Raw genomic sequence first — 113,671 nt, 5'->3', positions numbered from 1 at the left:
TCGGGACCTATCCCCTCAGCCAGCTGACCCCGTCGGGGAGGGACCGCAGAGTTTTCTCTCGACCCGCGAGGGTTCATCGCGATACGCCTGACCGGCCGAAGAGAGCCACAACGTCGCTGCGAGGAAGTCGCAGGCACGTCCTGCCCGTCCACGGCCACAGGCCGCACCGGCACCACTCCCCGCCTGCCTGTGCCTACAGCTCCGACCAGCACGGGCATGACCATCAACCTCCACTCCCGCTACCCCCCCACCGCCAATCACGAGGGCCAGGCAACGATCACCTCGAACGCGAAAACGCCGCCCCCGCATGGCCCTCACCTCACCCAGCACTCCCACAGGCAAACACCGCGCCGGTAAAACCACGGCGTCCTGACCGCCACCGATGGCATATATCCATCGGCGACCGCTATAACGCCGTTGTTTTACCGACGGACCGCACTCCCCTGCCGATTGCTCGCGACTCCACCGCCGGACAGCCCGCGGGACTCTCCCATCTGAGTTCTCCCTCGACCCACGAGGGCTGAGCGCCATCCGGCTGACGGGCCGAACGGCCGCAGCGCCACGTGGAGGCAGCGAGCCGGCATGGTCCGCGCCAGCGGACTTGGCCGCGTCGGAGAGCGTCTTGGCAGAGACCAGTGCGGTGCCGGTGGCTGCGAGACGGCCTCGGCGCAGAGATCACCGGAGACGGGGCCGCCGCGACGTTCCACGATCTGCGAACAGGCTTCATCGGCACCACTGCCCGAACGCGCAGTCTCAAGATTACGGCCACGATCAACGCGAGCGTGACCATCAAACTCCGCTCCCACTACCCGCCCCACCACTGATCACGAAGGCTCGGCGACCACCACCTCGACCTCGAAACTCGCCGACCCGACAGGGCCTCACCCCACCCCACCACGGGCTCAGGCCGACACAGCGCGGGTAAAACAACGGCGTCCTGACCGCCACCGATGGCATATATCCATCGGCGACCGCTATAACGCCGTTGTTTTGCCGGCGGGCTGGACAACCCGCGGCGCGGGCGTAGCGTGAGGTCATGGACGGCTCATTTGTGATCATCGGTGGCGGTCTGGCCGCAGCGAAGACCGCCGAAGCACTCCGCGACAAGGGATTCGACGGCGCCATCACGGTGCTCGCCGCCGAGCACCATCTCCCCTACGAACGACCGCCCCTGTCGAAAGACCTGCTCGCCGGCAAGTCCGACGCCGCCTCGGTCTACCCGTTCGACTCCGACTGGTACGCCCGCCATCACGTCACGATGCACACCGGAGTGCGGGCCACCAAGATCGACCGCGCGGGCCGATTCGTCCTCACCGACGACGGCTCGGCGATCCACTACGACAAGCTGGTCCTTGCCACCGGCTCGCGCCCGCGCCCGTTCCCGGGGTCGCCGGACGTGCCCTACCTGCGCACCCTCGACGACTCCACGGCGCTGCGCGCGCGACTCGGCGAAGGCAAGTCGCTGGTGATCGTCGGCGCCGGCTGGATCGGCCTCGAAGTGGCCGCCACTGCGCGCAGCGCAGGCACCGCGGTGACCGTGCTCGAACCGCAGGAACTGCCGCTGGCGACGATCCTGGGCCCCCAGGTCGCCACCCTGATCGCCGACCTGCACCGCCGCCACGGCGTGGACCTGCACCTGGGCACCGGCGTCGCCTCGATCGAGGTGGACGCCGCCCCCGGCGGCCGCGTCACCGCCGACGACGGCACCGTCTACCAAGCCGACACCATCCTGGTCGGCATCGGCGCGATCCCGGAGACCGACCTGGCGGAAGCGGCCGGCCTCGCGGTCAGCAACGGCGTCGACGTCGACGCGGGCCTGACCACCAGCGACCCGAACATCTTCGCCGTCGGCGACATCGCCCATCAGGACCACCCGCTCCTCGGCCGCCTGCGCGTGGAGCACTGGGACACGGCGCTGCACCAACCGGCGACGGCCGCGGCCAACATGCTGGGCCACCGGGAGGAGTACACGCGCGTGCCGTACTTCTACACCGACCAGTACGACTTCGGGATGGAGTATCGCGGCCACGCCTCCGGCGAGCATCGGGTGGTCCTCCGCGGTGACACCGACAAGCTCGAGTTCCTCGCCTTCTGGCTCGACGACACCGACCGCGTCCTCGCGGGCATGAACGTGAACCTGTGGGACGACGGCGCCGACATCGCCGCTCTCGTCGCCGCGGACCGGCCCGTCGACCCGGCCGCACTCGCCGATCCGTCGGTTCCCCTCGGCAACCTCTGACGCCGACTACCGTGGGAGACATGGAGATTCCGGTTCCGCCGCCCACCGTCACGCTGGACCCGACGCCGGTGCTGAGCGACAACCCCGACCGCGACCGCTACGAACTCTGGTCCGGCGACGAGCTCGTCGGCGTGGAGGGCTACGAGCACACCGACGACGGCGGGCTGATCCTGCTGCACACGGTGGTGACCGAGAAGTTCGGTCGGGCCGGGTTCGCTCGCCTCCTGGTGTCGCAGGTGCTCGACGACGTCGCCGCCCGCGACGTCAAGATCACCCCGGTCTGCACGTACGTCCAGAAGTTCCTCGAGCGCTACCCGCAATATCAGGCAACCGTCCGATAACCCCGAACGTCCGATAATCTGTAGCGGGAATGCACTAAATACCTCGCAGACTAAGGACCTCTCATGACCGACGCCTGGTTGACCTCACTCATCACCGCCACGCCCCAGGAGGGCTTCGAGCTGGCGATCACCCTGAGTCGTCGCGGCGTGAAGTACACCCAGCCCGACGGCGAGGTGCTCCACCGGCTGCGCCCGGAGTACGCCGAGAATGCCGACTCGCTCATCGCCGGCTCGCAGGTGGTGGCACTGAACTTCCAGACGGTGGCGGCCGCCAACAACTACTGGCGCTGACCGACTACTGCCACGGGGCCCGCCGCCATCGGCGGCGGGATCATCGCAGCCAGGAGCCGGACCGCACCCGCCACACCACGGCGCCCAACCGCGCGAGCATGAACACGAGCAGCCCGCTCCAAATGCCCGCCAGACCCCAGTCGAAGACCAGCGCCAGCCAGATCAGCGGCAGGAAACCGAGCAGTGCGCCCAGCAGGGTCGCCGTACGTAGGAACGCGACGTCCCCGGCGCCGAGCAGCACGCCGTCGAGCGCGAAGACCACGCCGGCCACCGGCACCATGACCACGAGGAACCACCACGGCACGCGGGCGGCCGCCAGGATCTCCGGGTCGTCGGTGAAGATCCGCGGGATCAGCGTGACCCCGACGGCAAAGACCGCCGCCAGCGTCACGGCCATCGCGAACGACGACACCACCGCACGCCGCGCGTTCGCCTTCGCGAGCCCGAATGCCTTGGCGCCCAACGCCGCGCCGACCAACTGCTGCGCGGCGATCGCCAACGAGTCCAGCAGCAACGCGATGAACTCCCACAGCTGCAGCACCAACTGGTGCGCCGCGACCTGGGCCACGCCGAACCGCGCGGCCACGGCCGCCGCGGAGACGAAGCAGATCTGGAACGACGCGCTGCGCAGGATGAGGTCGCGCGCCATCACCAGCTGCGCCCGCATCACGGGCAAGTCGGGCCGCCAACGCCCATCGGACTCGCGCACCAGACGCCCGACGAACAGCACACCGGTGAGACCCTGTCCGATCAGGTTGGCCACGGCGCTGCCGGGCAGACCGAGCTTCGGCGCACCCGCCAGCCCGTGAACGAGGACCACGCACAGCACGGCGGCCAGCGCCAGCCCCACCGTCACATAGACCACCGGGGGCCGCGCCTCCTGGACCCCGCGCAGCCAGCCGTTCCCCGCCATCGCCAACAGGATCAGCGGTACACCGAACATCGCGATCCGCAGCCACTGTGCGGCCGCACCGGCCACCGCATCGTCGGGCACCAGCGCCCGCATGATCCACGGTGCGGTGGGATAGACGACGGCGATGATCGCCGCACCCGCGACGAGCGCGATCCAACTCGCCTGCACGCCCTCGGCCACCGCGGCGGATCGACGACCGGCGCCGAACTCGCGCGCCGACCGCGCCGTGGTGCCGTAGGCGAGGAAGGTGAGCTGCGTGCTGACGATGGCGAGCACCAGCGTGCCCACGGCGAGCGCGGCGAACTCGTCGCCGCCGAGCCGACCGACCACCGCCAGGTCGAGCATCAGGTAGAGCGGCGGCGCAATCAGCACCACCAGTGCCGAGCCCGCCAGCTTCGCGAAGCCGGTCGACACGGGTACGACTACAGGGCCGCGCGCAATCGCGCGACGACCTCGTCGGCCGTGCCCCGATCGCTGTAGCCGGCCGCGCGGGTGTGTCCCCCGCCGCCCAGAGAACCGGCGATAGGCACCAGATCGACCTGCGCAGTACTCCGCAGCGAGACGTTCCAACGTCCCGGCGTGGCCTCCTTGAATACCGCCGTCACGTCGGCCTCGCGCGCGGTGCGCACGATGTCGACGACGCTCTCGCCGTCTTCCCACGACATCGGCGCCATCTGCTCGGCGTCGACCACGGCGTAGACCAGACCGGCTCCGCCGCAAGCGGTTTCGTCCAGGCGAGCGGTGGCGAGCACCGCGGAGACCATGGCGAACCAGCCGAACGGATGGGAGTCCATCAGCACCCGACTCCAGTGCGCCGAGTCGACCCCGGCGGCGGTGAGCCGACCGGCGACGAGAAACGACGCCGGGCGCGCCCACTTGAACGAACCGGTGTCGGTGACCAGCCCGGCGTACAGGCAGGTCGCGACCTCCTTGGTGAGTTCGGCGCCGAGGGCGTCGAGCACGTCGAGCACCAGGACCGCCGTGCAGTCGGCGGTGGCGTCGATCAGGTCCAGGTCGGCGAAACCGCTGTTGGACACGTGGTGGTCGATGCACACGGTGCGCTCGGACGCGCTGAACACCGACGCCAGTCCCCCGAGCCGCTCGACCGTGGCCGCATCCACGGCCACCGCGACCGGCGCAGGCGCCAGGTCGGCGTCGTCGACGATCAATTCCGATCCGGGCAGCTCCCGGAGCGTGCCCGGCAAGGCCTCCGGACCGGGAAAACTCACTGCGACCTGCACGCCGCGCGAACGCAGCGCCAGGCCCAAGGCCAGTGCGCTACCGATCGTGTCGGCATCGGGCCGGATATGACTGAAGATGGCGACCGCCGACGTCTCTCGCAAGACGTCGGCGATCTCCACTGCTGAAGCAGGATTCACCCGCGAGCCTCGGCTTCTGGGCCGGAGGCATCCTCGTCGTGCCGGTAGGGATCGCTGTCCCCGGCCGGCTTCGCGTCCTTGGCCGACCGCGCGACGAGCTCGTCCTGGGCACGAGCCCGAGCGAGGAGTTCATCCATCGCCCGCGTCGCATCCGGAACCGTGTCGAGCTCGAACCGCAGAGTGGGCGTGAACCGCACCCCGGTGCCTGCGCCCACGAGGGAACGCAGGGCACCGGTCGCGGCGGCCAGACCGGCCGCCGCTTCGGCCACGTCGGGCTCGTCGTCGACCGTCGCACCCATCACGGTGTAGAACACCGTGGCGTCGTGCAGGTCGCCGGTGACCCGACAGTCGGTGACTGTCACGTGAGCCAACCGCGGATCCTTGATCTCGGTGCCGATCGCCGAGGCGACGATCGTCGAGATCCGCTTGGCGAGCCGTGCGGCCCGTGCGTGATCGACCATCAGCTCCGCGCCTTCTCCACCATCTCGTAGTTCTCGATGATGTCGCCGACCTTGATGTCGGAGTAGGTCAGCGTCAGACCGCATTCGAAGCCCTCGCGGACCTCGGTGACGTCGTCCTTCTCGCGGCGCAGCGACGAGACCGTGAGGTTCTCGGCGACGACCACGTTGTCGCGCAGCAGGCGTGCCTTGGCGTTGCGACGGACCACGCCGGACTGCACCATGCAGCCCGCGATGTTGCCGACCTTGGACGACTTGAAGATCGCGCGGATCTCGGTGCGGCCCAGCTCGACCTCTTCGTAGATCGGCTTGAGCATGCCCTTGAGCGCCGCCTCGATCTCCTCGATCGCCTTGTAGATGATCGAGTAGTAGCGGATCTCGACGCCCTCGCGGTTGGCCAGCTCGGTGGCCTTGCCCTCCGCGCGCACGTTGAAGCCGATGATGATGGCATCCGAGGCCGCCGCCAGGTTGACGTTGGTCTCGGTGACGCCGCCGACACCGCGATCGATGATGCGAAGCTGCACCTCGTCGTCGATCTCGATCTGCATCAGGGCCTCTTCGAGGGCCTCGACCGTACCGGAGTTGTCGCCCTTGAGGATCAGGTTCAGCTGGCTGGTCTCCTTCAGCGCCGAATCCAGATCTTCCAGGCTGATCCGCTTGCGGCTGCGAGCGGCCAGCGCGTTGCGCTTGCGCGCGCTGCGACGGTCCGCGATCTGCCGCGCGATGCGGTCCTCGTCGACCACCAGCACGTTGTCGCCGGCACCGGGCACCGACGTGAAGCCGATGACCTGCACGGGACGCGACGGGTAGGCCTCTTCGACGTCCTCGCCGTGCTCGTCGACCATGCGACGAACGCGACCGTAGGCGTCGCCGGCGACGATCGAGTCGCCGACGCGGAGGGTACCGCGCTGGATGAGCACTGTGGCCACCGGACCGCGACCGCGGTCGAGGTGCGCCTCGATGGAGACACCCTGGGCGTCCATGTCCGGGTTGGCACGCAGATCGAGCGACGCGTCGGCGGTCAGCAGGACGGCTTCGAGCAGCTGCTCGATGTTGGTGCCCTGCTTGGCCGAGATGTCGACGAACATGGTGTCGCCACCGTATTCCTCGGGCACCAGGCCGTACTCGGTGAGCTGACCGCGGATCTTGGCCGGGTCGGCGCCTTCCTTGTCGATCTTGTTCACCGCGACGACAACCGGCACGTCGGCCGCCTGCGCGTGGTTCACGGCTTCGACCGTCTGCGGCATGACGCCGTCGTCGGCTGCGACCACCAGGATCGCGATGTCGGTGGCCTTCGCACCGCGGGCACGCATGGCGGTGAACGCCTCGTGACCCGGGGTATCGATGAAGGTGACCAGACGATCCTCGCCGTTGAGCTGGGTGTTCACCTGGTACGCACCGATGTGCTGGGTGATGCCGCCAGCCTCGCCCGCGCCCACGTTCTCCTTACGGATCGTGTCGAGCAGTCGGGTCTTACCGTGGTCGACGTGACCCATCACGGTCACCACCGGCGGACGCTGCGCGAGATCGTCCTCGCCGCCCTCGTCCTCGCCGTAGGTGAGGTCGAAGCTCTCCAGGAGCTCGCGGTCCTCGTCCTCGGGGCTGACGACCTGGACGACGTAGTTCATCTCCGAGCCCAGCAGCTCCAGGGTCTCGTCGTTCACCGACTCGGTGGCCGTGACCATCTCGCCGAGGTTGAACAGCGCCTGGACCAGCGATGCCGGGTTGGCGTCGATCTTGTCTGCGAAGTCCGACAGCGATGCACCGCGCGCGAGGCGGATGACCGCACCGTTGCCGTGCGGCAGCCGAACGCCACCGACCGACGGCGCCTGCATGGAGTCGTACTCTTGCCGCTTCTGCCGCTTCGACTTGCGTCCCTTGCGGGGAGCGCCGCCGGGACGACCGAAGGCACCCGCGGTTCCACCGCGACCACGCGGGCCGCCACCGCCGCCGGGACGGCCGCGGAAGCCGCCGCCTGCTGCGGGTGCACCGGTGCCGCCACCGCCGCCGCCGGGGCCGCCGCGGTATCCGCCGCCACCGCCGCCGGGACCACCGCGACCGGGGCCACCGCGGCCGCCGGGACGGGCGTCCGGACGAGCCGCACGTGCGGGCATCGCACCCGGGCTCGGGCGCGGGGGCATGCTGCCCGGGCTGGGACGCGGACCGCCGGGACCGGCTGCCGGACGACCCTGCGGAGCAGGACGACCGCCGCCGGGGCGCGGACCGGCCTGACCCGGACCCGGGCGCGGGCCCTGCGGGCGCGGCGCGGGTGCCGGAGTCGACGAGTACGGGTTATTGCCGACGCGCGGAGCACGCGGCATCGGGCGCGGGCCCGGACGAGGCGCAGGCGTCGCCGGAGCGTCCGACGCTGCCGGAGCCGCCGGAGTCGGCTTGGGACCGGCCGGCTTGGGACCGGCGGGCTTAGCGGCCGGGGTCGCCGGCGCGGCGGCCGCAGCCGGAGTCGGAGCTGCCGGAGCCGGCGCGGCGGGAGTCGCCGCGGCCGGAGCACCGGGCTTGGGTCCGCCCGGCTTGGGTGCGCCCGGCTTGGGGCCGGACGGCTTCGCGCCGCCGGGCTTGGCGCCGGGCGACGGGGTTGCTGCCTTGGTCGGCGTCGCCGCCGGGGCACTGCCACCCGCATCGTTTGCGGGGGCGAAAGATTCGCGGAGTCGACGGGCCACCGGGGCCTCGACGGTCGACGACGCGGATTTGACGAATTCTCCCTGGTCCTTCAGACGCTCCAGCACTGCTTTGCTGGTGACGCCGAGTTCCTTGGCCAATTCGTGGACGCGGGCCTTGCCTGCCACTGCTCTCCTCACTTGGAGGCCGAGCGGGCTTCCGCTACGGCCTCGGGTTATTGAACCAACATGCTCATCGTGGCGACTTCACGGTGTGCTCATGTCTTCCACTCACCTGTCCTGGCTCCCTGCGGAGCCCCTATGGCGCCTCGCCGAAAATCTCGGCGAGGTCGGCCGGGTCCACGGTCAGCCCGCGTACCCGGAGTGCCGGTCCGAACGCCCGTCGCCGCACCGCCGTCGTCACACAGGACTCCGACGGGTGCAGCCAGGCACCACGTCCCGGCAGGTTCTTCCGGTGATCGATCACCAATTCTGGCTTCGCGTTCACCGCCACCCGGACCAGCATGGATTGTGGACTGCGTTGACGGCAGCCCACGCACATGCGGATCGGATGTGTCGACTCTGGAAGAACCACCGATCAGTCTAGCTCATTTTCGACGGCCTGCGCGCCATCGGACGCGGGCTGGGCCGGGGCTGCGGGCTCGGCGGTCTCCGCATCCGAACGGATATCGATGCGCCAACCGGTGAGGCGTGCCGCCAGGCGGGCGTTCTGCCCTTCCTTGCCGATCGCGAGAGAGAGCTGGTAGTCGGGAACGATGACGCGCGCCGCGCGGGTCGCCTCGTCGACCACCGTCACCGAGACCACCTTGGCCGGCGACAGGGCGTTGCCGACGAACTCGGCCGGGTCCGGCGAGTAGTCGATGATGTCGATCTTCTCGCCGCCGAGTTCGCTCATCACGTTGCGCACGCGCTGGCCCATCGGTCCGATGCAGGCGCCCTTGGCGTTCAGTTCGGCGAGGCGGGTGTGCACGGCGATCTTGGAGCGATGACCGGCTTCGCGCGCCACCTCGACGATCTCCACCGAGCCGTCGGCGATCTCCGGGACCTCCAGTGCGAACAGTTTGCGCACCAGGTTCGGATGGGTGCGCGAGAGGGTGATCTGCGGACCGCGGACACCGCGTGACACGCCCACCACGTAGCACTTCACGCGGTCACCGTGCTGCAGGTTCTCGCCGGGCACCTGCTCGGCGGGCGGGATCACCCCCTCGGTGACGTTGGCCTCGGTGCCGATCTCGACCACCACCAGGCCCTTGGCCTTGGCGCGGGCGTCGGCCTGCACCACGCCGGCGACGATCTCGCCTTCGTGGGCGACGAGTTCGCCGAACTGCTTCTCGTTCTCCGCGTCGCGCAGCCGCTGCAGGATCACCTGGCGGGCGGTGGTGGCGGCGATCCGGCCGAAGCCGTCCGGGGTGTCGTCCCACTCGTGCACCAGCACACCGTCGTCGTCCCGCTCCTGCGCCATGACGCGCACCTGGCCCGACTTGCGGTCGATGTCGATGCGGGCGTGCGGTGCGTAACCGTCGGTGTGGCGGTACGCGGTCAGCAGAGCCGTCTCGATGGCGGTGATGACGGTATCGGCGGGGATACCCTTCTCGGCTTCGATCAGCCGCAATGCGGTGACGTCGATGTGCATGGTGGCGACTCCTATTCGCTTGTCGGATGCAGTTGTAAGTGAGGGGGGTCTAAGGGTGCCGCGCGGGCGCGGCGTCAGCTCGCGGGGGTACGACGACGAGCGATCTCGTCGTCGTCGAGGCCGCAGCGGCGCAGTTCCGCCTCGCCGGGCCGGGTGAAATCCACCTCGATCTTCGCGGACTCGATGTCGGCGAACGGGATCGACTGTGTGCGCATCCGGCCCTTGTCGTTGTGGAGCAGCGCGACGGTGTCGTCGTCGATCTCCGCGACGCGGCCCTGCACCGTCGACTTCGCGCCGTCGACGAGCAGCCGCACGGCCACCTTGCGGCCGCGGGCGCGGCGCCAATGGCGCGGCAGCGACAGCGGACGCCCGATGCCGGGAGTGCTCACTTCCAGGTCGTAGGCCTGTTCGCCGAACAGGTCGGTCTCGTCGAGCGCCTCGGACAGCTGTCGGCTGACCTGAGCCAGTTCATCGAGCCCGATGCCGCCGTCCCGGTCGACGATGACCCGCACGGCCCGCACCTCGCCGGTGGGGCCCGCGGTCAGCTCCTCCAGGTCGTACCCCGCCTCGGAGAGGATCGGGCCGACCAGTCGTTCGAGCTTCTCGGCCGCGTCGCCGGTGGCGGCGGGGCCACTGCTGGTGGTCACTGGATTCTCCTCATCGGGCGGTCGTGGCGGCCGAACCGGGGCCGCTGCACGGACCTTTCACCATAGTCGATCCGGACGGCTGGCAGAATCGGGCGATGTGACCGCTCGCCCGCCTGGCCCCGAACCCGCCGTCGTCTCCCGTCGCACCGTTCTTCGCGGTGGCGCAGGCCTGACCCTCGCGATCGCGGCCGGTGCCGCGGTGACCGCGTGCAGCCCCGGCCCCTCCGACCGGCAGCGCGACGCCGAAGCGCTGGTGCCGCTGGCCCAGGCCGCCGATCGTCAGCGTCGTCAAGCCGAGCAGCTCGCCCCGCGCGAGACCGAATACACCGCTGCCCTGGGCCAAGTCGCTGCCGAGCGCGGCGCCCACGCGCAGGCGCTCACCGACGAGATCAATCGTCTCCACGCACCGGCCGCCTCCGGGATCACCGCCCCCGCCGGGGTGGGCGCCGGGACGCTCGACGACCTCCGCGCGCAACTGCAGAAGTCGGCCACCGCAGCCTCCGCGGCCGCCGCCGCGGCCGACGGTTTTCGGGCCGGACTGCTCGCCTCCATCAGCGCCTCGTGCACCGCATTGAAAGAGGTTCAACTGCCATGAGCACCATCGAGGCACTCGAGAACGCGATCGACGCGGAGAACGCGGCGATCTTCACCTACGGGGTCAGCACCGCGTTCATCGGCTCCGGCGACCGGGCGGCGGTGGGCGAGTACCTCGCCGCGCATCGGGTGCGGCGCGACGAACTGAACGAGGACCTGGTGGCCCTCGGCGCACCGGCGCGCCAGGCGGCGGCCGGCTACCGCCTACCGGTGGAGGTGACCGGCCCCGATTCGGCGGCCACCGCCCTGCTGGGCGCGGAGACCGAGTGCGCCCGCGCCTTCCGGGCGATGGCCGAACAGGTCGACACCGCCGCGCTGCGCGTGCGCGCCGTCGACGGTCTCACCGACTGCGCGCTGCGCGCCGCGCAGTGGCGCCGGTCGCTGGGCCGGAGTCCGGTGACCACCGCGTTCCCCGGCACCGCCCAGGCCTAGATCCCGGGCCGGGGCCCGGGATCAGCGGCCCGGGCTCAGGCCTCGCCGCGCACCGCGGCCAGCACGGCGTCGACCGCGTCGGCGATCGGGACGGCCGTGGCCGTGCCGGTGCTCCGGTCGCGGATCTCGACGGTGCCGTCGGCCCAGCCGCGGCCGACCACCACGACGGTGGGCATGCCGAGCAACTCGGCGTCTTTGAACTTCACGCCCGGCGATGCCTTGCGGTCGTCGAACAGCAGCTCCAGCCCGGCGGCGTCGAGCTGCGCCGCCAGTTCCTGGGCGCCGGCGACGGCGGCCTCGTCCTTGTTGGCGATCACCAGGTGCACGTCGAACGGCGCCACCCCGCGCGGCCAGGCCAAGCCCTTGTCGTCGTGCATCTGCTCGGCGAGGACCGCGACCAGGCGCGATACTCCGAGACCGTAGGAGCCCATGGTGACGCGGACGGGCTTGCCGCTCTCGCCGAGGACGTCGAGTCCGAAGGCGTCCGCGTACTTGCGGCCCAGCTGGAAGATGTGGCCGATCTCGATGCCGCGCGCGGTCTCGAGGACACCGCGTCCGTCCGGCGACGGATCGCCGGCGCGCACCTCGGCGGCCTCGATCACACCGTCCGGGGTGAAGTCGCGGCCGGCCACGAGGCCGACGACATGCTTGCCGTCCTCGTCGGCGCCGGTGATCCACGACGTACCGGTCACCACGCGCGGGTCGGCCAGATAGGTGAAGCCGGACTCCTGCACGCCCTTCGGGCCGATGTAGCCGCGCACCAGCCCCGGGTTGGCGGCGAAGTCGGCGTCGGTGAGCAGTTCCACGTCGCCGGGCTCGACGGCGGCTTCCAGGCGCTTGAAGTCCACCTCGCGGTCGCCGGGCACGGCGATCGCGGTGATCTCCCACTCCTCGCCGGGCTTGCGGATCTTGACCATCACGTTCTTGAGGGTGTCGGCGGCGGTGTACTCGCCGTCGAGGGCCCCGTTGGCCCAGTCGACCAGCGTGTCGATGGTGGGGGTGTCACCGGTCTCGTGCACCGTCGGCGCGGGCAGTCCGTCGATCGGGAGCGCGGCCGGTACCGGCGTCACGACGGCTTCGACGTTCGCGGCGTAGCCGGACTCGGTGCTGCGGACGAAGGTGTCCTCGCCCACCTCGCACTCGGCGAGGAACTCTTCGGAGGCGCTGCCGCCCATGGCGCCGGAGGTGGCGGCCACGATCACGTACTTGACGCCGAGGCGGTCGAAGATCCGCTGGTAGGCATCGCGATGCAGCTGGTAGGCGTGCTCCAGGCCGGCGTCGTCGACGTCGAACGAGTACGAGTCCTTCATCACGAACTCGCGGCCGCGGAGAAGGCCCGCGCGGGGACGTTCCTCGTCGCGGTACTTGGTCTGGATCTGGTACAGGATCACCGGCAGATCCTTGTACGAGCTGTACTCGCCCTTCACGAGCTGGGTGAACAGCTCTTCGTGGGTCGGGCCGAGCAGCATGTCGTTGCCCTTGCGGTCCTGCAGGCGGAACAGGTTGTCGCCGTACTCGGTCCAGCGGCCGGAGGTCTCGTACGGATCGCGCGGCAGCAGCGCGGGCAGCAGGATCTCCTGGCCGCCCATCGCGTCCATCTCCTGGCGGACGATGTTCTCCAGGTTGCGGTACACCTTCAGACCCAGCGGCAGCCAGCTGTAGATGCCGGGGGCGGCACGCCGGATGTAACCGGCGCGGACCAGCAGCTTATGGCTGGGCACCTCGGCATCGGCGGGGTCGTCGCGCAGGGTGCGCAGGAACAGGGAGGACATACGCGTGATCACAGGTGGTCAGAGTAGTCGCCGCCCCTCCTCGCTACGGTGTTCGGGTGCGTGTGATCCTTCCCCCCTCCGAAACCAAGTCCGACGGCGGTGCCGGCGTACCCCTCGACCTGGAGAAACTGTCCCTCCCTGAGCTGGCCGCGACGCGGCGCCGGGTGGCCGACGCCCTCGTCGCGTTGGCCGACGATCTGGACGCGTCGCAGCGCGCCCTGGGCCTGGGCAAGTCGCAGCTGGCCGAAGTCGATCGCAATGCCGAACTGTTCGTCTCGCCGACCCGCCCGGCCATCACGCGGTACACCGGGGTGCTCTACGACGCCCTCGACTATCGCGGCATGACCCGCGCGAGCAAGGCCAAGGCCGCCGACCGGCTGATGATCGGTTCGGCACTGTTCGGGGTGGTCGCGGCCACCGATGAGATTCCGGCCTATCGCCTCTCCGGCGGCTCCAAGCTGCCCGGCTTCGGCACCCTCGCGGCGGTGTGGAAACCGGTGCTCTCCCCCGCACTCGAAGCGCTCGACGACTTCGTGGTGGACCTGCGTTCGGGCGCCTACCTGTCGCTGGGCCCGGTGCGCGGCGCCGTCACCGCCACCGTCGTCACCGAGGCGGCCGACGGTTCACGCAGCGTGGTGAGCCACTTCAACAAGCACTACAAGGGCCTGATCGCCCGCGATCTGGTCAGCACCCGCGCCCAGGTCGCCGACATCGGCAAGCTCGCCGCCGTCCTGTCGTCGGCCGGGCACCGGGTGGAGATCACCTCGCCCACCGAGATCACCGTCATCACCGACTGACCGCCCGCACGCACGGCCGCCCACACGCACTGACCTGCCGCCCTCACTGCTGGGGGAAGAACCACTCCTGCGCCGGCGCGGCGTCGGCCTCGTCCTCGGACTCCTGCTCATCGCGGGCCGCGCCGTAGCGCTGCTCGGAGATCTGCACGTTCTGCGCGCGGACGCGGCCGTAGCCGTAGGCGCCCGCCATCCCGACCACGCCGGTGGCCAGGCCGATGAGAGTGCCGACACTGCCCGACTCGCCGCCGGCGTCGGCCGAGATCCGATAGATCCAGCCGTTCAACGCGATCACGGCGAGCGCGCCGAAGGTCAGCGGCCAGATGTAGACGGTCCAGACGTTCTGCGCGGCGGGCTCGATGTGGTGGGCGCGCCGGTAGAGCTGCCACCCGGTCATCGCGACCACTGCGACGCCCACCAGCACGGCGGTCACCACAGGCGACACCCACCACGCGGCGACGGCCGCGACCAGCAGGATCAGGCCCGAGACGACGCCGACGACGCGGCCGATCATGCGTCCTCCCCCGGCTGCGGCGCGACGGACGAGGCGTCGAAGGCGGCGGTCGGTCCGATGACGACGATCGCCGGCGGCACCAGCTTCTCGGCGACGGCGGTGGCCGCCGCGTTGGCCAGGTCGGTGCGGATCAACCGCTGATCCGGGCGCGATGCGTTCTCGATCAGCGCGACCGGGGTGTCGGCGGCCTTGCCGCCGTGCAGCAGCGCACCGGCGAAGGCGTCCAGGCGCTGCACCGCCATCATCAGCACCAGGGTGCCGCGCAGCTTGGCGAGCGCCGACCAGTCGGTCAGCGAGTCGGGATGGTCGGGGGCGACGTGCCCGGAGACGATCACCACCTCGTGCGTAATGCCGCGGTGGGTCACCGGGATCCCGGCGAGTGCGGGCGCGGAGATCGGCGAAGTGATGCCCGGTACCACCGTCACCGGCACGCCGGCCTCGACGCAGGCTTCGAGTTCCTCGAAACCGCGGCCGAAGACGTACGGGTCGCCGCCCTTGAGGCGCACCACGAACTTTCCGGCGCGCGCCCGGTCGACGAGGAGCTCGTTGATCTTCTCCTGCCGGATGGCCCGCCCGTACGGCACCTTCGCGGCGTCGATCACCTCCACCTGCGGTCCCAGCTCGTCGAGCAGGGCGCCGGGCGCGAGGCGGTCGGCCACCACCACGTCGGCTTGAGCCAGTAGTCGACGACCGCGGACGGTGATGAGTTCCGGGTCGCCGGGGCCGCCGCCGACCAGGGCCACGCCCGCCGCGTGCGGCGCGGCCGCAGCGACGCTGAGTCCGGTGCCCTCGGCGAGGGCCACCCCGATCGCCGCCCGCGTGGCCGCGCTGCGGCGGTGGTCGCCGCCGGCCAGCACGGCGTACTGCAGGCCGTCGTACCGACCGGAGGCCGGGGTCACGGCGGTGCCCTGCCGGGCATCGTCGGCCCGGACGCAGAAGATGCGCTGCGCGGTGGCCTCGGCGCCCACCGCGGCGTTGACCGCCGGATCATCGGTGCAGGCCAGCACGTACCACGCATCGGCCAGTTCGCCCCGGGTCAGATCGCCGTCGGCCCACGCCCGCCGATGCACGGTGACGGCCGGCTCGGCCTCCACGGTGGGGCGCGGATCGATGGCGATCACGTGCACGTCGGCACCGGCGGCGATCAGATTCGGCAACCGCCGCTGCGCGACGGAACCGCCGCCGACCACCACTACCTTGCGTCCCCGCAGGTCCAAGCCCACGAGATAATGTCCTTCGCCCATGTGCAGAATCCTACTGTCGGGCGATCGCACCCCGGTCCCTGCGCCGGTCGAAGGGGCGACTCAGGCGGTACGTGCGCGCTCGCGGGCCAGAGCACGATCGCGGGCGGCCTCGAACTTGCCGACCTTCACGTTCATCTCCTCGAGGAACTCGGCGAGCTTCTCGCGGTACATGTCGCCGAGCGGGCCGAAGTCGTTGCGCTCAAAGATCCGCCACTTGCGCAGCACCGGCATGATGACCTCCTCCATGTGCTGCGGCAGGTCGTAGATGCCGCCCTTGGCGATGAGGACCGCATTGCGGCGGAAGTTGGGCATGGTGGCGCCCGGCATCTGGAAGTTCGAGACGATGCCGTAGATCGCGGCCATCGCCTCGTCCGGCACCAGGTCGAGGGCCCCGGCCACGATGTTGCGGTAGAAGAGCATGTGCAGGTTCTCGTCGGCGGCCACGCGCTGCAACATCCGGTCGGCGATCGGGTCGCCGCAGGCCTTACCCGTGTTGCGGTGGCTGACGCGGGTGGCGAGCTCCTGGAACGACACGTAGGTGACGGCGAAGAGCATGTCGTAGCTGTGGTCGCGCTGGCCGTCGTCGTTCGGCAGCGGGTTGAAGCCGCCGGTCATGTGCTGCATGCGGATCTCTTCGAGTTCCACCGGATCCACCCCGCGGGTCACCACGAGGTAGTCGCGCATCACGATGGAGTGCCGCATCTCCTCGGCGGTCCACCGCCCCACCCAGAAGCCCCAGGCGTCGTCGAGGCTGAAGTTGTCGGCGATCACCCGGTGGTACGACGGCAGGTTGTCCTCGGTCAGCAGGTTGGTGATCATCGCGGCCTTGGCGGTCTCCGACAGCTGCGACTGCTCCGGATCCCAGTCGACACCGCCGAGCATGGCGAAGTTGCGGCCGTCGTCCCACGGCACGTAGTCGTGCGGATGCCAGTCGCGGGTCATCTTCATGTGGCGTTCCACTTCCGTCTCGCAGACCGGAAGGAGTTCCCGCAGCAGATCCGAGCCGCTCATGTTCTTCGTCATCAACGTGGTCATGGCTTCCATCGTGTCCCGTGCCCTCGCGGGTTCCCACCGCCCAAAGACCCGATCCACCCGGGCCTGACGTCGCTTCGGGTCCCGGGACCTGCGGTAGATTCAAGGCATGTCTCCCTCGACGAATCCCGCGACACCCGCCGCTGACGGCGCGCCGGTGCGCGTCTTCCTGGTCGACGATCACGAGCTGGTCCGGCGCGGTCTGCGCGACCTCCTCGGCACCGCCGGGGACCTGGAGATCGTCGGCGAAGCCGCGACCGTGGCCGAAGCGCTCACCGGCATCGACGCCACCTCGCCGGACGTCGCGGTCCTCGACGTCCGACTCCCCGACGGCAACGGCGTGGAGCTGTGTCGGGAGATCCGGTCCCGCAACCGCAACGTCCGGGCCCTGATGCTCACCAGTTACGCCGACGACGACGCCCTGCTCGCCGCCGTGATGGCCGGCGCCTCCGGCTTCGTGCTCAAGCAGATCCTGGGCCACAACCTGATCAACGCGGTGCGGACCATCGGACACGGCGGCTCGCTGCTCGACGACCGGAGCACCGCCGCCCTGCTGGCCCGCCTGCGCGACGACAAGAAAGACGAAGTCGATCCGCTGGCCGAGCTCACCGGGCAGGAACGCGAAGTGTTCAAGCTGATCGGCGAAGGCCTCACCAATCGGCAGATCGCCGAACGAATGTTCTTGGCGGAGAAGACGATCAAGAACTACGTCTCGCACATCCTGGCCAAACTCGACATGCAGCGCCGGACCCAGGTCGCGGTGATGGCCACCAAACTCGGCGAGCGCGGCAGATGAGCGCGCCCGCGCCGGACCGCCCGGACTTCCCCGAGGGCTACGGGCTTCCGGAGAGCACCGACGGACTGCTCTCGTGGTCCGATGTCGAGCCCAAACTCGTTGCGGCCAAACACTATTGGCTCGCCAGCGTGCGACCGGACGGCCGCCCGCACAGCGTCCCGCGCTGGGGCGTGTGGGTGGACGGCCGCTTCTACTACGACGGCGCCCCGACCACGCGGCACACGCGCAACACCGAGGCCAACCCGCACGTCACCCTGACGCTGGAGAGCGGCACCGACGTGGTGATCGTGGAGGGAACCTCGACCGCCACCCGCGCCGACCCGGAGACGCTCGGCGCGCGCCTGGCCGAGGCCTTCGTGAAGTATCACGGCGACGACTACGCCCCCGCCGCGGACGCCTGGTCCGGTGAGGACGGTGGCGGGCTGCGCCAGATCGTGCCCGAGCGAGCCCTCGCCTGGACGTCGTTTCCCACCGACTGCACGCGCTTCCGGTTCTGACCCTCAGGCGGGCCGCAGCGGTACTTCCCAGATGAGCGTGGTGCCGCCGCCCGGGCGGGATTCGACGGTGAAGTTGCCGTCGCACTCGTCAGCGCGCCGGGTCAGATTGTCCAGGCCGCGATAGGCCGCGTCCGTCGGAATGCCCGTGCCGTTGTCGGAGATCTCCACCGTCAGCACGTCGTCGGCGACGATGCGCACCGCGATCCGATCGCCGCCGGAGTGGCGCAGCGCGTTGGACAGTCCTTCGCGCAGCACCGCCTCGATGTGCGGGGCCAGGATGTCGGGTACCAGGGTGTCGACCGGTCCGACGAAGGCGACGCTGGGGACGATCGGCGCGTGCCGCGCCAGCTCGGCGACGACGTCGAGCACCTTGCGCCGCAGCGTGATCTCGCTGCCGCTGCGGTGCGCCGACTGCAGATCGAAGATCGACGTGCGGATCTGCCCGATGGTGGTGTCCAGATCGTCGATCACCTGGGTCAGTCGAGACTCCACCTGCTCCGGCGCGGCCTGCATGGTCTGCAGCGACATGCCGATCGCGAACAGTCGTTGGATCACATGGTCGTGCAGGTCCCGAGCGATGCGGTGCCGATCGGACAGCATCTCCATATCGCGCACGATCTGCTGTTGGTCGGCGTAGGCGACGGCGAGTGCCGCGACCCGCGCCACCCCGGTGAGACCGGCGACCTCCTCCGGTTCCCACGCGGGCCGGTTCGCATGCGTCAGGACGATGGCCCCGAAGTCCCCGGGCGCGCGCTGCATGGGTTGCGCGGTCTTCCACCGCGCCCGTCCCCGCATCCAGTCGGCACCGTCCCCGTCGGCCTCACTCACACTGAACGCCAGACCGGGCCACGTGATGCCGGCCGGATCCACGGGCGCACCGGTGTGCCCGTGCAACTGCAGGGCCCCCGTGTCGGAGGTGACGATGAAGACGTCGACGGCGCCGGTGAGGGCAGCCACGTCCGCGCATAGGCCGTTCAGCGTGTCGGTCAGTGCGATACCGGCCATCGGTTCGGAACCGCGGTGCGCCAGGATCTCCATCCAGCGTCGGCGCGTGAGCTGCCGCTCATACAGGCGGGCGTTGTCGACGGCGATGCCGACCGCGACGGCGAGCACCGACACGATGTGCTCATCCTGCTCGGTGAAGCCCGCGCCGGTCAGCTTCTCGGTGAGGTAGATGCTGCCGAACAGTTCACCGCGCACAATGATCGGCGCACCGAGGAAGGAGTCCATCGGCGGATGGTTCGGCGGGAACCCGATCGAGGCGGGGTGCCGACCCAGGTGGTCGATGCGCAGCACCTCGGGGTGGTCGAGCAGTTCGCCGAGCACACCGTGCCCCCGCGGCAGGCGGCCCATGCGCTTGCGCACCTCGGGCGCGATGCCGGTGTAGACGAAGGCCTGCAAACCGCGTTCCGGGCCGCGGACGCCGAGCGCGCAGTACTGCGCGTCGAGCACGGAGGCAGCGACCTGGGTGATGCGTTGCAGCACTTCGGCCAGGTCCAGCCCCTGCCCGACGAGTAGGACGGCTTCGAGGAGCTCCCCGAGCACCTTCGGATCGGTCTGCTGCGCGGTCAGCGCATCGAGCGCCGCTCGCAGCGTCGCCGAACTGTCCTGGTCGAAGGCACGACCTGCTTCGAACAGCTGGGCGGTGAGGTCTGCGTAGTCAGGCATGTCGCGTCACCTCCCGCCCGCTGGATCAGTCCGTCTGTTCCGGTGCCGCGTGCCGCCCGCCCCGACCGGTCAGCTCGAGGCTGCGGTTGGTCCAGTCCCACATCTGGCGGAAGAGCGCCGGATTGTCGTTGAGCTTCTGGCCGTACGACGGGATCATCTCGGTGAGCTTGCCCTGCCAGCCGTCGAACCGGTCGCCGAAGCACTGCTGCAGCACCGAGATCATCGCGGGCACGGCGGTCGACGCGCCCGGGGAGGCGCCGAGCAGGCCGGCGATGGTGCCGTCGCCCGCAGCCACCACCGCGGTACCGAACTCCAGGTTGCCCTTGGCGCCCTGGCCGCGGATCACCTGGACGCGCTGGCCGGCGGTGATCATCTCCCAGTCGCCGCCGGTGGCCTCCGGCACGAACTCGGACAGCGTCTTGACGCGGTCGGCCGGGCTGGCGGCCAGCTCACCGATCAGGTACTTGAGCAGGCCGAACTCCTTCGGCGCGATCGACATCATCGGCAGCAGGTTGCCCGGCTTCACCGACTTCGGCAGGTCCATGATGCCGCCGGTCTTGAGGAACTTGGGCGACCAGCCGGCGTACGGGCCGAACAGCAGACCCTTCTGATGGTTGATCACGCGGGTGTCCAGGTGCGGCACCGACATCGGCGGCGCACCGACGGCGGCCTGGCCGTAGACCTTGGCCGAGTGCTCGGCGATGAGATCGGGGTTGGTGCAGCGGAAGAACTCGCCGCTGACCGGGAACCCGCCGAAGCCCTTGGCCTCGGGGATGCCCGACTTCTGCAGCAGATGCAGCGCACCGCCGCCGGCGCCGACGAAGACGAACTTGGCTTCGACGCGGAAGGTCTCACCGCTGCGGGTGTTGCGGACCTTGACGACCCAGCTGCCGTCGCTCTGCTGCGTCAGATTCCGGACGTCGTGCCCGAAGTACAGGGACGCGTCGCGCCCGACGAAGTTGAGCAGCTGCTGCGTCAGCGCGCCGAAGTCGACGTCGGTGCCCTCGGTGTACCAGTTGAGGGCGACCGGATCGGAGTAGTCGCGACCCTTGGCCATCAGCGGCAGCCGGTCGGCGAAGGTCGCCTCGTCGGTGATGTACTCCATGGCTTCGAACAGCGTGTGACCGGCCAGGGCGGCGTGGCGCTTGCCCAGGTAGTCGACGCCGCTGTCGCCGTGTGCGAAGGCGACGTGCGGGATGGGGTTGATGAACTCGTCGGGCGCGCCGAGCACGCCGTTGTCGACGCCGTGCGCCCAGAACTGGCGCGACTGCTGGAACTGCTCGTTGATGTTGAGGGCCTTGGTGATGTCGATCTGACCGTCGGCGCCCATCGGCGTGTAGTTCAGCTCGCACAGCGCCGAGTGACCGGTGCCGGCGTTGTTCCACGGATCGCTGCTCTCGGCGGCGGCCGCATCCAGGCGCTCGAAGAGGCTGATGGACCAGCTCGGCTCCAACTGGCGCAGCAGGGCTCCGAGCGTCGCGCTCATGATGCCTGCTCCGACCAGCGCTACGTCTGTCCTGATCACCTTCTGCGCCACGAAATGCTCACTTCCTCCACCGCCCGACCGCTTCGTCCGGGTTCGCTCCTCGGTATTCTCCACCATGAGCACCATCTCGCTCGAATCGGCAGTGCAATTGTGGGATGCATGACACGCCGAACGACCCTGGCGCACGCCCCTAACTAGTGTGTAGGCCGTGAGCGTTACCGATTCCTCCCGCACCGAGGGGCCCGCGCATCATTGGCGCCCCGACCAGTTCCTGGACCAGTACGAGATGCTGACCCTGCCCCTTGGGCCGGATCCCGACGGCGAAGACCCGATCAGCGCGACGCTGGTCCGTCAGTCCGGCACCGTCCCGGCCCCGAACGGCGCGGTGCTGTATGTGCACGGCTTCACCGACTACTTCTTCCAGACCGAGCTCGCCGAGTTCTTCGCCGACCGCGGATACGCCTTCTACGCGCTAGACCTGCGCAAGTGCGGGCGATCGTTGACCGCGCACCACACCCCGCACTACGTCTCCGACCTCGCGGTCTACGACGAGGAACTCGACGCGTCGCTGGACATCGTCACCGGGGAGCTCGCCGAGGCGGGCGGACCCGACCGGGTGGTCGTCGTCGGCCATTCCACCGGCGGCCTGGTGACGCCGCTGTGGCTGGACCGGCTGCGTCGCACCAACCCGGCCCGGCATGCGCAGGTCAGCGGCCTGGTCCTCAACAGCCCCTGGCTCGATCTGCAGGGCGAGGCCGTGCTGCGCACCGGTGCCGCCGCCCGCGCACTGTCGGTCCTGGGGCGCCTGCGCGGCACCGCTCCGGTTCCCCGCGAACTGTCCGCTTCCTACGGCGAGAGCCTGCACGAGTCGGCCCACGGCGAATGGTCCTACGACCTCGAACGCAAGCCGCTGGGCGGCTTCGGCCCGCGTTTCGGCTGGCTCAGCGCGGTCCGCAAGGGCCACCTCGCTGTGCACGCCGGTATCGACGTCGGCGTCCCGGTGCTGTCGCTGCGGTCGGACAAGACCCGCTTCCGGAAGAACTACGACGTCGCCGTCGATACCGCCGACTGCGTGCTCGACGTGAACCACATCGCTCGCTGGTCGCCGTTCCTGGGCCGCCACGTGCTGTCGGTGGCGATCGAAGACGCCCGGCACGACGTGTTCCTGTCCCTGCGGGATCCGCGCGAGCATGCCTACGCCGTGGTCGGCGATTGGCTGGCCGCCCACATCGACCGGCCCGCCCAGATCGACCACACCGCCGACGTGGAGGCGGCCCGATGAGCGCACCGCAGCTGGTCGACCTCGCGATCATCGGTTCCGGCAGCGGCAACTCGCTGCCCGACGACCGGTTCGCGCAGACCTCCATCGCGATCTTCGAGGAGAGCATCTACGGCGGGACCTGCCTGAACGTGGGCTGTATCCCGACCAAGATGTTCGTCTACGCTGCCGACGTCGCCGAAGCGATCGCCGGCGCCGGCACCTACAACCTCGACACCGCACCCGCCACCGTCCGGTGGCCCGACATCGTCGACCGCGTGTTCGGACGCATCGACCCGATCTCCGCGGGCGGCAAGCGCTACCGCATCGAGGACTGCGACAACATCACCGTCTACTCCTCGCACGTGCTCTTCGACGGCCGCGACGCCGAGGCCGGTCGGTACCGCCTGGTCACCGCGGACGGCGACGTGGTGCTGGCCACCGAGGTGGTCATCGCCGCCGGCGCCCGCCCGCAGATCCCGGACGTGATCGCCGAGTCGGGGGTGCGCTACTACACCAACGACGACGTGATGCGGCTGCCGGAACTGCCCGGCACCATGGCGATCCTGGGCAGCGGCTACATCGCGAGCGAGTTCGCCCACGTCTTCGCCGGTCTCGGCACGCAGGTGTCGATCATCGCGCGCGGACCGCGACTCCTGCGCAAGCTCGACACCGAGCTGAGCACCCGGTTCACCGAGGTCGTCAGCGAGCAGTGGGACGTCCGGCTCAACACCGACATCGCCGCCGCCGCCTCGCTGCCCGGCGGCGGCGTGCGCCTGGTCTGCAAGGACGGCTCACATCTCGACGTCGACGTCCTGCTGGTGGCCACCGGCCGCACGCCCAACGGCGACCGGCTGGCCCTGGACACCATCGGCCTGGAACTGACCGACGACGGCCGGGTGTCGACCGACGAACACGGCCGCACCGCCGCGCGGGGCGTCTGGGCGCTGGGCGACGTGTCGTCGCCGTATCAGCTCAAGCACGTCGCCAATCAGGAACAGCGCGTGGTGCAGGCCAATCTGCTCAAGGGCTGGGACGGCGAGAACCTGGACACCTTCGCGCACCAGTACGTGCCCGCCGCCGTCTTCACCCGCCCCCAGGTGGCCACGGTCGGTCTCACCCAGGATCAGGCGGTCGCCGCCGGATACGACATCACGGTGAAGGTGCAGGCCTACGGCGACGTCGCCTACGGCTGGGCGATGGAAGACACCGTCGGCTTCTGCAAGGTGATCGCCGACCGCAACACCGGGCTGCTGCTCGGGGTGCACATCCTGGGCGCGCAGGCGTCGTCGATCATTCAGCCTGCCATTCAGGCGATGTCCTTCGGGCTGGGCGCGGCGGACATGGCCCGGGGCCAGTACTGGATCCATCCGGCGCTGCCCGAGGTCCTGGAGAACGCCCTCCTCGGACTCGAACTGGACTGACCGTCAGCCCCGGCTGACCGTCAGAATTGGGCCGACCGCAGCGCGATCTCGCTGGCCACCGCCTCCGGGGTGCGCTGCGGCACCCAATGATCGACGCCGGCCAGTTCCGAGAATCGGAAGTCGGAGTAGACGAAACGGCCGCTCATCTCGGCCTGCTCCCGGCCCAGCGCGGCGTCGGCGTCGCTCCACAGCATGGTGGTGGGCACCTCCACCGGCGGGCAGGCCAGCGTCTTCGCGATGTCGCCGGTGAAGTTGGCGCGATACCAGTTCAGCGGTCCGCGCAGCCCGTCCGGGGCCAGGATCGGGCCCAGTTCGTCGGCGTGCACACCCGCGCGCCGCAGCATCACGCCGTTGCGCGCGGACAGCACCGCCTCGGCGCCGTCGGCCACGAAGTTCTTGATGTAGGCCGAGCGGGTGCGCTGATCGTCGCCCTCGGCGAGCGCCGCGGCCATCGCCGACGGATGCCCGGTGCTGATCGCCACCAGACCGGTGAAGTGCTCGGGATGTTTGGCGGCCAGATGCCAGGCGACGATGCCGCCCCAGTCGTGTCCGACGAGCATCGAGTAGGCGATGTTCAGGTGTCCGAGGACCCCGAGCACGTCGTCGACCAGCGTGTCCAAGCGATAGTCCTCGACCGCCTCCGGTCGGGCGCCCGGGCTGTAACCGCGCTGGTCGATGGTCAGGGTGCGCAGCCCGGCGTCGTGCACGCGCGGCAGCACCGCGTCGTAGCAACTCGAGTTCACCGGAAAGCCGTGGAGCAGCACCACCCACGGGCCCCGGGGCGGGCCGCTGCGGTGTACGTCGAAAACCAGTCCGTCGTGCTCTACCTTCAGATGTTCCGATTCCACGACAGCCAGCTTAGGGGGTCACCGATATCATCAGCCTCGTTCACGCCGAAGCAGGAGGAAAGTAGATGACCGGTCCGGTGCCCGGCCGCGCCTTCGCCGGCTACGACGTGCAGTCCGAGCTCGGCCGAGGCGGCATGGGGAGAGTGTTCCTCGTGGTCAACCCGCACCTCGGCCGCCGCGAGGCCCTCAAGGTGCTCAACCTCGATGCCGACGGCGACTTCGCCGCCCGGTTCGCCGCGGAGGCCCGCACCATCGCCTCGCTCGACCATCCCGGCATCGTCACCGTCTACCACCACGGCATCACCGACGACCGCCCCTGGTTCACCATGCAGTACCTGCAGGGCCGCGACCTGTCCGGCATCGGCCGCCTCCCGGTGCCGCAGGTGGCCGAGATCGCCCGGCAGGCCGGCGAAGCCCTCGACTACGCGCACGCCCGCGGCGTGGTGCACCGCGACGTCAAGCCGGGCAACCTGATGGTGACGCGCCGCCCCGACGGCGAGATCGATCGGGTCACCGTCCTCGACTTCGGCATCGCCCGACTCGCCGGGGCGACGTCGCTGACCGCGGCCGGCTCGTTCGTCGGCACCCTCGCCTACGCGGCCCCGGAGACCGCGGGCCCGCACGGCAGCGGTCCGGCCGCCGACCAGTACTCGCTGGCATGCACCGCCTACGAGTTGCTCACCGGGCGCCCGCCGTACGCCGGCCAGTCCCCCGCGGCCCTGTTGCACGCCCACCTGCACGGGGAACCGCCGTCGATCAGCGCCGCCGACCCCGCCCTCGCCTACCTCGACGAGGTCTTCGCCCGCGCGCTGGCGAAGGATCCGGCCCAGCGGTATCCGTCGTGCCGCGAGTTCGCCGCCGCCCTGGCCGGGCACGGACGGCCGACGCGGCGGCACACGCGCGTCGGGCCGGTCCCCGGCCTCACCGAGCCGCCGCTCCCGCCGGCGCCGCCGGCGGCCTCGTCCCGTCGTTCCACCGCGACGCTGGCGCTGTCGGCGCTCACCATCGTGATCGGACTCGGGGTCATCATCGCCGCGATCGTGCTGGCCACGCGCGACGACGGCGGCGGCGACCCGCCCGCCGCCGCGACCAGTACCGTGCGCGTCACGCCCAGCACCAGCGCGGCGCCCAGCGAGGTCTGGGGTCTGGTGGTGAGTCCGGAGGGCCGGGTCGTCCGGTTCAAGAACTACGACAGCACCTCGGCACTGCTGGCGGCGGCGGCCACCCACGGCTACGACGATTCCTGGGGCCACGTCACCTTCACGTCCGGCTGCGCGGCCGTCGCGCACGCCACCGGGACCTCGGCCACCGATTTCGGCTACTACGCCGCCGCAGGCGAGACCCGGGCGCAGGCATCGCAGTCGGCGGTGACCCGGTCCGAGCAGGCCACCGGCCGCACCAGCGCCGCCGTCTCCACCCTCTGCGTCGGCGACGAACTCTCCTAGAGCCTGCGGGCCACCTCGCGGGCGGCACCGCGACCGGCCCGATTGGCACCGACTGTGGAGGCCGACGGGCCGAAACCGATGAGGTGCACGCGCGGCTCGTCGCGCACGCGCGTGCCGTCGACCGCGATGCCGCCGAGTTCGTTGCGCAACCCCAGCGGGTCCAGGTGTTTCAGGTCGGCGCGGTAGCCGGTGGCCCACAGCACCGTGTCGAGCGCGGTGAACGAGCCGTCGGCCTCCCGTACGCCGCCGGGTTCGAGTGCGGTGAACATGGGGCGGCGATCCAGCGCGCCGCGACCGGCGGCGTCGATCGCGTACGGCGTCCACAGCAGCCCGGTGTAACTCACCACGCTGGAGAGCGGCCGGCCGGCGACGACGTCGGCGGTCACCTTGGCGATGGTCTCCCGCCCCTCCACCTCGGGGCGGAAGTCGCCGTCGAGGAAGACCGGCTCGCGGCGGGTGTACCAGTGCACCGTGGCGACCCGCGAGATCTCCGCCAGTTGCTGCAGCGCCGAGATCCCGCCGCCCACCACGCCCACCTGCTGCCCGGTGAACGCGTCGGCGTCGACGTAGTCCCGCGAGTGCAGCTGGCGACCGAGGAAGCGGTCGTGCCCGGGGTACTCGGGCAGCACCGGATTGTTGAAGGTGCCGGTGGCGTTGATGATCGCGCGCGCCGTCCACGTGCCCGCGGACGTCTCGACCCGGAGATCACCGTCGTGATCGTCGTCGACGCGGCGCACCGCGGTGACCGTGACCGGCCGCCGGATCGGTAGCTCGCTGTGGGCTTCGAAGTCGGCGAAGTAGCGGGGCACCGCATCCCGGCTGGGCTCGCACGGGTCGATCGGCGGTTTCGGGAAGTCCGGCAGATCGAAGATGCCGTTCACCGTCGACATCCGCAGACTCTCCCACCGGTGCCGCCACGCCCCGCCGGGACCGCTGCCGGCGTCGAGGATCGCGAACGTCGGCTCGCCGGTACCGGTGCCGACGGGAACGAACCCGCGTCGGGCGAGATGGAAACCCGCCGACAGCCCGGCCTGTCCGGCCCCGATGACGACGACATCGACCTTCACCGCGGCGCGCACCTCACGCGTCGGGCAGGGTGAGGATCTCCGAGCCGGTGTCGGTGACGACCAGGGTGTGCTCGAACTGCGCCGTCCACTTGCGGTCGGTGGTCACCACGGTCCAGTCGTCGTCCCACTGCTCCCAGTCCAGACCGCCCAGATTGATCATCGGCTCGATGGTGAAGACCATGCCCGGCTCGAGGATCGTGTCGACGTCGGGCTGGTCGTAGTGCAGCACGATCATGCCGTTGTGGAACGTCTCACCGATGCCGTGCCCGGTGAAGTCACGCACCACCTGGTAGCCGAAACGATGAGCGTAGGCCTCGATCACGCGGCCCACGACGTTGAGTTCGCGGCCCGGGCGAACCGCCTTGATCGCCCGTTCGGTGGCGATGCGGGTGCGTTCCACCAGGTCCCGGTGCTCGGTGGACACGTCGCCCGCCAAGAAGGTCGCGTTGGTGTCGCCGTGCGCGCCGTCGAGGTACGCGGTCACGTCGATGTTCACGATGTCCCCGTCCTCGATCACCGTGGAGTCGGGGATGCCGTGGCAGATCACCTCGTTGAGTGAGGTGCAACACGATTTCGGGAAGCCCTTGTAACCCAGCGTCGACGGGTAGGCGCCGTGGTCGATCAGGTACTCGTGCACGATCCGGTCGAGCGCATCGGTGGTGACGCCGGGGGCCACCGCGCGACCGGCCTCGGCCAACGCGTTCGCCGCGATCTTGCCAGCTACCCGAACCTTTTCGATGGTCTCCGGGGTCTGCACCCACGGCTCACTGCCCTCTTGAACGGTCGCCTTCCAGGCGTACTCGGGACGGGCGATGGCGGAGGGCACCGACAGTGTCGGGGCGACGACTCCGGGCTGCAGAGGGGCACGAACGGTCATGTCAACCCATTCTACGGGTCGGTACAAAGGGTAGGTAAGGTAGTCCTAAACCACCGGCTGCTTCATTCCGGCCGCTGGATCTGCCGCCCGCCCAAAGGAATCCCCCGTGCCGTCTGCTCGTCGCCCCCTGCTGGGAATCTTCCTCGCCGTGGTCGTCGCACTCGTTGCAGGCTGTACGACGGCGCCGCTGAACGTCGAGGACCGCTCCGCACCGACCACCGCGCACCTGAAGGACGGCCCGCAGGTGGTGACCTTGCCGAGCGACGATCCGGTGCCGGTGGAGACCGATCCCGCCTTCGCTCCGCGCGCCGAGCGCATCATCGCCCTCGACCGCAACGGCACCCTCGGCGCCATCGTGTACGCACTCGGCCTGGGCCCGAACCTCGTCGGCCGCGACCGCTCCACCACCTTCCCGTCGGTCCACCACCTGCCGGTGGTGACCGACCCGGGGCACGCGATCAACGTCGAACGCGTGCTAGCGCAGAAGCCCACCATCATCCTCGCCGGCACCGACGCCAACCCGAAGGGCGTGCTCGGCCAGCTACGCGCCACGCAGGCGGACGTGGTGTCCTTCACCGAGGAGCGCAGTGTGGCCGCCACCCCCGCGCTGATCCGCGACGTGGCCGCCGCCCTCGGCGCGGAGGCGGCAGGCGAGAAACTGGTGCGCCGCACGCAGGAGCAGATCGCGACCGCCGAACGGTCGCTGCCCGATCCCACCGGCGATCCCAGCATCGGTTTCCTCTACATCCGGGGCGAGCGCTTGATCCTGCTGGCCGGCCCCGACTCCGGAGCCGACGACCTGATCGAAGCGCTCGGCGGCCGGGACGCGGGTACCGAGGCCGGCCTGACCGCCCCCTTCACCACGGTCAGCTCGGAATCGCTCATGCGCGCCGACCCCGACGTGATCCTGGTGATGACGCAGGGCGCGGACACCGTCGGCGGTATCGACAAGGTGGCCGAACTGCCCGCCATCGCGGGCACCCGCGCCGGCCGCGCCCGCCGCATCATCGCCATGGACGAGACCCAGTTACTGGCCTTCGGTCCGGATACCGGTCTGGTTCTGCAAGCGCTCGGAAAGGCCATCTACCAGTGACCGATACGGCGATCCGCAACCGGCAGCGCGCCCGGCGGCAAGCCGCTCTGCGTGCGCCGACCGGCTGGAGTCGCGCCGCCTGGGTGCTGGCCGCCACCCTGCTTCTGCTGGTCGTCGTCGTCGTGATCTCGGCGGGCACCGGACAGATCCGCATCGCCCCGAGCGAGGTGCTCGGCTCCATCGCCCACCACTGGCATCTGAACATCGGCCCCCTACCCAGCCAGCAGGGCGAGGACGCACTGTGGGTGTCCCGCTTCCCGCGCATCGTGCTGGGCATTCTGGTGGGCGCAGCGCTCGGCGCCGGCGGCTGCCTGCTCCAGGGCATGCTGGCCAACCCGCTCGCCGAGCCGGGCATCATCGGCGTCTCCTCGGGTGCCGCGGTCGGCGCCTGCCTAGTTTTCGTGCTCGGCGGCAGCGACACCAACGGCTGGGCGGTGGCCGGCGCCGCCGCACTGTTCGGCCTGTTCACCACGTTCGCGGTGTACGTCCTGTCGATGCGCGACGGCGGCACCTCGACGGTGATGATCGTCCTCACCGGTATCGCCGTGAACGCCTTCGCGCTCGGCATCATCGCCTACCTGACGTCAATCGCCTCCACCGCGACCCGCGAGCAGATCGTCTTCTGGCAGCTCGGCTCGTTGGCCGGGGCCGTCACCTGGGGACAGGTGCAGGTGGTGGCACCGCTGGTGATCGCCGCGATCGCCGCGTCGATGGTCCTGGTGAACAAGCTCGACCTGCTCGCCCTGGGCGATGTCCAGGCCGCCGCACTCGGCGTGAACGTGGAGCTGGTGCGACGCCAGGTGATCGTCCTGGTGGCGATCCTGACCGCGGGCGCGGTGGCCTTCACCGGCATCGTGATGTTCGTAGGTCTGATCGTGCCCCACGTGATGCGGCTGCTGGTCGGTCCGCGCCATCGCGTCCTGCTGCCTGCGTCCGTGCTCGGCGGGGCGCTCGCGATCGCCGCCGCCGACCTGGCGGCCCGCACCATGACCGCCGGCGAACTGCCGCTGGGCATGCTGACCTCGCTGATCGGCGGTCCCGTGTTCTTCATCCTGCTGCGTCGTACCTCGAAGGCCGGGTGGTGAGATCGTGTCCGCCACCGGCCTCTCGCTGACCGCCCGCGACATCCACATCGACCTCGGCGGCCGACCCGTCCTGCACGGAGTCACCCTCGCCGCTGCGCCCGCGCAGATCACCGCGCTCGTGGGCCCCAACGGCTGCGGTAAGTCGACGCTGCTGTCGATCCTGTCCGGGGTCCGCACCCCGAAATCGGGTCGTGTGCTGCTGGATCAGCGCGACCTCGCCGACATCCCCACGCGCGAACTGGCGCGCCACCGCGCGCTGGTGACCCAGCTCAATCGGACCGACACCCCGTTCACGGTCCGTGAAGTAGTACAACTCGGGCGCTACCCGTGGCTGCGCAGCCCGGAGGCCGCGCACTCGGAAGAACTGATCGACGCCGCCATCGCGGCGTGCGAGATCGGCGATCTGGTCGACCGACCGTTCCCCCAGCTGTCCGGCGGCCAGCAGGCACGAGTGTCACTGGCGCGTGCGCTGGCGCAGGACACTCCGATCCTGCTGCTCGACGAACCGACCGCCGCGCTCGACATCGGGCACACCGAACATGTGCTCCGGATTCTGCGCGAACGCGCGGCGGCAGGCACCACGGTGGTGCTGGTGGTGCACGACCTGTCGTTGGCGGCGGCCTACGCCGACCACGTCGCGGTGATGAAGGGCGGCCGTATCCTGGCCGACGGCACCGTGGACGAGGTGATGACGGCGGAGCTGCTGAGCACCACCTACGATCACCCCGTCACGGTGGCCCGACATCCCGAGTCCGGCGAGCTCATCGTCTCGCCGGACCGGTCTGCGTAGTTCTCAGGCGTTCTTACGCACGAGCGTCAGGGCGTACCCGCCCGCGGCCACCAGGCCCACACCGGCCACCAGGGTGAACCACAGACCGAAACTAGATCCGGCGTCGACTTCCGCCGCCAGGCCCGGCATGGCGTCCTCCAGGTCACCGGCCATGCTCGCGATGTCGATGATGTCGTACAGCGAGATGGCCGCGATGATCACACCGGTGACGATGGAGCCGACTGCCGCCACCATCTTCAGCACCGGTACCTGGGCTGCGGCGAACAGCGCACCGAGCGCCAGACCGGCGGCGATGAGGCCCAGAATCAGCGTGAAGATGCCGTCGTCACCGTCCAGGCCGCTGACCGTCTCGCTCTGGCTCGCGGACTGCCCGAACATGCTGGAGCTGACCGACACCGTGGCCCACGGCAGGAACGCGCAGATGAACGCCAGCAATCCGAAGCCCACCGAAGCCCAGTAGGCGGGTGCCGCGGCTCCCGACATCAGGCCGACACCGGCCGCTCCGCCCGCCGCCGGCATCGGCGACTGGCCGAATGCCTGCGGCTGCCCGAAGCCGGGCTGCTGACCGTAACCCGGCTGCTGCGGCGGCTGCTGGCCGAAACCGGGCTGCTGCGGCGGCTGCTGACCGTAACCGGGCTGCTGGCCGTAGCCGGGCTGCTGCGGCGGCTGCTGACCGTACCCCGGCTGCTGACCGTAGCCGGGCTGCTGGGGCTGCTGGGGCTGGGGCTGCTGCTGACCGTAACCGGGCTGCTGCTGACCGTAGCCTGGTTGCTGCTGGCCGCCAGGCTGCTCTCCCCCGGGCTGCTGTCCCCCGTACGGATTCGGTCCACTCATGCGTGTCGTCCTCTCGTCGACGCACCGGCGGTCGGCCCGTCGGTGTCGTTGCGAAAACAATAACCTGAGAGCCTTCTCAGCGACCGGGAGGCAGCAGCGAGAAGAAGTCGCGCGTCACGTTGACGGCGTTGGTGGAGTCGCCGCCGAGCACGATCAGGGTGGCGAAGGCCAGATCACCGCGGTATCCGGCGAACCAGGCGTGCGACCCGCCGGCCACCTCGGCTTCACCGGTCTTGCCGTACACGGCGCCGACGCCGCCGATCGAGGTCGCGGTGCCTTCGGTGACCACCGCCCGCATCATGGGGCGCAGCGCTGCGTAGACCTCCGGATTCAGCTCCGGACGCGGACCCACCACCTTCGTGTCGCGACCGTTGATCAGCACCGGCACCGGAGCCTTGCCGGTGGCGGCCGTCGCCGCCACGATCGCCATACCCATCGGCGTGGAGAGCACGGTGCCCTGGCCGAAGCCGTCTTCGGCGCGCAGCACCAGATCCGGCTCGATCGGGACCGACCCGGCGGCCGAGTCGATACCGGCGATGTCGTAGTGGGCGCCCAGCCCCATGGCCGCCGCGGCATGCGCCAGGTCCGACGGCCCCATCCGCGCGGCCAAGTCCGCGAAACTGGTGTTGCACGAGTTCGCGAAGGCGCGCTGCAGCGGCACCGGTCCCAGCGAGAAGCCGTTGTAGTTGGGGATCAGACGCGGCCCGATCTGAATTTCGCCGGGGCACGGCACGATCGAGGTGGGCGTCACCATGTCGGCGCTCATCGCCGCCGCGGAGGTGACCATCTTGAACGTCGAACCGGGCGGATAGGTGCCCATGGTGGCCAGCAGTCCTCCGCGGTCGGCAGCTGGGTTCTGCGCGATCGCCAGCAGTTTGCCGGTGGAGGCCTGCAGCACCACCATCATCGCCTGCCGCCCGACGACGTTCACCGCACGCTGCGCGGCGTCCTGCACCGACCGCGACAGCGTCAGGGCGACGGCGGGCGCCGGTACCGCCGGATGGTCTTCCAGTACGTCGGCCACCAGCCCGTTGGGGTTGAGCACCGAGATCCGCCAGCCCGATTCGCCGCCCATGTCGTCGGCGACGCGGGTCCGGACCTGATCGAGCACCGCGGTCGCGAAGCCGGGCGCCCGGTTCACCAGTACCGCCTGATCCTGGGTCACCACTCCCGGGACGGCGAGCTGATCGCGCAGGCGATCGAAGTCGGCACTCGGGATGGTCCCGAGCGGCAGCGGCTCGGCGCTGGCCGTCGCCTTCTCGGCGAGGCCTTGCACGGTGAGCCCCGGAATCAACGGTCCCAGGACGGTGACCAGCCGTGCTGCGGAGTCGACCACCGAACCCTGCGCCGCGGCCTCGCCGGCGTCGAAACTGATCGCGACCACCGTGCCGGTGCCCATCACTTCGCTGCCGTCGGCCTCGTTGACCGCGGCCCGCGGCGGCGCGAACGTCGACAGCGCCAGCCGTTGGTCGGCACCGAGGGCGGGATGCACATCGGTCGACGCCCAGCGCACCGACCAGCCCGCGTCGCTGCGGCTCATGGTCACCGTCGCCGGGTAGGTCCACTCGCGTTTGCCGGGCAGCGTCCACGTGTAGGTCACGTCGACGTCGGCGATGTCCTGGTCCATCCGCACCCGGCCGATGCGCGCGCTCATCCCCTCGGCTTCCAGGCCCGCCCAGGCGGCACTCAGCACCGGCTCCGCACGCCCGGGCGCGGTGGTCCGGGCGGCGGCCGCGGCGAAGTCCTGGGCGGCGAAATCGCGCAGGAAGTCCTGCGCGATGCGGCGCGGGCCGTCGTCCTCGGAGCTGCAGGCGACGAGAGCGCCGACCAGCGCCAGGATGAGCGCGACCGCAACGGTCCGCAGTTTCAGATGAGCCATCGCCGCCGATCCTAGTGTCCCGTGTTGGAAATTGGTGAATGGTTCCCGCGAGTCAGATGGGCGGATGGCAAGGCGGAGGAGGGAGCCGTAGCGGCAGCTACAGCGACCGACGACAACGCCGCCAGGCGTTCATCTGGCCGCGGGATACCGTCAATGAATTTCCAACACGGGACACTCGGAATGCGTCGACGGCGGTCAGTCGATCAGGACGGTGGCGAACGTGCCGACCTGCCGGAAACCCACGCGGCGATAGGTTTCCCGGGCGACGGTGTTGAACCCGTTCACGTAGAGGCTCGCGATGCGGCCCTGCCGGGCGATCGCGGCGGCCACCGCTGCGGTTCCCGCGACGCCGTGCCCGCGGCCGCGGAACTCGGGGTCCACCCACACGCCCTGAATCTGGCCGACGCGGCGCGACAGCGCGCCGATCTCGGCTTTGAAGACCACTCGCGGTCCGTCGAACCGGGCGAAGACCCGGCGTGCGGCGATCAGCGACGCCAACCGTCGACGATACGAGCGACCGCCGTCGCCGGCGCAGGGATCCACGCCCACCTCGCTGATGAACATCGCGACGGCGGCCGGAAAGTAGACGTCCAGGTCCGCCGCGGTGACCAGCCGGAGCTCACGATCGACCGGGACGTCCGGATAACCGTCCAGCGCGAGCAGTGGCTGGTCGGCGCGGATCTCCCGCGGCTGCGGCCAGTGCGCGGCCAGCCGCTCCCACAGCGGCAGCGCCAGGTGATCGGGACCCACCACGGAGGTGCAGACCCGCGCCCCAGCGAGGGCCCGCTCGGCGAAATGATCGAGGTCGGCGGCAGTCCCGGACAACGGAATCAGATTGGCACCGGCGAAACACAGCGACGACTCCGGGCAGTCGGCGGTCCACAGCTGGCCGCCGAGGAACCGCGGCGACAGTCCGTAGGCTTCCACGCGCGCGGCCACCATGACCGAGGACACCGGGTCGACGGCCAATGCGCGACTCACCGCGGCGGCATCGCGAGACCCGAGCGGCCGATCACGCAGTAGTCCCAGCACGACCCTCTCCTCTACCGGTTCCTACCGAACCCCCGAGCGTGTGTCAGCTGATCGTCACCACCGGGGATCCCTCCCCAGTCTCCCCCGTCTCGGCGGCGATGCGCATCGCTTCTTCGATCAAGGTCTCCACGATCTTGGCTTCGGGGACCGTCTTGATCACTTCGCCCTTGACGAAGATCTGGCCCTTACCGTTGCCCGAGGCCACACCGAGGTCGGCTTCACGTGCTTCGCCCGGTCCGTTCACCACGCACCCCATCACGGCCACGCGCAGCGGGACCTCCAGGCCCTCGAGCCCGGCGGTCACTTCGTTGGCCAGCTTGTAGACGTCGACCTGTGCGCGGCCGCACGACGGGCACGACACGATCTCCAGCTTGCGCGGACGCAGGTTCAGCGACTGCAGGATCGCGTCGCCCACCTTGATCTCCTCCACCGGCGGCGCCGACAGGGACACGCGGATGGTGTCGCCGATCCCCTCGGCCAGCAGCGAGCCGAAGGCGACGGCCGACTTGATGGTGCCCTGGAAGGCCGGTCCGGCCTCGGTGACGCCCAGGTGCAGCGGGTAGTCGCACTGCGCGGCCAACTGGCGGTAGGCCTCCACCATGATCACCGGGTCGTTGTGCTTCACCGAGATCTTCAGGTCCTCGTAGCCGTGCTCGGCGAACAGGCCTGCTTCCCACAGCGCCGACTCGACGAGCGCCTCCGGGGTCGCCTTGCCGTACTTGGCCATCAGGCGCGGATCCAGGGAGCCGGCGTTGACGCCGATGCGGATCGGGATGCCTGCGGCACCGGCGGCCTGCGCCACTTCCTTGACGCGGCCGTCGAACTCCTTGATATTGCCCGGATTCACCCGCACCGCGGCGCACCCGGCGTCGATGGCGGCGAAGATGTACTTGGGCTGGAAGTGGATGTCGGCGATCACCGGGATCTTCGACTTACGCGCGATCTCGGCGAGCGCGTCGGCATCCTCCTGCCGCGGGCAGGCCACGCGCACCATGTCGCAGCCGGCCGCGGTCAGTTCGGCGATCTGCTGCAGGGTGGCGTTGACGTCGTGCGTCGGCGTGGTGCACATCGACTGCACCGAGATCGGCGAGTCGCTGCCGACGCCCACGCCGCCGACCGACAGCTGTCGGGTCTTACGACGCGGCGCCAGTACCGGCGGCGGGGTGGGCAGTCCGAGTCCGATCGGTCCGCTCATGTTCAGCTCCTTGCGATCAGAAGATCTGTATCGGGTTGACGATGTCGGCGGTGAGGGTCAGCACCATGAAGGCGCCCATCACCGCCACTACCGCATAGGTCAGCGGCAGAAGTTTGTAGTAGTCCACGGGACCGGCCTTGGCCTTGCCGAACCAACCGCGCACGGTGTCGCGGATCCGCTCGTACAGGGCGATCGCCATGTGCCCGCCGTCCAGCGGCAGCAGCGGCACCAGGTTGAACGCGCCGAGGAAGAAGTTCACGCTGATCAGCAGCAGGAAGAATACGTCCCAGTAGCCGTGCTCCACGGCCTGCCCGCCGGTGACCGATGCTCCCCACACGCTGACCGGGGTGTCGACGGCGCGCTCGCCGCCGGTCACCGCGGTCCACAGATCGTCGATCTTCGACGGCAGCGCGATGAGCGCCTTGTAGGTCTCGGCGAACATGTCGCCGGTGAACGACGCCGCGCCGCCCCACACGGTGAGCGCGTTGTAGTGGTTCTGCGTGGTCTGTTCCAGGCCGACGCCGATCGCGCCCACCTCGACCGGCGACAGCGTCTTGTCCGGATTGCGGGTCATCCGCTGCACCTGCGTCACCGGGACCGTCAGGTCCTGTTGGACGCCGTCGCGCTCGATGGTGAGCCGGACCGAGTCCGTCGACTGCTGCACGCGGGTGATCAGGTCGGTGGAACCGCTCACCGTCTGGCCGTCGACGGCCAGGATGCGGTCGCCCGGCTGCACACCGGCCGCGACCGCGGGGCCGGGACCGGTGCAGTCTACGAGCGTGCCGTCCGGGTGGGTCGACGGGGCCACGCAGCCGACGCTGGTGGCGTGCACCGGGGCGTCGCCGAGGACCGGCAGGCCCCAGCCGAGGCCGACCACCACGACCAGCGCGAAGCCGAGGAGGAAGTTCTGTGCGGGACCGGCCAGCAGCACCACCAGGCGCTTCCACGTGGACTGCTTGTACATCGCCCGCTCGCGGTCCTCCACGGCGAGTTGGTCGTACGGCGTCATGCCTGCGATGTCGCAGAACCCGCCGAGCGGCACGGCCTTGAGGCCGTATTCGGTCTCCCCGCGCTTGGTGGACCAGACCGTCGGCCCGAAGCCGACGAAGAAGCGACGTACCTTCATGCCGGTCGCCTGGGCGGCCCACATGTGGCCGAGTTCATGCCAGGCGATCGAGATCAGCAGAGCGAGTGCGAACAGCACCACGCCGAGAACAAAACTCACTTCTCGGAACTCACCTTCTCCGGTCCTGCCTTACCGTCACTTGATCACGACCGCTGCGCGATCAGGGCTGCTGCGCATGCGCGCGCCCACCGATCGGCTGCCAATACCTCTTCCACAGTACCTGGCTGCGCCGACCACTGATCTGCCTGCGCGAGCACGTCGGCGATGATCGCCACGATGTCGGGGAAGGCGATCGCGCCGGCGAAGAACGCCTCGGCGGCCACCTCGTTGGCGGCGTTGTAGATCGCGGTGAGGCACCCGCCCGCGGTACCGGCCTGCCGCGCCACCCGGATCGCCGGGAAGACGTCCTCGTCGACCGGTTCGAACGTCCACGACGAGGCGGTGGAGAAGTCCAGCGGCGTCGACGACCCCGGAACCCGGTCCGGCCAGCCCAGAGCCAGCGCGATGGGCAGTTTCATCGACGGCGGGGACGCCTTCGCGAGGGTCGCGCCGTCGACGAAGGTGACCATCGAATGCACGATGGACTGCGGGTGCACGGTCACATCGATCCGGTCGTACGGCACGTCGAACAGCAGGTGCGCTTCAATCACCTCGAGCGCCTTGTTCACCAGCGTCGCCGAGTTGAGGGTGATCATCGGCCCCATGGACCACGTCGGATGCCGACCGGCCTGCTCCGGTGTGACGCCGGCGACCTGCTCGGCCGTCCAGCCGCGGAACGGTCCGCCGGACGCGGTGAGCACCAGCCGGTCCACCTCCTGCGCGGTGCCACCGCGCAGGCACTGCGCGATCGCCGAGTGCTCGGAGTCCACCGGCACGATCTGGCCGGGCGCGGCCGCGTCGAGCACCAGCCGGCCACCGGCCACCAGCGACTCCTTGTTAGCGAGGGCCAGACGAGCCCCGGACCGCAGTGCGGCCAGGCTCGGGGCCAGCCCGATGGAGCCGACCACACCGTTGAGGACCACATCGGCCTCGGTGTTCTCGATCAGCTCGACCATGGCGTCCTCGCCACCGAAGACCGGGCCGCCGACGCGGTCGGCCAGCACCCCGGCGGCGCCCGCATCGGCGACGGCGAGCGCCTCGGGGGGCAGGCCCGTCTCGGCCACCTGCCGGGTCAGCAGATCGAGGCTCCCGCCGCCCGCCCCGAGGCCGACCACCTCGAACACCTCCGGATGTTCGGCGATCACCTCCAGGGCCTGCGTTCCGATGGAACCGGTCGAACCCAAGATCAACACGCGCGTCGTCACACCCGCCATTGTGGCGCACGAGGCTCGGGTTATGCTTATGCCCTGTCAGTCTGCGAAATGTCCGCAGTTGCCGAACACCGAGGAGTTCCTGTGGCAAGCACCGAGGTCGACACCATCGATACCGGCTGGGTTCGGGAGGATCCCGAGGCCCCGTCCGCACGTTTCGGCTGGTCCGGCACCGCTCCCCGCACCTACGCGATCGCCGCCGTCATCAGCGGTCTGATCATGTTCGGCATGCTGGCGGGCAACCACGTCGGCCGTGTCGAAGACATCTGGCTGATCGTCATCGGCGTCGTGCTGATCGGATACGCAGCCTTCAAGATGCGCCCCCGCAAGAACGCCTGGAAGCGCGCTTAACCGTACCGGTATAGGTCACGGCGTGACCTACACCGAAGAAAATGCTCACCAGCCTCCAATCGGCGGCTGGTGAGCATTTGCGTGTTCGGACTGCGTATGGCGGACTAGGTATTCGGGGCGTGCGACGCCCTAGCCTTCTTCGGCCGCCAGCTGGCCGCAGGCCGCGGCGATCTCCTGCCCACGCGTGTCGCGCACGGTGCAGGACACGCCCTGCTCCTGAACGCGGCGAACGAATTCCCGCTCGACGTCCTTCGGGCTCGCGTCCCACTGCGAACCCGGCGTCGGGTTCAGCGGAATCAGGTTCACGTGCACCATCTGGCCCAATGCCTTCCGCAGCTTGGCACCCAGCAGGTCCGCGCGCCACGGCTGATCGTTCACGTCTCGGATGAGCGCGTACTCGATGGAGACTCGTCGACCGGTGGTGTCGGCGTAGTAGCGCGCCGCCTCGAGGACCTCGGCAACAGGCCAGCGGTTGTTCACCGGCACCAGTGTGTCGCGGAGTTCGTCGTCGGGCGTATGCAGCGAGACGGCCAGGGTCACCGGAATGCCCTCATCGGCGAGCCGTCGGATCGCCGGCGCCAGGCCCACCGTCGAGACGGTCACCGACCGGGCCGAGATGCCGAAACCGTTCGGTTCCGGCGAGGTGATCTTGCGGACCGCGTCGACCACGCGCTTGTAGTTGGCCAGCGGCTCGCCCATCCCCATGAAGACGATGTTCGACAGCCGTCCGGGCTCCCCCAGGTCGCCGTCGCGCAGCGCGCGCGCCGCGGCGCGGACCTGATCGACGATCTCCGCGGTCGACAGGTTGCGGTCCAGACCGCCCTGGCCGGTGGCGCAGAACGGGCAGGCCATGCCGCAGCCGGCCTGTGAGGAGATACACAGCGTGTTGCGCTCCGGATAGCGCATCAGGACCGATTCGAGCAGCGTGCCGTCGTGCAGTCGCCACAGGGTCTTGCGCGTGGTTCCCGAGTCGGTCGCGACATGCCGGATCGGCGTCATCAGCGTCGGGAAAAGGGCCTCGCCCACCTCTTCGCGGATGGCTGCCGGCAAGTCGGTCATCTCCGTCGCGTCGGCGTTCAGGCGCGCGAAATACTGCTTGGCCAGCTGATTCGCCCGAAACTTGGGCAACCCCAGCTTCTCCGCGGCTGCGATCCGGCCGGCCTCGTCGAGGTCGGCGAAATGCAACGGCGGCTTACCGCGCGCCGGGGCGTTGAACACGAGGGGAAGGCTACTCACGACGTCCATTGTCTCATGCCATGATGAGGGCGTGACCTCTCGCGATCCTGACGCCGACCTGCCGCTGACCCCGCCGACCGCGGCCGAGCAGCCCGCTGCGGCCCCCGCTCCACGCCCCGAGCCGAAGGTCGACGAGGCTCATCGCGTCAAGCACACGCGTTCGCGCGCCACCTATTTCGGGTGGATCGTCGGCTTGATCGTCACCATCCTCCTGCTGTTGTTCATCCTGCAGAACCAGGACTCCCAGGAGATCGACCTGATCTTCGGGAAGATCAACCTGCCGGTGGGCGTGAGCCTGCTGATCGCGGCCATCCTCGGCGCGATCATCACCGTCGCGATCAGCGCCGCACGCATGGTGGAGCTGCACCGGGCCCTGAAGAAGGTCGACAAGGCCCGCAAGGAGCAGAACTAGCCGTTCTACCCGCGGACGGGCTCACATCAGGGCGGTGAGGATCGCCCAGGTGATGAACGCGCCGGGCAGCAGCGAATCGATGCGGTCCATCAGACCGCCGTGGCCGGGCAGCATGGTGCCCATGTCCTTGATGCCGAGGTCGCGCTTGATCTGCGACTCGATCAGGTCGCCGCACGTGCCGACGATCACCAGTACCGGGCCGAGGACCATGCCGATCCACCAGTGCGTGTCGAGCAGCCAGATGCTGCAGCAGACGGCGCCCGCGGTGGCCAGCACCAGCGAACCGCCCAGGCCCTCCCACGACTTCTTCGGGCTGATCGCCGGCACCATCGGGTGCTTACCGAACAGGATGCCCGCGGCGTAGCCGCCGACATCCGAGCAGACCAGCACGATCAGGAAGGTGAAGACGCGGTACCGGCCGTCCTCCTGCTGCACCATGTCGACGGCGAAGATCGCCATCAGCGGCAACCACGCCAGGATCAGCAACGACAGTGAGACGTCACGCGTGTACTCGCGCGGCGCCTCGGTGAGCCCCTGCGCGAACAGCTTCCACACCAGGACCGCCAGCGCGGTGCCGCCGACGGCTACCAGGCCGCCGGTCAGACCCCACGGCCAGGTACACCAGATGATCGCCTGCCCGCCGACCAGCAGCGGAATCAGCGCGACTTCCCGCTCCCCTTCGCGCAGCCGCTTGGCCACCTCCCAGGTGGCGATCGCGATCGCCACCGCGACCACCCCGAACCACACGCGGGGGGCCAACGCGAGGACGGCGATGAGTCCGGCGCCGAGCGCGACGCCCACACCGATGGCGGCGGGGAGATTGCGGCCGGCGCGGGACGTCTTCGACTGCGCGGGTGCGGTCATACTTCGAGCAGCTCGGCTTCCTTGTTCTTGACCAGTTCGTCGATCTGCTCGGTGTAGCCGTGGGTGGTCTTGTCCAGATCCTTCTCGGCGCGCACCACTTCGTCCTCGCCGGCTTCGCCGTCCTTCTGGATGCGCTTGAGCTCGTCGACGGCCTTGCGACGCACGTTGCGCACCGCGACCTTGGCGTCCTCGCCCTTGCCGCGGGCCTGCTTGCCCAATTCGCGACGCCGCTCCTCGGTGAGCTGCGGGATCGACACGCGGATCACGTTGCCGTCGTCGGTCGGGTTCACGCCGAGGTCGGAGTTGCGGATCGCGGTCTCGATGTCCTTCATGATCGACTGCTCGTACGGCTTGATCACGATCAGGCGGGGCTCGGGCGCGTTGATGCTCGAGACCTGGGTGATCGGGGTCAGCGCACCGTAGTACTCGACCATGATCTTGTTGAACATCGCCGGGTTGGCGCGACCGGTGCGGATGGACTGCAGGTCTTCGCGCAGGTGGTCGACCGCCTTATCCATCTTCTCTTCAGCGTCGAGCAGAGCGTCGTCGATCATCAGCGGTTTCCTTCGTCGTTAGGTCGTGAGTGGCTGGCGGGTCAAGGGTGGAGTCGGGTCCGTCAGGACGAGACCAGGGTGCCGATCGCTTCGCCGGCCACGGCGCGTGCGATGTTGCCCTGCTGGAGAAGATTGAACACCAGAATCGGCATGTTGTTGTCCATGCAGAGCGAGAAGGCGGTCGCGTCGGCCACCTTCAGTTCCTGTTCCAGGACCTCGCGGTGGGTGATCTCGCGGTAGAGGGTCGCGTTCGGATCCACCCGCGGGTCGGCAGAGTAGACGCCGTCGACGGCCTTGGCCATCAGTACCGCTTCGGCCTTGATCTCCAGCGCGCGCTGGGCGGCGGTGGTGTCGGTGGAGAAGTACGGCATGCCCATGCCGGCGCCGAAGATCACGACGCGGCCCTTCTCAAGGTGACGCACGGCGCGCAGCGGCAGGTACGGCTCGGCCACCTGCCCCATGGTGATGGCCGTCTGCACGCGGGTATCGATGCCGCGTTTCTCCAGGAAGTCTTGCAGCGCAAGGCAATTCATCACGGTGCCGAGCATGCCCATATAGTCCGAGCGGGCCCGGTCCAGGCCGCGCTGCTGCAGTTCGGCGCCGCGGAAGAAGTTGCCGCCGCCGATCACGATGCCGACCTGGGCGCCGCTGGCGACCACCTCGGCGATCTGGTCGGCCACGGTGCCGAGCACGTCGGGGTCCAGACCCACTGAGCCTCCGCCGAACATTTCACCGCCGAGCTTCAGCAGTACCCTACTGAAACCACCGCGCCGTACGGGTGCCGCCGAGTCGGTCATTTTGAACTTCGCTCCTCGCGCTCACGGGATGGGCACAACTCTCGTGTGCCCAAAACTCTCCTAAGCATAGTGGCCGGGCGCGCCGAAAACACTTCGGCCCCGGACCTTCCCCACGCTTGTCGCGCGGGGAAGGTCCGGGGCCGAAGAAGTGGTGCGGCGCTTAGGCCTGGCCGACCTCGAAGCGGGTGAAACCGACGACGCTGGCGCCGGCCTCTTCCAGGATCTGCTTGACCGTCTTCTTGGAATCGGTCACCGAAGCCTGATCCACCAGGACGACGTCCTTGTAGAAGCCGGTCACGCGACCCTCGACGATCTTGGGCAGTGCCTGCTCCGGCTTGCCCTCGGCCTTGGCGGTCTCCTCGGCGATGCGACGCTCGGCGGCGACGACATCGGCGGGCACCTCCTCGCGCGACGCGTACTTGGCGCGCAGCGCGGCGACCTGCATGGCGGCGCCGCGAGCGGCCTCAGCCGCCGCATCGCCTTCACCGGTGTACGAGACCAGCACGCCCACGGCGGGGGGCAGGTCCGAGGCACGCTTGTGCAGGTAGACCGCGACCGGGCCGTCGTACGCGGCGACGCGACGCAGAACCAGCTTCTCGCCGATCTTGGCCGAGAGAGCTTCCACGGCGTCGGCCACGGTGCCGTCGCCCAGCGGGGCGGCGTTCAGCGCGTCGAGGTCGCTCGAGCGCAGCGCGACGGCGGCGGTCAGCACGTCGTCGGCCAGCTTCTGGAACTCTTCGTTCTTGGCGACGAAGTCGGTCTCGGCGTTGATCTCGATCATGACGCCGTCACGAGCGGCCACGAGGCCCTCGGCGGTGGCGCGCTCGGCGCGCTTGCCGACGTCCTTGGCACCCTTGATACGCAGTTCCTCGACAGCCTTGTCGAAGTCACCGTCGTTGTTCGCGAGGGCGTTCTTGCAGTCGAGCATGCCCGAGCCGGTGAGCTCGCGCAGACGCTTGACGTCTGCAGCGGTGTAGTTCGCCATGGGTGGCGACTCCCTTCAGAAAAGAAGTGGTGGGACTAGTCGGTGTCGACTATTCGGCGGCCGCGGGGGCCTCGGTGGCGGCAGCCTCGGCGGCGGGCGCCTCAGCAGCGGGAGCCTCGGCCGAGGTCAGCAGATCCTGCTCCCACTCGGGCAGCGGCTCGCCGCTGCCGGCCTCGGGCTTGGTGTCGCCACCGGACTGGCCGGCACGTGCCTGCACGCCCTCGGCGACAGCCGAGGCGATGACGCGGGTCAGCAGCGCGGTGCTGCGGATGGCGTCGTCGTTCGCCGGGATCGGGTAGTCGACGACGTCCGGGTCGCAGTTGGTGTCCAGGATCGCGATGACCGGGATGTTCAGCTTGCGCGCCTCGCCGACGGCGATGTGCTCCTTGTTGGTGTCGACGACCCACATGGCCGAGGGAACCTTGGCCATGTCGCGGATACCGCCGAGGGTGCGCTCGAGCTTGTTCTTCTCACGCGTCAGCATGAGGATTTCCTTCTTGGTGCGACCCTCGAAACCACCGGTCTGCTCCATCGCTTCCAGCTCCTTCATGCGCTGGAGACGCTTGTGCACGGTGTTGAAGTTGGTGAGCATGCCACCGAGCCAACGCTGGTTCACGTACGGCATGCCGACGCGGGTCGCCTCAGCGGCGATCGACTCCTGGGCCTGCTTCTTGGTGCCGACGAACAGGACGGTGCCGCCGTGGGCGACGGTCTCCTTGACGAACTCGTAGGCGCGATCGATGTAGGTCAGCGTCTGCTGCAGATCGATGATGTAGATGCCGTTGCGGTCGGTGAAGATGAAGCGCTTCATCTTCGGGTTCCAGCGACGGGTCTGATGTCCGAAGTGCGCGCCGCTGTCGAGCAGCTGCCGCATGGTCACGACTGCCATGGGTATTCCTTTATCTCGGTTGCACCGAACGTCGGTCGACGATCGGCCCTGGCGTCCGCTGACCGAGGCCGCCCGGAATGCTCCGGGACCGTGTGCTTCGGTCGTGGTGTCCGGCCGGAAGAGCCGGACGCGCGAACGCGCGTAGTCACCTCGTCGACATGCGACGAGATGCAGTTGTCCACCTTACTCGTCGACACGCCCGGGATCCAAAAGGGGATCCGCTCGCGACCGACGAACGTCTAACCGACATGAGTTCTGCGCGACGACGCGCCCTCGGCCTGGCGGGTGCACTGCTGATTCTCCTGATGGCCGGAGCGTGGGCTCACGCCGCCCCGCGTGTCCGGTACGACTGGCCGCTGGCTCCGCGCCCGGCGCTGACGCGCGGCTTCGATCCCCCGGCGCAGCGCTGGCTGGCCGGGCACCGCGGGGTGGACCTGGGCGCGGCACCGCAGTCCGCGGTGATCGCCGCGAGCGCCGGCCGGGTGCGGTTCGCCGGTTCGGTGGCCGGTCGTCCGACGATCTCGGTGCTGCACCCCGATCAGATCGCCACCACCTACGAGCCGGTGCGGGCGGTGGTGCGCACCGGCGACTCCGTGCTGCGTGGCCAGGTGCTGGGCTACCTCGAGCCGGGCCATCCGGGCTGTCCGGTGGCCGCCTGTCTGCACTGGGGTGCGCGGCTCGGTTCGGGATCGTCGGCCCGCTATCTGAATCCGCTGGCGTTGGTGGGCGCGGTCGTGGTCCGACTCAAACCGGTCGGCGACTGGCCGTGAGCGCTGTTGTCAGGCCCGCGGGTGCGCCTGATCGTGCACCGCCCGGAGTCGTTCGACGCTCACGTGGGTGTACAGCTGGGTCGTCGCCAACGACGAGTGGCCCAGGAGTTCCTGCACCACGCGCAGATCGGCGCCGCCTTCGAGGAGGTGGGTGGCGGCGCTGTGCCGCAACCCGTGCGGGCCCACCTCGGCACCCTGCGCCGCCGTCGCCCGGTGCACCACGGTGCGGGCCATCCGCTGGTCCAGGCGACCGCCCCGCGCGCCGAGGAGGAGCGCCTCGCCGGAGGTCGCCGTCGCCAGCCTCGGTCGCCCGGTCTGCAGCCAGTCGTCGATCGCGGCTGCTGCCGGGGCGCCGAACGGCACCGCCCGCTGCTTATCCCCCTTGCCCACCACCTGCACCACGCGCCGACCGAGGTCGACATCGGCCAGGTCCAGACCGCACAGCTCCCCCACGCGAATGCCGGTGGAGTAGAGCAGTTCGACGATCAGCCGGTCCCGCAGGGCCATCGGCGAGTTCCCGTCGCCCTCACCGTCGCTGTCACCGGAGGTCTGCGCCGCCGCGATCGCCTGGTCGGGGGTCAGGACCGCGGGCAGCACGCGATGGGCTTTGGGCGCCTGCAGCCGGGTGGCCGGATCGGCGGGCAGCAGGCCCTCGCGGGTGGCCCAAGCGCAGAAGTTCTTGGCCGAGGACACCTGGCGGGCGACGGTGGTGCGCGCCGCGCCGCGTCGACTCTGCTCGGCGAGCCAGGCCCGCAGCAGCGCGAGGTCGAGGTCCGCGATCGCCACCCCGCGGGCGCCGGCGAACGAGATCAGGCCGCGCACGTCGCCGACGTAGGCGCGCACCGTGTGCGCGCTACGGCCCATCTCGAAGCGGAGATGTTCCGCGTAATCGTCGAGCACCCCGGACATGGGGCCGAGTCTACCGGGATGGAGATATCGCGACCGCGGTATAGCGTGTGGGAAGCGAACGCTTACTCGCCCCTCCTCCCACCCACAGAATCGCCGCCGTGACCTCCTCTCCGCCCGAGCAGCACCCGAGCCTGGCCGTCGCCGTGCTGTGCGGCGCCGGCATCGTCGTCTCTCTGATGCAGACGATCATCGTGCCGCTGATCCCGCTGCTGCCGACGCTGCTCGAGACCTCCCCGACCAATGCATCGTGGGCGCTGACCATCACGCTGCTGGTCGGCGCGGTGGTCACGCCGATCGCGGGACGGCTCGGCGACATGTTCGGCAAGCGGCGAGTGTTGGCCGCCAGCATGGCGGCGGTGGCGTTGGGCTCGGCGGTCTGCGCGGTGGCCCCCGGTCTGCTGCTCTTCCTCGTCGGACGCGGCCTCCAGGGTCTCGGCATCGGCGCCGTCTCGGTCGGTATCTCCTTGATGCGCGACATCGTGCCCGCCGCGCGGCTCGGTCCCGCGGTCGGCGCGATGAGCGCGTCACTGGGGGTGGGCGGCGCACTCGGGCTGCCCTTCGCCGCGGTCATCGCCCAGCAGTTGAGCTGGCAGGCGCTGTTCTGGGTGAGCGGCGCGGTGGCGCTGCTGGCGCTCGTCGCCGTTCTCGCGACGGTACCGACGCACGGCGAGGCCACCGGGGGTCGATTCGACGCGGTCGGCGCGGTCGGCCTCACCGCGCTGCTCACCTGCGTGCTGTTGGCCCTGTCCAAGGGCGCGGCCTGGGGATGGGCCAGTCCCACGATCCTCGGTCTGTTCGGCGCCTTCGTCGTGTTCTCGGCGCTGTGGTGGCGGTGGGAACGCCGACACCGGAATCCGCTGATCAACCTGGAGTTGAACATCGCGCGGCCGGTGCTGCTGACCAACATCTCGTCGGTCGCCGTCGGCTACGCGTTCTACGCGATGCAGATGATCCCCATCCAGCTCCTGATGGATCCGACCTCCGCCATGTCGGCAGGCAGCGTCGGCATGGGTCTGTCGATGGTCCTGGCCGCGCTGGTGCTGATGCCCGGCGGCCTGGTGATGTTCGCGTTCTCGTACGTCTCCGCCGAGATCACCCGGCAGCGCGGCCCCCGGATCTCGCTCTCGCTGGGCGCGGCCGTCCTCGGCGTCGGCTACGGCCTGCTGCTGCTGATGCTCGGCGGGCCGTGGCAGGGCGCCTGGTGGTGGCTGCTGTGCATCAACATCGTCGTGGGCGCAGGTCTGGGCATCGCGTTCTCTGCCATGCCCGCGTTGATCATGCTGTGGGTGCCCGTCTCGCACACCGGTGAAGCCAACGGCGTGAACGCGCTGATGCGGTCGATCGGCACCTCGGCGGCCACCGCCGTGGTCGGCATGATCCTGGCCGCCTCCCGCGTCGTCGTGCCGGGACCCGACGATGTCGGCCCGGTGAGCGTACCGACGTCGTCGGCCTACCTCTGGGCGGCCGGTATCGCGCTGGCGGCCTGCGTGATCTCGGCTCTGACCGCCTTCGCCGTGCCCAGGCAGCCACCCATCGAGGAGCACCGCATCCTTTGATGTGAATCACCCGGGCGGCGATCCTCCGGAAGGAATCCGAACCCGGGCCTAGGATTCACAGCATGAAGCTCCTCACACCGCTCGATCACGCCATGCTGCGCATGGAGTCCGCGCGCACACCGATGCACATCGGCGCGCTGGCGATCTTCCGCCTTCCCGAGGACGCCCCCGACGACTTCGTGCGCCAGGTCTACGAGGCCTTCTCCGCGCTCGCCTATCTCCCCTTCCCATACGACAGCGAGATCGCCCACGTTCCGATCGCGGTGGCCGCGTACTGGAAGAAGGCCGACCCGGACCCGAGCTACCACGTGCGCCTGCACGCACTGCCCGCCCCCGGCGGCGAGGCCGAGCTCGGCACCCTCGTCGAGTACCTGCATTCGCGTCCGCTGGATCTGTCGCGACCGGTGTGGGAGGCCCACCTCATCGAAGGTCTGTCGGACAACCGCTTCGCCTTCTACTTCAAGGCCCATCACTGCGCCACCGACGGCGCCGCCGCCGTCGAGACCATCCAGAGCTGGCTCAGCACCGATCCGACGGGCCTGCCGCCCACCGGCACCCCGGACGAGAGCCCAGACATGGGGTTCTTGCAGAAGCTGACGATTCTTCCGCGCCGCTTCACCGAGGGCACGCTGGCCACCGCCGAGGTGCTCAACCGGGTGGCCCGGATGACGTTCGGCTCCGAAAGCGTGATCCGCACCGCGGTCAGCACGCCGGATTCGCAGTTCAACCAGCACCTCGGGCCGCACCGTCGCGTGGCCATCGAGAACATGGAGCTGGCCACGCTGAAGGAGATCGCGAAGGCCACCGGCGCCAAGGTCAACGACGTGATGCTGTCCATCATCGGCGGCGCCGTGCGCCGGTACCTGCTGGAGCAGGACGCGCTCCCCAAGCAGAGCCTCACCGCGTCGGTACCGATCGGGCTGACCCGCGAATCGGACACCCGGAACGCCGCGACCGGCATCGTCGCACCGCTGGGCACCGACATCGCCGATCCGCTGGAGCGGATGAAGGTGGTGGCCGCCCACACCCGACGCGGCAAGGACGACATCGACCATCTGAGCCGCACCGCGCAGGACTACTTCGCGCTGATCGGGCTCACTCCGCTGCTGATCGCTCAGCACACCGGCCTGGGCGACCAGACGCCCACGCTCTTCAACTTCACCGTCTCGAACGTGGTGTTGGGCAAGGACAAGCTGTACCTGCTCGGCGCGGAACTGCTGACGCTGGTGCCGATCTCGTTCCTGGTCGACGGCTACGGCCTCAACGTGACGCTGGTGGGGTACGCCGACACGGTGACGCTCGGCTTCGTCGGCTGCCGCGACACCCTGCCGCACCTGCAGCGACTGGCCGACTACACCCGCGAATCGATGGCCGAGATGCTCGATGCGATCGCCGAGCGCCCGGCCCGCGAGGCACCACCCGCCGAGTGAGTCAGTTCTGGCCGGCGGCGCGTTCGTCGGCCTTCCACTGGCGGAAGCCCTCTTCGGTGCGGCCGCGTCGCCAGTAACCGGAGATCGACGCCGCACGCTGCGCCGAGACTCCGCGTTCCTTGCGAACGTAGGGACGCAGGTTCTTCATCACCGCTTGCGCCTCGCCGTGGATGAAGACCTGCGGTTCGCCGTCGAGCCAGGGCGCGGCGCGTACGGCCGCGATGACCGGGGCGTTGTCGCCGCTGGCATCCTCGCCGGCCGCGTCGGGTGTGGCCCCGCGGTGCACCCAGGTGATCGTCGCTCCCGCAGGCGCGATCAGCTCCAGCTCGTCCGCCTCCCCGGCGACCTCGATGAAGACCTGCGCGACCGCGTCGCCGGGCAGCGCCTCCAAGGCTGCGGCGAGTGCCGGCAGCCCGGCCTCGTCGGAGACCAGCAGGTGCCAGGGCGCGGTCGGGTCGGGCCGGTAACCGCTGCCCGGGCCGCGGAAGGTGACGCGTTCACCCGGCTGGACGCGGGCCGCCCAGGGTCCGGCGATGCCGTCGTCGCCATGGACCACGAAGTCGATGGCCAGTTCGCGGGCGTCCGCGTCGTAGCGGCGCACGGTGTAGGTGCGCAGGGTCGGGTCGTCGGCGCCCTCGACGGGGAAGGCGATCTTGACGTACATGTCGGTGTCGACGCCGTCGGCATCGGCGGCGGGGGCGAAGTCGTCGAATCCCTCGCCGCCCAACCACACTCGGACCATGTGATCGGTCAGCCATTCGGTGCGCAGGACCGACATCGTCTGGAATTTCTTGGACATGAGCTTCACCGTACCGGCATCCGTCGGCACGAGTAAGGCACCCCTAACTGACGCTAGTCTCGAGGGCATGGCGATCACGGTGACCCGCGAGCAAGTGATCGCCTTTCGGGCTCGTCGGCATCACCTCACGGCGCCGGCCTCGAACCTGGCCTCCGCCGCCGGGGCCTGCGGAATCGGCGACTCCCCGCCCGGGGCCGCGCTGCTCGCCCTCGGCGCGCGCCTGCCGACGCTGACCGCGCAGGACCTCGACGACGCTCTGGATTCCGGTGCGCTGATACGAACCTGGTCGATGCGCGGTGCACCCTTCCTCGTCCCCGTCGCCGATCTACCGGTCTTCACCACCGGTGTCCTCGGCGCCACGGAAGATGTTCGCGCACAACTGATTCGGGGCGTGATCCCGGCCCTGGCCACGCTCGACCTGACGCTCGACGAGGCGGTGGCCCGGTGCCGGGACGCCGTCACCGCGGTCCTGGCCGGCCGCCGGATGCCGATCGGCCCGCTCGGCGCGGAGGCAGCCGCCGCCATCGCGCCGCAGCTGTCCACCGAACGACGACGCCACTGGCTGGCCGAAGGCCCGCACGCACCCGGGCAGCCGCTGGGTGAGGCCGTGGTGCACTTCTGCCTGCGGATTCTGACGCTGGAGCGCCTGGTCTGCTTCGCGCCGCGCGAGGGCAACACCGCGCCCTTCGTGCTGTGCCGCGAGTGGCTCGGCGACCTCCCCGCCGCCGATCCCGAACGCGCCCGGGCAGAACTGGTGCGGCGCTACCTGCGTTGTTACGGCCCGTCGACGCGGCACGACTTCGCGGCCTGGCTCGGTGTCCGCACCGGCGACACGGGCGGCTGGTGGTCGCTGATCGACGACGAATTGACCGCCGTCGACTACGACGGCGAAGCCTGGCTGCTCACCGCGGACCTCGATGACCTGCGCGAGTCTCCCCCGCCGCGCGGCGTGCACCTGCTGCCCGCGCTGGATCCGTACCTGGGTCAACGGGACCGGGCGACGATCGTCGATCCGGCCCACCACCGTGCGGTGTTCACGAACCTCGGAGGGCCGGGCGCCGTGCTGGTCGACGGCCGCGTCGCCGGCACCTGGCGGCCCCGCAAACGCGGCACCTCCCTCACCCTCACGGTGACGGAGTTCACCCCGCTCACCGACGAGGTCCAGTCCCAGCTGACGTCGGCGGCCGAACGTATGGCGCACCTGCGTGGCGCCGATATCGTGCACGTGCTCAGGCCAGACGACTAGGTGAGACCCTGCGTCCCTAATCTTCGATGCGTCGCCGTCCGTCCAGACCGAAGGTGACGAGCTGGACGGATTCGAAGGCTTCCGATGACGTCGCCAGCGTGAAGAGCTCGCGCGCGTGCCGGGTGCATACCGTTTCCGAGTCACTGACGTACAGTTCCGCGATGGCGGCCTCCGGCGTGAAGCGTCCGCCGAGGACGTCTGGCCCGCCCCGTCGCTCCCACCACCGGCGAAGCGCACGACTTCGGCACTCCGATAGGTCGACCTGAACATCGACGATCTCCAGGTGCGCGTAATCCGCCTCCACCAGGCGGCCCATCAGCTGCGCGGCGATTCCCGACCATCCGAGTGTGCCGTGAATGACCACGTTCTCACCGTTGCTCAGGCATTGCCTTTGCAGTTCGTCGGCGACAATTGTCGACTCGCGATGCACCAGCGCTGCCAGTTCTCGCGGGGCTACTGGACGGTCATCGGCGAGCACAAGGTCGAACAGGTCCTGGTAGATCCCATCGGCCATCGCCTGCAGTAGTAGCGAGTCCTTCACCTCGTCCGGATCGATGTCACGAAAATCCGGCCGAGCAGACTCGCGCAAGCGCGTAGATTTCCCCGCGCCGGGCGGTCCCGCGGTAACGACCGCGCGCCGGTCTCGACCGACCCCGGTGTGGCGCGCAAGATGCGAGCGGATCACTTGGCGCCTGATCAATGCACGCGCAGGATCGGCGATGTACAGCCGCTCCGTGCTCCGAACGCTGTCCGTAGACGCCGGCCCACCGGGTTCGGTGAGCCTGGCCAGCTGGCCGGCGACGACTGCGGACGCAGCGCTCACTGGCCGCTACTATTTCTCAACTCTTGCGCATGTGCCTGGACGATGAGCCGGTACTGCTCGTAGGTGATCCGCCCACCGTGGAACGCCGACTCGATCTGGTTCCATGTACCGGGCACAAAGGCGTCGACCGCCGCATTGCCACCGTCGGGATACTGGTTGTAGGTGCAGTCGATCTCGATCAGACGAGCCAGCATTTCTGCGTCATCGATCTCACCTGCGTCACGTTCGTCGATGATCTCGTTGGGCGTCGGGGTGAGCATGTCGGCACCCGCAGCCTTGATGATTCTGCTCACCTGCGCCTGTGAAATTTCGGCGAGCACCGCAACCTCGGATTGACTCATTCCCTCTTCGGTCACACCGGTCACGATTGCGCGTACCCGTCGTGCCTTCACCAAGCGCTCTTGCGCCTTCACCGCGGCAATCAACTGCCGGGCCGATTGCTTCGCAGTGTGCTTCGCTCTGGCATCACGTAGTCCTGCGTGTCCGGTCGCTGCCAGCGCGGAAATAATGTCGGTGCCCTTCAGCGGATTGCCCTTACCGTCGTAGAGAACCAACTTCGAGGCCTCCGCGACGCCATATCGAACAGCACCCTTCGGGCGTCCGCTTGTTGTCGACTTTCCGGTCGTGGCTCCGCGCATCCCGGCGACGACGATTCCCGTGGCCGTGCCCCTGACCATCACCGGCTCGCCGTCCGCACCGTGCAGCTTCAAGCCAGCGCTCGCGAAGGCACCTCGCGCCGCACCGGCTACGACCCGGCGTCCGCCGATGCGCCCGGACCGCATTCGCCCGGCCATCCTGGTCGATCTCTTCACGCCAGGCATATGCTCACTCCACCATCGTCCTTCGCGCTCATACATTTGAGTATATACCCAGGTAGAACATGCAAACAGCGAAGGAGTAGGCCCCGACCCCACGCGACCGCGGATCACCGGGACTCCGCAAGACGCCACACCCCGGAAGACCCGTCGACGAGCCCCCTGACCTCCAAGACGGCGAGCGCGGTCAGGACCGCGGCGACCGGCTTGCCGGCGCTGAAGGCGATCTCCTCGACCCGCAGGCCGCCGTGCGCCGGGAGCGCCTCGATCACCTCGAACTGCTCCGGTGGCAGGCCATCGATCGGAGTGGCCGGGGATCGTACGAAGTTGTCGTGCCCGGTCGCCTCGACCAGCGCCAGGACCGAGGGCGCGTCGATCACCAGCGTGGCCTGCCCGTCGGCGATCATCTGATGACAGCCCACCGACATCGCCGACGTGATAGGACCCGGCACCGCTCCCAGCGGCCGCCCGAGGTTCCGAGCCCAGGCCGCGGTGTTCGCCGCGCCCGATCGTCGCCCTGCCTCGACGACAACGAGCGCTGCCGACAGAGCCGCCACCAGACGGTTCCGCGTCAGGAACCGATGTTTGGCCGCTGTGGTGCCGGGCGGGTACTCGCTCACCACCAGCCCGTGGTCGCCGATCTCTTCGAGCAGGCGCGCATGCCCGCTGGGATAGTCCCGATCGATACCGCACGCCAACACCGCCACGGTCCGGCCGCCCGCTGCCAACGCTCCCCGATGGGCGGCGCCATCGATCCCGTACGCCCCGCCGGACACCACCGACGCACCCTGATCGGCCAGCCCGGACGCCAACTGGCCGGCGACGTGGGTTCCGTACGAGGTGGCCGCGCGCGACCCGACCAGCCCGACGGCCACCGCGCTGGCGTCCCCGAGACTCGCGGGTCCGCGCACCCACAGCGCCAGCGGTCCGCCGCCACGCGCCGACGTGCTCGCCTGGTCCAGCGCGAGCAGCGCCCAGCCCGGCCACTCGTCGTCCTCCGGCGTCACCAGCCGGGCTCCGCGACGGTGTGCGGTCTCCAGATCGGTTGAGGCCGAGTCTGTTTCACAGCGTGCCTGCGTGGCCGTGAGTACGGCAGCGTTGCCCGCGGGCAGCTTCCGGGCCTTGATCATTCGCGCGGTCTCGACCGCCCCGTACCGCGCCGCCAGTGCGATCAGCGGGGCACACGGAGGCTCGGCCACCGCCGCCAGATATGCCCATGCACGCCGGTCGTCGTCACTCATCGCACTCATCAGAAGTTCCTGTCCCGATACATCAGGGCCTGCGCCACGTCGTCGAGCTCCGGCGACGTGCCGCCCCGCAGGTCGTTGAGTGTCCACGCCAACCGCAGTGCGCGATCCGCCCCGCGCGCGGTGATCCGCCCGTCGCGCAGATAGCGTTCGATCGGTGCGAGCGCCGCCCGGCTGAGCGGAAAGTCTTGGCGCAGAGCATTTCCCGGCACTTCGGCGTTGGTGGTCCACCCCTGTTCCCCCCACCGCTCCCGCGCCTGCGCTCGGGCGGTGGCCACTCGCGCGGCGATCGCCGCGCTGGGCTCGCCCTGTCCGGTCAGCAGCATGGTGGGCCCCGGCGGCTCCATCTGCACGCGGATGTCGACGCGATCGAGCAACGGACCCGACAGCTTGCCCAGATACCGTCGGCGCACCACCGAGCTGCAGACGCAGTCGATGTCGTGGGCGGGCGCGCACGGACACGGGTTGGCCGCGAGCAGCAGTAGGAACCGCGCCGGGTACTTCGTGTCACCGTCGCGACGGGACAGACGGATCTCGCCTTCCTCCAACGGTTGTCGCAGGCCGTCGAGCACCTTGGCGCCCATCTCGGCGCACTCGTCCAGGAAGAGCACGCCGCGGTGGGCTCGGGAGACGGCGCCCGGGCGCGCCATCCCGGTTCCGCCGCCAAGCAGCGCCGCGGCGCTGACGCTGTGGTGCGGTGCGACGAACGGCGGCACCGTGATCAGCGGGTGCGTGTCGGGCAGGGTGCCGGCCACCGAGTGAATCGCGGTGACCTGCAACGACTCCGCGGGGTCGAGCTCGGGCAGGATCCCGGGCAGACGCGCGGCAAGCATGGTCTTGCCGATCCCCGGTGGCCCCACCATGAGGACGTGGTGCCCGCCCGCCGCGGCCACCTCGAGTGCCTGCCGGGCCGCGGACTGGCCCACCACGTCGGCCATGTCCGGGACCGACGGCGCCGGCGGCACCGGATCGTCGCTCACCGCGTCCAATGCCCCGTCGCCAGCCAGCCAGGCGACCACCTGCGAGAGCGATTGCGCCCCACCGACTTCCAACTCGTCGACCAGCGCCGCCTCGCGCAGGTTCGCCACCGGCACCACCGCGCGGCCGAAGCCGTGGTCCCGCGCCGCCAGCAGCAGCGGCAGCACGCCGCGCACCGCGCGCACCCGGCCGTCGAGCGCCAACTCACCGAGGAAGACCGTGCCGCGCAGCCGCTCCGTCGCCGCCTGTCCCCCGGCGATCAGCAACGACAGCGCCATGCCGAGATCGAATCCCGATCCTTCCTTGCGCAGTTGGGCGGGTGCCAGCGCCACCGTGACGGCCAACTCCGGAAACTTGAAGCCGCTGTTGACGATCGCCGCGCGGACTCGGTCCTTCGCCTCCCGCAGGGACGCGTCGACGCTGCCGCTGACGGTGAATTTCGGCAGTCCCTGCCCGATGTTGCCCTGGATCTCCACCGGCTGGCCAGTGAAGCCACCCAGCCCCATGGAGTGCACATTGCCGACGATGCGCATGCCGGTCGCCTCACTCCACCAGGCCGCGGTGGTGACGCAGCCGGGCCGCCGCCCGATCCTCGGGGTCGCGCACATCGAGTTGCACGGAGATCGCGTCGAACCGGACCACCTCCCACCACGGCGCCGGATCGGGCTGGGCCGCCAACCACTGTCGCGCCAGCAGCCGCATCCGCCGCAACTTGGTCGGCGTGATGGCGGCGACCGGATCGGTGTAGGTGTGCGAGGCCCGCGTCTTCACCTCGACGATCACCAGCGTGCCGCCGTCGGCGGCGATCAGGTCGAGTTCGCCGTAGCGCGTGCGCCAGTTCCTGTCGAGAATCTTCCAGCCGATCGAGTCGATGAACTCGGCTGCGAAGTCCTCCCCGATCCGACCCACTTGTCCACGCCGGTCGCGGCGCACCGTGTTCTCCCCCATGCCAACCAGCCTGCTGCGAGCGCGCTGCGGGAAGAACCGGGAACCCTCACGCCCTGTGGACCATGCCACCTGTCCACAGCACCCCGACCATCACAGCAACCAACCAAGCAAACGCTTCACAGCCCGCCGGACAGCGCTGCCGTCTGCTGCAGTCACCAGACGACTGCACCAGACGGCAGAGGGCGGCCGACTGGTACAGCACTGAGCCCGACGAGCTCAGGGCTCGTCGGGCTCAGTGTTCGTCAGGATCAGAGCTCGCGATCAGGGCTCGTCGGGCAAACGCAGTTCGGAGCGTTCGAGCTCCTCGATGTTGACGTCCTTGAACGTCACCACGCGCACCTGCTTGACGAACCGCGCCGGGCGGTACATGTCCCACACCCAGGCGTCGGTCAGGTGGATCTCGAAGTAGACCTCGCCGTCGTTGTTGCGCGGCACCATGTTCACACCGTTGGCCAGGTAGAACCGTCGTTCGGTCTCCACCACATACGAGAATTGGCCGACCAGGTCCTTGTACTCGCGGTACAGGGACAGCTCCATCTCCGCCTCGTACTTCTCGAGGTCCTCAGCGCTCATTACGCCAGCCTATCGGAGACGTTTCGGTACGACAGCCGGTGCTCCGGCGACGGCCCGAGGACGTCGAGTCGAGCCATGTGCCGGGCCGTGCTGTAGCCCTTGTGGACGCCGAAGTCGTAGCCGGGATGCAGGTCGTCGTAGCCGGCCATCACCCGGTCCCGGGTGACCTTCGCCAGCACCGAGGCCGCGGCGATACAGGCGGCGTTGGCGTCGCCGCCGATCACCGGCAACGACGGCGCAGGCAGCCCGGGCACGGCGAAGCCGTCGGACAGCACATACCCGGGCCGGATCGACAGGCCGGCGACGGCCTGGCGCATGCCGCGCAGGTTGGCCACGTGGATCCCGATCCGGTCGATCTCCTCGGCCTCGATCGCCACCACGCTGAAGGCCAGCGCATGCTTGGTGACGGCCGTGTACAGGCGGTCGCGCGTCACGGCGCTCAGCTTCTTCGAATCGTCAAGATCGGCAAGCGATTTCAGCTGCTGCGGCCGCAGGATGCAGGCGGCCACCACCAGCGGTCCCGCGCAGGCGCCGCGGCCGGCCTCGTCGACCCCGGCCACCGGACCGAGCCCGCTGCGTTCGAGCGTGAACTCCAGCGTCCGCAGGCTCGCCGAACGACGCACCGTGGTGCGCGGCGGCCAACTCGTCGACCTCGACACGTGCGCTCCCGGCACTACTGGGGGTCGACGGACCCGACCCCACCGAACCGGGAGAACGGGTACAGGATGAAGCGCACCTTGCCGCGGATGTCCGAGACCGGCACGGTGCCCTGGAACTCGTCGTCGATGTGGGCGCGCGAGTCCGCCGAGGAGCTGCGGTTGTCACCCATCACCCACACGTTGCCGTCGGGCACCTTGATGGGACCGAAGTCGCCCCCGTAGCAGCTGCCGCCGCCGAGGACACCGGTGGAGTCGCTGTAGGTCTCGTTCTGCAGTTCCACGTCGATGTACGGCTCGGTGAGCGACATACCGTCGACGGTCACACCCTTGCCGTCCTCGTTGCGGCAGGCGACGGTCTGGCCGCCGGTCGCGATCACGCGCTTGACCAGGTTGTTCTCGTCGGGCGGCGCCAGCGCGAACCACGACAGCACGTTCTGCATACCGCGCACCACGGCGTTCGACGACCGCGGCGAACTCCAGGCACCGTCCCACGACGAGGTGGGCGCCTTGAACACGATCACGTCGCCCGGCTTGGGATCGGTGAAGCGGTAGGTCAGCTTGTCGACCAGGATCCGGTCGTTGGTGCAGCCGTAGCAGCCGTGCAGAGTGGGCTCCATCGACTCGCTGGGCACCACGTACTGGCGGAACAGGAACGTCGACGCCACGAACATCAAGATCAGGACGGTCGCGACGACGATGGCCAGTTCGCGGAGGAGTCCGCCCTTGCGACGCTTGCCGTCGTCGTCCGCATCCTTGCCGGTGGCCGCCCCCGGATCCTGCGCCGGAATCTCGGGCTCGGTGCCGCGGTCGTCCGGATCTACGGCGTCGTTGTCACTCACGAGATACCAGCCTAGCGGCAGCGCGACGCGGCGCGCCGCCGCACCGAACGGTGCGCCGCGGTTCCCGGCCCGTCAACGCCGGAACCCCGGCACCGAAAGTCGGTGCCGGGGTCCCGGGAAGTCAGGTCAGCGCAGGTCAGCGCTTTTCCTTGATCTTGGCAGCCTTGCCGCGCAGGTCGCGCAGGTAGTACAGCTTGGCGCGACGCACGTCACCGCGGGTGAGGACGTCGATCTTGGCGAGGTTGGGGCTGTGCACCGGGAAGGTACGCTCCACGCCGACGCCGAACGACACCTTGCGGACGGTGAAGGTCTCGCGCAGGCCGCCGCCCTGGCGACGGATCACGACACCCTTAAAGACCTGGATACGCTCCTTCGAGCCTTCGATGACCTTCACGTGGACGTCGACGGTGTCGCCGGGGGCGAACTCGGGGATGTCGTCACGGAGAGACTGCTTGTCGAGGAAATCGAGAGTGTTCATGGAGTGTTCCCATCTGGCTTAGCGTGGAGCAGAGGAACCTGGCGCCCGGTGCTGCGCACCCGCCCGGGACCAACCGGTTCGTACCCGTGTCAGTAGTCGCAGCGCGTCCAGCGGACACGCAACGGTATGCAATTCTGCCAGAAGAGAACCCGAGAGCGAAATCCCGGTCACAGGGTGAGATCCAGCTCTTGATCATCGTCGTCGGTGGGGCTCTGATCAGGTTCGTCGACGGCCACGTCCGACGACGCCGGCTCAGGCTCTCCCAGCACCGCCGGACCGGCCACCGGCATCGGCCCCACCAGCCTGGCGAACTCCAACGACGACAGCAAGTAGCCGGGACGACGACGCTTCTCCTCCTCGGCACCGGCCCCGCGCACCCCGCCCGAACCCAACGGTCCCGCACCGTTCCCGGTGCCGCCGCGGCCGGACGGCACCGCGCTCGCCGGCCCCGCGGTCGGCGACCCGAGCGGCCGCACCGGCGGGGCCGCCGCGGTGGTCGGCGCGCCTGGACTCGGCGCCGCGGGCACACCAGGCAGCCGCAGCGTCGACCCCACGACCGGAAGGACCGGACGCACCGAGTACACCGGCGCCGGTCGGGTCGGCACGGTCGACGGCGGCGGCACCGCCACGGGTGGGGCGCCGAGCGGCGGCGAGCCCGTCGGTCCGGCGCCTGCGGGAGCTCCGGTAGGTCCGCCCGGCGGCGTCGGGCCACCCGCCGGACCACCCGACGGTGCAGGACCACCGGTGATGGACCGGTCGACACCCGCGGGACCGGTTCGTCCGCCCGGGCCCGACGCCGCCGGCGCACCCGCAGTCGGCGACCGCCCTCCGGGCGAGACCGGCGGGCCTGCTTCCCCCCCCGACCACGCCATTGCCCGCGGCGGTTCCCGCAGACATCGGCCCCAGCGCCGGCCCGCCGACCCCGGCGGCGCTTCCGGACTGCCCGGCGAGACCGTCCGAACGCGGGCTCATCGGGTCGCTGTACAGCTGCTGCATCACGCGCTCCCGAGCCACCTGCGCCGCGGCGGCGCCCCCACCGCTGGTCACCGTGGCGAGCAGTGCGGGGCGCGCAGCGACACTCGCGGCCAGATCACCGCTGGCGGCGTCCACGGCGATGGCGACCGGACTCAAACGATCGGCGACTTCGCCGATGCGCTTGCCCAGGGCCGTTCCCTGCTCGTCGGCGGCCACCGCACCGACACCAGCCAAGCCGTCCATCTGGTCGAAACGCAGCAGCAGCCGCACGGCGATCGCCCGCGCGGCATTCATGATCCGCCGGATCTCCGCGGCGTCAGCGGTCGCTCCGCCCGGATCCATCGAATCGATGCGCGCGAGAAGTTCGGCGATATCGATATTCCAGTTGGAGCGGGGGCCCATGTGTCTTGGACGTGCCGGAAGCCCCGCCGGTTCCGCAACACACCGGAGAAGAAGGAAGTCAGTCGTCGAGCAAGTCGGGTCGACGTTCCCGGGTCAGCGCAAGCGACTGCTCGTGCCGCCAGGCAGCGACCTTGGCGTGGTCGCCGGACAGCAGGATCGGCGGGACCTCCAGGTCGCGCCAGAGTTTGGGCCGCGTGTAACTGGGGCCCTCGAGGAGTCCGTCGGAGAACGAGTCCTCGCGGTGCGACTGCGGGTTGCCCAGCACCCCGGGAATCAGCCGGGTGGTGGCTTCGACCATGGCGAGCACCGCCACTTCGCCGCCGATGAGCACGAAATCGCCGAGCGAGACCTCTTCGACGCGCACGCGGCGGGCCGCGTCGTCGAACACCCGCTGGTCGATGCCCTCGTACCGCCCACAGGCGAAGACGAGATGCTTCTCGGTGCTCCAACGCTCGGCCGTGGCCTGCGTGAACGGTCGCCCCGCAGGTGTCGGCACCACGAGCAGCGCGTCGTCGGGGCACACCTCGTCGAGCGCGGGGCCCCACACGTCCGGCTTCATGACCATGCCGGGGCCGCCGCCGTACGGGGTGTCGTCGACGCTGCGATGGACGTCGTGCGCCCAATTCCGCAGGTCGTGAACGCCGACGCTGATCAGTTCAGCGTCGATCGCCTTTCCCAGCAGCGCCGCATGCAGCGGCGTGAGGTACTCGGGGAAGATGGTGAGAACGTCGATCTGCACGGTCAGCCTTCGACAGGCTCGGCGGGCAGGTCTTCGAGCAGGCCGGCCGGCGGATCGACGACGATCCCCTCGCGGGTCACGGTCGGCACGATCTCGGTGACGAACGGGATCAGGATCTCGCGTCCGTCGGCGCCGGTCACGGCGAGCAGCTCGCCGCCGGGCAGGTGCAGGACGTCGGCCACCGGGCCCACGGCGTCACCGTCGACGGTGGTGACGGCCAGACCGATCAGTTCGTGGTCGTAGAACTCGTCGGGGTCGTCCCCGGAGTCGACGCTCGCGGCGTCGATCAGGAAGAGCACGCCGCGCAGCGCGTCAGCGGCGGTGCGATCGGCCACGCCGGCGAGAGTCAGCAACAGCCGCCCGGCATGGGGCCGGGCGGCTGTCACCGTGTAGTTCTTTTCGCCGCCACCCTTGGGCGCGCGGCCGCGCAGCACCGAACCCACGGCAAAACGAGTGCCGGGGTCATCGGTGCGCACGTCCACCACGAGTTCACCGCGAACGCCGTGCGTCTTGGCCACACGGCCGATCACGAGATCCATCGTGGCGGACCCGATCAGCGGTCGGTGTCGACGATGTCGACGCGCATGCCACGGCCGCCGACACCGGCGACCAGGGTGCGCAGCGCGGTGGCGGTGCGACCGTTACGGCCGATCACCTTGCCCAGATCCTCGGGGTTCACGTGCACCTCGAGCATGCGGCCGCGTCGACCGGTGATCAGTTCGACCCGAACGTCGTCCGGGCTGGAGACGATGCCGCGCACCAGGTGCTCGACGGCGTCAGCGATGACGGCACTCACGCCTTGGCCTCGTCACCGGCCTCGATGGCCTCGCCAACGGTCTTGCCGTCAGCAGCCAGATCCTCGGCCACAGCGGCGGTCTCGGGCTCGGCCAGCTTGACCTCGTCCTTGACCTCTTCGACCTTGTCAGCCTTCTTGGCCGACTTCTTCTTGGCGGTGGTGGCCTCGACCGAGGGCTCGTTCTCGGCGGCTGCGAGGGCAGCGGCGAACAGCTCCTGCTTGGTCGGCTTGGGCTCAGCGGTCTTCAGGGTGCCCTCGGCGCCCGGGAGGCCCTTGTGCTTCTGCCAGTCACCGGTGATCTTCAGCAGGTTCAGAACCGGTTCGGTCGGCTGCGCGCCGACGCTCAGCCAGTACTGCGCGCGCTCGGAGTCGACCTCGATCAGCGAGGGCTCTTCCTTCGGGTGGTACTTGCCGATGGTCTCGATGGCACGGCCGTTACGACGGGTGCGGGCGTCGGCGACGACGATGCGGTACTGCGGGTTCCGGATCTTGCCGAGCCGGGTGAGCTTGATCTTGACAGCCATGAAGCATTCCTCTTTAGTCACTGCGCAATTCAGCGATCCACAGTGCGTGGATCCGGTTTTGCGATCTCTTACGGGGTGACCGCCGGTCGGTGCGTAACCGGTTCCGGCGAACCAGCGTTCTATTCTGCCACGCGCTCCAGCCAGTGCCAAAAGCCGTCGTTCGCTCTGCGCACACGCAACCGTTAGACTCGCGTCCGCCGGGGCAACCGTCGCCGGCGACGGACGAGGACGAGGAACGGAGAGCACCCTACGCATGCTCAACGCCCTCGCCTATGCGTTCGTGGACGCGATCAACGTCCTGCTGATCGGCGTACTCGTCGCTCTCGCGATGATGCTGCCGCCCGGCCGCTACCGCTGGATCGCGACGCTGCTCGTCATCGGCGACTGGCTGGGCGTGTTCCTGCTGGCGCTGGTCACCCTCCTGGTCTTCGACGGCTTCGGCGAGATCGTCGCGCACATCGTCGACTCGCCGGTGTTCGGCGTGCTGCTGATCCTGACCGGCGTGGTCACCGCGATCCTCACGTATCGGGGCGGCGACTCGTCGGCCATGATGGATCGGATCCTGACCCCGCTGAAATCCCCGTCGCCGCTGACCGTCCTGGTCGGCATGGTCTTGGGCGGCATCCAGTCGGCCACCTCGGTCCCCTTCTTCGCTGGCCTGGCCGTGCTGTCGGCCAGCGACATTCCGGCAGGCGAACGCTACGCCGGTATCTTCTTGTTCGCCACGGTCGCGTTGAGCCTGCCCATCCTGTGCGCACTGCTCCTCGGCCTGGTGCGCCGCTTCCCCCACTCGTGGGTGGGCCGTGTCTTCGCGAAGGCCCGCGCCAATCAGGGCGCCGTCGCCCGCGGCGCCGGCTGGCTGGTCTCGGTCATTCTGATCGTCATCGGCATCCTGCGCCTGCTCTGAATCGAGAGTTCGCGTGTGACAGTGTCGTTCCCATGCGGAAGCACGAAGACGGGCCGGTGAGCGGCCTCCTCGTCGCCGGCACCACCTCGGACGCCGGCAAGTCGGTCGTCACAACAGGACTGTGTCGCGCGTTCGCGCGTCGGGGCGTGAAGGTGGCGCCGTACAAGGCGCAGAACATGTCCAACAACTCGATGGTCTGCGCCGCGCCCGACGGCAGCACCGCCGAGATCGGGCGCGCTCAGTGGGTCCAGGCGCTGGCTGCCGGGGTGGTCCCCGAGCCGGCCATGAACCCCGTCCTACTCAAGCCCGGCAGCGACCACCGCAGCCACGTCGTCCTGATGGGGCAGCCGGGCGGTGTCGTCGACGCCGGTGACTGGGTCGAGGGACGGCGCCGACTCGCATCCGCTGCCCACACGGCGTACGACGACCTTGCCGCACGCTTCGACGTGATCGTCGCCGAGGGCGCCGGGAGTCCGACCGAGATCAACCTCCGGGCCAGCGACTACGTCAACATGGGCCTCGCCCGACACGCGGGCCTGCCGACCGTCGTTGTCGGCGACATCGACCGGGGCGGTGTCTTCGCCTCGATGTACGGCACCGTCGCCCTCCTCTCCCGCGAGGACCAGGAGCTGATGGCCGGCTTCATCGTCAACAAGTTCCGCGGTGATCGGGCGCTCCTCGCGCCCGGCCTCGACTCGCTGGCGCGGTTGACCGGCCGCCCGGTGTTCGGCGTGCTCCCCTGGGACCCGACGCTGTGGCTCGACTCCGAGGACGCGCTCGACCTCGACGGGCGGCGCTCACCCGGCGGGGCGGCACACCGAGTCGCGGTCGTACGCCTTCCTCGGATCAGTAACTTCACCGACGTCGACGCACTCGGCCTCGAGCCCGACCTCGACGTGGTCTTCGTCTCCGATCCCCGCGACCTCGCCGACGCCGCCCTCGTGGTGCTGCCGGGCACCCGCTCCACCATCAACGACCTCGCCTGGCTTCGCGCTCGCGGACTCGACGTAGCGATCGCCGAGCACGCCGGGCGTGGTCGGCCGGTGCTCGGGATCTGCGGCGGCTTCCAGATGCTCGGGCAAGTCATCGCCGATCCGGACGACATCGAGGGCTCCTCCGGTGTGGAGGTCGAAGGCCTCCGGCTGCTCGATGTACGAACGGACTTCGTCGCGGAGAAGACGCTTCGGCTGCCGACCGGAGCTGCACTGGGCGTGCCGGCCTCGGGCTACGAGATCCACCACGGACGGATCACTCGAGGCGCTGGCGACGAGTTCCTCGGCGGAGCGCGATCGGGAAACGTGTTCGGCACGATGTGGCACGGATCGCTGGAGGGCGACGAGCTACGCGGCGCGCTGTTGGCGACCATGCTGGACCGGATGCCGTCGACGGTGAGCTTCCCGGCCGCCCGGGACGCGCGCCTCGACCGGCTCGGCGACCTGGTCGAGGAGCACCTCGACGTCGACGCGCTCCTGACACTCGCCCGCGACGGGGTCACAGCCGGTCTGCCCCTCCTCCCTCCCGGAGGTGCCGGATGAGAGTTCGCAGACGTCAGAGGTGCTGACCGGAGCAGACGATGTGGCGGGGCCGCCGCAGGGTGCTCAGGTCCGACGCCGGGTCGGCGTCCAGCACCAGGAAGTCGGCGCGGGCGCCGTGGGTCAGCCCCTCGACCCCGAGCCAGGTCCGGGCGTCCGTGGACGCGGCCGCGAGTGCCTGCAGTGGTGACAGTCCGATCCCGGTGAGCGCCTCCACCTCGTCGACGATCCGGCCGTGCTCCACGAACCCGCCCGCGTCGGTGCCCGCGTAGATCGCCACGCCGGCCTCGCGGGCGGCGGCGTAGACCTCGCCCGAATTCGCGTACAGCTTGCGCATGTTGGCCTGATACGTGGGGAAACGGTCGGCGCCGTCGGCGATGCCCGGGAAGTTCTCCACCTGGATCAGCGTCGGCACCAGGCCGATCTTGCGGGCCGCCATCTCGTCGATGAGGTCAGGTGTGAGGCCGGTGCCGTGCTCGATGGAGTCGAATCCGGCGGCGATGATGTCGCCGAGCGCGTCGTAGCCGAAGACGTGCGCGGTGATGCGGGCGCCCGCCTCGTGGGCGGCGGCCACTGCGGCGTCGAGCTGGGCTCGGGTCCACAGGGGCGCCAGGTCGCCTGCGTCGCGGTCGATCCAGTCCCCCACCAGCTTCACCCAGCCGTCGCCGGCTGCGGCCTGACGTCGTACTTCGTCGGCGAGCTGATCGGGGTCGTCGAGTTCCACGCCGTAGTCGCGCAGGTACCGCTTGGGGCGGGCGATGTGCTTGCCCGCCCGCAGGAAGCGCGGACAGAGCGGGTCGTCGTCGAGCGGGTGCGTGTCGACGGGCGAGCCGACCTCGCGGATCAGCAGCGCCCCCGCCTTGGCGTCGGCGTAGGCGTAGCCGCGGGCCCGCTCGATGGTGACGCCGAGGCCCGGCGCGATACCCACGTGGTTGTGGGCGTCGACCAGACCGGGCACCAGCCAGCCGTCGGCGGAGACGGTGGTGGCCCCGGCGACGGGTTCGGTGGACAGCACGCCGTCGGCCACCCACAGTTCCAGCGCCTCGCCGGTGAACGGATCCTGGCCACGGTAATGCTCGGCGACGCCCATCGGTGCCCTACTTGTTCTTCGGCAGCTTCAGATTGGACAGGTCCAGGCCTTCCAGGCCCGGCGGCAACTGGTCCAGGCCGGGCGGCATCTGCGACAGGTCGAAGCCCGGCGGCATGCCCATCCCCGGCATGCCCGGCATACCCATTCCGGGCATGCCTCCGCGCATTGCCTTCGGCGGAGTGGGACCGCGGCCCTTGCCCTTGCGACCCTTCGCGCCCTTCTTGCCCTTGCGCGCATTCCGCTTACCGGCGCCCGGCATGCCCATGCGGCCGGACATCTGCGACATCATCTTGCGCGCGGCGAAGAAGCGGTCCACCAGCTGGTTCACGTCGGTCACGGTGACGCCGGAACCGTTGGCGATGCGAATGCGCCGGGAGGCGTTGATGATCTTCGGATCGTCGCGCTCGGCGGGGGTCATGCCGCGGATGATCGCCTGGATCTTGTCGAGCTGGCTGTCGTCGACCTGGGACAGCGCGTCCTTCATGTCGCCGGCGCCGGGCAGCATGCCCAGCAGATTCCCGATCGGGCCCATCTTGCGGATCATCAGCATCTGCTGGAGGAAGTCGTCGAGGGTCAGTTCGCCCTGGCTGATCTTCTCGGCGGCCTTCTCGGCCTCGGCCACGTCCCAGTGCTGTTCGGCCTGCTCGATCAGGGACAGCACGTCGCCCATGCCGAGGATGCGGCTAGACATGCGGTCGGGGTGGAAGACGTCGAATTCTTCCAGCTTTTCGCCGGTCGACGCGAACATGATGGGCCGGCCGGTGATCTCGCGGACCGACAGCGCGGCGCCGCCGCGGGCGTCGCCATCGAGCTTGGTCAGGACCACACCGGTGAAGTCGACGCCCTCGGCGAAGGCCTGCGCGGTGGCGACCGCGTCCTGACCGATCATCGCGTCGAGGACGAACAGCACCTCGTCGGGGTGGGTGGCGTCGCGGATGTCGGACGCCTGGCCCATCAGGACTTCGTCGATGCCGAGGCGACCGGCGGTGTCGATGATGACCACGTCGTGGTGCTTCTCGCGGGCGAAGTCGACGCCCGCGGTGGCGACGGCCACCGGATCGCCGGACCCGTCGACGCCCAGCTCGCCGGCGCCGCCGACGGAGGTGCCCGCATGCGGGGCGAAGACCGGCACGCCGGCCCGCTCGCCGACGATCTGCAGCTGCTGCACCGCACCCGGTCGCTGCAGGTCACAGGCCACCAGGATCGGGGTGTGTCCCTGCTTGGTGAGCCAGTTGGCCAGCTTGCCGGCCAGCGTCGTCTTACCGGCACCCTGCAGGCCGGCCAGCATGATCACCGTCGGCGGCGTCTTGGCCAACTGGATGCGACGGGTCTCGCCGCCGAGGATCTCGATGAGCTCCTCGTTGACGATCTTGACGATCTGCTGCGCCGGGTTCAGCGCACCGGAGACCTCTTGGCCCTTGGCCCGCGACTTGATGCGCGCGATGAAGGTCCGCACCACCGGCAGCGAGACGTCGGCCTCGAGCAGTGCCAGCCGGATCTCGCGCGCGGTCGCGTCGATGTCGGCATCGGTCAATCGGCCCTTGCCACGAAGGTCTTTGAGGGCACCTGTCAACCGGTCGGAGAGTGACTCGAACATTCCCCCATCCTTCCATGATCAGTCCGGGCGCGACGCAGGGCCCGGGCACACGCGCAGCACCGCGGCCCCGATCGAGGCGCGGGCCGCCGGCGAGTCCACCGTCGGTTCGACGCAGAACGTGTCGATCACGGTCGCGCCGAGCGTGTTCACCTTGGCCCACACCACCGCGGCGCCCGCCCGTTCGAGCACCGCCGTGATCGCGGCCAGCAGTCCCGGCCGGTCCGCCGACCGCACCTGCAGCAGCACGGCACCGGTGGCCGGATCGTCGATCCACTCCGCGTGCGGGGGTGCCGTGACCACCACCTCGTCGTCGGTCGACGACGGGGGGAGGTCCAGGCGCCCGTCCAGCGCCGCGCGGAACCGCTGTCGCAGCACCGCCACGTCCGGCGGGCCGCCGAACACCGTGGCCACCGCGAACGTGTCGAGCGCGTGCCCGTGCGCGGACCGAACCTGCGCCGCATGCACGGTCAGGCCGGCCACTGCCAACACCGCCGCAGCCGCCGACAGCACACCGCGCCGATCCGGCGCCACCATGGTCACCAGGTAGGTGGTGCCCTCGCCCGCCTCCAACTGCACATGCAGGCCGCCGCCGCGGGCCAACGCGTCCTGCTCCTCGGTCAGCGGCTCCGGCGTCGGCACCTCGCCGCCGCCGATCAGCGTCGCCACGCGCGCGGTCAGGTCGGCCACCAGACCGGCCTTCCAGTCGCTCCACGCGGCGGGGCCGGTCGCCTCGCCGTCGGCCTCAGCCAGCGCGCCCAGCAGTTCCACCAGGTCCCGGTTGTGGCCGAGCGTGTCGGCCACCTCGGCCACCACCCGCGGATCGGTGCAGTCCCGCCGCGTCGCCGTCGACGGCAGCAGCAGGTGGTGCCGGACGGCCGCCGCCAGCAGTTCGACGTCGGCGGGCCACACGCCGAGTCGTCGACCGATGTCCCGCGCCAGTTCGGCGCCGAGCACACTGTGGTCGCCGCCGCGTCCCTTGCCGATGTCGTGGATCAGGGCCGCCAACAGCAGCAGATCCGGCCGCGATACCCGCGTGGTGAGCGCGGCCGCGCCGATCACGGTCTCCACGCTGTGTCGGTCGACGGTCCAGACGTGCACCGGATCGCGCGGGGCGAGGTCGCGGATGCCGTCCCATTCCGGAAAGAGCTTGCCCCACAAGCCGATTCGGTCGAGTGCCTCCACGGTGCGGGCCGTCGACGGCCCGGACGCGAGCAGCACCAGCAGGTCGCTGAGCGGCTCCGCGGGCCACGGCACCGTCGGTGCGGGCGCGTAGCGCGCCAGCCGTTCCAGCGCCGGACCGTTGATCGGGAGGTCGTGGCGCGCCGCAGCCGCCGCCACTCGGAACACCAGGCCCTCGTCCTGGCTGGGCAGCGCAGAGCGGGCCAGCGCCACCTCGCCGTCGTGCCGCACCACGCCCTCGTCGAGCGGCGTGCGCACCGGCAGCCTCCGCAGACGGGACAGGCCCCGTCGACCGACGGCGTGGCCGGCGGTCCGGATCCCGGTCTCCACCGCGAAGTCGACGGTGCGGGCCGCGTCGCTGAGCAGCCGCGCCAGCGCGAACCGATCCTCCAGGCCGAGCGCCGCGGCGAGCTGCCCGGCGTCCTCGGCGGGCAGCCGATCCCGGGATCGCCCGGTGATCAGGTGGTGCTGGGTCCGGACGTCGAGCAGTCGACGGTAGGCCAACGCCACCGGCGTGCCCGGCTCGTCGGCCCGCAGCCGGGACAAGCCGTCGGTGAGCTGCGCCAGCGCGAGCGCGTTGAGCAGTTGGACGTCGCGCAGTCCCCCGCGCCCGTTCTTCAGGTCCGGTTGCGCGCGCTGGGCGTTGTCGCCGTTGCGGCCCCACCGTTCCCGCGTGAGTGCCAGCACTTCGGGCAGTCGCAGGCGGGCTTCGATGCGCCAGAGGTTCCGCACGGCGTCCACCAGGAGTGCGGCCAGATCGGCGTCGCCGGCGATGAACCGCGCGTCCAACAGTCCCAGCGTGGCGGTCGGCTCGCCGCGTGCCGCCTGCACGGCGTCGGTCAGGGTGCGGACGCTGTGGTCCAGGCTCAGCCCGGAATCCCAGATCGGGTACCAGAGGCCGTCGGCGATCGAGCCGAGCCGTTCGGGGTGGCGATCCTCGTGCAACAGCACCAGATCCAGGTCCGACCCGGGTACCGTCTCGCGGCGACCCAGGGCGCCCACCGCGATGATGGCGAACCCGCTGCCGTCGATCACGCCCAGTTCTTCGGCGCGGTGGCGCAGCCACTGCTCGTAGGCGGCCGTCAGCGCCTCGCGCAGCGGCGCCCCGGCCGGGGCATCCGGGGAGAACCCGGAAAGCGCGCCGGCCCGCGCCGCCGCAAGGGCGCGGGCCGGATCGCCGGCGCTCTCAGAGCGCGTCGGGGCCGCGTTCACCGGTACGCACCCGGACCACCGACTCCACCGGTGTGGTCCAGACCTTGCCGTCGCCGATCTTGCCGGTCCGCGCCGATTCGACGATCACGTCGACCACCCGGTCCACGTCTTCGTCGTCGACCACCACTTCCACGCGCACCTTGGGTACGAAATCGACCGCGTATTCGGCACCGCGGTAGACCTCGGTGTGCCCCTTCTGGCGGCCGTAGCCCTGCACTTCGCTGACGGTCATGCCGACGATGTCGAGCTGTTCGAGTCCCGACTTCACCTCCTCGAGCGTGAACGGCTTGATGATGGCGGTAATCAGTTTCATGACTACATTCTTCCTTTTCTGCTTCGGACGAGCGCGGAGGCGCAGCTCAGGCGAGCTCGTAGGCGGTCTCGGCATGTTCGGCGGAGTCGATGCCGGTGGCCTCGGCCTCCCGGTCGACCCGCCAGCCCAGCGGGCGCAGGGCCAGAGCGATCACAGTGGTCATCACCGCGGTGAAGGCCAGGGCGACCAGCGCGATAACCGTCTGCACGGCCAACTGCTTGGCGTCGTGCCCGTAGAACAGGCCGGTGTCCTTGGCCAGCAGGCCGATGGCGACGGTGCCCCACAGACCGGAGACCAGGTGCACGCCGACCACATCGAGCGAGTCGTCGAATCCGACCTTGCTCTTGAGTCCGATGGCCAGTGCCGACAGCGCGCCGGCCACCACACCGAGCCCGAGCGAGCCCAGCGGAGTCAGGGCCCCGCAGGCCGGGGTGATCGCGACCAGACCGGCAACGATGCCCGACGCGGCACCCACGCTGGTGGCGTGGCCGTCACGCCGCCACTCCACCACCAACCAGCCGACGATGGCGGCGGCCGCCGCAGCGGTGGTGTTGACCCACACGACGCCCGCGGTCGCGTCGGCGGCGAGCTCGGAGCCCGCGTTGAAACCGAACCAGCCGAACCACAGCAGCGCGGCGCCGAGCATGACGAACGGGATGTTGTGCGGACGGTACGGGGTGCGGCCGAAGCCCATCCGCTTGCCGACGAACAGCGCCAGGATCAGCGCGGCCATACCGGCGTTGATGTGCACCACGGTGCCGCCGGCGAAGTCGATCGGCACCACGTTCGCCTCACCGTCGGTGGAGCCGAACATCCACGCGGCGATACCGCTGTCCGACCCGGAGAGCAGTCCGCCGCCCCACACCATGTGCGCCAACGGCAGGTACACCAGCGTGGTGAAGACCACGGTGAAGACCACCCACGTGGAGAACTTGGCGCGTTCGGCGATCGCGCCGCTGATCAGCGCCACGGTGATCACGGCGAAGGTCAGCTGGAAGGCCATGAAGACCACGGCCGGAATGCCGGTCTCGCCCCACATCACCACCTGCGTCACGCCGTCGATCTCCCTGGTCTCCATGAGTTGTTCGGAGCCGAAGAGCGCGAACGGGTTGGAGAAGATCCCCCAGATCCCGTCATCGCCGGTGAGCGAGTTGCCGAACGACATCGAGAAACCGAACAGGATGTAGACGACAGTGACCGACGCCAGAGCGACGAACGACATCATCATCATGTTCAGGACGGCCTTGCCGCGGCACAGACCTCCATAGAAGAACGCCAGCGCCGGAGTCATCAGCAGCACGAGGGCCGCGCTGATCAGGACCCAGGCGGTGTCGCCGGTATCGAACGTTCCGAAAACGCTGTCGGGTAGCGCCGTTGTCACGGTGGACCTCCTCATCTACGCCGGTTTCGGCGTGTGAGAAGACCTTGTCGCGCGCAGATTTCACCGAATCGCGCGCAACCGTGACGGTGGTGTTACGCGGGTCCGCGTTCGGTGAACGCTGCGTTTCGTCAGGCGCGCGCGGCGATCCCCGCCAGATCCAACCGCGGATCGAGCACCCCGTACATGTGCCCGGGATCGACGATGCGGCCGGCCACGAAGGCGTCGGTGATCTCCGACGGCGCCTGCCGGATCAGCACCGAACCGGCCAGCGCGATCGCCATCGACTCGGTGAGCCGACGGGCCATCGCCGGGGCGCGGCCCGGATCGGCGGCGGCCTCGGCCAGCAGCTTGCGGGTGCGCTCGACGTGCAGGTCGTAGTCGCGGTACTCGCCGAGGGCCTGGGCCATCTCGTTGTCGACGGCCTCCACCGACTGCGGGTCGCGCATCATGGCGCGCAACACGTCGAGGGCGATCACGTTGCCCGAGCCCTCCCAGACCGCCATCACCGGCTGCTCGCGGTAGCGCCGCGACAGCGGGAAACCTGTCTCGGTGTAGCCGTTGCCGCCGAGGCATTCGAGCGCCTCGTAGGCGTGGTTCGGGCCGCGCTTGCACACCCAGTACTTCCCCACCGCCGTCGCCAGGCGACGGAACGCGGTCGACTCCTCGGAGTCGTCGTCGTAGGCGGCGGCCAGGCGGATGCCAGTCCACACCGCGGCCTCTGCCTCCACCTGCAGGTCGGCGATCACCGCGGTCATTGCGGGCTGATCGATGAGGGTGGCGCCGAACGCGCTGCGGTTCCGCACATGCCAGGCCGCTTCGGCCACCGACTGCCGCATGCCCGCAGCACTGCCGAGGATGCAGTCCAGGCGCGTCTGATTGACCATCTCGATGATCGTCTTGACGCCCGCGCCCTCGTCACCGAGGCGCCAGCCGACGGTCTGGGCGAACTCCACTTCGCTGGACGCGTTCGACTTGTTGCCCAACTTGTCCTTGAGACGCTGCACGGCGAAGACGTTGCGTGTGCCGTCGGGCAGCACGCGAGGCACCACGAAGCAGGTGACGCCCGGCTCGGTCTGCGCCAGCACCAGGAAGGCGTCCGACTGCGGGGCCGAGCAGAACCACTTGTGCCCGGTGATCAAGTAGGTGCCGTCGGCCTGAGCCACCGCGCGCGTGGTGTTGGCGCGCACGTCCGAGCCGCCCTGCTTCTCGGTCATCGCCATGCCGAAGATGGCGGACGGCTTGTGACCGGTCCCGAGGTCGTGGCTGTACTCGCGGGAGAACACCCGCGGCAGCCACTGGTCGGCCAACGTCGGATCCACCCGCAGCGACGGCACCACCGCGTGCGTCATGCTGACCGGGCAGGCGTGCCCGGGTTCGATCTGCCCGAACTGCATGAACATCGCCGCGCGGGCCACGTGCGCGCCGTCGCGCGGCTCCGACCAGCAGCTGGTGTGCGCGCCGTGGGCGATCGCCTCACCGATGATGCGGTGATAGGCCGGGTGGAACTCGACGTCGTCGATCCGATGGCCCCAGCGGTCGTGCGAGACGAGCTTCGGGGTGATGGTGTTGGCCAGTTCCGCGTCCCGTTGGAAGTCGCCGCGGCCCACCAGTTTGCCCGCCGCGGTGAGCGCCTCGGTCGCCCACGCGCCGCCGTAGACGTCCACGGCCTCGGTCAGCGCGACATGGCTGGTGTACTCGTTGACGTCGACGCGCGGCGGCGCCTGGTTGAAGACGTCGTGGGTGGCGGTCATGGCGGGACTCCCTTTCGGCCGGTTCCCCACCAGTATGGCCCTGCGCCGCGACCGCCCCGCCGGGCCCGCTGTTACAGCAGAGCGTCGACGAAGGCGCCCGGGTCGAACGGCGCGAGATCGTCCGCGCCCTCGCCCAGACCGACCAGCTTCACCGGCACGCCGAGCTCGTCCTGGATCCGGAACACGATGCCGCCCTTGGCCGTGCCGTCGAGCTTGGTGAGCACCACGCCGGTGAGGTCGACGACCTCGGCGAAGACCTTGGCCTGCGCCAGCCCGTTCTGGCCGACGGTGGCGTCGAGGACCAGCAGCACCTCGTCGACCGGGGTCTTCTTCTCAACCACGCGCTTGACCTTGCCGAGCTCGTCCATCAGTCCGGTCTTGGTGTGCAGGCGGCCTGCTGTGTCGATGAGGACCACATCGACGCCGTCGTCGATGCCGGTCACCACTGCGTCGAAAGCGACCGACGCCGGGTCGGCGCCTTCCTTACCGCGCACGATGCCGGCACCCACGCGCTCGCCCCAGGTCTGGAGCTGGTCGGCGGCGGCCGCGCGGAAGGTGTCCGCGGCGCCCAGCAGGACGCGGCGGCCGTCGGCCACCAGGACGCGGGCCAGTTTGCCGGTGGTGGTGGTCTTGCCGACGCCGTTGACGCCGACCACCAGGACCACGGCCGGGCCGCCGGCGTGCGGCAGCGCCTTGACCGAACGGTTAAGCTCCGGGCGCAGCTGGTCGACGAGGACGCGGCGCAGCGCGGCGCGCGCGTCGTCGGCCGACCGCACCTTGTCCGAGGCCAGCTCGATGCGCAGCGCCTCGATCACGGCGGTGGTGGCCGTCGTGCCCAGGTCGGCCATCACCAGGGTGTCTTCGATCTCCTCCCAGCTGTCCTCGTCGAGGTCGCCGGCGCCCAGCAGGCCGAGCATCGACGAACCGATGGCGCCCTGCGAGCGCGACAGCCGGCCGCGCAGACGCGAGAGGCGGCCTTCGGTGGGCGCGATCTCGTCGAGCTGCGGTGCGGTCTCGACGGCGGGCGCGGCGGTCTCGGGAACCTCGACCTCGGGAGTCTCGACCGCGGGTGCCTCCGCCTCGGGAGCAGCCTCCGGTGCAGCTGTCTCGGGTGCAGCAGTCTCCGGTGCGGCGGTCTCGGGCTCGACGGTCTCGACCTCGGCGGCCTCGACGGCCTCTTCGACGACGAGCGGCTCCGCAGCCGTCTCCGCGTCGGCGTCGGTCTCCAGAATCTTCTCGGCCTCATCGGCCACCGACGGCGCCGGCTCCGCGGGCTTCGTAACCTCAGGCTTCGGGGCTTCCGGCTTCGGGGCGGGCGTGGGCTCCACCGGCTTCGGCGTCTCCGGTTCCAGGGTGGCGGTGCCGCCCTGGGTGAAGGAGAAGCCCGAGCCGGTCTGATAGCCGCCGGACTTGTCGACCTCGCGCTCGCCGTCGACCGTGCGCGTGGTCGGCGCGTCCGAGAGCGAGATGCGACGACGACGCTGCAGCACGATGCCGGTGCCGGCGATCAACGCCACGAGCAGGACGACGCCGATGACGATGCCGATGATGACTTGAGTGTTCACGCGGAGCCTTTCAGGCGCTGGGAGATGACCTCGGTGATGCCGTCGCCGCGCATGCTCACGCCGTACAGCGCGTCGGCGATCTCCATGGTCGGCTTCTGATGGGTGATGACGATTAGCTGGCTGCGCTCACGCAGCTGCTCGAAGAGGCTGATGAGTCGGCGGAGGTTGGCGTCGTCGAGCGCCGCTTCCACCTCGTCCATGACGTAGAACGGCGAGGGGCGCGCCCGGAAGATCGCGACCAGCATGGCCACCGCGGTCAGCGACTTCTCGCCGCCGGACAGCAGCGACAGCCGCTTGACCTTCTTGCCCGGCGGACGGGCCTCCACCTCGACGCCGGTGGTGAGCATGTCGCTGGGGTCGGTGAGCACCAGGCGGCCCTCGCCGCCCGGGAACAGCGTGGCGAAGACCTGGGTGAACTCCTTCTCCACGTCGGCGTACGCCTCGGTGAAGACCTGCAGGATGCGCGCGTCCACTTCGGCGATCACGTCGAGCAGGTCGGCGCGGGCGCCCTTCACGTCCTCGAGCTGGGTGGAGAGGAACTCGTACCGCTCGGTGAGCGCCGAGAACTCTTCCAGGGCAAGCGGATTCACCTTGCCGAGCGTCGTCAGGTCCTTCTGCGCGCGCTTGGCGCGGGCTTCCTGGGTGGCCCGGTCGAAGGGCATCGCCGCCGGAGCGACGACGAGCTCACCGCGCGCCTTGGCGTCCTCGTACTCGCGGAATTCCAGGTCCGACGGCGGCATCGGCACGTCCGGGCCGTACTCGGCGACCAGGTCGTCGGGCGCCACCGCGAACTGCTCGAGGATCTGCTCCTCCAACTGCTCGATACGCAGCGCGGCCTGCGCCTTGGCCAGCTCGTCGCGGTGCACGGCATCGCGCAGCGAGTTCATGGTGGCGGTCGCCGCATCGACGCGGGCGCGCAGCGTGTCGACCTCGGCGGCGTGGACCGTGCGGGCGGCCTCGAGTTCATCGCGTCCGGCCGCGGCGTCGGCGACGGTGAGCGCCACCGCGGCCACCACCTTGTCGGCGGCGGCGGCCACCGCGGCGGCGACGCCGGCGGCGTACCGGCGCTGCGCGTCCTGGCGTTGCTGTCGTTCGCGGTTGCTGCGTTCGGCGGCGGCACTGCGGCGCAGTCCCTCGGCCTTGCCGCGGAACGACGCGAGCCGCTCCTCGGCGGTGCGCAGCGCGAGCCGGGTCTCCACTTCCACCGAGCGGGCGGTGGCGACTTCGGCGGCGGCGGCTTCGCGGAGAGCGCGGTCGGCATCGTCGTCGTGCACGGCACTGCCTTCGTCGACGGCCAGCCGCAGGCGCTCTTCCAGTTCGGTGAGTTCGGTCAGGTTGGTGGCGCGGCCCTCTTCGGCGCGCTCGCGCTGGCGTACCAGCCGCTGCGCCTCCTGCTGCGCGGCGCGGATCTCCGAGCCGAGGCGGCCCAGTAGTTCGTAGGCGGCGCCGACGTTCGCGTCGGACTCCCCCAGCGCGGCGAGCGCGCCTTCGGCGTCCTCGGCGGCCTCGCGTTCGTCGGTGAGCGCCTGGGTGAGGTCGGCGTCGAACTGTTCGGCGGAGCGGCGGGCGCGGGCCAGGTCTTCGGTGGCAGTGTCGATGGCCGACTGGACTTCCAGGGTCGACGGCCGCGCCGAGACGCCGCCCTCCACCACCGCCGCACTCACGCGGTCGCCGACCCGGGTCACGGCGAGGACGTTGTGCTTGCGGGCGACGGTCATGGCGTCGGCGGCGTCGTCGACCAGCACGATCTGCGCGAGTAGCAGGTCGAGGGCACCGGCGATGGAGCCGGGCGCGGTCACCACGTCGCGGGCCCACACCGTTCCGGACGGCAGTTGCGGCAGGTCGCCGCGCACCTGATCGGGCAGGCCGCCGACGAGCAGTGCGGCGCGGCCGCCGTCGCCCACCCGCAGCGCATCGAGGGCGGCGAGCGCCGCGGCCTCGTCGACCGTGGCGATCGCGTCGACCGCCCGGCCCAGGGCGCCGGCGATCGCGGTCTCGTACCCGGGTTCCACGGTGATCAGTTCCGAGAGCGGCGCGAGCAGGCCGTCTGCGCCCCGCTCCAGCAGCCAGGCACCACCGTCGGCGCGCTCCAAGCCCACAGCGAGCGCATCGATGCGGGCGGTCAGCGAGGCGATCTGCTGCTGCGTCTCCCGCTCGGACAGGCGCAGTTCCTCCACCTTGGCCTGGGCCTTCGCCAGCGCGGCGGCGCAGCGCTCGTGGTGGGCGTCGAGTCCTTCTTCGCGGTCTTCCAGTTCGCGCATGCGCTCGGCGGCGGCGTCCAACTCGCGCTGCGCCGTCGCGGCGCGCTCGGCGGCGGCGTCGATCGCCTCGGTGAGGCGCAGCGTCTCCCCTTCGACCGACTCGACGCGACTGCGCAGCGTGGCGGCCTGGCCTTCCAGTCGGGCCAGTCCTTCGCGGCGGTCGGCGACGGCCTGCACCGCCGCGAGATGGGCGCGTTCGGCCTGGCTGGAGGCCTGCTCGGCGGCGGCCAGCGCCGCGGTGGCGTACTCCAGCTGCCCGGCGGTCTCCTCGACCACGGCGTCGTGTTCGGCTTCGGCGAGCGCGGCTTCCTCGGCGCGTCGTTCCAGTTCTTCCGGGTCGGGGCCGGTCGGCGCGGCGCTGGGGCCGGCCAGGTTGGTGGCCCGCTCGGCCGCGAGTCGCCGGGTGCCTTCGACGCGCTCGCCCAGCGCGGAGAGAGTGTAGAAGGCCCGGCCCGCCTCGGACGCGGCCGGCGCCACCTGCGCGAGCTGCTCCTGGGCCACGGCCAGCGCCGCGGTGGCCTCGTCGAGTTCGACGGCCACTTCGTCGGCCTTGCGGCGGACCTCTTCCTCCACCGCGGAGTGTTCGGCCATCTCGGTGCGTCGCTGCACCAGGTCGTCGGCGGCCAGGCGCAGCCGCGCGTCGCGGAGCTCGGCCTGCACGGTGGCGGCGCGTCGGGCCACTTCGGCTTGCCGTCCGAGGGGCTTGAGCTGGCGGCGCAGTTCGCCGGTCAGGTCGGTCAGTCGGGCGAGGTTGCCGGCCATCGCGTCCAGCTTGCGGGCGGCCTTCTCTCGTCGTCGACGATGCTTGAGGACGCCGGCAGCCTCTTCGATGAAGGCGCGTCGTTCTTCCGGTCGGGATTCCAGGATCGTCGAGAGGCGACCCTGTCCGACGATGACGTGCATCTCGCGGCCGATACCGGAGTCCGACAGCAGTTCCTGCACGTCCAACAGACGGCAGGGCGTGCCGTTGATCTCGTATTCGCCCGCGCCGTCGCGGAACATCCGGCGGGTCACCGACACTTCGGAGTATTCGATCGGCAGCGCGCCGTCGGAGTTGTCGATCGTCAGCGTCACTTCGGCGCGGCCCAGCGGGGCCCGGCCCGAGGTGCCGGCGAAGATGACGTCGGCCATCTTGCCGCCGCGCAGCGCCTTGGCACCCTGCTCGCCCATCACCCACGTCAACGCGTCGACGACGTTGCTCTTGCCCGAGCCGTTGGGACCCACCACGCAGGTGATCCCCGGCTCGAAGCGCAGAGTCGTCGCCGACGCAAAGGACTTGAAGCCCTTCAGGGTCAGGCTTTTCAGGTGCACGAGGACCAAGAATACCCAGGGTGACGGGCCGCACCGCTCACCGCTCGCGGAATCCGGTGTGTTCCCCGCGCGGCGGGTCGAAGGTTTCCACCACCAGGTCGACGCGCCCGGCGGTGTCCCCCGAGCGCAGCGCGGCCAGCAGCGCATCCAGCGCCGGCCGCGGCCCCTCGGCCACCACCAACACTCGACCGTCCGCCAGGTTCTTGGCGTAGCCGGTCAGCCCGAGCTCCAGTGCGCGCGACCGCGTCCACCACCGAAAGCCCACGCCCTGCACGTGGCCGTGCACGTGGGCGGTCAGACGCTGTACCGATTCGGACATCGCGGTGCTCAGTCCGGAACGATCGTCAGGTTCACCTCGGCGCCAGCCTTCAGCGTGCGACCCACGGTGCAGTACTTGTCGACGGCCTTCTGAACGACGGTCAGCAGACGCTCGGCAGCGGCCGGATCCATTTCGGACAGGTCCAGCTCCATCACCTCGTCCAGTCGCGGATACACCTCGTTCTCCCGGTCGGCCTCGCCGGAGACGCGAATGGTGGCATCGAAGTCGTCGCCCAGACGACGGCTCAACGTGAAGTCAGCCGACAGCCCCGCGCACGCGGCCAGGGCGATCTTCAGCAGTTCGCCGGGCGAGAAGACGCCCTCGTCGCCTGCCGAACCGATCAGCACTTCCGCGCCCCGGTCGGATCGTCCAGTGTAGCGGCGGGTGCCGGTGCGGGTGACCCACAGTTCGGTCATGTGTCGTGCCTTTCGATCGGGACGCTCGCCGACGCGGTGGACGGTCGGCTCTCCCCATCGAGCCTAGTGGCGGACGGTCGAGACGCTTGTCCCAGCCTCACCGGTCTTCGCTGCGATGAACGCGTCGAAGTCAAAGGGCTCCGGCTCCCCGCTCTCCTCGCCCGAAACGAGCTCGCCACGGAGTGCGTCCAACTGCGTCTCTCGCTCCTCCAGAACACGAAGTCCGGCTTGGACGACATCGCTCGCCGACCGATAGCGACCCGAGGACACCTGACCGGCAACGAAGTCCGCGCAGTGGTCGTCCAGGCTGAGGCGGTGTCAAATCGTGGAAGCAACGTTGTCTTTGAGTAGGCGTTCGAAGGCTTCCCTCGGGGTGTAGAAGCCCAGGCATTGGCGTGGCCGCTCATTGAGCTCGCGGGCGATCGCTTCCAGGTAGAGCTGGTCGGACGGGATCTCGGTGCCCTTGGGCAGGTACTCGCGGATCAGGCCGTTGGTGTTCTCGTTGGTAGGTCGTTCCCATGGTGAGCGGGGATGAGCGAAGTAGATCGGCAGGTCGGCGGCGACGGTGACGCTGGCATGCTCAGCCATCTCAGTGCCTTGATCCCACGTCAGCCCTTTCCGCATGAACTGCGGTAGTCCCCGCAGGTGATCGATCAGCACATCGGCAACACCCGACGCTTTCTTCCCGTCTGGCAGACCCAGGATCAGCGTGTACCGGCTCGTGCGTTCCACCAGTGTTACCGCCGCGGACTGGCCGGCCTTCCCGACGATCAGATCCCCCTCCCACCAGCCCGGCACCCGCCGATCAGATGCTGTCTCGGGGCGGTCATCGATACTGACCATGCCCACGATCCGCGCTGATCGCTCACCGGCCGACTTCCTCGGTGTGCGCACGGTGCGTTTGGACTGCAGCAGGATGCCCTGAGCAGCCAACTCTCCCTTCGGGAGAGCGTAGATCCACCGATAGATCGATTCGTGTGAAATGCGGCGTCCGTGGGCGTTCGGTGATCCCGTCATGGGGTCCACTGTGGAGTCTTCGGACTCGAGTTTCAATCGGCCAGCGATCTGTCTGGGTGTCCGCGATGCGCGCAGGTCGGATCGTACTCGTTCGGCGAGTACCGAGTCGGTGTCGATCGTTCTGGTCTGTGGGCGGGCTCGTCGTGCCTTCGCTTGCTTGTCGGCGTGTATGACGCGATAGGTGCCGGCATTGGTGGCGTTGCGTTTGATCTCTCGCGACACGATCGACTTGTCCCGGCCGATCTGCTCGGCGATCGCGGTGACCGTCATCCCCGCCCGTCTGCCGACGGCGATCTCCGTTCGATCCGCCACCGTCAGCATCATCCGTCCAAGCCCCACCCGGGTCTCCCGTCGTGCTACCTGCAACCCCTGGTGGCCTGCAGTGTTGCTACGACGCTATGACACCGCCGTCGCCAGCCGCGGCTCGCGGCCGCCTGCGCGACATGAGCGCCCGAAAAGCGCTCGCCGGCCGACGTCTCGATGCGCTGCGCCGATCCACAGGAACAGATGTGACGGTCACACCCGCTGAACTCATCGCATACACGGCGGCAGCGGCTTGCGGCGTACAGGGCGAGGTCAACTACGGGTGCGACGCCTTGGTGCAGGCTGGCAGCGAGGGCAGAAGCGCGAGCCGCGATTCATGAACTGCTCGCGCACGATGAGCGTCCCGCACCTCGGACAAGGCAGGCCATGTCTGCCATATGAATTGAGCGATCTGTCAAAGTACCCCGATTCGCCGTTGACGTTCACATACAGGTCGTCGAACGACGTGCCGCCCACAGTGATCGCCTCGACTATCACGCTGCGGGCCTGATCCAACAACGACAGCAAGCCGGCGCGCGGAATGCCCTTGGTACGACGACGCCCACGCAACTGCGCCCGCCACAAGGCTTCGTCGGCGTAGATATTCCCCACGCCGGAGACCACCGTCTGGTCCAGCAGCGCCCGCTTGATCTCAGTGTCCTTGCGCCGCAACACTTCTACCACCGCAGCGGGGTCGTACGCCGGGTCGAACGGGTCCGCGGCAATGTGCGCGATCGACACCGGCAGCCCACCCTCGGCCCCCGGGGTGTACTCGTCCAAGTGCCACCCGCCGAACGTCCGCTGATCCACGAAACGCAGTTCATTGCCGTCATCGAGCTCGGCCCCGATCCCGCGGATGGGCAGGGACGGCATGGCCTGGTGCGGAGACCCAGCAGATCAATCCTGCGTCCGCACTCAAGGGTGCGTCGCCGCGATCTCAACGCCCAGTCTGCGGACAGCGGCCCGTCGGTGCCGCCAGCTAGCCTGCCGAGCATGAGCACCGCAGAGCAGAGCAGGCCCAGCGCTGGCAGCACGTCCTCGACCAGGCCACAATGCCGTTCGAAATGTCGATCGGCACCATGCGCAACGGCGGGGTGAAATCGTTCCCGCACGCACAGGCAGTCGAGCTGACCACGGCGGCGATCTCGTCGCCGATTCTGGGCCACTGGGACGTCGCCGAGCCCGCGCCGGGCACGCAGCTGCGCGCGGTGATCACGCCGGTGGTCGATGCCGTGCGTGCGATCGACCCAACCGACTTGAGTCTGGACCAAATCACGAGAGTTCTGGATATGGCGAAAGAAGCAGAGCAGCGCCTGGCGGAGGGGGTCGACGATCCCGAGACCGCCGAGGAAGTCGTGAGCGAGATGATCAACGACCTCAAGGCGATGGTGATCACCGCGCGGCTGGGCCACCGCGGGGTCATGGAGCTACTGGGCGACGAGTGGGACAAGCGAGTCTCCGACATTCGCAAGGGGTCGGTCGGCGCGACGCCGCAGCAATTCGACGTGATGATGCTCCAGAGCACCGATGAGACGTCGGCAACGACGATCCCCTTCTCGGACCTACTGGCGACAGTGCACCCGGGAGTCGCAGGCATGAAGGAGTACATGGAACAGTTCGAAGTCGAGACGCAGACATCGATGCAGAGCCAGTTCGCAGGCCGGTGGGTGGTCACCTTCTTCACCGAGTGGGAGCTGAACTACCGACGCCGGCTCGCGCAGATCCATGGCTGCCCAGACCGCGCGGTGCGCTCGACACTGATGCGCGAACTGGGATTCATGCGCAACGACTACGCCCACAACCGCGGTATCGCCAGCTCTAAGCAGAAGAAGTGCAGACGGCTCAAGTGGTTCGAGCCGCGCCAGCGGATGCAACCACTGCAGCGGCACTACCAAGAGCTGTTCGAGGAGTTCGAAAAGGAGCGAGAGGCACTCGCCGCGGCACCGGCGCCGTACAAGACCAACAGCGCCGAACTGAAGGGGAACGTGCCGCAGGAGCTGGTGGACAGCTTCAACGAGGTGGCCGCCGAGCTGGGCGTCGGTAACGACGAGGCGCTCGCCGCGGCAGTCGCGGCCTGGTGCGAGTCCAACGAGTAGGCCGACGAACGGGCGCTACTGCGCCTGCTGTGCATCGGCGTACTGGTCGCGCAACGAGTCCAGAACGGGTCCGGCCAGGCTGCCGATGTGCCAGGTTACCCAGCCGTTAGAGGAGAGAACCTGCGCGGCCTCGTCGCGGCCACTGTTGAGGGCGGTTTGGGCAGCTTTGCTGACCGAGCTGTAGGCGACGCCGTCGACGACGATCTCGCCCTGGGTGGACACTGTGCCGGTCGCGGTGGTGCCGCCCTGGCTCAGGTGCAGCTCGGTGCCGGCGCTGATCAGCCCGGCGGCCACCAGTTCGGGCAGTTTGGCTTTCTTGGTGCGGCGCGGGCGTCGGGAGTGGGTGGTGGCCGGCATGGCGACGTCAGCGCTACTGACTGCGGGATCCTCGGCGTCCTCGTCGTCATCGGGCAGGTCGGCGGGCTTGTGCACGTCGAGTCCGGCCAGTCGGACTGCAGAGAGGATGGAACCGAGCAGCTCGTCCAGGCTCAGTTCCATGTGGCGGGGCAGGGTGTCGTCGCGGTCCTCCTTGCCGCGGTGGACGAATATGCCCGGGATCGCGGCCAGTTCGGCGGCCAGACGGCCTTCCAGATAGCCGATGTCAGCGCTGGTGAAACCGTGCGAGGTGTCGCGCTTGACTACCAGAGCGCGCCGCCACTCGATCTGCGGGTCGCTGCTGTGAGTACTGATCCGGCTGCGCAACTTGACCGACTTGCCGACATAAACGATGCCCGAGCCATCTGTGGTCATCAGGACATAAACGCCAGGCACGTTCCAGTCATCCGCCGAAAGGTTCTGCCAGCCCCTGCGATGGAAGTAGCCCACGCGCAATGCATGGGTCGTGAAGTCGGCGACGACCGGTGCCGTGGTCGCGGCAGGGATCTGGACGTTGACCGCGATAACCTGCGCGCTCACGTTCGACTTCCCGTCTCGACGGTGTCCCAGAGGCCGATCTGCTCGTTCGCGTGCCGGTGTTCGCGCTCCTGGGGAGTCAGCGCGTAGTCGAGACTGGCCGATTCGAAGCGTTTGAACTGGTAGATCGCATGGTTAAGGTGCGCGGCGTTGAACAGCCCAATCTCGTTGAGCGTACGGAAGTCCTCGACGGTCAGGCCTGTGACCCTCTCGAACAGGTCGGGGTCCAGCGACTCGATGACATGTTTGAGCGCCTCTTCCCGGAAGTCCGTGACGTACATGAACACCGGGATCTTGGCGAGGAACTTCTGCAGCTTCTCGCGGATCTCCTTACGCTTGTTGGTCGTCTCCCTCTGCTGCTTCTTCTGGTCGCCGTCGAGCTTGCCGCCCTGTTCGCGTTTCGCTTTCTTCAAGTCCTTGGTGTTGGTGATGACCTGCGCGGCGTTGTCGACGAGTGCCCGGAAGTCCTCGATGTTACTGAGCGTCTCCATCAAATCGGGGCGATCGAGCACCGCGGCCAGAGTGCGCTCATTCACATCAACTAACAGCGGCGAGTTCCAACGGCGGGCGAGGGCTGCGGCGCCTACGCCAGCCGTTGCCCAGTTCAGCACTTCATTGGCATCGAGCGCAGTCATAGCGCCGCCGGTGAAGCCGAAGATCGGCAGGTAGTTGATCAGCTCGCCGATTGCCTCGGTGGGGGTGGTATCGCCAGTCGTCGCGAGCTTCGAGCCATATTCAGCAACAAGGCTTAGCGCGCGGTTGGGGTCGAACTCGAAGACATAGCAGGTGGGCTTGTGAACGTCGAGATTCCCTTCCGCGTCACGGTGCGCCCATGGTGACTGCACGCGGAAGGCCGCTTGAAAGTAGGACTCGGGGCTCTTGAGCGAACGCAGCATGAAGATGGCGCCCCACTCCCGCACTGTCACACCGGTCATCAGCTTGCCACAGGACAATGTGATCGATCCGGGTCCGCCAGTGGTCTTGACCTCAGCGATCGCGGCCTCGACGGGCGGCAATGCGGCCGCGCCCTGACCTGCCTTATTCCCTGCTGCGACGACGACCTCAAACTGCGAGAAGTACGGATGCTCGCGCAGCATATTGGCCATAGCGAAACATGACGCGACGCTAGGCAAGTACCAGACCGAGTGCTTGATCGCCGACTTGAATCGATGGGCTTCGTACGGGAACGGCGGCTTGTCCTGAGCCTGCACCTGCAGCTTCATCTGCTCGCTGAGCTTCCCGCGGAGCAATTCCAGGAACTCGGCAACCTCATCGGGACGCTCAAAGCCGTAACCGCCGGGCCCCTTCGTCGCCTTGAATGTCTCATTGAGGCTGAATCCCGCGAACTCTCCGTCCTCGGCGTACTCGGCCGCGCCGGCACCCATGTCGTAGGTGTACATCTGCATCTGCGGCAGCGACAGATAAGGGTTCGGCGTGCCCGCGTCCTCCCAGGTGACCTTCTCGCGCTGCTCATCGATGTAGGTCCAGTTGAAGATCGCGTCCTCAGTGAACTCGCCCTCGGTAATGGCACGGAACGGGGTACCCGAGAGATAGAGGTAGTGATCGCCGTGCACGGCCAGATCTTCGTCTATCTCGTCAACGGTGACCTGATCGTCGGGCTCCTCGGCTTCGGCGATAGCGGCGTCAACGGGGTCGTACAGGGCGCGCGCGGAGTCTCGCCAGGCGCCGAAGTGGTACTCGTCGAGCACGATGGCGTCCCAGTCGATGAGGTGGATGGCCTCGTTGCGGGCTTTGATGTTGCCTTCGGCATCCCGGCCGCCCAGGTCCTGCAACGAGGCGAACCAAACCACCGGGCCGTCAAAGTCGGCCGCCTCATCACGCTCATCAGAGGGGCTGTTCTTGTCGATGTAACGCCAGCCGTCAAAGTCGACGTGGCTTACCAAGTCGTCATGCCAGGCGGTGGCCACGGCGGGCTTAAACGTCAGTACCAAGACGCGCTTCCAGCCCATCTCCTTTGCCAGCTCGTACGTGGCGAAGGTCTTGCCGAACCGCATCTTGGCGTTCCACAGGAACTTGGGGGCCTGCGTACCGCTGTGAGCCTGGAAGTAGGCGACGGTCTGGTCGATGGCGGCCTGTTGCTCAGGACGCGGCTTGAAGGTCTGCGTTCGGGTCGGGTGGTAGGCAGCGCCCGAGACCACGGTGGCGACCGCCGCCTTGACCTCGTCTAGGGTCGCCTCAAACCATTCGCCACCGATGCGGTGAATGCCGGCGGAGACGAGAGCTGCATGGACATCGTGGTCTGAGAACTCGGTTCCGTCGGCGCGCTCCGCAGGCTCATCCAGCAGGATCTGGACACCTTTGAGGTTCGGATAGGCAGTGCCCAACTGCTGCTTGATGCGCGCGCGAGCAGCGCCCTTGGTGGTTTGGCCGACTTTGATAAGGCCGTGTCCCGTAGTCAAGGACTCTCCCGCGCTTCGCTCCCAGGGCTCTTTGTCCTTGCCGACGACGGTGTAGGCGTAGAGGCGGTTGGTCATGCGGTGGAGCCGTCTCTGAGCGGCCGAACGATGCTCTCAATGAAGGCGATCTCATCGTCGTTCAGGCCGTACTTGGCGTAGAGATCGGCGTCGGTCCACGCACGATCCCATGTTTGCAATGGCACAGAGGCATAGACACGGCGGGTGGTGTCTTGGGACGCCTTCCGCAACTGAATCAAGAAGCGAGGAAGGCGGCACTGCAAGTATGAGAGAGCACTGTCGACCTCGGACTCATTGGCGAACGGCCCAACACATAGATACGTCTCCGAGGACGCGCTCCGTGGCTCACCCTTGAACGGCGTACTGATGACCCGGTGGGGGTACGTGTCCTTGTTTCCTGTTCCAGGCGCCGCCCGGCCGACGTAGATCTTCCAGGCGTCCACCAAGTCTGCGCCGGCCAGCAATTCGTCACGGCCGACGAAGCTGGTCCCGCCATTACGATAGAGCTTGAGGTCTCCTGGTTCCTTGGACGAATGCCCCTTAAACTTGGTGCTAAGGCCAAACGGCTTTCGCGAGCTGACAAGATTGCCGAAGTTCTTTTCGTCGGGCAGCGCCAGCATGTTAGTGGCCCCTGTTTCGACAGACATTACCTTCTTGAGGATCGCGACGCCCTCGTTGAATCGAATGAACACGTCGACGCCGGGTTCGAGTAGAGGTCGTGTGGCGACTGAGACTGGCCAGTCCTTGTAGCGAGTCGTCACCGTGCACTCCCCCGGATTGTCGCGGTCCCACAGGAAGTAGGAGACGCCGCCTTTTAGTCCGACCCCAGGAAACGGATCCGACGCACTCAGATAGTCAGTAATCGACCGGAGTCGGTTGTCGTTGAGGAGTGAGTCGCGGAACGAGTCAAGGCCTTTGCCGCCGCCGAACCATCGCGACGGAATGATCATGGTTATGTATCGCGGGTTGAGTTCGCGCGCCTTATCGACAAAGAGGTGGTACAGGTTGGTGGCGCTGGTCCCGTGTCCACCGTCTTCGAGGTGGTACGGCGGGTTGCCGACGATGACGTCGAACTTCATGGCAGCCATCTCCTGGGTGGGGTATGTGTCGTGAATGAACGAGTAGGCGTGGTTCTCGCGGCCTTCGCCGCGTTCGATGCTCTCCGGGGCGCGACAAATCCTGCACTTACCGTCGGCGTCGAAATCGTGCACAGATAGGACGTATGGAATGTTCCCGGCGGGGTCATCAAACCGAACGACGCTATAAGCGCTGGAGGCATCAGCCGCGCAGTAGACGCTACGCCGAGAGATGATGCCGGTCATCTCCGTGATAGCGGCGCCGTAAAGCATATTGCGGAAGATGTGCTCGCGGCGTTTGGCGAAGTCCGGCTCCCAGTCTGTCAGGCCGTCGAGTAGCCGAGTGGCGATCTCGCGCAGGAACACTCCCGACTTGCTGAACGGATCGAGCCAGCGATAGTCCGGCTCGTGCCAGACGTGCTCAGGCAATAGGTCGAGCATGGCGCGGGCCAGCTTCGGCGACGTTGGCACCTCATCATTGGACAGCTGAGCCAGGCAGTCGAGGATGTCGGGGACGTGCTGGTCGAATCGACTCATGCGCCGATCCTTTTGACCTGGCCGGTGACCGGCTCGGGATTGGCCAGCAGCAATGCGTAAGGCACCGGTGTCGTGTCTAGCTTCGGCACAGCGAACATGTCGAGCTGATCCTGTTCGGCCGCGACAGTCGACCATTCGCGGGTGAACGTGCCGTTGCGGCCAGCACGGTAGTCAACCCACTCGATCGAGTCGAGGTCGGTGAGGGTGTCGGCCTGCACGATGTTGGTCGCCAAGATCGCCTCGACTGCACCGGCGAAGCCGGAGGTGGTCTCGCGGGTGTTCAGATCGTTGTCCAGGTGCGCGATGATGACAGCGCGCAACCGTTGCTTGGACTCGGTGACGTTCTCGGCGTCGATGTCGATGGCATAGATCGACGCCAGCGCCCGAAGGATACGGTGCTCGTATTGCTGGCCGGTTTGATAACGCTCCCGAGTCACGAAGGCGAGCTTGCGGACCAAGATCTCTTCGAGGAAATTGCCGGACCCGGCCGCGGGCTCGAAGAACTTGCGGTCGGTGTTACTCGGGTCCTCAGCACTGGGGAACATGGTCGGGACCAGATCGAGCATGGCGTTGACTTCGCGGGAGTGGGTGTACACCTCGGCGAGGTCTCGCACCCGCTGGCGCGTCTTGATCTGCATGCCCTCATTCTTCCAGGCGCCTACGACGATCCGGGGCAGGCCTGGTCAAGAGTCTGACCCAGTCCCCCATCGGCGCCGAATTTCATACAGTCGCACGACATTGGTTGGGCACACGTCCTCAATGGCTGCGGTCACATCTCCTCGGGCTGCTCCGGGGCGGCCGCGAGGACCGCACGAGTGCCAGCGACCTTCTCGTCGTAACAGTCGGTCTCCGAGCCGACGGTCTTCTGCGCCCACGGAACCAGAGCAAGCTCCATGAGCGTCAAGGCACGCTCGGCCGAAGATCGCAGCGACGGGTGGATCCCACCCGAGATCTTGAACTGACCACATGCCGCCGCGACGTACGCGTCGATCTGACCGTGGAGGAAACGGGCGTGGACCGCATCGGCGTCGAGCCAGGCGATGACCGCTCCCGTTGCGCCGTCCCAAATAGCGTCCGAGACCAGATCCCAGCCCGAGATCGGGCGCGCGACGAAACCGGGAACATCTCGATCGCGGCCGCCGTCAGCGAAGTACGTCTGCAGCGCGCTGAACGTGTCGTGCCCGTCATCGGTGCCGAACGGCGCACGCGGGTCGTCCTCGCTCCAAAACCAATCCGGAACCGCCGCAACATAATTCGGGTGGCTGGTCGTCGGCGACGGCCCCTCCCCGTCGATGTCGAGATAGTGCGGGTTCGATGCACTTCCCACTGCCGCTTCTTTCTCGCGATCGATCATCGGCGGCGCGGAGGCCGCTGGCACTGGGGACAGAAGAACGAGCTGCGGTTCATGAACGACTCGCGGACCATCGGGGTCCCGCAGCGCGGGCATTCCTCGCCCTCCCGTCCGTACGCGTTCAACGACCGGTCGAAGTATCCCGATTCGCCGTTGACGTTCACGTACAGCTCGTCGAACGACGTGCCGCCCACGGTGATCGCCTCGGCCATCACGATCCGGGCCTGATCCAACAACGACAGTAAGCCGGCGCGCGGAATGCCCTTGGTACGACGACGCCCATGCAACTGCGCCCGCCACAGGGCTTCGTCGGCGTAGATGTTCCCCACGCCGGAGACCACCGTCTGGTCCAGCAGCGCCCGCTTGATCTCAGTGTCCTTGCGGCGCAACACTTCTATCACCGCAGCGGGGTCATAGGCGGGGTCGAACGGGTCGGCGGCGATGTGCGCGATCGACACCGGCAGCCCGCCCTCGGCCTCCGGGGTGTACTCGTCCAGGTGCCACCCGCCGAACGTCCGCTGATCCACGAAACGCAGTTCGTTGCCGTCGTCGAGCTCGGCCCGGATCCGCAGATGGACGGGGTCCGGCGCACCGGCCTCGGCGAGCAGCATCTGCCCGCTCATGCCCAGGTGCACCACCACCGCGACGTCGTCGGCCGCGTCGGCGGCGTCCAGCCAGAGGTACTTGCCGCGACGTGCGACGTCGTCGAATCGCTTGCCGCGCAACCGATCTGCCAGATCCTGTCCGCCGGGCAGGTGACGGCGCACCGCGCGCGGGTGCCGCACCTGCACCCCGGTGACCCGCCGTCCGACGAGGTGCGTGTGCAGCCCGCGGCGGATGGTCTCCACCTCGGGAAGTTCAGGCACCCGCGCCCGTCTCCCCCGCGTCCGCCGCGCCGGAGTCGGCAGGATCGGCGCCGTCGTTCAGGGACCGCCAGGCCAACGCGGCAGCCTTCTGCTCGGCTTCCTTCTTGGTACGACCGGTCCCCGATCCGCGCGCCTTGCCGTTCACCACGGCAGCGGCGGTGAACTCCTTGTCGTGGTCGGGCCCGGTGGAGGTGATCTGGTACTGCGGCACACCGAGATTGCGCGCCGCAGTCAGTTCCTGCAGCGAGGTCTTCCAGTCCAGGCCGGCACCGAGCTCGCCGGAGCGGGCGATCACCGGCTCGAACAGCCGGAGCACCACCTCTTTGGCCACCGCGATGCCGTGCTCCAAAAACACCGCACCCAGCAACGACTCCAGGCCGTCGGCCAGAATGCTGGCCTTGTCGCGGCCGCCGGTCAGCTCTTCGCCGCGCCCGAGATACAGGTGCGCACCCAGACCGCCGGGGCCCAGCTCGCGGGCCACCTCGGCGAGGGCGTGCATGTTCACCACGCTCGCGCGGATCTTGGCGAGTTCACCTTCGGGGCGATCGGGAAAGCCCAGGTAGAGACGTTCGGTGACGACCACGCCGAGGACCGAGTCCCCGAGGAACTCCAGCCGCTCGTTGGTGGGCAGTCCGCCGTTCTCGTACGCGTACGAGCGGTGCGTCAGCGCCATGGTGAGGAGTTCGGCACCGATCTCCACCCCGAGGGCGGCGGTCAGCGCGGTCGGGTCGGCTACACGCGCCATGACTTACCGGCCCTCCACCGAGTCCGTCGACGAGTCCCCGGGCGCATCGCCCGAGTCGGAACCGAACCGGCCGGCCAGGCCGGCCCACCTCGGATCGATCTGCTCGTGTCCGTGGTCGGGCTCGGCGTCGGCGAGGCGGACACCGCACTCGGCACACAGGCCCGGGCAGTCGTCCGAGCACACCGGGCTCAGCGGCAGCTCAGTGCCGACCAGGTCGATGATCAGCTGTTCCAGGTCCACCTCGTCGTCGACGAGCCGGGACACGTCCTCTTCGTCGGTGGTCTGCTCGGTGACGCTGTCCGGGTAGGCGAACAGTTCGGTGATGTACACCGTGACGCCGTCGGACAGCGGCTCCAGGCAACGACCGCACTGGCCTTCGAGGTCGGCGCTCGCGGTGCCGCTGACCAGCACGCCCTCGGACACCGACTCCAGTCGCAGGGTCAGGTCGATCTCCGAGCCCGCCTCGATGCCGATCATCTCGGCGCCGATCCGCTCGGGAACGACGACGGTGCGCTCCACCTCGATCATCGAGCCGGGGCGGCGCGGCAGACTCCGCACATCGATCACATAGGGACTGGTGCTAGGCAAGGCGCTCACGCCGCACATTTTAGCGTGCGCGCCAAATTCCGATCAGCCGGCCATCGGGGCGGCTGCGCGCGGCCCCTGCTCGTACTGGTGCGGGTACTCGACGTAGTCGTGCATGGCCGCACCGGTGCGCAGCTGCTGGCGACCGCGGTTCACCGAACGCAGCGTGCCGGTCAGCACCTCTTCGAAGCCGGCCAGCTTCTCGTCGACGTAGACGTCGCATTCGCCGCGCAGGCGATCGGACTCGGCGTACGCGGAGTCGACGATGCGGTCGGCCTCGCTCTTGGCGGCGATCACCACTTCGGCCTCGGAGACCAGGCGCTGCTGCTCGGCGATGCCGTCGGACACCGACTTCTCGTAGTTCGCGTTGCCGGCCTCGATCACGCGGGCGGCCTCGGAACGGGCGCGGCCGGTGACGGCCTCGTGCTCGCGCTGGGCACTGTGCTGCAGGCGCTGTGCTTCGTCGGCGGCGTTCTGCTGGATCGACGCGGCGTGGGCGGTGGCCTCGTCGACCATGCGGTCGGCACGACTCTTGGCCTCGGACAGCGTGCGGTCGGACTCGGCGCGGGCCTGCGCCATCATGGCCTGGCTGTCCTGCTCGGCCGTAGTGACCATGGTGTCGGCGCTCTCGCGGGCATTGTCGATCAGCGAGTCGCGCTCGTCGAGCACGTCCTGCGCATCGTCGAGCTCGATGGGCAGCGCCTCGCGCAGATCGGCGAGCAGCTCCCGCACGGCCTCGCGCGGGACGACGCAATTCGCGGACATCGGGACGCTACGTGCCTCCTCGACGATCGCGATCAGTTCTTCCATTGCCTCGAAGCAGCGGTACACGGTTACCCCAATCCGGCGCAGCAGCGAAAGTCTGGCCTGGTCGTTAATTCTGAGGCCATTGTGCCGAATGTTGTTCGTGTGACTGGGGAGGCGCGTGGGCGTGTCGCGATTCGCCCCTTAGACCGAGCGGACGTCCTCGATGCGATCCATCAGCGCCGCGTGAATGGCCGGCGACAGGTACGGCGAGGTCTCCCCACCCAGCTTGGCCACTTCCTTGACCAGCGAACTGGAGACGTGCGCGAACTTCGGATCGGTCACCATGAAGAAGGTCTCGGCGCCGGAGAGCTCGCGATTCATCTGGGCCATCGGCACCTCGTAGGCGAAGTCGGTCTCCGACCGCAGGCCCTTGACGATGGTGGTGGCGTCCTCCTCGCGGACCAGATCCACCAGCAGGCCGGTCCAGCTCCGCACCTCGACGTTGGGCAGATCGGCGCAGTCGGCTTCAATCAGCGCGATGCGCTCGTCGACGGTGAACATGCCGCGCTTGTTCGGGTTCACCACCACGGCGACGATGACGCGGTCGAACCGCTGAGCGGCCTTCTCCACCACGAAACGATGTCCGCGGGTGAAGGGATCGTAGGAGCCGGGGCACACAGCTGCACTCATGAGCCCAGACCTTACCCACCTGCTGCAATGCCGACTGGGGCGACACCGACTGGGGCTACACCAACTGGGCGAGCGTGACGGTGGTGTCGCCGTAGTCCTTGCGCGCGACTTCTTCCAGCGCGTCCGGCCACCGTGGATCCTCGTCGCGACTCGCGCGTTCGAGGACCACCCACGCCCCCGGCGCCAGGTGCGGTGGCAGTGCCGCCAGCACCGCGGTCACCGCGTCGGCGCTGAGCGCGTACGGCGGATCGAGGAATACCAGATCGAACACCGACGACGGTGCGGCCAGGAACGACTCGGCGGTGCGCTGCACGACGCGCGCCCGGTCACCGGCCCCGCAGTGGGCGATGTTCTCGCGCGCCACCGTGGCGGCTTTGCGGTCGGCTTCGACGAGCACGGCCTGCCCGGCGCCGCGGGACAGTGTCTCCAGCGCCAGGGCCCCGGTGCCGGCGTAGAGGTCGAGCACCCGCGCATCGGCGATATCGGTCCGCGAACCGAGCATCGAGGCGATCGCCTCGCGGACGCGATCGGAGGTTGGACGGGTGCTCTGAGCGGGTGCCGCCAGTCGGCGACCACGGAACGATCCGGCGATGATTCGAGGCATGATGCACCCATCCTAAGCCCCCGACGACAAGCCCGACCGGACCCATTGTGACTTACCCCACATTTACCCGCTGAGCAGTAACGAACCGGCCGATCTGTCACCCATTCCGGGGACACACCTGACATTGGTCCCGGTTCTCGTTAACGTCGGGAACGTCATGAATCCGGATATACCGAAATCAAGGCAGCACCGCGACTCCGAAGTGAAATTTCGGAAACCGGTGGTCGACGACGGAATCAGATTGTGGGAGATCGCTCGCGACACGCACGTGCTCGACGTGAATTCCAGCTACGCCTATGTGCTCTGGTGTCACGATTTCGCCGAGACGTCGATCGTGGCCGAATCCGCCGGAAATCCGGTGGGTTTCGTGACGGGCTATCGCCGACCTGATCAGCCGAACGTGCTGATGGTCTGGCAAGTGGCCGTCGATGCGGATCAACGCGGCGCAGGAATCGCCGCCCGCATGCTGACCGACCTGTTCACCCGCGCCCAGACGGCCGGGGTGACCTGCCTGCACACCACCATCAGTCCCGACAACGTCGGCTCGCAGCGACTCTTCGCCGCGGCCGCCGAGCAGCTCGGCCTCGACATCCGATCGGAGTCGTTGTTCGACGCCGACGTCTTTCCGGATGCCCACCAACCAGAGGATTTGTACATCCTGTCCCGAGGCTAGAAATCACCGGCCGGGGAATTCTACGGGCTCGCAGAGCTCATGCAGGACGACAACTCCATAAAGGGGAATAGAACGATGACAACACTCGAAACGCACGTGGACGACACCACTTTCAGTAAATACGAATCCGAAGTCCGCACCTACTGCCGGAACTGGCCGGCCCTGTTCGACACCGCCAGCGGATCGTGGATCACCGATGTCGACGGCAAGCAGTATCTCGACTTCTTCGCCGGCGCCGGTGCGCTCAATTACGGGCACAACGACCCGACGCTCAAGGACGCCCTGATCGACTACGTGGTGCGCGACGGCATCACGCACGGCCTGGACATGTCGACCCGCGCCAAGGGTGAGTTCCTGCAGACCTTCCAGGACCGGATCCTGGCGCCGCGCAAGCTGGACTACAAGGTGCAGTTCCCCGGTCCCACCGGCACCAACGCCGTCGAATCGGCGCTGAAGCTCGCCCGCAAGGTGACCGGTCGCGAGTCGATCATCAGCTTCACCAACGCCTTCCACGGCATGACGCTCGGCTCGCTGTCGGTCACCGGCAACGCGAACAAGCGCGCCGGCGCCGGCGTCCCGCTGGTGCACAGCACCCCGATGCCCTTCGACAACTACTTCGACGGCACCGTCGAGGACTTCGGCTGGTTCGAGCGCGTGCTCGACGACCAGGGCTCCGGCTTGAACCGTCCCGCCGCGGTGATCGTGGAGACCGTGCAGGGCGAGGGCGGCGTCAACGTGGCGCGCGCCGAGTGGCTGCGTGCGCTCGCCGAGCTCTGCTACGACCGCGAGATCCTGCTGATCGTCGACGACGTGCAGATGGGCTGCGGCCGCACCGGCGAGTTCTTCTCCTTCGAGTTCGCCGGCATCACCCCGGACATCGTCACGCTGTCGAAGTCGATCGGCGGCTACGGCCTCCCGCTGGCACTGACCCTGATGAAGCCGGAACTGGACGTGTGGTCGCCGGGCGAACACAACGGCACCTTCCGCGGCAACAACCCGGCGTTCGTCACCGCCACCGCCGCGCTCAACAAGTTCTGGGCCGACGACCTACTGACCCGCGACGTCGCTCGCAAGGGCGCGATCATCGCCGAGGCCTTCGACGAGATCTGCACGCGTCACCCGGGCATGTCCCACCGCGGCCGCGGCATGGTGGCCGGCCTGGTGTTCGAGGAGGCCTCCCTGGCCGCCGAGGCATGCGCGATCGCCTACGAATCGGGCCTGCTGGCCGAGACCTCCGGTCCCAACGACGAGGTGATCAAGCTGCTGCCGCCGCTGACCATCGACGAGGACGACCTGATCCACGGACTGTCAATCCTGCGCGAGGCCGTCGCCGTGGTGAACCCGGCGCCGAAGGCGGTGACCGCATGATCGTGCGCACCACCGAGGAGATCACCGGGACCGACCGGGACGTCGCAGCCGGGCACTGGCGCTCCAAGCGCATCGTGCTCGGCGGCGACCGAGTGGGTTTCTCGTTCCACGAGACCACGATCGAGCCCGGCTCGGTCAACGAGTTCCACTACGCCAACCACGTCGAGGCCGTCTGGCTGATCGAAGGCACCGGCACCCTGACCGACCGGGAGACCGGCGTCGACTACCCCCTGGCGCCGGGCACCATGTACCTGCTCGACGGCCACGAGCGGCACACGGTGACCGTGGACCAGGGCATCCCGATGCGGATGCTGTGCGTCTTCAACCCGCCGGTGGTCGGCACCGAGGTGCACGACGAGAACGGCGTGTATCCGCTGGTCAGCATGGACGCCTGACCCCTGTGCACCGGTCCTGTGCCACCATGGGAGCATGCGCTCCGTCGCGGCCTGGACCCCCGCCCCACCGACTGCGCCCGACCCCGATCCGGTCGGGCGCAGTCGCGAGCTGGCACAGTTGCTGGCCGGTCGGCGCACACTCGCGCTGACCGGAGCCGGCCTGTCCACCCCGTCGGGCATTCCCGACTACCGCAGCCCCGGGTCACCGGCCCGCACGCCGATGACCATCGACATGTTCCTGAGCTCGGCGGATTTCCAGCGTCACTACTGGGCGCGTAATCACCTGGGCTGGCGGCACATGGATGCCAGCGAGCCCAACGCCGCCCACCGTGCCCTCGCCGAATTGGAGGACGCGGGCCTGATCACCGGCGTCCTCACCCAGAACGTCGACATGCTCCACCTCAAGGCCGGCTCACGGCGCGTGCTCGACTTGCACGGTTCGTACGGCCGAGTGGTGTGCCTGCAGTGCGGGCACCGGATGTCGCGCCACCGGCTCGACGAGGCGCTCGAGGCGGCCAACCCGGGATTCCGTGAGCGCGTCGTCGGACGCGGCACCATCGAGGTGGCGCCCGACGCCGACGCCGTCCTCGACGACACCGCCGACTTCGTCACCGTGGGCTGCCCCGTCTGCGGCGGCACGCTGAAGCCGGACATCGTCTACTTCGGCGAGGTGGCGCCGAAAGACGTTGTGACGCAAGCCTTCTCGATGGTCGACGACGCCGATGCACTCCTGGTGGCAGGCAGTTCACTCACCGTGATGTCCGGGCTGCGCTTCGTTCGATACGCCGCCAAGCACGGCAAACCCGTCGTGATCGTCAATCGCGGCGGCACCCGCGGCGACGACCTCGCCACCCTCAAGATCGACCATCGCTGCGAAATCGTGCTCCCCGCAGCCACCGAACTGCTCCAGGAAAGTGTCGAAAATTAGTTCGATAAATCCCTTGCGCACACCGAGATGTGCGGTAAAGTGGACCACAGAGCCATCGAACAGATGAGCCGATGCGCGTGATCCGATACGGCAGGGGGTCGACATGGTTCACATCGATCGCAGCTCGCCGTGGAATCGCGTGGACCTCTCCCCCGCGGGGATGGTCCCACCGGAGCCCGACGACGATGAGCGCACGCAATGCCACGACTGGTTGCTGTTCGCCGCCAATGCGCATCGTGGCCAGTCCTATCTGTATTGGGCGCAACTGACCGCGATCGGTGAGTTCCTCGACATCGCGTTGGCCAAGCTCGACGATGCCGTGCGCGGCGGCGGCGAGCAGAAGGACCTGTTCGACCCCTACACCGTCGCGACCGCCGAAGTCGCCGTCCTGTTCGCCGTCCGCGACTCGGAGGCACGATCGCTGGTCGGTCGCGCCGTCACGATGTCCGAGCGTCTGCCGAAGACGGCGCAGCTACTTCGCGAGGGCATCGTCAGTCGGACGATGTTCGACACCGTCGTCGACCGGACCGACATCGTCGACGATCCCGCGTTGGTCGCCGCGGTCGATGCCGACCTCTGCCAAGCCATCGCCGGCGCCGGACACATCTCCGACGCCAGTGCCCGCAGGATCGCGGACCGGATCGTCACCCGGCACGACGGTGACGCCGTGCGGCGGCGCCGGGAGAAGGCACAGAAACGGAAGAATGTCACCGGCCGCGACTACCCGGACGGGCTGGGCGGCCTCCACGTGACCGCCGATGCGGAGGAGATCCAGCTCGCCCTGGCGGCCGTCAACGCCCTCGCCGAGGGTGTCTGCCCGCATGATCCGCGCACCGTGGGGCAGCGGCGCTCCGCCGCGGCGATCGCGCGCCTACGCGGCCTGGCGTTCCGCTGCGAGTGCCCGGACTCGTCGACCTGCGTGAGCACCTTGGGCGAGCAGGAGATCTCGGACCGGCAGGCGCGGATCGTCATCCACGCGGTCTGCCAGAAGTCCACGCTCGACGGCGCCGACGACGAGCCCGCCTACCTCGACGGCTACGGTCCCATCAGCGCCGATCACGCCCGCGATCTGGCCCGCCGCGACGACGCCACCGTGCGCGACCTGGATCTGGACGACCTGACCGAACAAGCTCCGGACCCGGACCGTCCTCGCCCCGCGCGGATCGTCCACACCAGCCAACCGGCCGACCCCTACCGGCCCACCGCCGCCCTGGACAATCTGGTGCGCGGCCTGTTCGCCACCTGCACCGTCCCCGGCTGCGAACGACCGGCCTGGAACTGCGAACTCGACCACATCGAAGAATTCGATCACGTCTGCCCGGCTTCCGGCGGGCCGACGTGTCTCTGCAATATCGGCCCCAAGTGCAAGACCCATCATCTGCTGAAGACTTTTCTGGGCGAACGTAATCCAGAAGAGGGATGGGTCGACGACCTGTGGGTGGCCGAGGACGGCACGGTGTGGACGTCCATGACTCTTCGGTGCGGGATCGGCGTGGACACCGCCGCACCCAACCAGTGGCTGGTGCCGCAACTGGCGGAACTGCGCTGCGATCACCTGGCCCAGGCTCCGCCCGAACCGGCCGATCCCGGCGACGCGTTCACTGCGCGGGCTCCGGCCGATGCGTGCACTTCCGGGGGCGGCCGTAGAGCCGCTACCGCGTACAAGCACGCCTGGCGCCGCGCCACCCGAGCTCGCCTCCGTAACGCACGCCGTCGTGCCTCCGAAGCCTGCGACGCACCACCGTTCTAGGTACGTACCGCCGTTCTAGGTGCGCACCAGCTGGTCGGCGTGGATCACCGGTCGGCTCAGGTCCGACGGGAGGTCGTCGGTGGACTTGCCGGCCATGGTCGCGATGTCGTCGGCGTCGAAGGACACCACACCGCGCGCACACACCGTCCCGTCCGGGCCGGCCAGTTCCACCACGTCGCCGCTGGAGAAGCCACCGCTCACGCCGGTCACCCCGGCGGCCAGGAGGGAACGACGTCGACCGACGACGGCCTCGACCGCTCCGGCGTCGATCGTCAAGCGGCCCAAGGCTTCTGCCGCGTGACGGACCCAGAATCGCCGGGCCGACAGTCGCTGCGGGCGGGCCGCGAAGACCGTGCCGACGGAGGCATCCGCCAGCGCATGATTCGCATCGGCCGCGGCGGCGAGCAGCACCGGGACACCGGAGTCGGCGGCCAGACGGGCGGCGGACAGTTTGGAGGCCATGCCGCCGGTCCCGAGGGCGCCGCCGCTGCCGGCGATCACCCCGTCCAGATCCTCCGGACCGGACACCTCGGCGATCAGCCGTGCGGGCTGCCCGTCCGGACCCGGCTTGCGCGGATCCCCGGTGTACAGCCCGTCGACGTCGGAGAGCAGCACGAGCGCGTCGGCGACCGTCAGGTGCGCGACCAGCGCACCGAGGCGATCGTTGTCGCCGAAGCGCAGTTCGTTGGTGGCGACGGTGTCGTTCTCGTTGACCACGGCCACCGCGTGCAGGGCGCGCAGACGATCCAGGGTGCGCTGGGCGTTGGCGTGGTGCGCCCGGTTCGACACGTCGTCGGCTGTCAGCAGGACCTGCCCCACGGTGCGGTCGTAGCGGGCGAAGGACGCATCCCAGGCCTGCGCGAGCTTCAACTGGCCGACGCTGGCGGCGGCCTGCTTGGTGGCCAGATCGGTCGGCCGCTTCTTCAAACCCAGCGGCGCGATCCCGGCACCCACGGCGCCCGAGGAGACGACCACCACGTCACTGCCCGCGCGCATCCGCGCTTCCAGTGCGTCGACCAGCGAATCGAGACGGGCGTGGTCGATGCCGGTGTCCAGGTCGGTGATGGCCGACGAGCCGATCTTGACCACGATGGTGCGCGCCTGCGCGATGGCTGCGCGCACCTCACTCATCGAGGTCGTCGTCCTCGTCGGACCAGCCCAGGCTCTCGCCGTCGGCCTCGTCGGCGCGCTGGCGGCGCAGCTTGCGGGCGGCCTTGCGCTCGGCGGCGCCGATACGCTCGTTGCGCTCGAGGCGGATGTCGGTGCCGCGTCCGGTGAGCGGCACGTCGTCGGCCATCGGCACCGACGGCTCCCAGTCGAAGGTCACTCCGGCGATGGTCACCGCGGCGCCGGTCTTGGCACCGCGCTTGACCAGAGCATCTTCCACCCCGAGTCGGTTCAAACGGTCGGCCAGGTAGCCCACCGCCTCGTCGTTCTCGAACTGCGTCTGCCGGATCCAGCGCTCCGGGCGTTCGCCGCGGACGATGAAGCCGCCCGGGATCTCGGGATCGTCGACGATGGTGAACTCGGCACGGTCGACCGGCTTCGGACGGATCACGGCGCGCTTGGCGACCGGCTCGGCGTGGGCGCGTCGGTACTCGCGGACCATCGCGGCGAGCGCGTACTTCAGTTCGGACAGACCCTTCTGGGCCACCGCGGAGACGCGGAAGACCGGCCAGCCGCGCTCGGCGATGTCGGCTTCCACGAGGTCGGCGAGTTCGTCGGCCTCGGGGATGTCCACCTTGTTCAGCACCACGATGCGCGGACGGCTCGCGAGGTCGCCGAGCGAATGGTCCTCGGCGAGCACCGGCTGGTACGCGGCCAGTTCGGCTTCGAGGGCGTCGATGTCGGAGATCGGGTCGCGACCGGGTTCCAGGGTCGCGCAGTCGACGACGTGGGCCAGCACGGCGCAGCGCTCGAGGTGGCGCAGGAAGTCCAGGCCCAGCCCGCGGCCCTGCGAGGCGCCCGGGATCAGTCCGGGGACGTCGGCGACGGTGAAGGTGTCCTCCCCCGCCGTCACGACGCCGAGATTCGGCGCGAGCGTGGTGAACGGATAGTCGGCGATCTTCGGCTTGGCGGCCGAGAGGACCGACACCAACGACGACTTGCCCGCCGACGGGAAGCCGACGAGGCCGACGTCGGCCACCGACTTGAGTTCGAGGACCAGTTCGCGTTCTTCGCCGGGCTCGCCGAGCAGGGCGAAGCCGGGCGCCTTGCGGGCGCGGGACGCGAGTGCCGCGTTGCCCAGACCGCCGCGGCCGCCCTTGCCTGCGATGAATTCGGTGCCCTCCCCGACCAAGTCGGCCAGGATGTTGCCGTCGGTGTCCAGGACCACGGTGCCGTCGGGCACATGCAGCCGCAGGCCCTCGCCGTTGGCGCCGCTGCGATTGCCGCCCTCACCCGGGCGACCGTTGCCGGCGCGGGCGTGCGGGCGGAAGTGGAAGTCCAGCAGGGTGTGCACCTGCGGATCGACGACCAGCACGACGTCGCCGCCGCTGCCGCCGTTGCCGCCGTCGGGGCCACCGAGCGGCTTGAACTTCTCACGGTGCACCGAGGAACAACCGTGCCCGCCGTTGCCGGCCACCGCATCGATGGTCACCCGGTCGATGAACCTCGACATGACGCTGCCCTCCTGGACAAGAAAACTAGGTAAGAAATGCGACAGGGCGGGTCAGGGATCTTGAGTAGACCCTGCCCCGCCCTCTCGGCTTCGAGCTTATGCGTGACGTCGCAGAATCAGACCGCAGCCGGTTCCGGGACGATGTTCACGGTCTTGCGGCCGCGCTTGGAGCCGAACTCCACGGCGCCGGCAGCCAGAGCGAACAGCGTGTCGTCGCCACCGCGACCCACGTTGACGCCCGGGTGGAACTTGGTGCCGCGCTGGCGGACCAGGATCTCGCCCGCGCTGACCTGCTGGCCACCGAAGCGCTTCACGCCCAGTCGCTGGGCGTTGGAATCGCGACCGTTGCGCGTGCTGGACGCGCCCTTCTTACTTGCCATTGTTCAGACCTCCTAAAGATCTTCTACGACTGGGTGTCAGTTGATGCCGGTGACCTTGATGACCGTCAGCGGCTGACGGTGACCCTGGCGCTTGTGGTACCCGGTCTTGTTCTTGAACTTGTGGATCCGGATCTTCGGGCCCTTGACGTGCTCGACGACCTCGGCGGTAGCCGAGATCTTGGCCAGCGCGTCGGCGTCGGTGGTCATGTTCGCGCCGTCGACGACGAGCACCACCGGCAGGGTCACCGAGCCACCGGGCTCGACCTCGATCTTCTCGACCTTCACGATGTCGCCCTCGGCGACCTTGTACTGCTTACCGCCGGTCTTGACGATGGCGTAGGTTGCCATTCCCGCTGTCCTCTTAACTCGTCTATCGGGCCGGGGCGCAGGGTCTGCGTCCGGCGTTACCTCATTGTTCTTGCGCCTCCGGCTCCATCCGGAGATCCCCCGATCGCTGCGCGCACAAGCGCGCTCGCCGATCGGAGGCGACCTGCCAAGGTTACGGCAGGAAGCTCGAGCAGGTCAAACCCGCCACGCCGACTATTCCTGCGTCGACGCCCCCGCCGACCGTCGGCCACCGCGTCGACGCGGCCGGCGCGTGATCTCGACCACCGGTTCGGTGGTCGGCGCCGCCGCCCCGGTGGTGACCGGCGCTTCGGTGGTGATCACCACGGGCTCGGCCGGAGCGCTCGGCGCCACGGCACGACGGACCCGACGACGTCGAGTCACCACCGGACCCGCCGGCTCGGACGGTGCGTCCTCGACGACGGGCTCCGCGACGACAGCCGGTTCGACGACCTGCTGCGCGACGGGCGCGCTCTCGGCGCGCGTACTGTCGGTGCGCTGACGCTCGGGGCGCTTGCTCTCGGTCCGCTCGGCCTGTGCGGGCTTGTCGTCGACCTGCTGGTCAGCGACGGGCGTGTCCGCCACGACCGAGTTCTCGGCGGCGTCCGCGGCCTCGTCCTCGTCGTGATGGGCCATCGACTTGAACATCGGGTGCTCGGCGGCCGGCTTGTGCGGCGCCTTCGCCTCGGGCGCCTTGGCTTCCGACGCCCCGCCCTCGCCGGGAGTGTCCGGCTTGTCCGAGCGACGCTTGCTGCGCCGGGACCGCTTGCTGCCACCGGCGTCGCCGCGCGTGGAGTCGTCGCCCCCGGTCCGCACCTCCACCGGATTGGTATGCACGATCAGACCCCGCCCGTGGCACGTGGTGCAGGTGGTGGAGAAGGCTTCGAGCAGGCCGGTGCCCAGACGCTTACGCGTCATCTGCACCAGACCCAGCGACGTCACTTCGGACACCTGATGGCGGGTGCGGTCCCGGGCCAGCGCCTCGGTGAGACGACGCAGCACCAGGTCGCGGTTGGACTCGAGGACCATGTCGATGAAGTCGACGATGATCATGCCGCCGATGTCGCGCAGACGCATCTGGCGGACGATCTCCTCGGCCGCTTCCAAGTTGTTGCGGGTCACGGTCTCTTCGAGGTTGCCGCCGGCACCGGTGAACTTGCCGGTGTTGACGTCGACCACGGTCATGGCCTCGGTGTGCTCGATGATCAGCGTGCCGCCCGAGGGCAGCCAGACCTTGCGGTCGAGCGCCTTGGCCAGCTGCTCGTCGATCCGGTAGACGCCGAACGAGTCGGCCGCCGTCGGGGTGTCCTTGGTGAACTGCGAGACGCGCTCGGACAGATCCGGCGCGACTCGACCCACGTACCCGGAGACCTGATCCCACGCCCGGTCGCCTTCGACGACGAGCTTGGTGAAGTCCTCGTTGAACAGGTCGCGGACCACGCGGACCAGCAGGTCGGGCTCCTCGTACATCGCACGAGTGGTGCCCGAGGCCTTGGCCTGGTGTTCGGCGGCCGCCGCCTCGATGCCCTTCCACTGCTCTTCCAGGCGGGTGATGTCGGCGCCGAGCTCCTCGGCGCTGACGCCCTCGGAGGCGGTGCGGATGATCACGCCGGCCTCGTCGGGCACCAGCTTGGTCAGGATCGACTTGAGGCGCCTGCGCTCGGTGTCGGGGAGCTTGCGGCTGATGCCGGTCGACGTGCCGCCGGGCACGTACACCAGGTAGCGGCCGGCGAGCGAGATCTGCGTGGTCAGGCGCGCACCCTTGTGGCCCACCGGATCCTTGCTGACCTGCACCAGCACCGAGTCGCCGGGCTTGAGAGCCTGCTCGATCTTGCGGGCGCCGCCGTTGAGACCGGCCGCCTCCCAGTTGACCTCACCGGCGTACAGCACGCCGTTGCGGCCGCGCCCGATGTCGACGAAGGCCGCCTCCATGCCGGGCAGTACGTTCTGCACGCGGCCGAGGTAGATGTTGCCGACCATCGACTGCGAGGTCTCGGTGGTCACGAAGTGCTCCACCAGCACGCCGTCCTCGAGCACGGCGACCTGTGTGTAGTCCTTGGCGGGCAGGTGCGGATCGGCGGCGGCCGCGGCCGGATCCACCTTGCGCTCGCGGACCACCATCACGCGTTCGACGGATTCGCGGCGGGCCAGGAACTCCGACTCCGACAGGATCGGCGGACGACGACGACCGGCATCGCGGCCGTCCCGGCGGCGCTGACGCTTGGCTTCCAGGCGCGTGGAACCGGAGATGCCCTGCACCTCGTCGCGCTGGCGACGGGCACGCGGCTCGCGCTCGTGCACCACGGTGTTGGGCGGGTCGTCGGAGGCGGCCTCGTCCTCGCTGCCGCTGTCCGAGCCGCTGCGACGACGTCGGCGACGCCGACGACGCTTGCTGCTCGGGGTGGTGGAGTCGTCGCCGTCCTCGGACTCGTCGTCCTGAGTGGCGTCGTCGGTGGCGCTGTCGCCGTTCTCGTCGTCCTTCGTGTCCTCGGCGGACTCGTCGGCCGAGGATTCGCCGCTGCCGGTCTCCGCGGACTCGGTCTTCTCAGACTCGGTCTGCTCGGCCTCGGGCTGGTCGGCGGCGGCCGCGGCCGCGGCGGACTCCCCGGCGCCGGCGTCGGCCTTGTCGGCGGTCGCGTCGTCGTTGTCGTCCCCGTCGGTCTCGGCAGCGTCGCCGCGGCCACGACCGCGTCCACGACGTCCACGACGACGACGGCGGGCGCGCTGCGAACCGCTGGCCTCGCCCTCACCGTTCTCGCCGTTGTCGCTGTCGGACTCGGCGCTCTCGTCGGTCTGCGCTTCGTCGGTCTGCGCTTCGTCGGCGGCGGCTTCGGCGGGCTTGTCCTCGGACGCAGCCGTGTCGGCCTCGGGCGTTTCGGCCTTGGGCTCGGTGCTCTTGGCCTCGGTGCTCTTGGCCTCGGTGCTCTTGGCCTCGGTGCTCTGGGGCTCGGGGCTCTTGGGCTGGGTCGGCTCCACCGGCGCGGTGGGCGGCAGGAACAGCGGAGCGGTCTCGGCGACACCCGCAGCGGCCGTCGTCGGCTCCTCCACCACGATCGCGGAGAAGAGCGATTCGGTCACGGCGACGTCCGCCGCGGGGGCGGGAGCCTCCGGCGCCGATTCGTCGGCGACGGGCTGCTCGTCGGCAGCGGGTGCTTCTGGCGCCGCCAGTCGGTCGGCGACGGATTGGGCCTGCTCGCCGCTGATGGACGAGGAGGCTGAGCGTGCGGTCACGCCCAGTTCTTGCAGATGCGCGAGCACTTCCCGGCTGGTCACTTCCAGCATGCGGGCGAGTGCGTGCACGCGGAGTCGAGGGGGGAAAGCTTCCGCCGAGGTATCCGACGCGTTTGCGTCGGTCGACGACCGTTGTCAGTCACGTGGTCTCCTTGAGACCCCCGGGCGCGTCACCATCGAAAACGACGACGCGGCCACGCGAGGGCCTGCGATATGTGTGCGGCCGCGAGCGGCCGGGTGTTGTGTGGTCTTTGCGTCCAGGAAGACGCCTTGCTTGTCTCGACAACAGTCCACGTCGGCGGCCGGTTGACGGCCACTGCGCTTCGCTGTCGAGTCGGGGATGCCAAAGTGTGACAGGCCCGACCGGACAAGTATCCCACACGTTCACCCGAATTCCGCACCCGACGCGATATCGGCGCCCCGCGCCGCCGCGTCGTCGCAGAGGCTGGAAGGGAGGTTGATCAGGTGATCTGTCAGGAATTCAGGTGGGGAAACCAGAGTGCGATCTCGCGCGCGGCGGACTCCGGGGAATCCGAGCCGTGCACGATGTTGAACTGGGTCTCGAGACCGAAGTCGCCCCGGATGGTGCCCGGCGCGGCCTTCTCGACGGGATCGGTGCCGCCGGCCAGCTGACGGAACGCGGGGATGGCGCGCTCGCCCTCGGCCACGAGGGCCACGACCGGAGCGGAGGTGATGAACTCCAGCAGGTCGTTGAAGAAGGGACGCTCGGCGTGCTCGGCGTAGTGCTCGGAGGCCACCTCGGTGGTCACCTGGCGCAGTTCCAGCGCGGCGATGCGCAGGCCCTTGCGCTCGATACGGGCGATGACGTCGCCGATCAGGCCGCGTTCGACGCCGTCGGGCTTGATGAGGACGAGAGTCTGTTCAGTCACGAGGCACCAGTCTAATGCTCCGCTGCCCCGCCGTCGCGATCAGGAGGCGGGACAGTACTGCTTCTCCACCGACCAGATGCCGTAGTCGAACAGATTGCCGCTCCCGGCCTGCGGATCGATGATGATCTGCACGCATGCACCCGGGGTGCGGACGGCCGCATCCAGTTCGCGTTCGAACTGCGCGGCAAGGGCGTCGTTCGACGGCCGGAGGGCCGGCGGCACCGGCAGGGAGCGGACGACGTCGTCCGGATGACGGTCGGCCAGCCACAGCGTGGCGCTGCGCGTCGCCAGGTAGCCGAAGGCGCCGGTGGGCACCGGCATCGGCGCGGCGGGCTCCACGGTGTCGTCGGTGTCGGCGATCATCGGCGCGGTCGGTGCCACCGGGTCGGGGGCGGCCAGCGCCGGAGACGCCGCCAGACTGGTCGCCGCTGCCGCAGCCACCAGAACACCCGTGAACCAGCGTGCTACCGCCACGTTGCCACCCATCGCACTCACCCGACGCTCATTGATCATTGCCGCCGAGTGTAGTCGACGTCAGAGTCGTTGCTGACCGGGCAGCTTGCCGTGTTCGATGCGCTGCTGCACGTCGCGCTTGATGTAGACGATGTACGCCCACACGCAGCTGAAGACCACGCCGACCACGGCGATGGACCAGTGGAACAGTCCGCCGCAGATCACCAGCGCCTGCACGGCCAGATTCATCTGCAGCGCGTACGGCCGCCGCTGCATGCCGGAGAGCACCACCAGGATCAGGCACACGAAGCCCAGGTAGAGCCCGGAATTCCACGAGACGCCGCCGGCCAGGGTGCCCACCACCGGGAAGGTCAGGCCCACCACGATCGCCTCCAGGATCAGGACCGCGGCCATGATGCCGCGGAATCCCTTCCACGGATCGGTGACCGGATCGGAGAACTCGGGGGTGGTGCTCATGCGGGCTCCTTGCCGAACAGGGTGCGGCCGGCGCCGGCGGTCACCACCGATCCGGTGATCACCACGCCCGCGCCGGACAGATTCTCGTCTTCGCCTTCCTCGGCCAACCCGATGGCCGCGGCCACCGCGTCGGGCAGGAAGGGTTCGATCACCACGCGTTCCTCGCCGAAGATCTCCTCGGCGATCTCGGCGAGCCGATCGGTGTCGACCGCGCGCGGTGATCCGTTGTTGGTGATCACGACGGTGCCCAGGACCGGCTCGAGTTCACCGAGGAAGCCGCGGGCGTCCTTGTCGCCGAGCATGCTGATCACGCCGATCAGCCGCCGGAAGTCGAACTCCTCGGTCAGCGACCGCGCCAGGGCGGCGCCGCCGTGCGGGTTGTGCGCGGCGTCGACGAAGACGCTCGGCGCACTGCGGACCCGCTCCAGACGACCGGGGCTGCTCACCGCGGCGAAGCCGGCGCGCACGGTGTCGGCGTCGAGCTGCCGGTCCGCGCCCGCACCGAAGAAGGCTTCCACGGCAGCCAGCGCGAGGGCCGCGTTCTCGGCCTGGTGCGCCCCGTGCAGCGGCAGGAAGACGTCCTCGTAGACGCCGCCGAGCCCCTGGATGCGCAGCAGCTGGCCACCCACCGCGGTAGCGGCGTCGAGCACGGCGAACTCTGAATTCTGCCGCGCCACAATGGTTTCCGCGTCGACCGCGGCGCGCAGCAGCACCTCCATCGCCTCCGGCTGCTGCACGCCGATGATCGTCACCGGGTCGTCGGGCACCACCGCGTCGGGATCGCCGGACGAGATGATCCCGGCCTTCTCCCCCGCGATCGCGGTGAGGGTGTCGCCGAGGTAGTCGGCGTGGTCGAGGGCGATCGGAGTGAGGACCGAGACCTTGGCGTCGATCACGTTGGTCGCGTCCCAGCGTCCGCCCATGCCGGTCTCCACCACGGCCACTTCCACCGGCGCCTCGGCGAAGGCCGCGTAGGCCATCGCGGTGAGCACCTCGAACTTGCTCATCCGCGGGCCGCCGGTGGCGGTCGACGAGTCGTCGACCATGGTCAGGTACGGCTCGATGTCCCGATAGGTCTCCACGTAGGCGGCGGCGCTGATCGGCTCGCCGTCGATCGCGATGCGCTCGGTCACCGACTGCAGGTGCGGGCTGGTGACCCGACCGGTGCGACGACTGAAGGCGCGCAGCAGCGAGTCGATCATCCGGGTGACCGACGTCTTGCCGTTGGTGCCGGCGATGTGGATCGACGGGTAGGCGTGCTGCGGTTTGCCCAGCAGTTCCATGAGCGCCGTGATCCGCGCGAGCGACGGCTCAATCTTGGTCTCCGGCCAGCGGGTGTCGAGTTCGGCCTCGACCGCCGCCAGTTCGGCGAGCTCGGCTGCCTGATCGCCGGAGGTCACCGCGCCTCCAACTCCGCGAGCTTGGCGGTCAGTCGGGCCACCTCGGCCTCGGCGAGCTCCTTGCGCGCGGTGATCTTGGCGACCACGGCGTCGGGTGCCTTGGACAGGAACTGCTCGTTGCCGAGCTTGGCGGTGGTGCCGGCCAGTTCCTTCTCGGCCGCGGCCAGGTCCTTGGCGGCGCGCTTGCGTTCGGCGGCCACGTCGACCTGTCCGGAGGTGTCGATCGCCACGGTCGGCATCGAGTCCGACAGCCGCACCTCGACGGTGGCGGTGGCCGTGAAGTCGTCGTCGGCGGGCGTCAGCTTGGCGAGAGCGTTCAGGTAGGCCCGGGTGCCGTCGAGCTCGGTGGAGAGTCCGGTGACCTGTGCGGCCACGCGCTGACCCGGGTTGAGGCCCTGGTCGCTGCGGAACCGGCGGATCTCGGTGATCAGCTTCTGCAGGTCGTCGATCGCGGTGGCGGCGGCGTCGTCCCGCGGGGCACCGGACGGCTGCGGCCACGCGGCGACGACGACGGACTCCCCGCCGGTCAGCGCCTTCCACAGCACCTCGGTGACGAACGGCATCACCGGCGAGAGGGCGCGCAGCAGTGCGTCCAGGACGGTGCCGAGGACCACGGCTGTGGTGTCGGCGCCGGCCGGCCCGGACTGGATCTGCACCTTGGCCAACTCCAGGTACCAGTCGCAGACCTCGTCCCACGCGAAGTGGTACAGCGCCTCGCAGGCCTTGGAGAACTCGTAGGCGTCCAGGCCCTCGTCGACCTGAGCCAGCACCTCGTCGAGGCGGGTGAGGATCCAGCGGTCGGCCACGCTGAGGTCCTCGCGCGGCGGCAGGTCCCCGAGGCGCGCGCCGTTCATCATGGCGAACTTGGTGGCGTTGTACAGCTTGGTGGCGAAGTTGCGGGCGCTCTGCGCGTTGGACTCGCCCACCGAAATGTCGCTGCCCGGGTTGGCGCCGCGGGCCAGCGTGAAGCGCAGCGCGTCCGCGCCGAAGCGGTCCACCCAGTCGAGCGGGTCGATGCCGTTGCCCTTGGACTTGCTCATCTTGCTGCCGTGCTCGTCACGCACCAGGCCGTGCAGGAAGACGTTCTCGAACGGCACGGCGGCCGTGCGCCCGGCGAGACCGGCGTCGTCGAGCCCGCCCACGTAGGTGCCGAACATCATCATCCGGGCCACCCAGAAGAACAGGATGTCGTAGCCGGTGACCAGCACCGACGTGGGATAGAACTTGTCGAGTTCGTCGGTGCGCTCGGGCCAGCCCATGGTGGAGAACGGCCACAGGCCGGACGAGAACCAGGTGTCCAGGACGTCCGGGTCCTGCACCCAGCCCTCGGGTGCCTGCTCGTCGGGGCCGAAGCAGCCCACTTCACCGTCCGGGCCGTACCAGATCGGGATGCGATGGCCCCACCACAGCTGGCGCGAGATGGTCCAGTCATGCATGTTGTCGACCCAGTCGAACCAGCGCGGTTCCTGGCTCTTGGGGTGGATCACGGTCTCGCCGTTGCGGACCGCGTCCCCGGCGGCCTTGGCGAGCGCGTCGACCTTGACCCACCACTGCAGCGACAGGCGCGGCTCGATGCTCTCGCCGGAGCGCTCGGAATGTCCGACGCTGTGCAGGTACGGCCGTACCTCCTTGACGATGCGGCCCTGCTCGGCGAGCGCCTCGCGCACCTTGACCCGCGCCTCGAACCGGTCCATGCCGTCGAACTGCGTGCCGGTGTCGGCCAGGCGACCGGCCTTGTCCATGATGGTCGGCATCGGCAGCGAGTGCCGCAGGCCCATCTCGAAGTCGTTCGGGTCGTGCGCCGGCGTGATCTTCACGGCGCCGGAACCGAATTCGGGGTCGACGTAGTCGTCGGCGATCACCGGGATCAGGCGATCCAGGAACGGGTGCGGGAGTTCGGTGCCGACCAGGTGGCGGTAGCGCTCGTCGTCGGGGTGCACGGCGATCGCGGTGTCGCCGAGCATCGTCTCCATCCGGGTGGTGGCCACCACGATGTGCGGCTCGTCGTCGTTCATCGAGCCGTAGCGGAAGGAGACGAGTTCGCCTTCCACCTCCTCGAACTTCACCTCGATGTCGCTGATCGCGGTCTGCAGCACCGGCGACCAGTTGACCAGGCGCTCGGCGCGGTAGATCAGGCCGTCGTCGTACATCTTCTTGAAGATGATCTGCACCGCGCGCGAGAGGCCCTCGTCCATGGTGAACCGGTCGCGGCTCCAGTCGACGCCGTCGCCGATGCGACGCATCTGGCCGGCGATGGTGCCGCCGGACTGGGCCTTCCACTCCCAGACCTTCTCGATGAAGGCTTCCCGGCCGAGCTCTTCCCTACTGGTCCCGGCCTCGGCGAGCTGGCGCGCGACGATGTTCTGCGTCGCGATACCCGCGTGGTCCATGCCGGGCAGCCACAGCACCTCGAAGCCCTGCATGCGCTTGCGGCGCGTGAGGGTGTCCATCAGGGTGTGGTCCAGTGCGTGGCCCATGTGCAGCGAGCCGGTCACATTCGGCGGCGGCAGCACGATCGAATAGCCGGGCTTGTCGCTGGTCGGGTCGGCGGTGAAGTACCCGGCCGCTACCCAGCCGTCGTACAGCGATTCCTCGTGTTCAGCGGGATTCCAGGCAGCGGGAAGCGAGTTGCTCGCGTCAGGGGTGCTCACACCGCCATTCTAGGCAATGCCGCCGAGCCCGCTGTCACGGGCAGCGACGCCACCTGCGACCGGCCGCAGATCTCAGCGCGGAACGCCGAATGTCGCGCCGCCCGGGATCTGCCAGGGCCCACCGCTGCCGACGATGTTGATGGCGCCGACGATCTGTCCCGCGCCCGTGTGCAGGGTGGTCTTCAACGGGCCGCTGAACGGTCCCGTGCACGGGCGCACCGTGCCCGAGCCGGCGCGACCGGTGGTCAGGTTGGTGTAGTCGAACCGCACCAGCGTGCCGGCCGCCCCGCGCCCGCAGGCGGCGCCGCCGGGTGCGCTCAGTGCCACCTGCCCGGGCCTGCCGGTGGTCTCGATCCGGATCGACGCCGCGTACCCGCTCCAGTTGCCGAGCCCCATGGACAGGATCCCCTGAGCCGGGACCTGCTGCACGGGAAGCGGTGCGGCCGCAGCGGGCGCCGCGGCCAGCGTGCCCGCTGCGAGCGCCGCCACCCCCGCTCCGGCTGCCGCGATGATTCGCTTGCTGATGATCGACATGGCCGACCTCCCGTCGGTGACAGCCGGAGTGCTGTACCCACTACTTCGCACTGCCACACCCCAGCGTTACCGCCCCGGATGCGATCTGCCGTCTGCTGCAGTCGCATGGTGACTGCAGCAGACGGCAGACGCTGTGGATCAGGCGCCGGCGCGCAGGCGGTGCAGGTCTTCGGGGGCGTCGATGTTGGTGAGCCAACGCGGATCGCTGACACCGACGCGATGCGTGAGGACCGCGTCGAGCGCATTGGTCATCAGCAGTTCGCCCTGCTCCACCAGTTCCTCGAAGACCGGGAGCGCCCGCACCCGGTAGATCCCGGCCATCGGATGATCGCGGCCGCCCTCGTGGGCGATCACCACGTCGGGCGAGCTGGTCAGCGCGCGCAGCAGTTCGTCGACGAGCTCGGCGCCGACCAGCGGCATGTCGGTGGCGCAGACGAAGGCCGCCGCCGCACCGGCTTCCTTCGCCGCGGTGAGGGCCGCGACGATGCCGCCGAGCGGTCCGGCGCCGACCTGCTCGTCGGTGATCCAGGTGAGATCGGAGTCCGCGCCCAGCTCCGCGTAGGCCTGCGACGACTCCGCCGCCGCCACGAGCACCGGGCGGCAGCGGGCGCCGATGGCGTCGGCGATGACGTTCAGCATGGGGCGGCCGTCCCATTCCAGGGCCGCCTTGTCTTGCCCCATGCGGCGGGAACGACCGCCCGCGAGGATGATTCCGGCCAGTCCGTGCTGCGTCTGCTCAGTCATGCTCGCCATTGTCCTGCACGGGCGGTCGCGGCAAGGGCGATCGCCGGGATCGGCGCTACTGCTGCGCGCCCGCCGAGATCACGCCGCACGCCACCCGCGAACCCGCGTCGCCGGTCGCCATGGTCTTGGCGTCGGGGCCGGGCGTACCGTCGTTCTGCTTGTACCGCTCGGCCGGGATGTTCGCGAAGTTGTCGCTGCCGGAATGGATCATGATCGACGTCCCCGTGCCGGCTTCCAGGTCGGCGCGGGTGAAGGAACTGGTGGTGGTCTCCAGCAGCGCAGAGCCGTCGTTGCGGACCTGCAGCGACGACAGGTCGCCGCTGGACGGATGGCCGGTGTGACCGGGCGCCTGGAAGTGGCCGCCCGCCGACAGGAAGTCACCCGGCTCGCCGCCGTCGGGGGCCGTCGAGTTCGGCTGGCACAGGCCCACCGAGTGCACGTGCAGGCCGTGGAAGCCCGGCGTCAACTTGCCCGGCTGGGTGGTCTTGACCTCGACGGTCACGTAGCCGTTCGCGAACTCGAACTCGGCCGTGGCGATCTCCTCGCCCGCGGCGTTCTTCACCGGCACCGTCAGCTCGTCGGCGTCGTCGCCCGAATCACCGCAGGCGGTGAGCGTCGCGGCGGCGGCCACCGCCACGAGCAGACCTCCCGCGCCCCGAGCGGCGTTGCGGCGGACAGTGGATCGTCGTGAGATACCCATGGGTCACACGGTAGCGAAAAACGAACGCCCGGACCGTGTGCGGTCCGGGCGATCGAGTGCTGGCGGCGACGTCGGGTCAGGCCGACTTCTCGCGGGGCTCGCGCTTCTTGTGCGGCACCACGGTGGGCAGGACGTTGTCCCGCACGGTCTCCCCGGTGACGACCACCTTGGCGACGTCGGTGCGGCTGGGGATGTCGTACATCACCGGGAGCAGCACCTCCTCCATGATGGCGCGGAGTCCGCGGGCGCCGGTGCCGCGGTGGATGGCCTGATCGGCGACCGCCTCCAGCGCGTCCGGGGTGAACTCCAACTCCACGTTGTCCATGTCGAAGAGCTTGCAGTACTGCTTGACCAGTGCGTTCTTCGGCTCGGACAGGATCGAGACCAGCGCGTCCTTGTCGAGGTTGGTCACCGAGGCGATCATCGGCAGGCGGCCGATGAACTCCGGGATCAGCCCGAACTTGATCAGGTCCTCGGGCATCACCTCGGCGAAGTGATCGGAGGTGTCGATCTCGTTCTTGCTGGTCACCTCGTTGCCGAAACCGATGCCGCGCTTGCCGACACGCTCGCCGACGATCTTGTCCAGGCCCGCGAAGGCGCCGGCCACGATGAACAGCACGTTAGTGGTGTCGATCTGGATGAACTCCTGGTGCGGGTGCTTGCGGCCGCCCTGCGGCGGCACCGATGCCTGCGTGCCCTCCAGGATCTTCAGCAGCGCCTGCTGCACGCCTTCACCGGACACGTCGCGGGTGATCGACGGGTTCTCGCTCTTGCGCGCCACCTTGTCGACCTCGTCGATGTAGATGATGCCGGTCTCGGCGCGCTTGACGTCGTAGTCGGCGGCCTGGATCAGCTTCAGCAGGATGTTCTCCACATCCTCACCGACGTAGCCGGCCTCGGTCAGCGCGGTGGCGTCGGCGATGGCGAACGGCACGTTCAGCATCTTGGCCAGCGTCTGGGCGAGGTAGGTCTTGCCGCAGCCGGTGGGGCCGAGCATCAGGATGTTCGACTTGGCGAGCTCCACCGACTCGGTGCCGCGCGCGTCCTTCTTCTCCCCGGCCTGAATGCGCTTGTAGTGGTTGTAGACGGCCACGGCGAGCGTCCGCTTGGC

The 113,671-nt window shown here is 69.1% G+C and carries 109 protein-coding genes and 1 pseudogene (1 of these 110 only partly in view); 28 read left to right on the top strand and 82 right to left on the bottom strand.

Annotated features, from left to right (window positions below; genetic code table 11):
* The first annotated feature begins 1,036 nt into the window (after positions 1-1,036).
* The 3 genes from MUG78_RS13260 to MUG78_RS13250 all read left to right on the top strand — a co-directional run bounded on the left by MUG78_RS13260 (position 1,037) and on the right by MUG78_RS13250 (position 2,871).
* Complete coding sequence (locus tag MUG78_RS13260; RefSeq protein ID WP_246995512.1) at positions 1,037-2,239, top strand: NAD(P)/FAD-dependent oxidoreductase; 1,203 nt, start codon at positions 1,037-1,039, stop codon at positions 2,237-2,239.
* A gap of 20 nt (positions 2,240-2,259) precedes the next feature.
* On the top strand, positions 2,260-2,580 hold the full coding sequence (locus tag MUG78_RS13255) for a GNAT family N-acetyltransferase (protein WP_246995509.1): 321 nt from the start codon (positions 2,260-2,262) through the stop codon (positions 2,578-2,580).
* A 63-nt stretch (positions 2,581-2,643) separates the two neighbouring features.
* Positions 2,644-2,871, top strand: a complete 228-nt coding sequence (locus tag MUG78_RS13250; RefSeq protein ID WP_246995507.1) for a hexameric tyrosine-coordinated heme protein — start codon at positions 2,644-2,646, stop codon at positions 2,869-2,871.
* A gap of 40 nt (positions 2,872-2,911) precedes the next feature.
* Here MUG78_RS13250 and MUG78_RS13245 read toward each other — a convergent pair whose 3' ends face one another.
* From MUG78_RS13245 to rimP, 7 genes are all read right to left on the bottom strand, one after another.
* Positions 2,912-4,198 carry an MATE family efflux transporter gene (locus tag MUG78_RS13245; RefSeq protein ID WP_308221360.1) on the bottom strand — a complete coding sequence of 429 codons (1,287 nt, stop codon included), beginning with the start codon at positions 4,196-4,198 and terminating at the stop codon, positions 2,912-2,914.
* An 8-nt stretch (positions 4,199-4,206) separates the two neighbouring features.
* Positions 4,207-5,163, bottom strand: a complete 957-nt coding sequence (locus tag MUG78_RS13240) for a DHH family phosphoesterase (protein ID WP_246995505.1) — start codon at positions 5,161-5,163, stop codon at positions 4,207-4,209.
* Positions 5,160-5,624, bottom strand: coding sequence for a 30S ribosome-binding factor RbfA (gene rbfA, locus MUG78_RS13235; RefSeq protein ID WP_246995503.1), 465 nt, complete (start codon positions 5,622-5,624; stop codon positions 5,160-5,162). The genes MUG78_RS13240 and rbfA overlap by 4 nt, the downstream gene beginning before the upstream one ends.
* Positions 5,624-8,425 carry a translation initiation factor IF-2 gene (gene infB / locus MUG78_RS13230; protein WP_246995501.1) on the bottom strand — a complete coding sequence of 934 codons (2,802 nt, stop codon included), beginning with the start codon at positions 8,423-8,425 and terminating at the stop codon, positions 5,624-5,626. The genes rbfA and infB overlap by 1 nt, the downstream gene beginning before the upstream one ends.
* A gap of 130 nt (positions 8,426-8,555) precedes the next feature.
* Entirely contained in the window at positions 8,556-8,750 is a 195-nt protein-coding gene (locus tag MUG78_RS13225; protein WP_246995499.1) for a YlxR family protein, read from the bottom strand.
* 84 nt (positions 8,751-8,834) lie between these two features.
* Positions 8,835-9,890: a transcription termination factor NusA gene (gene nusA / locus MUG78_RS13220; protein ID WP_246995497.1), complete on the bottom strand. Its 1,056-nt coding sequence runs from the start codon at positions 9,888-9,890 to the stop codon at positions 8,835-8,837.
* Positions 9,891-9,964: 74 nt separating this feature from the next.
* Positions 9,965-10,537 (bottom strand): ribosome maturation factor RimP, encoded by a 573-nt coding sequence (gene rimP, locus MUG78_RS13215; RefSeq protein ID WP_246995495.1) that lies wholly within the window; start codon positions 10,535-10,537, stop codon positions 9,965-9,967.
* Positions 10,538-10,634: 97 nt separating this feature from the next.
* Between rimP and MUG78_RS13210 the strand changes: the two genes are divergently transcribed.
* The gene (locus MUG78_RS13210; RefSeq protein WP_246995493.1) at positions 10,635-11,132 is read left to right on the top strand and encodes a hypothetical protein; all 498 of its coding nucleotides are present in this window, start codon (positions 10,635-10,637) and stop codon (positions 11,130-11,132) included.
* Entirely contained in the window at positions 11,129-11,563 is a 435-nt protein-coding gene (locus MUG78_RS13205) for a ferritin-like domain-containing protein (protein WP_246995491.1), read from the top strand. Before MUG78_RS13210 ends, MUG78_RS13205 begins: the two co-directional genes overlap by 4 nt.
* Positions 11,564-11,598: 35 nt before the next feature.
* Here MUG78_RS13205 and MUG78_RS13200 read toward each other — a convergent pair whose 3' ends face one another.
* Positions 11,599-13,335 carry a proline--tRNA ligase gene (locus tag MUG78_RS13200; RefSeq protein ID WP_246997034.1) on the bottom strand — a complete coding sequence of 579 codons (1,737 nt, stop codon included), beginning with the start codon at positions 13,333-13,335 and terminating at the stop codon, positions 11,599-11,601.
* 56 nt (positions 13,336-13,391) lie between these two features.
* Here MUG78_RS13200 and yaaA point away from each other — a divergent pair, with 56 nt between their 5' ends.
* Positions 13,392-14,132 (top strand): peroxide stress protein YaaA, encoded by a 741-nt coding sequence (yaaA, locus tag MUG78_RS13195; protein ID WP_246995489.1) that lies wholly within the window; start codon positions 13,392-13,394, stop codon positions 14,130-14,132.
* Positions 14,133-14,175: 43 nt separating this feature from the next.
* Here the strand turns inward: yaaA and MUG78_RS13190 are convergent, their stop codons facing one another.
* From MUG78_RS13190 to MUG78_RS13180, 3 genes are read right to left on the bottom strand one after another with little or no spacing between them, the layout of a single operon-like run.
* Positions 14,176-14,643: a hypothetical protein gene (locus MUG78_RS13190; RefSeq protein WP_246995487.1), complete on the bottom strand. Its 468-nt coding sequence runs from the start codon at positions 14,641-14,643 to the stop codon at positions 14,176-14,178.
* Positions 14,640-15,887 (bottom strand): uroporphyrinogen-III C-methyltransferase, encoded by a 1,248-nt coding sequence (gene cobA, locus MUG78_RS13185; RefSeq protein WP_246995485.1) that lies wholly within the window; start codon positions 15,885-15,887, stop codon positions 14,640-14,642. Before cobA ends, MUG78_RS13190 begins: the two co-directional genes overlap by 4 nt.
* A gap of 60 nt (positions 15,888-15,947) precedes the next feature.
* Positions 15,948-16,922, bottom strand: coding sequence for an acyl-ACP desaturase (locus MUG78_RS13180; RefSeq protein ID WP_246995483.1), 975 nt, complete (start codon positions 16,920-16,922; stop codon positions 15,948-15,950).
* A gap of 106 nt (positions 16,923-17,028) precedes the next feature.
* On the opposite strand from MUG78_RS13180, the gene MUG78_RS13175 reads away from it, so the two are divergent.
* Positions 17,029-17,715 carry a response regulator gene (locus MUG78_RS13175; protein WP_246995481.1) on the top strand — a complete coding sequence of 229 codons (687 nt, stop codon included), beginning with the start codon at positions 17,029-17,031 and terminating at the stop codon, positions 17,713-17,715.
* A complete protein-coding gene (locus tag MUG78_RS13170) occupies positions 17,712-18,212 on the top strand; it encodes a pyridoxamine 5'-phosphate oxidase family protein (protein WP_246995479.1) in 501 nt (166 codons plus the stop codon). The genes MUG78_RS13175 and MUG78_RS13170 overlap by 4 nt, the downstream gene beginning before the upstream one ends.
* Before the next feature lie 3 nt (positions 18,213-18,215).
* On the opposite strand, the gene MUG78_RS13165 is transcribed toward MUG78_RS13170, so the two are convergent.
* Together MUG78_RS13165 and mqo are read right to left on the bottom strand one after the other, a co-directional pair.
* Complete coding sequence (locus MUG78_RS13165) at positions 18,216-19,880, bottom strand: GAF domain-containing sensor histidine kinase (RefSeq protein WP_246995477.1); 1,665 nt, start codon at positions 19,878-19,880, stop codon at positions 18,216-18,218.
* A gap of 25 nt (positions 19,881-19,905) precedes the next feature.
* The gene (gene mqo, locus MUG78_RS13160) at positions 19,906-21,417 is read right to left on the bottom strand and encodes a malate dehydrogenase (quinone) (protein WP_246995475.1); all 1,512 of its coding nucleotides are present in this window, start codon (positions 21,415-21,417) and stop codon (positions 19,906-19,908) included.
* A 235-nt stretch (positions 21,418-21,652) separates the two neighbouring features.
* Here mqo and MUG78_RS13155 point away from each other — a divergent pair, with 235 nt between their 5' ends.
* Positions 21,653-22,648, top strand: a complete 996-nt coding sequence (locus MUG78_RS13155; RefSeq protein ID WP_246997032.1) for an alpha/beta hydrolase — start codon at positions 21,653-21,655, stop codon at positions 22,646-22,648.
* Positions 22,645-24,048, top strand: a complete 1,404-nt coding sequence (locus MUG78_RS13150; protein WP_246995473.1) for a mycothione reductase — start codon at positions 22,645-22,647, stop codon at positions 24,046-24,048. The genes MUG78_RS13155 and MUG78_RS13150 overlap by 4 nt, the downstream gene beginning before the upstream one ends.
* A gap of 20 nt (positions 24,049-24,068) precedes the next feature.
* Here MUG78_RS13150 and MUG78_RS13145 read toward each other — a convergent pair whose 3' ends face one another.
* Entirely contained in the window at positions 24,069-24,896 is an 828-nt protein-coding gene (locus MUG78_RS13145) for an alpha/beta fold hydrolase (RefSeq protein WP_246995471.1), read from the bottom strand.
* A 65-nt stretch (positions 24,897-24,961) separates the two neighbouring features.
* Between MUG78_RS13145 and MUG78_RS13140 the strand changes: the two genes are divergently transcribed.
* On the top strand, positions 24,962-26,341 hold the full coding sequence (locus MUG78_RS13140) for a serine/threonine-protein kinase (protein WP_246995469.1): 1,380 nt from the start codon (positions 24,962-24,964) through the stop codon (positions 26,339-26,341).
* Here the strand turns inward: MUG78_RS13140 and MUG78_RS13135 are convergent.
* Entirely contained in the window at positions 26,338-27,408 is a 1,071-nt protein-coding gene (locus MUG78_RS13135; RefSeq protein WP_246995467.1) for a flavin-containing monooxygenase, read from the bottom strand. The genes MUG78_RS13140 and MUG78_RS13135 overlap by 4 nt on opposite strands.
* A 13-nt stretch (positions 27,409-27,421) precedes the next feature.
* A complete protein-coding gene (gene map / locus MUG78_RS13130) occupies positions 27,422-28,285 on the bottom strand; it encodes a type I methionyl aminopeptidase (protein ID WP_246995465.1) in 864 nt (287 codons plus the stop codon).
* 106 nt (positions 28,286-28,391) lie between these two features.
* Between map and MUG78_RS13125 the strand changes: the two genes are divergently transcribed.
* Genes MUG78_RS13125 through MUG78_RS13115 form a run of 3 tightly spaced genes read left to right on the top strand, consistent with a single transcriptional unit; the run spans position 28,392 to position 31,253 of the window.
* Complete coding sequence (locus MUG78_RS13125; protein WP_246995463.1) at positions 28,392-29,378, top strand: heme/hemin ABC transporter substrate-binding protein; 987 nt, start codon at positions 28,392-28,394, stop codon at positions 29,376-29,378.
* A gap of 11 nt (positions 29,379-29,389) precedes the next feature.
* Positions 29,390-30,463, top strand: a complete 1,074-nt coding sequence (locus MUG78_RS13120; RefSeq protein WP_372493291.1) for a FecCD family ABC transporter permease — start codon at positions 29,390-29,392, stop codon at positions 30,461-30,463.
* Between the two features lie 4 nt (positions 30,464-30,467).
* Entirely contained in the window at positions 30,468-31,253 is a 786-nt protein-coding gene (locus tag MUG78_RS13115) for a heme ABC transporter ATP-binding protein (RefSeq protein ID WP_372493232.1), read from the top strand.
* A 3-nt stretch (positions 31,254-31,256) separates the two neighbouring features.
* Here MUG78_RS13115 and MUG78_RS13110 read toward each other — a convergent pair whose 3' ends face one another.
* The 6 genes from MUG78_RS13110 to dxr form a co-directional block, all read right to left on the bottom strand.
* The gene (locus MUG78_RS13110; RefSeq protein ID WP_246995461.1) at positions 31,257-32,087 is read right to left on the bottom strand and encodes a hypothetical protein; all 831 of its coding nucleotides are present in this window, start codon (positions 32,085-32,087) and stop codon (positions 31,257-31,259) included.
* A 76-nt stretch (positions 32,088-32,163) separates the two neighbouring features.
* Positions 32,164-33,966 carry a penicillin-binding transpeptidase domain-containing protein gene (locus tag MUG78_RS13105; RefSeq protein WP_246995459.1) on the bottom strand — a complete coding sequence of 601 codons (1,803 nt, stop codon included), beginning with the start codon at positions 33,964-33,966 and terminating at the stop codon, positions 32,164-32,166.
* A 195-nt stretch (positions 33,967-34,161) separates the two neighbouring features.
* Complete coding sequence (locus tag MUG78_RS13100) at positions 34,162-34,998, bottom strand: GNAT family N-acetyltransferase (protein WP_246995457.1); 837 nt, start codon at positions 34,996-34,998, stop codon at positions 34,162-34,164.
* A gap of 43 nt (positions 34,999-35,041) precedes the next feature.
* Positions 35,042-36,193 carry a flavodoxin-dependent (E)-4-hydroxy-3-methylbut-2-enyl-diphosphate synthase gene (gene ispG, locus MUG78_RS13095; RefSeq protein ID WP_246995455.1) on the bottom strand — a complete coding sequence of 384 codons (1,152 nt, stop codon included), beginning with the start codon at positions 36,191-36,193 and terminating at the stop codon, positions 35,042-35,044.
* Between the two features lie 16 nt (positions 36,194-36,209).
* Positions 36,210-37,418: a M50 family metallopeptidase gene (locus tag MUG78_RS13090; protein WP_246995453.1), complete on the bottom strand. Its 1,209-nt coding sequence runs from the start codon at positions 37,416-37,418 to the stop codon at positions 36,210-36,212.
* Positions 37,419-37,462: 44 nt separating this feature from the next.
* Entirely contained in the window at positions 37,463-38,632 is a 1,170-nt protein-coding gene (dxr, locus tag MUG78_RS13085) for a 1-deoxy-D-xylulose-5-phosphate reductoisomerase (RefSeq protein ID WP_246995443.1), read from the bottom strand.
* An 81-nt stretch (positions 38,633-38,713) separates the two neighbouring features.
* Here dxr and MUG78_RS13080 point away from each other — a divergent pair, with 81 nt between their 5' ends.
* Positions 38,714-38,980, top strand: coding sequence for a DUF2631 domain-containing protein (locus MUG78_RS13080; protein WP_246995441.1), 267 nt, complete (start codon positions 38,714-38,716; stop codon positions 38,978-38,980).
* Between the two features lie 129 nt (positions 38,981-39,109).
* On the opposite strand, the gene rlmN is transcribed toward MUG78_RS13080, so the two are convergent.
* On the bottom strand, positions 39,110-40,216 hold the full coding sequence (gene rlmN / locus MUG78_RS13075; protein ID WP_246995439.1) for a dual-specificity RNA methyltransferase RlmN: 1,107 nt from the start codon (positions 40,214-40,216) through the stop codon (positions 39,110-39,112).
* Between the two features lie 31 nt (positions 40,217-40,247).
* Here rlmN and MUG78_RS13070 point away from each other — a divergent pair, with 31 nt between their 5' ends.
* Entirely contained in the window at positions 40,248-40,628 is a 381-nt protein-coding gene (locus MUG78_RS13070; RefSeq protein WP_246995437.1) for a LapA family protein, read from the top strand.
* Positions 40,629-40,649: 21 nt separating this feature from the next.
* Here MUG78_RS13070 and MUG78_RS13065 read toward each other — a convergent pair whose 3' ends face one another.
* From MUG78_RS13065 to rpsB, 5 genes are all read right to left on the bottom strand, one after another.
* Positions 40,650-41,492 carry a phosphatidate cytidylyltransferase gene (locus MUG78_RS13065; RefSeq protein ID WP_246995434.1) on the bottom strand — a complete coding sequence of 281 codons (843 nt, stop codon included), beginning with the start codon at positions 41,490-41,492 and terminating at the stop codon, positions 40,650-40,652.
* Positions 41,489-42,046, bottom strand: coding sequence for a ribosome recycling factor (gene frr, locus MUG78_RS13060; protein ID WP_246995432.1), 558 nt, complete (start codon positions 42,044-42,046; stop codon positions 41,489-41,491). Before frr ends, MUG78_RS13065 begins: the two co-directional genes overlap by 4 nt.
* A 62-nt stretch (positions 42,047-42,108) precedes the next feature.
* Positions 42,109-42,843 (bottom strand): UMP kinase, encoded by a 735-nt coding sequence (gene pyrH / locus MUG78_RS13055; RefSeq protein WP_246995430.1) that lies wholly within the window; start codon positions 42,841-42,843, stop codon positions 42,109-42,111.
* 160 nt (positions 42,844-43,003) lie between these two features.
* Entirely contained in the window at positions 43,004-43,828 is an 825-nt protein-coding gene (tsf, locus tag MUG78_RS13050; RefSeq protein ID WP_246995428.1) for a translation elongation factor Ts, read from the bottom strand.
* 49 nt (positions 43,829-43,877) lie between these two features.
* A complete protein-coding gene (gene rpsB, locus MUG78_RS13045; protein ID WP_246995426.1) occupies positions 43,878-44,717 on the bottom strand; it encodes a 30S ribosomal protein S2 in 840 nt (279 codons plus the stop codon).
* 248 nt (positions 44,718-44,965) lie between these two features.
* On the opposite strand from rpsB, the gene MUG78_RS13040 reads away from it, so the two are divergent.
* Complete coding sequence (locus MUG78_RS13040; protein WP_372493231.1) at positions 44,966-45,487, top strand: M23 family metallopeptidase; 522 nt, start codon at positions 44,966-44,968, stop codon at positions 45,485-45,487.
* A gap of 9 nt (positions 45,488-45,496) precedes the next feature.
* Here MUG78_RS13040 and MUG78_RS13035 read toward each other — a convergent pair whose 3' ends face one another.
* Complete coding sequence (locus MUG78_RS13035; protein ID WP_246995424.1) at positions 45,497-46,396, bottom strand: tyrosine recombinase XerC; 900 nt, start codon at positions 46,394-46,396, stop codon at positions 45,497-45,499.
* Between the two features lie 98 nt (positions 46,397-46,494).
* On the opposite strand from MUG78_RS13035, the gene MUG78_RS13030 reads away from it, so the two are divergent.
* On the top strand, positions 46,495-47,952 hold the full coding sequence (locus MUG78_RS13030; protein ID WP_246995422.1) for an MFS transporter: 1,458 nt from the start codon (positions 46,495-46,497) through the stop codon (positions 47,950-47,952).
* 62 nt (positions 47,953-48,014) lie between these two features.
* Positions 48,015-49,382 carry a WS/DGAT/MGAT family O-acyltransferase gene (locus MUG78_RS13025; RefSeq protein WP_246995420.1) on the top strand — a complete coding sequence of 456 codons (1,368 nt, stop codon included), beginning with the start codon at positions 48,015-48,017 and terminating at the stop codon, positions 49,380-49,382.
* A 1-nt stretch (position 49,383) separates the two neighbouring features.
* Here the strand turns inward: MUG78_RS13025 and MUG78_RS13020 are convergent, their stop codons facing one another.
* A complete protein-coding gene (locus tag MUG78_RS13020; protein WP_246995418.1) occupies positions 49,384-50,181 on the bottom strand; it encodes a siderophore-interacting protein in 798 nt (265 codons plus the stop codon).
* Positions 50,182-50,248: 67 nt separating this feature from the next.
* Between MUG78_RS13020 and MUG78_RS13015 the strand changes: the two genes are divergently transcribed.
* Complete coding sequence (locus MUG78_RS13015; protein ID WP_246995416.1) at positions 50,249-51,427, top strand: winged helix DNA-binding domain-containing protein; 1,179 nt, start codon at positions 50,249-50,251, stop codon at positions 51,425-51,427.
* Positions 51,428-51,443: 16 nt separating this feature from the next.
* Here the strand turns inward: MUG78_RS13015 and MUG78_RS13010 are convergent, their stop codons facing one another.
* The 14 genes from MUG78_RS13010 to rpsP all read right to left on the bottom strand — a co-directional run bounded on the left by MUG78_RS13010 (position 51,444) and on the right by rpsP (position 62,223).
* On the bottom strand, positions 51,444-52,250 hold the full coding sequence (locus tag MUG78_RS13010) for a zeta toxin family protein (protein WP_246995415.1): 807 nt from the start codon (positions 52,248-52,250) through the stop codon (positions 51,444-51,446).
* Positions 52,247-53,071, bottom strand: a complete 825-nt coding sequence (locus MUG78_RS13005; protein ID WP_246995413.1) for a hypothetical protein — start codon at positions 53,069-53,071, stop codon at positions 52,247-52,249. The genes MUG78_RS13010 and MUG78_RS13005 overlap by 4 nt, the downstream gene beginning before the upstream one ends.
* A 104-nt stretch (positions 53,072-53,175) precedes the next feature.
* Entirely contained in the window at positions 53,176-54,315 is a 1,140-nt protein-coding gene (gene dprA, locus MUG78_RS13000) for a DNA-processing protein DprA (protein WP_246995411.1), read from the bottom strand.
* A complete protein-coding gene (locus MUG78_RS12995; RefSeq protein ID WP_246995409.1) occupies positions 54,315-55,823 on the bottom strand; it encodes a YifB family Mg chelatase-like AAA ATPase in 1,509 nt (502 codons plus the stop codon). The genes dprA and MUG78_RS12995 overlap by 1 nt, the downstream gene beginning before the upstream one ends.
* 10 nt (positions 55,824-55,833) lie before the next feature.
* Entirely contained in the window at positions 55,834-56,238 is a 405-nt protein-coding gene (locus MUG78_RS12990) for a YraN family protein (RefSeq protein ID WP_246995407.1), read from the bottom strand.
* Between the two features lie 261 nt (positions 56,239-56,499).
* Positions 56,500-56,811 carry a DUF2469 domain-containing protein gene (locus MUG78_RS12985; protein ID WP_246995405.1) on the bottom strand — a complete coding sequence of 104 codons (312 nt, stop codon included), beginning with the start codon at positions 56,809-56,811 and terminating at the stop codon, positions 56,500-56,502.
* Complete coding sequence (locus tag MUG78_RS12980) at positions 56,811-57,470, bottom strand: ribonuclease HII (protein ID WP_246995403.1); 660 nt, start codon at positions 57,468-57,470, stop codon at positions 56,811-56,813. Before MUG78_RS12980 ends, MUG78_RS12985 begins: the two co-directional genes overlap by 1 nt.
* A gap of 14 nt (positions 57,471-57,484) precedes the next feature.
* Positions 57,485-58,258, bottom strand: coding sequence for a signal peptidase I (gene lepB / locus MUG78_RS12975; protein WP_246997024.1), 774 nt, complete (start codon positions 58,256-58,258; stop codon positions 57,485-57,487).
* A gap of 187 nt (positions 58,259-58,445) precedes the next feature.
* Positions 58,446-58,787 carry a 50S ribosomal protein L19 gene (gene rplS, locus MUG78_RS12970; RefSeq protein WP_246995402.1) on the bottom strand — a complete coding sequence of 114 codons (342 nt, stop codon included), beginning with the start codon at positions 58,785-58,787 and terminating at the stop codon, positions 58,446-58,448.
* A 167-nt stretch (positions 58,788-58,954) separates the two neighbouring features.
* The gene (locus tag MUG78_RS12965) at positions 58,955-59,416 is read right to left on the bottom strand and encodes a hypothetical protein (protein WP_246997174.1); all 462 of its coding nucleotides are present in this window, start codon (positions 59,414-59,416) and stop codon (positions 58,955-58,957) included.
* Between the two features lie 806 nt (positions 59,417-60,222).
* Complete coding sequence (trmD, locus tag MUG78_RS12960) at positions 60,223-60,903, bottom strand: tRNA (guanosine(37)-N1)-methyltransferase TrmD (protein WP_246995400.1); 681 nt, start codon at positions 60,901-60,903, stop codon at positions 60,223-60,225.
* A gap of 2 nt (positions 60,904-60,905) precedes the next feature.
* Positions 60,906-61,442, bottom strand: a complete 537-nt coding sequence (rimM, locus tag MUG78_RS12955; protein ID WP_246995398.1) for a ribosome maturation factor RimM — start codon at positions 61,440-61,442, stop codon at positions 60,906-60,908.
* A gap of 14 nt (positions 61,443-61,456) precedes the next feature.
* Positions 61,457-61,699: an RNA-binding protein gene (locus MUG78_RS12950; RefSeq protein ID WP_246995396.1), complete on the bottom strand. Its 243-nt coding sequence runs from the start codon at positions 61,697-61,699 to the stop codon at positions 61,457-61,459.
* Positions 61,696-62,223, bottom strand: a complete 528-nt coding sequence (gene rpsP / locus MUG78_RS12945) for a 30S ribosomal protein S16 (protein WP_246995394.1) — start codon at positions 62,221-62,223, stop codon at positions 61,696-61,698. The genes MUG78_RS12950 and rpsP overlap by 4 nt, the downstream gene beginning before the upstream one ends.
* A gap of 253 nt (positions 62,224-62,476) precedes the next feature.
* Here rpsP and MUG78_RS12940 point away from each other — a divergent pair, with 253 nt between their 5' ends.
* Together MUG78_RS12940 and MUG78_RS12935 are read left to right on the top strand one after the other, a co-directional pair.
* Positions 62,477-63,130 (top strand): hypothetical protein, encoded by a 654-nt coding sequence (locus MUG78_RS12940; protein WP_246995392.1) that lies wholly within the window; start codon positions 62,477-62,479, stop codon positions 63,128-63,130.
* A 56-nt stretch (positions 63,131-63,186) separates the two neighbouring features.
* Positions 63,187-64,665, top strand: a complete 1,479-nt coding sequence (locus tag MUG78_RS12935) for a cobyric acid synthase (RefSeq protein ID WP_246997022.1) — start codon at positions 63,187-63,189, stop codon at positions 64,663-64,665.
* A 13-nt stretch (positions 64,666-64,678) separates the two neighbouring features.
* Here MUG78_RS12935 and MUG78_RS12930 read toward each other — a convergent pair whose 3' ends face one another.
* The 13 genes and pseudogenes from MUG78_RS12930 to MUG78_RS12870 all read right to left on the bottom strand — a co-directional run.
* Positions 64,679-65,752, bottom strand: coding sequence for an amidohydrolase family protein (locus MUG78_RS12930; protein ID WP_246995390.1), 1,074 nt, complete (start codon positions 65,750-65,752; stop codon positions 64,679-64,681).
* Positions 65,753-65,759: 7 nt separating this feature from the next.
* Complete coding sequence (ffh, locus tag MUG78_RS12925; RefSeq protein WP_246995388.1) at positions 65,760-67,349, bottom strand: signal recognition particle protein; 1,590 nt, start codon at positions 67,347-67,349, stop codon at positions 65,760-65,762.
* Positions 67,350-67,367: 18 nt separating this feature from the next.
* Positions 67,368-69,740 carry a [protein-PII] uridylyltransferase gene (locus MUG78_RS12920; protein ID WP_246995386.1) on the bottom strand — a complete coding sequence of 791 codons (2,373 nt, stop codon included), beginning with the start codon at positions 69,738-69,740 and terminating at the stop codon, positions 67,368-67,370.
* On the bottom strand, positions 69,715-70,053 hold the full coding sequence (locus MUG78_RS12915; protein ID WP_246995384.1) for a P-II family nitrogen regulator: 339 nt from the start codon (positions 70,051-70,053) through the stop codon (positions 69,715-69,717). Before MUG78_RS12915 ends, MUG78_RS12920 begins: the two co-directional genes overlap by 26 nt.
* Before the next feature lie 46 nt (positions 70,054-70,099).
* Positions 70,100-71,434 carry an ammonium transporter gene (locus tag MUG78_RS12910; RefSeq protein ID WP_246995382.1) on the bottom strand — a complete coding sequence of 445 codons (1,335 nt, stop codon included), beginning with the start codon at positions 71,432-71,434 and terminating at the stop codon, positions 70,100-70,102.
* 128 nt (positions 71,435-71,562) lie between these two features.
* Positions 71,563-73,185 (bottom strand): acyl-CoA dehydrogenase family protein, encoded by a 1,623-nt coding sequence (locus MUG78_RS12905; RefSeq protein WP_246995380.1) that lies wholly within the window; start codon positions 73,183-73,185, stop codon positions 71,563-71,565.
* Positions 73,186-73,256: 71 nt separating this feature from the next.
* Complete coding sequence (ftsY, locus tag MUG78_RS12900; protein ID WP_246995378.1) at positions 73,257-74,750, bottom strand: signal recognition particle-docking protein FtsY; 1,494 nt, start codon at positions 74,748-74,750, stop codon at positions 73,257-73,259.
* The gene (gene smc, locus MUG78_RS12895) at positions 74,747-78,322 is read right to left on the bottom strand and encodes a chromosome segregation protein SMC (RefSeq protein WP_246995376.1); all 3,576 of its coding nucleotides are present in this window, start codon (positions 78,320-78,322) and stop codon (positions 74,747-74,749) included. The genes ftsY and smc overlap by 4 nt, the downstream gene beginning before the upstream one ends.
* 37 nt (positions 78,323-78,359) lie before the next feature.
* On the bottom strand, positions 78,360-78,641 hold the full coding sequence (locus MUG78_RS12890; protein ID WP_246995374.1) for an acylphosphatase: 282 nt from the start codon (positions 78,639-78,641) through the stop codon (positions 78,360-78,362).
* A gap of 8 nt (positions 78,642-78,649) precedes the next feature.
* Entirely contained in the window at positions 78,650-79,057 is a 408-nt protein-coding gene (locus MUG78_RS12885) for an OsmC family protein (RefSeq protein ID WP_246995372.1), read from the bottom strand.
* A 63-nt stretch (positions 79,058-79,120) separates the two neighbouring features.
* Positions 79,121-79,363, bottom strand: coding sequence for a type II toxin-antitoxin system ParD family antitoxin (locus MUG78_RS12880; protein WP_246997020.1), 243 nt, complete (start codon positions 79,361-79,363; stop codon positions 79,121-79,123).
* A gap of 12 nt (positions 79,364-79,375) precedes the next feature.
* Positions 79,376-80,395, bottom strand: a complete 1,020-nt coding sequence (locus MUG78_RS12875; RefSeq protein WP_246996808.1) for an IS30 family transposase — start codon at positions 80,393-80,395, stop codon at positions 79,376-79,378.
* A gap of 255 nt (positions 80,396-80,650) precedes the next feature.
* Positions 80,651-81,226, bottom strand: a pseudogene (locus MUG78_RS12870) (zinc finger domain-containing protein); the annotation flags it as partial.
* Between the two features lie 215 nt (positions 81,227-81,441).
* On the opposite strand from MUG78_RS12870, the gene MUG78_RS12865 reads away from it, so the two are divergent.
* The gene (locus MUG78_RS12865; protein ID WP_246995370.1) at positions 81,442-82,473 is read left to right on the top strand and encodes a hypothetical protein; all 1,032 of its coding nucleotides are present in this window, start codon (positions 81,442-81,444) and stop codon (positions 82,471-82,473) included.
* A gap of 15 nt (positions 82,474-82,488) precedes the next feature.
* Here MUG78_RS12865 and MUG78_RS18315 read toward each other — a convergent pair whose 3' ends face one another.
* From MUG78_RS18315 to rsmD, 11 genes are all read right to left on the bottom strand, one after another.
* A complete protein-coding gene (locus MUG78_RS18315; RefSeq protein ID WP_246995368.1) occupies positions 82,489-83,388 on the bottom strand; it encodes a restriction system modified-DNA reader domain-containing protein in 900 nt (299 codons plus the stop codon).
* Positions 83,385-85,880 carry a DEAD/DEAH box helicase gene (locus MUG78_RS12855; RefSeq protein ID WP_246995366.1) on the bottom strand — a complete coding sequence of 832 codons (2,496 nt, stop codon included), beginning with the start codon at positions 85,878-85,880 and terminating at the stop codon, positions 83,385-83,387. The genes MUG78_RS18315 and MUG78_RS12855 overlap by 4 nt, the downstream gene beginning before the upstream one ends.
* Entirely contained in the window at positions 85,877-87,433 is a 1,557-nt protein-coding gene (locus MUG78_RS12850) for an Eco57I restriction-modification methylase domain-containing protein (RefSeq protein WP_246995365.1), read from the bottom strand. Before MUG78_RS12850 ends, MUG78_RS12855 begins: the two co-directional genes overlap by 4 nt.
* Positions 87,430-87,999: a type III restriction endonuclease subunit M gene (locus MUG78_RS12845; protein WP_246995363.1), complete on the bottom strand. Its 570-nt coding sequence runs from the start codon at positions 87,997-87,999 to the stop codon at positions 87,430-87,432. Before MUG78_RS12845 ends, MUG78_RS12850 begins: the two co-directional genes overlap by 4 nt.
* A gap of 203 nt (positions 88,000-88,202) precedes the next feature.
* Positions 88,203-88,760 carry a hypothetical protein gene (locus tag MUG78_RS12840; protein ID WP_246995361.1) on the bottom strand — a complete coding sequence of 186 codons (558 nt, stop codon included), beginning with the start codon at positions 88,758-88,760 and terminating at the stop codon, positions 88,203-88,205.
* A 23-nt stretch (positions 88,761-88,783) separates the two neighbouring features.
* Entirely contained in the window at positions 88,784-89,650 is an 867-nt protein-coding gene (gene mutM / locus MUG78_RS12835) for a bifunctional DNA-formamidopyrimidine glycosylase/DNA-(apurinic or apyrimidinic site) lyase (RefSeq protein WP_246995359.1), read from the bottom strand.
* Positions 89,643-90,395: a ribonuclease III gene (gene rnc / locus MUG78_RS12830; RefSeq protein ID WP_246995357.1), complete on the bottom strand. Its 753-nt coding sequence runs from the start codon at positions 90,393-90,395 to the stop codon at positions 89,643-89,645. Before rnc ends, mutM begins: the two co-directional genes overlap by 8 nt.
* Before the next feature lie 3 nt (positions 90,396-90,398).
* Positions 90,399-91,001 (bottom strand): YceD family protein, encoded by a 603-nt coding sequence (locus MUG78_RS12825; RefSeq protein WP_372493224.1) that lies wholly within the window; start codon positions 90,999-91,001, stop codon positions 90,399-90,401.
* 24 nt (positions 91,002-91,025) lie between these two features.
* Positions 91,026-91,811 (bottom strand): DivIVA domain-containing protein, encoded by a 786-nt coding sequence (locus MUG78_RS12820; protein WP_246995355.1) that lies wholly within the window; start codon positions 91,809-91,811, stop codon positions 91,026-91,028.
* Between the two features lie 117 nt (positions 91,812-91,928).
* Positions 91,929-92,417 carry a pantetheine-phosphate adenylyltransferase gene (coaD, locus tag MUG78_RS12815; protein ID WP_246995353.1) on the bottom strand — a complete coding sequence of 163 codons (489 nt, stop codon included), beginning with the start codon at positions 92,415-92,417 and terminating at the stop codon, positions 91,929-91,931.
* A 55-nt stretch (positions 92,418-92,472) separates the two neighbouring features.
* Positions 92,473-93,021, bottom strand: coding sequence for a 16S rRNA (guanine(966)-N(2))-methyltransferase RsmD (rsmD, locus tag MUG78_RS12810; protein ID WP_246995351.1), 549 nt, complete (start codon positions 93,019-93,021; stop codon positions 92,473-92,475).
* A gap of 157 nt (positions 93,022-93,178) precedes the next feature.
* Between rsmD and ectA the strand changes: the two genes are divergently transcribed.
* The 5 genes from ectA to MUG78_RS12785 all read left to right on the top strand — a co-directional run bounded on the left by ectA (position 93,179) and on the right by MUG78_RS12785 (position 98,135).
* Entirely contained in the window at positions 93,179-93,694 is a 516-nt protein-coding gene (ectA, locus tag MUG78_RS12805; protein ID WP_246995349.1) for a diaminobutyrate acetyltransferase, read from the top strand.
* 75 nt (positions 93,695-93,769) lie between these two features.
* On the top strand, positions 93,770-95,062 hold the full coding sequence (gene ectB, locus MUG78_RS12800; RefSeq protein WP_246995347.1) for a diaminobutyrate--2-oxoglutarate transaminase: 1,293 nt from the start codon (positions 93,770-93,772) through the stop codon (positions 95,060-95,062).
* A complete protein-coding gene (locus MUG78_RS12795) occupies positions 95,059-95,457 on the top strand; it encodes an ectoine synthase (protein WP_246995345.1) in 399 nt (132 codons plus the stop codon). Before ectB ends, MUG78_RS12795 begins: the two co-directional genes overlap by 4 nt.
* A gap of 34 nt (positions 95,458-95,491) precedes the next feature.
* A complete protein-coding gene (locus MUG78_RS12790; RefSeq protein WP_246995343.1) occupies positions 95,492-96,385 on the top strand; it encodes a Sir2 family NAD-dependent protein deacetylase in 894 nt (297 codons plus the stop codon).
* A 103-nt stretch (positions 96,386-96,488) separates the two neighbouring features.
* The gene (locus MUG78_RS12785; protein ID WP_246995341.1) at positions 96,489-98,135 is read left to right on the top strand and encodes an HNH endonuclease signature motif containing protein; all 1,647 of its coding nucleotides are present in this window, start codon (positions 96,489-96,491) and stop codon (positions 98,133-98,135) included.
* 15 nt (positions 98,136-98,150) lie between these two features.
* On the opposite strand, the gene proB is transcribed toward MUG78_RS12785, so the two are convergent.
* The 14 genes from proB to clpX all read right to left on the bottom strand — a co-directional run.
* Positions 98,151-99,266, bottom strand: a complete 1,116-nt coding sequence (gene proB / locus MUG78_RS12780; protein WP_246995339.1) for a glutamate 5-kinase — start codon at positions 99,264-99,266, stop codon at positions 98,151-98,153.
* Complete coding sequence (obgE, locus tag MUG78_RS12775; RefSeq protein WP_246995337.1) at positions 99,259-100,755, bottom strand: GTPase ObgE; 1,497 nt, start codon at positions 100,753-100,755, stop codon at positions 99,259-99,261. The genes proB and obgE overlap by 8 nt, the downstream gene beginning before the upstream one ends.
* 116 nt (positions 100,756-100,871) lie before the next feature.
* Positions 100,872-101,135 (bottom strand): 50S ribosomal protein L27, encoded by a 264-nt coding sequence (gene rpmA, locus MUG78_RS12770; RefSeq protein WP_246995335.1) that lies wholly within the window; start codon positions 101,133-101,135, stop codon positions 100,872-100,874.
* A 36-nt stretch (positions 101,136-101,171) separates the two neighbouring features.
* Positions 101,172-101,483, bottom strand: coding sequence for a 50S ribosomal protein L21 (gene rplU, locus MUG78_RS12765; protein ID WP_246995333.1), 312 nt, complete (start codon positions 101,481-101,483; stop codon positions 101,172-101,174).
* Between the two features lie 192 nt (positions 101,484-101,675).
* The gene (locus tag MUG78_RS12760; RefSeq protein ID WP_246995331.1) at positions 101,676-104,780 is read right to left on the bottom strand and encodes an Rne/Rng family ribonuclease; all 3,105 of its coding nucleotides are present in this window, start codon (positions 104,778-104,780) and stop codon (positions 101,676-101,678) included.
* 404 nt (positions 104,781-105,184) lie between these two features.
* On the bottom strand, positions 105,185-105,601 hold the full coding sequence (gene ndk, locus MUG78_RS12755; protein ID WP_246995329.1) for a nucleoside-diphosphate kinase: 417 nt from the start codon (positions 105,599-105,601) through the stop codon (positions 105,185-105,187).
* Positions 105,602-105,640: 39 nt separating this feature from the next.
* Positions 105,641-106,114 (bottom strand): hypothetical protein, encoded by a 474-nt coding sequence (locus MUG78_RS12750; RefSeq protein ID WP_246995327.1) that lies wholly within the window; start codon positions 106,112-106,114, stop codon positions 105,641-105,643.
* Between the two features lie 21 nt (positions 106,115-106,135).
* Positions 106,136-106,531, bottom strand: a complete 396-nt coding sequence (locus MUG78_RS12745; protein ID WP_246995324.1) for a DUF4233 domain-containing protein — start codon at positions 106,529-106,531, stop codon at positions 106,136-106,138.
* The gene (folC, locus tag MUG78_RS12740) at positions 106,528-107,931 is read right to left on the bottom strand and encodes a bifunctional tetrahydrofolate synthase/dihydrofolate synthase (protein WP_246995322.1); all 1,404 of its coding nucleotides are present in this window, start codon (positions 107,929-107,931) and stop codon (positions 106,528-106,530) included. Before folC ends, MUG78_RS12745 begins: the two co-directional genes overlap by 4 nt.
* The gene (locus MUG78_RS12735) at positions 107,928-110,582 is read right to left on the bottom strand and encodes a valine--tRNA ligase (protein WP_246995320.1); all 2,655 of its coding nucleotides are present in this window, start codon (positions 110,580-110,582) and stop codon (positions 107,928-107,930) included. Before MUG78_RS12735 ends, folC begins: the two co-directional genes overlap by 4 nt.
* A gap of 72 nt (positions 110,583-110,654) precedes the next feature.
* Positions 110,655-111,116, bottom strand: coding sequence for a hypothetical protein (locus MUG78_RS12730; RefSeq protein WP_246995318.1), 462 nt, complete (start codon positions 111,114-111,116; stop codon positions 110,655-110,657).
* 138 nt (positions 111,117-111,254) lie between these two features.
* On the bottom strand, positions 111,255-111,860 hold the full coding sequence (locus MUG78_RS12725; RefSeq protein WP_246995316.1) for a molybdenum cofactor guanylyltransferase: 606 nt from the start codon (positions 111,858-111,860) through the stop codon (positions 111,255-111,257).
* 55 nt (positions 111,861-111,915) lie between these two features.
* Complete coding sequence (sodC, locus tag MUG78_RS12720; RefSeq protein ID WP_246995313.1) at positions 111,916-112,560, bottom strand: superoxide dismutase[Cu-Zn]; 645 nt, start codon at positions 112,558-112,560, stop codon at positions 111,916-111,918.
* Positions 112,561-112,636: 76 nt separating this feature from the next.
* A protein-coding gene (gene clpX, locus MUG78_RS12715; protein WP_246995311.1) for an ATP-dependent Clp protease ATP-binding subunit ClpX crosses the window boundary here: on the bottom strand, positions 112,637-113,671 show its 3' portion. Its footprint extends 240 nt past the window's final position; only the last 1,035 of its 1,275 coding nucleotides appear in the window; its start codon lies beyond the right edge, outside the window — the gene reads right to left on this strand; it ends in the stop codon at positions 112,637-112,639.

Source organism: Gordonia alkaliphila (assembly GCF_023017165.1).
GTDB classification, from domain to species: Bacteria; Actinomycetota; Actinomycetes; order Mycobacteriales; family Mycobacteriaceae; genus Gordonia; species Gordonia alkaliphila.
Note: the sequence above shows the minus strand (reverse complement) of the source record. Positions and strands in the feature narration are given on the sequence as shown.

What these genes read in the sequence shown, in the direction of transcription:
- proB (WP_246995339.1), bottom strand. Translation starts at nt 99,266, where the DNA reads ATGAGTGAGGTGCGCGCAGCCATCGCGCAGGCGCGCACCATCGTGGTC.
- ffh (WP_246995388.1), bottom strand. Translation starts at nt 67,349, where the DNA reads ATGTTCGAGTCACTCTCCGACCGGTTGACAGGTGCCCTCAAAGACCTT.
- MUG78_RS12875 (WP_246996808.1), bottom strand. Translation starts at nt 80,395, where the DNA reads ATGCTGACGGTGGCGGATCGAACGGAGATCGCCGTCGGCAGACGGGCG.
- MUG78_RS12930 (WP_246995390.1), bottom strand. Translation starts at nt 65,752, where the DNA reads ATGGGCGTCGCCGAGCATTACCGTGGCCAGGATCCGTTCACCGGCGAG.
- MUG78_RS12905 (WP_246995380.1), bottom strand. Translation starts at nt 73,185, where the DNA reads ATGACCGCCACCCACGACGTCTTCAACCAGGCGCCGCCGCGCGTCGAC.
- dprA (WP_246995411.1), bottom strand. Translation starts at nt 54,315, where the DNA reads ATGAGTGCGATGAGTGACGACGACCGGCGTGCATGGGCATATCTGGCG.
- MUG78_RS12785 (WP_246995341.1), top strand. Translation starts at nt 96,489, where the DNA reads ATGGTTCACATCGATCGCAGCTCGCCGTGGAATCGCGTGGACCTCTCC.
- MUG78_RS12750 (WP_246995327.1), bottom strand. Translation starts at nt 106,114, where the DNA reads ATGATCAATGAGCGTCGGGTGAGTGCGATGGGTGGCAACGTGGCGGTA.
- MUG78_RS13255 (WP_246995509.1), top strand. Translation starts at nt 2,260, where the DNA reads ATGGAGATTCCGGTTCCGCCGCCCACCGTCACGCTGGACCCGACGCCG.
- cobA (WP_246995485.1), bottom strand. Translation starts at nt 15,887, where the DNA reads ATGGGCGAAGGACATTATCTCGTGGGCTTGGACCTGCGGGGACGCAAG.
- MUG78_RS13205 (WP_246995491.1), top strand. Translation starts at nt 11,129, where the DNA reads ATGAGCACCATCGAGGCACTCGAGAACGCGATCGACGCGGAGAACGCG.
- MUG78_RS12725 (WP_246995316.1), bottom strand. Translation starts at nt 111,860, where the DNA reads ATGACTGAGCAGACGCAGCACGGACTGGCCGGAATCATCCTCGCGGGC.
- MUG78_RS12825 (WP_372493224.1), bottom strand. Translation starts at nt 91,001, where the DNA reads ATGTGCGGCGTGAGCGCCTTGCCTAGCACCAGTCCCTATGTGATCGAT.
- rpmA (WP_246995335.1), bottom strand. Translation starts at nt 101,135, where the DNA reads ATGGCAAGTAAGAAGGGCGCGTCCAGCACGCGCAACGGTCGCGATTCC.
- MUG78_RS12940 (WP_246995392.1), top strand. Translation starts at nt 62,477, where the DNA reads ATGCTCAACGCCCTCGCCTATGCGTTCGTGGACGCGATCAACGTCCTG.
- rpsB (WP_246995426.1), bottom strand. Translation starts at nt 44,717, where the DNA reads ATGGCAGTCGTGACCATGCGGCAGCTGCTCGACAGCGGCGCGCACTTC.
- ectB (WP_246995347.1), top strand. Translation starts at nt 93,770, where the DNA reads ATGACAACACTCGAAACGCACGTGGACGACACCACTTTCAGTAAATAC.
- MUG78_RS13200 (WP_246997034.1), bottom strand. Translation starts at nt 13,335, where the DNA reads ATGTCCTCCCTGTTCCTGCGCACCCTGCGCGACGACCCCGCCGATGCC.
- MUG78_RS13020 (WP_246995418.1), bottom strand. Translation starts at nt 50,181, where the DNA reads ATGTCCAAGAAATTCCAGACGATGTCGGTCCTGCGCACCGAATGGCTG.
- MUG78_RS12985 (WP_246995405.1), bottom strand. Translation starts at nt 56,811, where the DNA reads ATGAGCGCTGAGGACCTCGAGAAGTACGAGGCGGAGATGGAGCTGTCC.
- rimM (WP_246995398.1), bottom strand. Translation starts at nt 61,442, where the DNA reads ATGGATCTCGTGATCGGCCGTGTGGCCAAGACGCACGGCGTTCGCGGT.
- MUG78_RS13170 (WP_246995479.1), top strand. Translation starts at nt 17,712, where the DNA reads ATGAGCGCGCCCGCGCCGGACCGCCCGGACTTCCCCGAGGGCTACGGG.
- MUG78_RS12995 (WP_246995409.1), bottom strand. Translation starts at nt 55,823, where the DNA reads ATGCGCATCGTCGGCAATGTGCACTCCATGGGGCTGGGTGGCTTCACT.
- dxr (WP_246995443.1), bottom strand. Translation starts at nt 38,632, where the DNA reads ATGGCGGGTGTGACGACGCGCGTGTTGATCTTGGGTTCGACCGGTTCC.
- frr (WP_246995432.1), bottom strand. Translation starts at nt 42,046, where the DNA reads ATGATCGACGACGCTCTGCTCGACGCTGAAGAGAAGATGGATAAGGCG.
- MUG78_RS13025 (WP_246995420.1), top strand. Translation starts at nt 48,015, where the DNA reads ATGAAGCTCCTCACACCGCTCGATCACGCCATGCTGCGCATGGAGTCC.
- MUG78_RS12745 (WP_246995324.1), bottom strand. Translation starts at nt 106,531, where the DNA reads ATGAGCACCACCCCCGAGTTCTCCGATCCGGTCACCGATCCGTGGAAG.
- MUG78_RS12855 (WP_246995366.1), bottom strand. Translation starts at nt 85,880, where the DNA reads ATGACCAACCGCCTCTACGCCTACACCGTCGTCGGCAAGGACAAAGAG.
- MUG78_RS13110 (WP_246995461.1), bottom strand. Translation starts at nt 32,087, where the DNA reads ATGAGTGGACCGAATCCGTACGGGGGACAGCAGCCCGGGGGAGAGCAG.
- ispG (WP_246995455.1), bottom strand. Translation starts at nt 36,193, where the DNA reads ATGAGCGGACCGATCGGACTCGGACTGCCCACCCCGCCGCCGGTACTG.
- MUG78_RS13180 (WP_246995483.1), bottom strand. Translation starts at nt 16,922, where the DNA reads ATGACCACGTTGATGACGAAGAACATGAGCGGCTCGGATCTGCTGCGG.
- MUG78_RS12865 (WP_246995370.1), top strand. Translation starts at nt 81,442, where the DNA reads ATGTCGATCGGCACCATGCGCAACGGCGGGGTGAAATCGTTCCCGCAC.
- MUG78_RS13005 (WP_246995413.1), bottom strand. Translation starts at nt 53,071, where the DNA reads ATGCCTGGCGTGAAGAGATCGACCAGGATGGCCGGGCGAATGCGGTCC.
- MUG78_RS13175 (WP_246995481.1), top strand. Translation starts at nt 17,029, where the DNA reads ATGTCTCCCTCGACGAATCCCGCGACACCCGCCGCTGACGGCGCGCCG.
- rbfA (WP_246995503.1), bottom strand. Translation starts at nt 5,624, where the DNA reads ATGGTCGATCACGCACGGGCCGCACGGCTCGCCAAGCGGATCTCGACG.
- MUG78_RS12730 (WP_246995318.1), bottom strand. Translation starts at nt 111,116, where the DNA reads ATGTCGATCATCAGCAAGCGAATCATCGCGGCAGCCGGAGCGGGGGTG.
- MUG78_RS13035 (WP_246995424.1), bottom strand. Translation starts at nt 46,396, where the DNA reads ATGTCCGGGGTGCTCGACGATTACGCGGAACATCTCCGCTTCGAGATG.
- MUG78_RS13260 (WP_246995512.1), top strand. Translation starts at nt 1,037, where the DNA reads ATGGACGGCTCATTTGTGATCATCGGTGGCGGTCTGGCCGCAGCGAAG.
- MUG78_RS13140 (WP_246995469.1), top strand. Translation starts at nt 24,962, where the DNA reads ATGACCGGTCCGGTGCCCGGCCGCGCCTTCGCCGGCTACGACGTGCAG.
- MUG78_RS12850 (WP_246995365.1), bottom strand. Translation starts at nt 87,433, where the DNA reads ATGAGTCGATTCGACCAGCACGTCCCCGACATCCTCGACTGCCTGGCT.
- MUG78_RS13015 (WP_246995416.1), top strand. Translation starts at nt 50,249, where the DNA reads ATGGCGATCACGGTGACCCGCGAGCAAGTGATCGCCTTTCGGGCTCGT.
- MUG78_RS13165 (WP_246995477.1), bottom strand. Translation starts at nt 19,880, where the DNA reads ATGCCTGACTACGCAGACCTCACCGCCCAGCTGTTCGAAGCAGGTCGT.
- rnc (WP_246995357.1), bottom strand. Translation starts at nt 90,395, where the DNA reads ATGGCGCGTGTAGCCGACCCGACCGCGCTGACCGCCGCCCTCGGGGTG.
- MUG78_RS13040 (WP_372493231.1), top strand. Translation starts at nt 44,966, where the DNA reads ATGAGTTCTGCGCGACGACGCGCCCTCGGCCTGGCGGGTGCACTGCTG.
- map (WP_246995465.1), bottom strand. Translation starts at nt 28,285, where the DNA reads ATGACCGTTCGTGCCCCTCTGCAGCCCGGAGTCGTCGCCCCGACACTG.
- MUG78_RS12990 (WP_246995407.1), bottom strand. Translation starts at nt 56,238, where the DNA reads ATGGGGGAGAACACGGTGCGCCGCGACCGGCGTGGACAAGTGGGTCGG.
- obgE (WP_246995337.1), bottom strand. Translation starts at nt 100,755, where the DNA reads ATGTCGAGGTTCATCGACCGGGTGACCATCGATGCGGTGGCCGGCAAC.
- MUG78_RS12790 (WP_246995343.1), top strand. Translation starts at nt 95,492, where the DNA reads ATGCGCTCCGTCGCGGCCTGGACCCCCGCCCCACCGACTGCGCCCGAC.
- MUG78_RS13155 (WP_246997032.1), top strand. Translation starts at nt 21,653, where the DNA reads ATGCTGACCCTGCCCCTTGGGCCGGATCCCGACGGCGAAGACCCGATC.
- MUG78_RS12795 (WP_246995345.1), top strand. Translation starts at nt 95,059, where the DNA reads ATGATCGTGCGCACCACCGAGGAGATCACCGGGACCGACCGGGACGTC.
- MUG78_RS12915 (WP_246995384.1), bottom strand. Translation starts at nt 70,053, where the DNA reads ATGAAACTGATTACCGCCATCATCAAGCCGTTCACGCTCGAGGAGGTG.
- MUG78_RS13190 (WP_246995487.1), bottom strand. Translation starts at nt 14,643, where the DNA reads ATGATCGGCCGCGTCGTCGGCGTCGTCTCGGGCCTGATCCTGCTGGTC.
- MUG78_RS13065 (WP_246995434.1), bottom strand. Translation starts at nt 41,492, where the DNA reads ATGACCGCACCCGCGCAGTCGAAGACGTCCCGCGCCGGCCGCAATCTC.
- ectA (WP_246995349.1), top strand. Translation starts at nt 93,179, where the DNA reads ATGAATCCGGATATACCGAAATCAAGGCAGCACCGCGACTCCGAAGTG.
- MUG78_RS12890 (WP_246995374.1), bottom strand. Translation starts at nt 78,641, where the DNA reads ATGTCCGAATCGGTACAGCGTCTGACCGCCCACGTGCACGGCCACGTG.
- coaD (WP_246995353.1), bottom strand. Translation starts at nt 92,417, where the DNA reads ATGAGTGCAGCTGTGTGCCCCGGCTCCTACGATCCCTTCACCCGCGGA.
- rplU (WP_246995333.1), bottom strand. Translation starts at nt 101,483, where the DNA reads ATGGCAACCTACGCCATCGTCAAGACCGGCGGTAAGCAGTACAAGGTC.
- rpsP (WP_246995394.1), bottom strand. Translation starts at nt 62,223, where the DNA reads ATGGCTGTCAAGATCAAGCTCACCCGGCTCGGCAAGATCCGGAACCCG.
- sodC (WP_246995313.1), bottom strand. Translation starts at nt 112,560, where the DNA reads ATGGGTATCTCACGACGATCCACTGTCCGCCGCAACGCCGCTCGGGGC.
- MUG78_RS13105 (WP_246995459.1), bottom strand. Translation starts at nt 33,966, where the DNA reads ATGGCTCATCTGAAACTGCGGACCGTTGCGGTCGCGCTCATCCTGGCG.
- rsmD (WP_246995351.1), bottom strand. Translation starts at nt 93,021, where the DNA reads ATGCCTCGAATCATCGCCGGATCGTTCCGTGGTCGCCGACTGGCGGCA.
- MUG78_RS13250 (WP_246995507.1), top strand. Translation starts at nt 2,644, where the DNA reads ATGACCGACGCCTGGTTGACCTCACTCATCACCGCCACGCCCCAGGAG.
- tsf (WP_246995428.1), bottom strand. Translation starts at nt 43,828, where the DNA reads ATGGCGAACTACACCGCTGCAGACGTCAAGCGTCTGCGCGAGCTCACC.
- nusA (WP_246995497.1), bottom strand. Translation starts at nt 9,890, where the DNA reads ATGCACATCGACGTCACCGCATTGCGGCTGATCGAAGCCGAGAAGGGT.
- MUG78_RS12845 (WP_246995363.1), bottom strand. Translation starts at nt 87,999, where the DNA reads ATGCTCGATCTGGTCCCGACCATGTTCCCCAGTGCTGAGGACCCGAGT.
- MUG78_RS12885 (WP_246995372.1), bottom strand. Translation starts at nt 79,057, where the DNA reads ATGACCGAACTGTGGGTCACCCGCACCGGCACCCGCCGCTACACTGGA.
- MUG78_RS13150 (WP_246995473.1), top strand. Translation starts at nt 22,645, where the DNA reads ATGAGCGCACCGCAGCTGGTCGACCTCGCGATCATCGGTTCCGGCAGC.
- rplS (WP_246995402.1), bottom strand. Translation starts at nt 58,787, where the DNA reads ATGAACACTCTCGATTTCCTCGACAAGCAGTCTCTCCGTGACGACATC.
- pyrH (WP_246995430.1), bottom strand. Translation starts at nt 42,843, where the DNA reads ATGACCGACTCGGCGGCACCCGTACGGCGCGGTGGTTTCAGTAGGGTA.